At 71.3% G+C, this 115343-nt stretch carries 100 protein-coding genes (2 of these 100 running past the window's edge); 55 read left to right on the forward strand and 45 right to left on the reverse strand.

Going from position 1 to position 115343, the window contains the following annotated elements:
- Positions 1 to 155: the 5' portion of a rifamycin-inactivating phosphotransferase gene (gene rph / locus ACN263_RS08190; RefSeq protein ID WP_422739204.1), read on the reverse strand. 2467 nt of this gene lie to the left of the window's left edge; 155 of the gene's 2622 nt are visible here — the first part of the coding sequence; it begins with the start codon at positions 153 to 155; the stop codon falls past the left edge of the window.
- Positions 156 to 636: 481 nt separating this feature from the next.
- Between rph and ACN263_RS08195 the strand changes: the two genes are divergently transcribed.
- The gene (locus ACN263_RS08195; protein WP_422739205.1) at positions 637 to 1473 is read left to right on the forward strand and encodes an alpha/beta fold hydrolase; all 837 of its coding nucleotides are present in this window, start codon (positions 637 to 639) and stop codon (positions 1471 to 1473) included.
- Positions 1474 to 1480: 7 nt separating this feature from the next.
- On the opposite strand, the gene ACN263_RS08200 is transcribed toward ACN263_RS08195, so the two are convergent.
- Positions 1481 to 2194 carry a hypothetical protein gene (locus ACN263_RS08200; RefSeq protein ID WP_422739206.1) on the reverse strand — a complete coding sequence of 238 codons (714 nt, stop codon included), beginning with the start codon at positions 2192 to 2194 and terminating at the stop codon, positions 1481 to 1483.
- A gap of 205 nt (positions 2195 to 2399) precedes the next feature.
- On the opposite strand from ACN263_RS08200, the gene ACN263_RS08205 reads away from it, so the two are divergent.
- Both ACN263_RS08205 and ACN263_RS08210 read left to right on the forward strand, forming a co-directional pair.
- Positions 2400 to 3290 (forward strand): SGNH/GDSL hydrolase family protein, encoded by an 891-nt coding sequence (locus ACN263_RS08205; RefSeq protein ID WP_422739207.1) that lies wholly within the window; start codon positions 2400 to 2402, stop codon positions 3288 to 3290.
- Positions 3291 to 3387: 97 nt separating this feature from the next.
- Positions 3388 to 4068: a DUF6891 domain-containing protein gene (locus ACN263_RS08210; RefSeq protein WP_422739208.1), complete on the forward strand. Its 681-nt coding sequence runs from the start codon at positions 3388 to 3390 to the stop codon at positions 4066 to 4068.
- Between the two features lie 10 nt (positions 4069 to 4078).
- Here the strand turns inward: ACN263_RS08210 and ACN263_RS08215 are convergent, their stop codons facing one another.
- From ACN263_RS08215 to ACN263_RS08230, 4 genes are all read right to left on the reverse strand, one after another.
- Positions 4079 to 5224, reverse strand: a complete 1146-nt coding sequence (locus tag ACN263_RS08215) for an RNA polymerase sigma factor (protein WP_422740635.1) — start codon at positions 5222 to 5224, stop codon at positions 4079 to 4081.
- Between the two features lie 8 nt (positions 5225 to 5232).
- Positions 5233 to 5640: a YciI family protein gene (locus ACN263_RS08220; RefSeq protein WP_422739209.1), complete on the reverse strand. Its 408-nt coding sequence runs from the start codon at positions 5638 to 5640 to the stop codon at positions 5233 to 5235.
- Positions 5641 to 5768: 128 nt separating this feature from the next.
- Positions 5769 to 6806, reverse strand: a complete 1038-nt coding sequence (locus ACN263_RS08225) for a LacI family DNA-binding transcriptional regulator (protein WP_422739210.1) — start codon at positions 6804 to 6806, stop codon at positions 5769 to 5771.
- 31 nt (positions 6807 to 6837) lie between these two features.
- Positions 6838 to 8412 carry a glycoside hydrolase family 43 protein gene (locus tag ACN263_RS08230; RefSeq protein WP_422739211.1) on the reverse strand — a complete coding sequence of 525 codons (1575 nt, stop codon included), beginning with the start codon at positions 8410 to 8412 and terminating at the stop codon, positions 6838 to 6840.
- Positions 8413 to 8873: 461 nt separating this feature from the next.
- Here ACN263_RS08230 and ACN263_RS08235 point away from each other — a divergent pair, with 461 nt between their 5' ends.
- Positions 8874 to 11723 (forward strand): glycosyl hydrolase family 95 catalytic domain-containing protein, encoded by a 2850-nt coding sequence (locus ACN263_RS08235; RefSeq protein ID WP_422739212.1) that lies wholly within the window; start codon positions 8874 to 8876, stop codon positions 11721 to 11723.
- Between the two features lie 72 nt (positions 11724 to 11795).
- On the opposite strand, the gene ACN263_RS08240 is transcribed toward ACN263_RS08235, so the two are convergent.
- Positions 11796 to 12113, reverse strand: coding sequence for a hypothetical protein (locus ACN263_RS08240; protein ID WP_422739213.1), 318 nt, complete (start codon positions 12111 to 12113; stop codon positions 11796 to 11798).
- A gap of 45 nt (positions 12114 to 12158) precedes the next feature.
- On the reverse strand, positions 12159 to 12608 hold the full coding sequence (locus ACN263_RS08245) for an iron chaperone (RefSeq protein WP_421475461.1): 450 nt from the start codon (positions 12606 to 12608) through the stop codon (positions 12159 to 12161).
- Positions 12609 to 12820: 212 nt separating this feature from the next.
- Between ACN263_RS08245 and ACN263_RS08250 the strand changes: the two genes are divergently transcribed.
- Positions 12821 to 13834 (forward strand): LacI family DNA-binding transcriptional regulator, encoded by a 1014-nt coding sequence (locus ACN263_RS08250; protein ID WP_422739214.1) that lies wholly within the window; start codon positions 12821 to 12823, stop codon positions 13832 to 13834.
- A gap of 88 nt (positions 13835 to 13922) precedes the next feature.
- On the opposite strand, the gene ACN263_RS08255 is transcribed toward ACN263_RS08250, so the two are convergent.
- The 4 genes from ACN263_RS08255 to ACN263_RS08270 are packed head-to-tail and all read right to left on the reverse strand — an operon-like array spanning position 13923 to position 18719.
- Positions 13923 to 15635, reverse strand: coding sequence for an amylo-alpha-1,6-glucosidase (locus ACN263_RS08255; RefSeq protein WP_422739215.1), 1713 nt, complete (start codon positions 15633 to 15635; stop codon positions 13923 to 13925).
- 32 nt (positions 15636 to 15667) lie between these two features.
- Positions 15668 to 16492 carry a carbohydrate ABC transporter permease gene (locus tag ACN263_RS08260; protein WP_422739216.1) on the reverse strand — a complete coding sequence of 275 codons (825 nt, stop codon included), beginning with the start codon at positions 16490 to 16492 and terminating at the stop codon, positions 15668 to 15670.
- Positions 16489 to 17460 (reverse strand): carbohydrate ABC transporter permease, encoded by a 972-nt coding sequence (locus tag ACN263_RS08265; protein WP_422739217.1) that lies wholly within the window; start codon positions 17458 to 17460, stop codon positions 16489 to 16491. The genes ACN263_RS08260 and ACN263_RS08265 overlap by 4 nt, the downstream gene beginning before the upstream one ends.
- A gap of 17 nt (positions 17461 to 17477) precedes the next feature.
- Entirely contained in the window at positions 17478 to 18719 is a 1242-nt protein-coding gene (locus ACN263_RS08270) for a sugar ABC transporter substrate-binding protein (protein ID WP_422739218.1), read from the reverse strand.
- Positions 18720 to 19017: 298 nt separating this feature from the next.
- On the opposite strand from ACN263_RS08270, the gene ACN263_RS08275 reads away from it, so the two are divergent.
- Both ACN263_RS08275 and ACN263_RS08280 read left to right on the forward strand, forming a co-directional pair.
- Positions 19018 to 20853 (forward strand): RICIN domain-containing protein, encoded by a 1836-nt coding sequence (locus ACN263_RS08275; protein WP_422739219.1) that lies wholly within the window; start codon positions 19018 to 19020, stop codon positions 20851 to 20853.
- Positions 20854 to 21047: 194 nt separating this feature from the next.
- A complete protein-coding gene (locus tag ACN263_RS08280) occupies positions 21048 to 22637 on the forward strand; it encodes an arabinofuranosidase catalytic domain-containing protein (protein ID WP_422739220.1) in 1590 nt (529 codons plus the stop codon).
- Here ACN263_RS08280 and ACN263_RS08285 read toward each other — a convergent pair.
- Positions 22628 to 23260 (reverse strand): TetR family transcriptional regulator, encoded by a 633-nt coding sequence (locus ACN263_RS08285; protein WP_422739221.1) that lies wholly within the window; start codon positions 23258 to 23260, stop codon positions 22628 to 22630. The genes ACN263_RS08280 and ACN263_RS08285 overlap by 10 nt on opposite strands.
- A gap of 173 nt (positions 23261 to 23433) precedes the next feature.
- Between ACN263_RS08285 and ACN263_RS08290 the strand changes: the two genes are divergently transcribed.
- Both ACN263_RS08290 and ACN263_RS08295 read left to right on the forward strand, forming a co-directional pair.
- Positions 23434 to 25074: an MDR family MFS transporter gene (locus ACN263_RS08290; protein WP_422739222.1), complete on the forward strand. Its 1641-nt coding sequence runs from the start codon at positions 23434 to 23436 to the stop codon at positions 25072 to 25074.
- 84 nt (positions 25075 to 25158) lie between these two features.
- A complete protein-coding gene (locus tag ACN263_RS08295; RefSeq protein WP_422739223.1) occupies positions 25159 to 25947 on the forward strand; it encodes a phosphatase PAP2 family protein in 789 nt (262 codons plus the stop codon).
- Here the strand turns inward: ACN263_RS08295 and ACN263_RS08300 are convergent.
- The gene (locus ACN263_RS08300; RefSeq protein WP_422739224.1) at positions 25913 to 26482 is read right to left on the reverse strand and encodes a hypothetical protein; all 570 of its coding nucleotides are present in this window, start codon (positions 26480 to 26482) and stop codon (positions 25913 to 25915) included. The two genes, ACN263_RS08295 and ACN263_RS08300, sit on opposite strands and share 35 nt — an antisense overlap.
- A gap of 336 nt (positions 26483 to 26818) precedes the next feature.
- Between ACN263_RS08300 and ACN263_RS08305 the strand changes: the two genes are divergently transcribed.
- Positions 26819 to 28168, forward strand: coding sequence for a PHB depolymerase family esterase (locus tag ACN263_RS08305; RefSeq protein WP_422739225.1), 1350 nt, complete (start codon positions 26819 to 26821; stop codon positions 28166 to 28168).
- A gap of 112 nt (positions 28169 to 28280) precedes the next feature.
- On the opposite strand, the gene ACN263_RS08310 is transcribed toward ACN263_RS08305, so the two are convergent.
- Both ACN263_RS08310 and ACN263_RS08315 read right to left on the reverse strand, forming a co-directional pair.
- Positions 28281 to 29759 carry an arabinofuranosidase catalytic domain-containing protein gene (locus ACN263_RS08310; RefSeq protein ID WP_422739226.1) on the reverse strand — a complete coding sequence of 493 codons (1479 nt, stop codon included), beginning with the start codon at positions 29757 to 29759 and terminating at the stop codon, positions 28281 to 28283.
- Positions 29760 to 30247: 488 nt separating this feature from the next.
- The gene (locus ACN263_RS08315; protein ID WP_422739227.1) at positions 30248 to 30514 is read right to left on the reverse strand and encodes a helix-turn-helix domain-containing protein; all 267 of its coding nucleotides are present in this window, start codon (positions 30512 to 30514) and stop codon (positions 30248 to 30250) included.
- A 102-nt stretch (positions 30515 to 30616) separates the two neighbouring features.
- Between ACN263_RS08315 and map the strand changes: the two genes are divergently transcribed.
- Positions 30617 to 31435: a type I methionyl aminopeptidase gene (gene map, locus ACN263_RS08320; protein ID WP_422739228.1), complete on the forward strand. Its 819-nt coding sequence runs from the start codon at positions 30617 to 30619 to the stop codon at positions 31433 to 31435.
- Positions 31436 to 31474: 39 nt separating this feature from the next.
- On the opposite strand, the gene ACN263_RS08325 is transcribed toward map, so the two are convergent.
- Complete coding sequence (locus tag ACN263_RS08325) at positions 31475 to 32302, reverse strand: PIG-L family deacetylase (RefSeq protein WP_422739229.1); 828 nt, start codon at positions 32300 to 32302, stop codon at positions 31475 to 31477.
- A 181-nt stretch (positions 32303 to 32483) separates the two neighbouring features.
- Between ACN263_RS08325 and ACN263_RS08330 the strand changes: the two genes are divergently transcribed.
- Positions 32484 to 33377, forward strand: coding sequence for an alpha/beta fold hydrolase (locus ACN263_RS08330; protein WP_421475478.1), 894 nt, complete (start codon positions 32484 to 32486; stop codon positions 33375 to 33377).
- A gap of 19 nt (positions 33378 to 33396) precedes the next feature.
- On the opposite strand, the gene ACN263_RS08335 is transcribed toward ACN263_RS08330, so the two are convergent.
- The 3 genes from ACN263_RS08335 to ACN263_RS08345 form a co-directional block, all read right to left on the reverse strand.
- Complete coding sequence (locus ACN263_RS08335) at positions 33397 to 34782, reverse strand: glycoside hydrolase family 43 protein (protein WP_422739230.1); 1386 nt, start codon at positions 34780 to 34782, stop codon at positions 33397 to 33399.
- A 103-nt stretch (positions 34783 to 34885) separates the two neighbouring features.
- On the reverse strand, positions 34886 to 35548 hold the full coding sequence (gene prfH / locus ACN263_RS08340; RefSeq protein ID WP_422739231.1) for a peptide chain release factor H: 663 nt from the start codon (positions 35546 to 35548) through the stop codon (positions 34886 to 34888).
- Positions 35545 to 36732: an RNA ligase RtcB family protein gene (locus ACN263_RS08345; RefSeq protein WP_422739232.1), complete on the reverse strand. Its 1188-nt coding sequence runs from the start codon at positions 36730 to 36732 to the stop codon at positions 35545 to 35547. Before ACN263_RS08345 ends, prfH begins: the two co-directional genes overlap by 4 nt.
- A gap of 168 nt (positions 36733 to 36900) precedes the next feature.
- On the opposite strand from ACN263_RS08345, the gene ACN263_RS08350 reads away from it, so the two are divergent.
- Positions 36901 to 37431 (forward strand): adenylate kinase, encoded by a 531-nt coding sequence (locus tag ACN263_RS08350; RefSeq protein WP_422739233.1) that lies wholly within the window; start codon positions 36901 to 36903, stop codon positions 37429 to 37431.
- 7 nt (positions 37432 to 37438) lie between these two features.
- On the opposite strand, the gene ACN263_RS08355 is transcribed toward ACN263_RS08350, so the two are convergent.
- The gene (locus ACN263_RS08355) at positions 37439 to 38089 is read right to left on the reverse strand and encodes a class I SAM-dependent methyltransferase (RefSeq protein WP_422739234.1); all 651 of its coding nucleotides are present in this window, start codon (positions 38087 to 38089) and stop codon (positions 37439 to 37441) included.
- A 123-nt stretch (positions 38090 to 38212) separates the two neighbouring features.
- Between ACN263_RS08355 and ACN263_RS08360 the strand changes: the two genes are divergently transcribed.
- On the forward strand, positions 38213 to 38962 hold the full coding sequence (locus tag ACN263_RS08360; protein WP_422739235.1) for an SDR family oxidoreductase: 750 nt from the start codon (positions 38213 to 38215) through the stop codon (positions 38960 to 38962).
- A 3-nt stretch (positions 38963 to 38965) separates the two neighbouring features.
- On the opposite strand, the gene ACN263_RS08365 is transcribed toward ACN263_RS08360, so the two are convergent.
- Together ACN263_RS08365 and ACN263_RS08370 are read right to left on the reverse strand one after the other, a co-directional pair.
- Positions 38966 to 41161: a hypothetical protein gene (locus ACN263_RS08365; RefSeq protein ID WP_422739236.1), complete on the reverse strand. Its 2196-nt coding sequence runs from the start codon at positions 41159 to 41161 to the stop codon at positions 38966 to 38968.
- Positions 41162 to 41311: 150 nt separating this feature from the next.
- Entirely contained in the window at positions 41312 to 42238 is a 927-nt protein-coding gene (locus tag ACN263_RS08370; RefSeq protein WP_422739237.1) for an AraC family transcriptional regulator, read from the reverse strand.
- A gap of 83 nt (positions 42239 to 42321) precedes the next feature.
- Here ACN263_RS08370 and ACN263_RS08375 point away from each other — a divergent pair, with 83 nt between their 5' ends.
- The 18 genes from ACN263_RS08375 (at position 42322) to mmsB (ACN263_RS08460) (ending at position 65398) form a co-directional block, all read left to right on the forward strand.
- Entirely contained in the window at positions 42322 to 43290 is a 969-nt protein-coding gene (locus ACN263_RS08375; protein ID WP_422739238.1) for an SDR family NAD(P)-dependent oxidoreductase, read from the forward strand.
- Positions 43291 to 43385: 95 nt separating this feature from the next.
- Complete coding sequence (locus ACN263_RS08380) at positions 43386 to 44597, forward strand: FUSC family protein (RefSeq protein WP_422739239.1); 1212 nt, start codon at positions 43386 to 43388, stop codon at positions 44595 to 44597.
- Positions 44598 to 44663: 66 nt separating this feature from the next.
- Positions 44664 to 45191, forward strand: a complete 528-nt coding sequence (locus tag ACN263_RS08385) for a hypothetical protein (protein ID WP_422739240.1) — start codon at positions 44664 to 44666, stop codon at positions 45189 to 45191.
- A 58-nt stretch (positions 45192 to 45249) separates the two neighbouring features.
- On the forward strand, positions 45250 to 46092 hold the full coding sequence (locus tag ACN263_RS08390; protein ID WP_422739241.1) for a DUF4097 family beta strand repeat-containing protein: 843 nt from the start codon (positions 45250 to 45252) through the stop codon (positions 46090 to 46092).
- A 33-nt stretch (positions 46093 to 46125) separates the two neighbouring features.
- On the forward strand, positions 46126 to 47094 hold the full coding sequence (locus ACN263_RS08395) for an ATP-binding cassette domain-containing protein (protein ID WP_422739242.1): 969 nt from the start codon (positions 46126 to 46128) through the stop codon (positions 47092 to 47094).
- Positions 47091 to 47879, forward strand: coding sequence for an ABC transporter permease (locus ACN263_RS08400; protein ID WP_422739243.1), 789 nt, complete (start codon positions 47091 to 47093; stop codon positions 47877 to 47879). The genes ACN263_RS08395 and ACN263_RS08400 overlap by 4 nt, the downstream gene beginning before the upstream one ends.
- A 584-nt stretch (positions 47880 to 48463) precedes the next feature.
- A complete protein-coding gene (gene araB, locus ACN263_RS08405; RefSeq protein ID WP_422739244.1) occupies positions 48464 to 50146 on the forward strand; it encodes a ribulokinase in 1683 nt (560 codons plus the stop codon).
- The gene (locus tag ACN263_RS08410; protein ID WP_422739245.1) at positions 50143 to 50835 is read left to right on the forward strand and encodes an L-ribulose-5-phosphate 4-epimerase; all 693 of its coding nucleotides are present in this window, start codon (positions 50143 to 50145) and stop codon (positions 50833 to 50835) included. The genes araB and ACN263_RS08410 overlap by 4 nt, the downstream gene beginning before the upstream one ends.
- Positions 50836 to 50963: 128 nt before the next feature.
- Positions 50964 to 51956 carry an ABC transporter substrate-binding protein gene (locus tag ACN263_RS08415; protein WP_422739246.1) on the forward strand — a complete coding sequence of 331 codons (993 nt, stop codon included), beginning with the start codon at positions 50964 to 50966 and terminating at the stop codon, positions 51954 to 51956.
- Positions 51957 to 52143: 187 nt separating this feature from the next.
- Positions 52144 to 53685, forward strand: coding sequence for a sugar ABC transporter ATP-binding protein (locus ACN263_RS08420; RefSeq protein ID WP_422739247.1), 1542 nt, complete (start codon positions 52144 to 52146; stop codon positions 53683 to 53685).
- Positions 53682 to 54752: an ABC transporter permease gene (locus tag ACN263_RS08425; RefSeq protein ID WP_422739248.1), complete on the forward strand. Its 1071-nt coding sequence runs from the start codon at positions 53682 to 53684 to the stop codon at positions 54750 to 54752. Before ACN263_RS08420 ends, ACN263_RS08425 begins: the two co-directional genes overlap by 4 nt.
- Entirely contained in the window at positions 54749 to 55741 is a 993-nt protein-coding gene (yjfF, locus tag ACN263_RS08430) for a galactofuranose ABC transporter, permease protein YjfF (protein WP_422739249.1), read from the forward strand. The genes ACN263_RS08425 and yjfF overlap by 4 nt, the downstream gene beginning before the upstream one ends.
- A 26-nt stretch (positions 55742 to 55767) precedes the next feature.
- Positions 55768 to 57270, forward strand: coding sequence for an L-arabinose isomerase (gene araA, locus ACN263_RS08435; protein ID WP_422739250.1), 1503 nt, complete (start codon positions 55768 to 55770; stop codon positions 57268 to 57270).
- A 390-nt stretch (positions 57271 to 57660) separates the two neighbouring features.
- On the forward strand, positions 57661 to 59796 hold the full coding sequence (locus tag ACN263_RS08440; RefSeq protein ID WP_422739251.1) for a family 43 glycosylhydrolase: 2136 nt from the start codon (positions 57661 to 57663) through the stop codon (positions 59794 to 59796).
- A 392-nt stretch (positions 59797 to 60188) separates the two neighbouring features.
- Complete coding sequence (locus tag ACN263_RS08445; RefSeq protein WP_422739252.1) at positions 60189 to 61178, forward strand: LacI family DNA-binding transcriptional regulator; 990 nt, start codon at positions 60189 to 60191, stop codon at positions 61176 to 61178.
- Positions 61179 to 61384: 206 nt separating this feature from the next.
- Positions 61385 to 62530 (forward strand): multiple monosaccharide ABC transporter substrate-binding protein, encoded by a 1146-nt coding sequence (gene chvE / locus ACN263_RS08450; RefSeq protein WP_422739253.1) that lies wholly within the window; start codon positions 61385 to 61387, stop codon positions 62528 to 62530.
- Between the two features lie 82 nt (positions 62531 to 62612).
- Positions 62613 to 64151, forward strand: a complete 1539-nt coding sequence (gene mmsA / locus ACN263_RS08455; RefSeq protein ID WP_422739254.1) for a multiple monosaccharide ABC transporter ATP-binding protein — start codon at positions 62613 to 62615, stop codon at positions 64149 to 64151.
- Positions 64148 to 65398 carry a multiple monosaccharide ABC transporter permease gene (gene mmsB / locus ACN263_RS08460; protein WP_422739255.1) on the forward strand — a complete coding sequence of 417 codons (1251 nt, stop codon included), beginning with the start codon at positions 64148 to 64150 and terminating at the stop codon, positions 65396 to 65398. Before mmsA (ACN263_RS08455) ends, mmsB (ACN263_RS08460) begins: the two co-directional genes overlap by 4 nt.
- Positions 65399 to 65741: 343 nt before the next feature.
- Here mmsB (ACN263_RS08460) and ACN263_RS08465 read toward each other — a convergent pair whose 3' ends face one another.
- On the reverse strand, positions 65742 to 67118 hold the full coding sequence (locus tag ACN263_RS08465) for a DUF7594 domain-containing protein (RefSeq protein ID WP_422739256.1): 1377 nt from the start codon (positions 67116 to 67118) through the stop codon (positions 65742 to 65744).
- 223 nt (positions 67119 to 67341) lie between these two features.
- On the opposite strand from ACN263_RS08465, the gene ACN263_RS08470 reads away from it, so the two are divergent.
- The 4 genes from ACN263_RS08470 (at position 67342) to ACN263_RS08485 (ending at position 72571) form a co-directional block, all read left to right on the forward strand.
- Positions 67342 to 68616: an MFS transporter gene (locus tag ACN263_RS08470; RefSeq protein WP_422739257.1), complete on the forward strand. Its 1275-nt coding sequence runs from the start codon at positions 67342 to 67344 to the stop codon at positions 68614 to 68616.
- A 5-nt stretch (positions 68617 to 68621) separates the two neighbouring features.
- Positions 68622 to 69602, forward strand: coding sequence for a TolB family protein (locus tag ACN263_RS08475; RefSeq protein ID WP_422740636.1), 981 nt, complete (start codon positions 68622 to 68624; stop codon positions 69600 to 69602).
- 113 nt (positions 69603 to 69715) lie between these two features.
- The gene (locus ACN263_RS08480; protein WP_422739258.1) at positions 69716 to 71242 is read left to right on the forward strand and encodes an alkaline phosphatase D family protein; all 1527 of its coding nucleotides are present in this window, start codon (positions 69716 to 69718) and stop codon (positions 71240 to 71242) included.
- Between the two features lie 12 nt (positions 71243 to 71254).
- Entirely contained in the window at positions 71255 to 72571 is a 1317-nt protein-coding gene (locus tag ACN263_RS08485) for a hypothetical protein (protein ID WP_422739259.1), read from the forward strand.
- An 89-nt stretch (positions 72572 to 72660) separates the two neighbouring features.
- On the opposite strand, the gene ACN263_RS08490 is transcribed toward ACN263_RS08485, so the two are convergent.
- Genes ACN263_RS08490 through ACN263_RS08500 form a run of 3 tightly spaced genes read right to left on the reverse strand, consistent with a single transcriptional unit; the run spans position 72661 to position 76370 of the window.
- Positions 72661 to 73242, reverse strand: a complete 582-nt coding sequence (locus ACN263_RS08490) for a TetR/AcrR family transcriptional regulator (protein ID WP_422739260.1) — start codon at positions 73240 to 73242, stop codon at positions 72661 to 72663.
- A 13-nt stretch (positions 73243 to 73255) separates the two neighbouring features.
- Complete coding sequence (locus tag ACN263_RS08495; RefSeq protein WP_422739261.1) at positions 73256 to 73927, reverse strand: hypothetical protein; 672 nt, start codon at positions 73925 to 73927, stop codon at positions 73256 to 73258.
- A gap of 28 nt (positions 73928 to 73955) precedes the next feature.
- Positions 73956 to 76370, reverse strand: a complete 2415-nt coding sequence (locus ACN263_RS08500; RefSeq protein WP_422739262.1) for a PEP/pyruvate-binding domain-containing protein — start codon at positions 76368 to 76370, stop codon at positions 73956 to 73958.
- Between the two features lie 79 nt (positions 76371 to 76449).
- Here ACN263_RS08500 and ACN263_RS08505 point away from each other — a divergent pair, with 79 nt between their 5' ends.
- From ACN263_RS08505 to ACN263_RS08515, 3 genes are all read left to right on the forward strand, one after another.
- Positions 76450 to 77109: a M23 family metallopeptidase gene (locus tag ACN263_RS08505; protein WP_422739263.1), complete on the forward strand. Its 660-nt coding sequence runs from the start codon at positions 76450 to 76452 to the stop codon at positions 77107 to 77109.
- A 74-nt stretch (positions 77110 to 77183) separates the two neighbouring features.
- The gene (locus ACN263_RS08510) at positions 77184 to 77414 is read left to right on the forward strand and encodes a DUF2188 domain-containing protein (protein WP_422739264.1); all 231 of its coding nucleotides are present in this window, start codon (positions 77184 to 77186) and stop codon (positions 77412 to 77414) included.
- 204 nt (positions 77415 to 77618) lie between these two features.
- The gene (locus ACN263_RS08515; RefSeq protein ID WP_422739265.1) at positions 77619 to 80573 is read left to right on the forward strand and encodes a fibronectin type III domain-containing protein; all 2955 of its coding nucleotides are present in this window, start codon (positions 77619 to 77621) and stop codon (positions 80571 to 80573) included.
- A gap of 23 nt (positions 80574 to 80596) precedes the next feature.
- On the opposite strand, the gene ACN263_RS08520 is transcribed toward ACN263_RS08515, so the two are convergent.
- Entirely contained in the window at positions 80597 to 81619 is a 1023-nt protein-coding gene (locus tag ACN263_RS08520) for a DUF4331 family protein (RefSeq protein ID WP_422739266.1), read from the reverse strand.
- 205 nt (positions 81620 to 81824) lie between these two features.
- Positions 81825 to 83081, reverse strand: a complete 1257-nt coding sequence (locus ACN263_RS08525) for a family 16 glycosylhydrolase (protein WP_422739267.1) — start codon at positions 83079 to 83081, stop codon at positions 81825 to 81827.
- A gap of 293 nt (positions 83082 to 83374) precedes the next feature.
- Here ACN263_RS08525 and ACN263_RS08530 point away from each other — a divergent pair, with 293 nt between their 5' ends.
- Positions 83375 to 83773 carry a hypothetical protein gene (locus ACN263_RS08530; RefSeq protein WP_422739268.1) on the forward strand — a complete coding sequence of 133 codons (399 nt, stop codon included), beginning with the start codon at positions 83375 to 83377 and terminating at the stop codon, positions 83771 to 83773.
- Between the two features lie 8 nt (positions 83774 to 83781).
- Here ACN263_RS08530 and ACN263_RS08535 read toward each other — a convergent pair whose 3' ends face one another.
- The 4 genes from ACN263_RS08535 to ACN263_RS08550 form a co-directional block, all read right to left on the reverse strand.
- Complete coding sequence (locus tag ACN263_RS08535; RefSeq protein WP_422739269.1) at positions 83782 to 85227, reverse strand: aminotransferase class V-fold PLP-dependent enzyme; 1446 nt, start codon at positions 85225 to 85227, stop codon at positions 83782 to 83784.
- Positions 85217 to 85729, reverse strand: a complete 513-nt coding sequence (locus ACN263_RS08540; RefSeq protein WP_422739270.1) for an ABC transporter permease — start codon at positions 85727 to 85729, stop codon at positions 85217 to 85219. The genes ACN263_RS08535 and ACN263_RS08540 overlap by 11 nt, the downstream gene beginning before the upstream one ends.
- On the reverse strand, positions 85669 to 86901 hold the full coding sequence (locus ACN263_RS08545; protein ID WP_422739271.1) for an ABC transporter ATP-binding protein: 1233 nt from the start codon (positions 86899 to 86901) through the stop codon (positions 85669 to 85671). Before ACN263_RS08545 ends, ACN263_RS08540 begins: the two co-directional genes overlap by 61 nt.
- A gap of 111 nt (positions 86902 to 87012) precedes the next feature.
- Positions 87013 to 87633: a TetR family transcriptional regulator C-terminal domain-containing protein gene (locus ACN263_RS08550; RefSeq protein WP_422739272.1), complete on the reverse strand. Its 621-nt coding sequence runs from the start codon at positions 87631 to 87633 to the stop codon at positions 87013 to 87015.
- Positions 87634 to 87701: 68 nt separating this feature from the next.
- Between ACN263_RS08550 and ACN263_RS08555 the strand changes: the two genes are divergently transcribed.
- From ACN263_RS08555 to ACN263_RS08580, 6 genes are all read left to right on the forward strand, one after another.
- Complete coding sequence (locus ACN263_RS08555) at positions 87702 to 88418, forward strand: SDR family NAD(P)-dependent oxidoreductase (RefSeq protein ID WP_422739273.1); 717 nt, start codon at positions 87702 to 87704, stop codon at positions 88416 to 88418.
- Positions 88419 to 88446: 28 nt separating this feature from the next.
- Entirely contained in the window at positions 88447 to 88677 is a 231-nt protein-coding gene (locus ACN263_RS08560; RefSeq protein WP_422739274.1) for a tautomerase family protein, read from the forward strand.
- A gap of 808 nt (positions 88678 to 89485) precedes the next feature.
- Positions 89486 to 91033, forward strand: coding sequence for a multiple monosaccharide ABC transporter ATP-binding protein (gene mmsA / locus ACN263_RS08565; protein ID WP_422739275.1), 1548 nt, complete (start codon positions 89486 to 89488; stop codon positions 91031 to 91033).
- Complete coding sequence (mmsB, locus tag ACN263_RS08570) at positions 91030 to 92328, forward strand: multiple monosaccharide ABC transporter permease (RefSeq protein ID WP_422739276.1); 1299 nt, start codon at positions 91030 to 91032, stop codon at positions 92326 to 92328. The genes mmsA (ACN263_RS08565) and mmsB (ACN263_RS08570) overlap by 4 nt, the downstream gene beginning before the upstream one ends.
- Positions 92329 to 92380: 52 nt before the next feature.
- On the forward strand, positions 92381 to 93487 hold the full coding sequence (locus tag ACN263_RS08575; protein ID WP_421475528.1) for a substrate-binding domain-containing protein: 1107 nt from the start codon (positions 92381 to 92383) through the stop codon (positions 93485 to 93487).
- A 112-nt stretch (positions 93488 to 93599) separates the two neighbouring features.
- Positions 93600 to 94862 carry an ROK family transcriptional regulator gene (locus ACN263_RS08580; protein ID WP_422739277.1) on the forward strand — a complete coding sequence of 421 codons (1263 nt, stop codon included), beginning with the start codon at positions 93600 to 93602 and terminating at the stop codon, positions 94860 to 94862.
- On the opposite strand, the gene ACN263_RS08585 is transcribed toward ACN263_RS08580, so the two are convergent.
- A complete protein-coding gene (locus tag ACN263_RS08585; protein WP_422739278.1) occupies positions 94859 to 95197 on the reverse strand; it encodes a hypothetical protein in 339 nt (112 codons plus the stop codon). The genes ACN263_RS08580 and ACN263_RS08585 overlap by 4 nt on opposite strands.
- Positions 95198 to 95294: 97 nt before the next feature.
- On the opposite strand from ACN263_RS08585, the gene ACN263_RS08590 reads away from it, so the two are divergent.
- Together ACN263_RS08590 and ACN263_RS08595 are read left to right on the forward strand one after the other, a co-directional pair.
- Positions 95295 to 96254 carry an ATP-binding cassette domain-containing protein gene (locus tag ACN263_RS08590; protein ID WP_422740637.1) on the forward strand — a complete coding sequence of 320 codons (960 nt, stop codon included), beginning with the start codon at positions 95295 to 95297 and terminating at the stop codon, positions 96252 to 96254.
- A gap of 5 nt (positions 96255 to 96259) precedes the next feature.
- Positions 96260 to 97078: an ABC transporter permease gene (locus ACN263_RS08595; RefSeq protein WP_422740638.1), complete on the forward strand. Its 819-nt coding sequence runs from the start codon at positions 96260 to 96262 to the stop codon at positions 97076 to 97078.
- 57 nt (positions 97079 to 97135) lie between these two features.
- Here ACN263_RS08595 and ACN263_RS08600 read toward each other — a convergent pair whose 3' ends face one another.
- Genes ACN263_RS08600 through ACN263_RS08610 form a run of 3 tightly spaced genes read right to left on the reverse strand, consistent with a single transcriptional unit; the run spans position 97136 to position 99440 of the window.
- Entirely contained in the window at positions 97136 to 98125 is a 990-nt protein-coding gene (locus ACN263_RS08600) for an ABC transporter permease (RefSeq protein ID WP_422739279.1), read from the reverse strand.
- Entirely contained in the window at positions 98122 to 99012 is an 891-nt protein-coding gene (locus tag ACN263_RS08605; RefSeq protein WP_422739280.1) for an ABC transporter ATP-binding protein, read from the reverse strand. Before ACN263_RS08605 ends, ACN263_RS08600 begins: the two co-directional genes overlap by 4 nt.
- Before the next feature lie 20 nt (positions 99013 to 99032).
- The gene (locus ACN263_RS08610) at positions 99033 to 99440 is read right to left on the reverse strand and encodes a GntR family transcriptional regulator (RefSeq protein WP_422739281.1); all 408 of its coding nucleotides are present in this window, start codon (positions 99438 to 99440) and stop codon (positions 99033 to 99035) included.
- 183 nt (positions 99441 to 99623) lie between these two features.
- Between ACN263_RS08610 and ACN263_RS08615 the strand changes: the two genes are divergently transcribed.
- Positions 99624 to 100892, forward strand: coding sequence for an Nramp family divalent metal transporter (locus tag ACN263_RS08615; protein ID WP_422739282.1), 1269 nt, complete (start codon positions 99624 to 99626; stop codon positions 100890 to 100892).
- A gap of 166 nt (positions 100893 to 101058) precedes the next feature.
- Here ACN263_RS08615 and ACN263_RS08620 read toward each other — a convergent pair whose 3' ends face one another.
- On the reverse strand, positions 101059 to 101268 hold the full coding sequence (locus ACN263_RS08620) for a helix-turn-helix transcriptional regulator (protein WP_354855048.1): 210 nt from the start codon (positions 101266 to 101268) through the stop codon (positions 101059 to 101061).
- A gap of 204 nt (positions 101269 to 101472) precedes the next feature.
- On the opposite strand from ACN263_RS08620, the gene ACN263_RS08625 reads away from it, so the two are divergent.
- Positions 101473 to 101733, forward strand: a complete 261-nt coding sequence (locus tag ACN263_RS08625; protein WP_422739283.1) for a hypothetical protein — start codon at positions 101473 to 101475, stop codon at positions 101731 to 101733.
- Between the two features lie 89 nt (positions 101734 to 101822).
- The gene (locus tag ACN263_RS08630; protein WP_422739284.1) at positions 101823 to 102020 is read left to right on the forward strand and encodes a hypothetical protein; all 198 of its coding nucleotides are present in this window, start codon (positions 101823 to 101825) and stop codon (positions 102018 to 102020) included.
- Between the two features lie 63 nt (positions 102021 to 102083).
- Here the strand turns inward: ACN263_RS08630 and ACN263_RS08635 are convergent, their stop codons facing one another.
- From ACN263_RS08635 to ACN263_RS08660, 6 genes are all read right to left on the reverse strand, one after another.
- Positions 102084 to 102356: a hypothetical protein gene (locus ACN263_RS08635; RefSeq protein WP_422739285.1), complete on the reverse strand. Its 273-nt coding sequence runs from the start codon at positions 102354 to 102356 to the stop codon at positions 102084 to 102086.
- 65 nt (positions 102357 to 102421) lie between these two features.
- Complete coding sequence (locus ACN263_RS08640; protein WP_422739286.1) at positions 102422 to 105241, reverse strand: hypothetical protein; 2820 nt, start codon at positions 105239 to 105241, stop codon at positions 102422 to 102424.
- Positions 105238 to 106350, reverse strand: a complete 1113-nt coding sequence (locus ACN263_RS08645) for an ATP-binding protein (RefSeq protein ID WP_422739287.1) — start codon at positions 106348 to 106350, stop codon at positions 105238 to 105240. Before ACN263_RS08645 ends, ACN263_RS08640 begins: the two co-directional genes overlap by 4 nt.
- A 14-nt stretch (positions 106351 to 106364) precedes the next feature.
- On the reverse strand, positions 106365 to 107855 hold the full coding sequence (locus tag ACN263_RS08650; protein WP_422739288.1) for a VWA domain-containing protein: 1491 nt from the start codon (positions 107853 to 107855) through the stop codon (positions 106365 to 106367).
- The gene (locus tag ACN263_RS08655) at positions 107852 to 109243 is read right to left on the reverse strand and encodes a hypothetical protein (RefSeq protein ID WP_422739289.1); all 1392 of its coding nucleotides are present in this window, start codon (positions 109241 to 109243) and stop codon (positions 107852 to 107854) included. The genes ACN263_RS08650 and ACN263_RS08655 overlap by 4 nt, the downstream gene beginning before the upstream one ends.
- Positions 109243 to 109710 (reverse strand): hypothetical protein, encoded by a 468-nt coding sequence (locus tag ACN263_RS08660; RefSeq protein ID WP_422740639.1) that lies wholly within the window; start codon positions 109708 to 109710, stop codon positions 109243 to 109245. The genes ACN263_RS08655 and ACN263_RS08660 overlap by 1 nt, the downstream gene beginning before the upstream one ends.
- A gap of 287 nt (positions 109711 to 109997) precedes the next feature.
- Between ACN263_RS08660 and ACN263_RS08665 the strand changes: the two genes are divergently transcribed.
- From ACN263_RS08665 to ACN263_RS08680, 4 genes are all read left to right on the forward strand, one after another.
- Positions 109998 to 111107 (forward strand): hypothetical protein, encoded by a 1110-nt coding sequence (locus ACN263_RS08665; protein ID WP_422739290.1) that lies wholly within the window; start codon positions 109998 to 110000, stop codon positions 111105 to 111107.
- Between the two features lie 141 nt (positions 111108 to 111248).
- Positions 111249 to 112298 carry an NAD(P)H-dependent flavin oxidoreductase gene (locus tag ACN263_RS08670; RefSeq protein WP_422739291.1) on the forward strand — a complete coding sequence of 350 codons (1050 nt, stop codon included), beginning with the start codon at positions 111249 to 111251 and terminating at the stop codon, positions 112296 to 112298.
- A 48-nt stretch (positions 112299 to 112346) separates the two neighbouring features.
- The gene (locus ACN263_RS08675) at positions 112347 to 113438 is read left to right on the forward strand and encodes a cellulose binding domain-containing protein (protein ID WP_422739292.1); all 1092 of its coding nucleotides are present in this window, start codon (positions 112347 to 112349) and stop codon (positions 113436 to 113438) included.
- A 15-nt stretch (positions 113439 to 113453) separates the two neighbouring features.
- Positions 113454 to 114086 carry a CG0192-related protein gene (locus ACN263_RS08680; protein WP_422739293.1) on the forward strand — a complete coding sequence of 211 codons (633 nt, stop codon included), beginning with the start codon at positions 113454 to 113456 and terminating at the stop codon, positions 114084 to 114086.
- A 40-nt stretch (positions 114087 to 114126) separates the two neighbouring features.
- Here the strand turns inward: ACN263_RS08680 and ACN263_RS08685 are convergent, their stop codons facing one another.
- Positions 114127 to 115343: the 3' portion of a glycosyl hydrolase family 28-related protein gene (locus ACN263_RS08685; protein ID WP_422739294.1), read on the reverse strand. The gene runs 823 nt beyond the window's last position; the window shows 1217 of its 2040 coding nt (coding positions 824-2040); its start codon lies beyond the right edge, outside the window — the gene reads right to left on this strand; it ends in the stop codon at positions 114127 to 114129.

Consider the following 115343-nt stretch of genomic DNA (forward strand, 5'->3'; position numbering starts at 1 on the left):
ACCCGGCGGTAGGCGTCGGTCGTCACACAGAAGCCGGGCGGTACCCGGATGCCGTCGAGCCGGGCCAGCGCCCCCAGCCGGGCGCCCTTGCCGCCGACGACCGCGACCTGTGTCTCGTCGACCTCGTCGAGATCCCGTACGTACCGGTCGCTCATCCCGTCACCTCGGCCCGAACGGTCCACGCCAACCCCAGCGCCTGCACCAACACGTCGCACGCATTTCCCCGATTCTTCGGTGGTTCCCGTCTCCGGCCGACGATTCTGCGCCACCACCGGGGTCTTGCGGCAAGGCCCCGGTCGCGATATACGTTAGAGTGGGAGCGGTTACCGGTGGCGTTTTCCCGGCCGCGAAATCCCGGATCTCGGGGTATCAACCCGCCTCGCACAGCGCGATATCGACGAAGTCGAGTGGATCATTGCCGCAGCGCCCCGGGCTACCCGACCTGAGCACGGCCGTTCGGCGTGCGATCGCACCCGGTCCCACCGCGCTGGTCTGCCACCGGCGCTGCGCTACCGACTGCCGGACGCGACCACCCTCTCGGCGAACGACCGCCATCCGTGCTGCGGCGGACGTCACTTTGACGCGTACGGCTAATAGTATTAGCCTTCAGCTAAGCCAATTAGCTTGGAGGGTTCGATGACCGAGTACCTGAACGTCGACGGTGGCACCCTGGCGTACGAGGTGACCGGTGACTCCGGCCCGCTCGTCGTGCTCGCCCACGGCATGGGTGACAGCCGCGAGGCGTACCGTTTCGTGGTGCCCCGCCTGGCGGCCGCCGGCTACCGGGTGGCCGCGGTCGACCTGCGGGGTTGCGGCGAGTCGAGCGCGCGATGGCCCTCCTACAGCCGCACCGACATCGCGGGCGACCTGCTCGCGGTCATCCGCCACCTCGGCGGTCCGGCCGTGCTGGTCGGCCACTCGATCTCCGGCGGGGCCGCCACCATCGCCGCCGCCCAGTCGCCCGAGGCGGTGACCGGGATCGTCGAACTGGCCCCCTTCACCCGCAAGCAGTCGGTCAAGCTGGCTGACCTGCGGGTCGCCCGATACCGCAGGGGCATGGCCCGACTGCTCGGCACCGGTCTGTTCGGCAGCGTCCGGCTCTGGCGCAGCTACCTCGACGTCGCCTACCCGGGCCACAAGCCGGCCGACTGGTCCGACCGCGCGGCCCGGATCGACGACATGCTGCGCGAGCCCGGCCGGATGGCGGCGATGCGCGGGATGGGTCGGTCGGCGCCGTCCGACGCCGGGGCGCAGCTCGGCAACGTTCGCTGTCCGGTGCTGATCGTCGAGGGCACGCTCGACCCGGACTGGGGCGACCCGCGCGCCGAGGGCGCGGCGATCGTGGCCGCGCTGCCCGCCGGGCTGGGCCGGCTTGACATGGTCGAGGGCGCGGGTCACTACCCGCACGTGCAGTACCCCGACGAGGTGGTGGCCCTGCTGCTCGACTTCCTGCGCGCGCACGCCCGCGCCTGATCGGCGGTCAGGCCAGCAGTTGCTCCCGCATCCGCGCACCCAGGTTGATCCGTCCCACCGGACGCCCGGCCCACGGATCGTGGACGTCCAGGCTGTTGTTGCGGCGCATCAGCGCGCGGACCGGCGGCGGCAGTCGCGGCGGATCGTCCATGGCCGCGAGGATCTGCGCGGCGCTGGCGATCAGTCGATCGACCAGGGCCGCCGCGTCGGTGTCCACCGGCACCCGGCCGTACTCCCAGCCGGCGGTGGTGAGGTCGAGCACCTCGAACACGTGGGTCACCAGCGGCGCCGGATCGGTCACCCGATCGAGCCGGGCCGCCCGACCGCCGACCACCGCGACGGCGGCGGCCACCTGCGCGTACGGGTGGAAACCGCAGGGCAGGGCGAACAGCGGCCAGCGCAGTCCGGGGCCGGCCTCCGACCAGAGTTGCCGGTAGTTGCGCCGGTTCACGAGGAGCCGCCGGCCCGTGCGGCGGTGAATGGCCTCGGCCTGCGCCCGAAGATCCAGGTGTGCCTCGTCGGCGACCTGGTGCAGGACCCGGGCCGCGACCACCAGGCCGTCGTCCCCGCCCAGCATCCCGGTCGCCGCCTCGACCTGCGCGGGGAACGGAGTCCGCGCCTGCGGGCCGTACCCGTGCTGGAGATCGCGCAGCAACGCCTGCTGCCGTTCCGGGTCGAGCTGGATCCGCCCGCCGCCCAGCAGCCGCTGGAGCCAACGCATGTCGCCTCGTTTCAGCAGAGCCGTCCCGAACTGACGCCATGCTATGCGCCGGCGGATCATCGCGTGCCGCAGGGGTCCGCGGTAACGGCGCAATCCACATTCCAGAGTGTCATTTAATGAGGGCCATCTATATTGACGTTAACCTTCGTTCAGGGACAGGATCTCGGCACCACCACCCTCGCCGCGATCTCCCTTGGGAGGCGTCATGCCCCGTCCCCGCCTGCCGCTCCTGCGGGCAACCGCCCGACTGGCCGCACTCGCCACGGCCACCGTCGGCGTCCTGCTCGCCGTCACCACACCCGCCAGCGCCGCCGTCCCCTCCGGCCGCTACGTCGCGCTGGGCGACTCGTACACCGCAGGTCCCCTGATCCCGACCCAGGTGGACCTCAACTGTCTACGGTCGAACCGCAACTACCCCTCACTGGTGGCCGCGTCCGCCGGCTCGACGTCGTTCGCCGACGTGAGCTGCTCCGGGGCCACCACCGACGACATCCTCTACGGCGGCAGCGGCCAACTGGGCATCAACCTGCCCCCGCAGCTCAACGCGGTCACGTCGAGCACCGCGCTGGTGACGGTGCAGATCGGCGGCAACGACATCGGCTTCTCCGGCATCATCAGCGAGTGCGCGGAGGCGAGCCTCAGCAGTCCCCTCGGCTCGCCGTGCAAGAACCGCTACACGGCCGGCGGCACCGACCAGTTGCAGGCCCGAATCGCGGCCACGGTGCCGAAGGTGACGACCGTGCTCCAGGCGATCCGCCGGGCCGCGCCCAGCGCGCGGATCGTGGTGCTCGGATACCCGGCGATCCTGCCCGACACCGGGTACGGCTGCTGGCCGGTGGTGCCGATCGCCTACCAGGACGTGCCCTACCTGCGCGGCATCGAGAAGTCGCTCAACACCATGCTGGCCAACGCCGCCGGCGCGAACGGCGCCACCTACGCCGACGTCTACACCCCGTCGATCGGTCGGGACGCGTGCAAGAGCAGCGGCACCCGCTGGATCGAGGGTCTGGTGCCGCAGAACTCCGCCGCGCCCTTCCACCCCAACGCCCGTGGTGAGCAGGGCATGAGCACCGCGCTGCTGGCCACCCTGAACTGACCGGGCGCGACCCCGGGGCCGGCCCCGCCGTACCACGGCGGGGCCGGGCCGCCCGTCCCGCCGGCGACTGTCGGAGGTCCGTGCCAGGATCCGCGCCGTGGATGGATGGACGTACAACGACCGCCCCGAGGGCGTGCGCTTCCTGACCGAGCGGGTCGCCGAGCCGGGTCGCGCCGAGATCGAAGCCGAGATCTGGGACTGGGTCGTCCGCGGGTACGACGACCCCGACGACTTCCTGGACTACCTCGACGGGGACGACGACCGACACGGCGCCACCGACGACGACCTCCGGTCGGCGTACGAGAGCGCGCTGACCGCCCGACGCGAGCAGCAGCAGCGTTGGGGCGAGGTGCGCAGCAACCTGACCCGGGCGTTCGCCGAGCTGACCGAGGTCGGCGTGGTGGCCCGGGAGAACTTCAGCTGCTGCGGCACCTGCGCGTCCGCCGAGATCCACGACGAACGCGACGACTCCCGGCACTGGCAGGGCTACCTGTGGTACCACCAGCAGGACACCGAGTCGCTGCTGGCCAGCGAGGACGGTGAGGTCTACCTCGGCTACGGCGTCTACCCGCCGGCGGACTTCGACGAGGACGCCTACTCGGCCCTGCCGGAGGCCGAGCAGCAGGCCCGTTACCAGGCCGACCTGGAACGCCTGCTGGACGAGGTCGCCTTCCCGGTGCTGCGCCGGCACGGCATGCGGGTGGAGTGGAACCGCAAGCAGTCGCAGCGGGTCCGGGTGACCGGCGCGCAGTGGTACGCCCCCCTGCCGAGCGTCTGAGTCGGGTCGCTCACCGCCGCCGGTGGTCGTTCAGGCGCGCGGCCTGTCGGGTCAGGTGGTCCCGCTCGGCGAGGTTGGCGGCCTTGTGGGCCGCCTCGGCGTAGAGCCGTGCTGCTGTCGTCGGGTCGCCGTCGCGCTCGTGCAGGTACGCCGCCACCGCCAGGTACCGCGGCAACGAGTCGTCGAGCCCCGCGAGGGCGGCCAGCCCGGCCCGGGCCCCGTCGGCCGCGCCGACCGCCACGGCGCGGTTGAGCCGGACCACAGGGCTGTCGGTCAGCCGCGCGAGCTCGTCGTACCACTCGACGATCTGCACCCAGTCGGTCTCCTCGGCGGTGGGCGCGTCGGCGTGCAGGGCGGCGATGGCGGCCTGCGCCTGGAACTCGCCGAGCCGGTCCCGGGCGAGGGCCGCCTGGAGGATGCCGATGCCCTCCGCGATGGCGGTCGTGTCCCACCGGCTGCGGTCCTGCTCCGCGAGCGGCACCAGGCTGCCGTCGGGTGCGGTCCGGCTGGCCCGGCGGGCGTGGTGCAGCAGCATGAGGGCGAGCAGTCCCGCCACCTCGGGGTGGTCGATCGCGGCCGCGAGCTGCCGGGTGAGCCGGATGGCCTCGGCGGCGAGGTCGACGTCACCGGTGTACCCCTCGTTGAAGACCAGGTAGAGCACGCGCAGCACGGTGGTGACGTCGCCGGGCTCGTCGAACCGTACGGAGGCGACCGTATGTTTCGCCCGGCTGATGCGCTGCGCCATGGTCGCCTCGGGTACCAGGTAGGCGTGCGCGATCTGCCGGGTGGTCAGCCCGCCCACGGCACGCAGTGTGAGCGCGACGGCCGACGACGGCGTCAGCGACGGGTGGGCGCAGAGGAAGTAGAGCGCGAGGGTGTCGTCCACCGCGCTCGTGGGCCCGGGCGTCGGCTCGGCATCGACGACGTCCTCCCGACGACGGCGGGCGGCGTCCGCGCGGACGGTGTCGAGGAACCGCCGCCAGGCCACGGTGATCAGCCAGCCCTTCGGGTCGCGCGGCGGATCGGCCGGCCAGACGCGAACCGCCTCCACCAGCGCGTCCTGTACGGCGTCCTCGGCCGCCGCGAAGTCGGCTCCGCGGCGGACGAGAACGGCGAGCACGCTCGGCGTGAGGCTGCGGAGCAGTGCCTGGTCCATCGCGGACGTCACTCCGTGATGGTGGGCGGCTCGGTGAGGAACGGGCGCACCTCAAGCCACTCGTGGATCGGCTTGCCACCCGCTCCCGGCGCGGCCGACAGCTCGCCCGCCAACTCGACGGCGCGCTCGTAACTGTCGACGTCGATCACCATCCAGCCGGCGATGAGGTCCTTGGTCTCGGCGAACGGGCCGTCGGTGACCGGCGGGCGTCCCTCCCCGTCGTAGCGGACCCAGGCACCCTCGGGGGCGAGCGCCTGACCGTCGACGAACTCGCCACTCTTCTCCAGCCGGCCGGCGAAGTCCTGCATGTACTGGATGTGCGCGGAGATCTCCTCCGGCGTCCACCGGTCCATCGGCACGTCGTTCACCGCGGCCGGAGCGCCGCGGTAGTGCTTCAGCAGCAGGTACTTGGCCATCGTCGTGCTCCTCCTCGCTGGCGCGACCCGTTCTGGTCGCGTTCACCCCGGGGACGACGCCGGGCGTGGTTTCTCGACATGGTCGCCGAAAAAACTTTGCCGGCCGCGCGGCACGCCGTCCGGCGCGGCTACCGGCGGCCGGGCGGACCGGTGCTGCCCCGGACGACGAGTGCGGTGCTGAGTTCGTACCGCTCCTGGGGCAAAGCGTGGCCGTCGGCCAGCGTCAACGCGAGGCGGGCGGCGGTGGCCCCGATCTCGGTGAACGGTTGTCGCACCGTGGTCAGGGGCGGCGACGTCCAGGTCACCTGGTCCACGTCGTCGAACCCGACGACGCTCAGGTCGTCGGGAATCCGCCGGCCGACGTCGTGGGCCGCCGCGTAGACGCCGAGCGCCTGCAGGTCGTTGCCGCAGACGACGGCGGTGGGTGGTTCGGGCAGGGTCAGCAACTCCCGGCCGAGGTCACGGCCGGACACGAAGCTGAAGACCCCCTGCCGTTCGAGGCTGTCGTCGAATCCGATGCCGGCATGGTCCAGCGCGGCCCGGAACCCGTCCAGGCGGGCCCGCGCCGCGAGGTCCTGCACCGGACCGGTGAGCACCCCGATCCGCCGGTGGCCGAGGTCGAGAAGGTGCCGGGTGGCGGCGAGGGCGCCGCTCCAGTTGTTCGACCCGACGGCCGGGGTGGGGAAGAGTTCGCCGCCCGGGTCGATGGCGACGAGCGGTATGCCCATGGCGGCCAACTGTCGGCCGTGCTCGGCGGTGACGAGCGAGCAGACCGCGATGACGGCGGTCGGATGCCGCAGCAGCAGGGGCTCCATCCAGGGAAGTCCGGCCGTCACGCGGTGGCGGAGGTCGACGAACCCGACGGTGCAGTCCCGCGCGTCGGCGACCTCCTGGATGCCGCGCAGGATCTCCAGCGCGATCGAGGGCAGCATGTGGTGGAAGAGCACCTCGACGCAGCGGGTGCGTACGGTGTCCTCCGGCCGGCGGTAGCCGTGGTCGCGCAGCAGCGCCTCCACCCGCTGCCGGGTCTGTTCACCCACCCCGGCGCGGCCGTTGAGGACCTTGGACACCGTGGGCGGGGAGACGCCGGCGAGCTCGGCGATCGTGGCGACGGGCAGGTCACCCCTCAGTGGTCTGCGGGGGCGCCGCCGGCTCTCGTCGCTCACACGGCGAGTCTACGGTCGCGGCACCTGTCGTTCAGCCGGGCGGACGCGCCACCGGCCGGTAGTCGAACCAGTCGAAGGCCGCGACGCCGTCGGTCACGTACATGCCGATGACCCGGCCGGTGAAGCCGCCGGCGACCTCGGTGGAGAGGTACCGTCCGTCGAGTTCGGTCAGCAGCACCCGGCCCTCGGTGCTCTGCACCTCGAACGCGATCATGTCGCTGGTGGCGGCGCGTACCCCGAAGGGTTCGTCGGTGGCGGTGAGGCCGGCGGCGGACGTCACGGTCGGCGGGTAGAGATCGTGGGTCCGGGTGGTGATCGTCAGGATGAGCGGCCCACGGGGTACGTCGAGGGTCGCGAAGACCTGCCGGAACGGTCCCACCCGGCCGAGCACGCGGACGACGGCGTCCTGGACCTCGAGGTCGTAGTGGTGCGCCTCGTCGATGCGCAGGGTGAGCCCGGCGGTGCCGCCGCCCGGATCGACCCGCACGCTGGCGCGGCAGTCATGGTGGCATTGGCGGGCCGCCACGATCGTCGCGCCGGCGCGGTCCAGCGTCGTACCGGTGGCGTGCAGGGTGAGCCATCCGGGCCGCTCGGTCAACGACCAGGCCGCGTCGGGGCGGGAACGGGGCGAGACCCACCCGGGCGCGAGGCTGGTCGTGTCGAAGTCGTCGCGGTGCGCGCCCGGATCGGGTGGGGCGGCCAGGGCCGGCGGGCTGCCGGCGGGCGCGGCGGTGACCTCTCGGACGGGGTCGACCACGGGCCAGCCGTCGACCCAGCGGACCGGCACGAGGAACGTCTCGCGCCCGAGCACGTGGAAGGGCGGCCACTGGCCCTTCGGCCGGATCCCCAGCAGGACCATCCACCAACTGCCGTCCGTGGCCTGTACCAGGTCGGCGTGCCCGGTCGCCTGGACGGGGAGGTTGGTGCTCCGGTGGGTGAGGATCGGGTTGCGCGGCGCGGGCTCGAACGGCCCCCGAGGGCTGCGGGACCGGGCGACCGAGACGGCGTGACCGGTGTGCGTACCGCCCTCGGAGAGCAGCAGGTACCACCATTCGCCGATCCGGTACAGGTGTGGCGACTCCGGGTACTGCCCCCCGGTGCCGGACCAGAGCGCGATCGGACCCTCCCGCACCTGACCCGTGTCCGGGTCGATCCGGTAGGCGTCCACCCCCGAGGTCGTCAGCCAGCAGGTGCCGTCATCGTCCCAGGCCAGGGACGGGTCGACGTGCGGCAGGTCGAGGTAGACCGGGTCCGACCACGGGCCGGTGGGGTCCGCCGCGGTGACGATGAGGTGCCGGCCGAGGCTGACGTTCGTGGTGATCACCCAGAAGCGGCCGTCGTGGTGGCGGATGGTCGGCGCGAAGATGCCGCCGGACGCGTCGGCGTCGGGCGGAATCTCCAACTGGCTGGCACGGTCGAGGACGTTGCCGATCTGTCGCCAGTGGACCAGGTCCCGGCTGTGCAGGAGTGGAACCCCGGGGAAGTACTCGAAGCTTGAGCAGACGAGGTAGTAGTCCTCGCCGACCCGGCAGAAGCTCGGGTCGGGGTAGAAGCCGGGTACGACCGGGTTGCGGTAGCCCGTCTCGGCCGACGAGCCTGGGGACACGGCTGCCACCTCCGGGCGGTCGACGCCGAGATGTCGTGGTTTGTTCGCGATAACATCTCGTGCCCCTGGATGCTACGAACGAGCCGCGTCGATGGCAAGGTGTCCGGGTGGCGCGCCGTGGGCATGCCTCTGCGTACCGGTCCGAAACATGACCGACACCTATTGACGCGCAGCGCCGCCATCTACGAAGGTCTATGGAGGATGCATGGCGCGCCGCCGGGAGCCCGGTGCGCCGGGCCTCGGCTGTGAACGCTGCCCAACGGTGCGAGCGGGCCGCACCTGTTAGCGCTAACAGCCATCGCCCCACCCCGCGTGCCCGGCCGCCGCCGACCGTCCCCGCCAGGACCCGATCGGCAATCCGGCCGGAGGCACGTCCCGCCATCGCACCAGTTCCGGCGGCGTCTCCAGCAGCGCCGTCCCCACCTGCGTGAGGCATCTGGCCTGCGCAGATTGGAGAGACCATGTCCGAAGTGACCCGAAGAAACGTGCTGCGCGCCGGTGCCGCCGGCGCCGGCGCCGCGCTGCTACCGGTCGCGTGGTCCGCCGTCGCCCGCGCCGGCTCGGTCGCGCCACCGCAGGTGCTCGCCGCCAACGACATGGCTCTCTGGTACGACGAGCCGGCGGGCACCGACTGGCTCCGCGCGCTGCCGATCGGCAACGGGCGTCTCGGTGCCATGGTGTTCGGCAACGTCGACACCGAACGGCTCCAACTCAACGAGGACACCGTCTGGGCGGGCGGCCCGTACGACTCCGCCAACACCCGGGGCGCGGCCAACCTGGCCGAGATCCGGCGGCGGGTCTTCGCCGACCAGTGGACGTCGGCGCAGGACCTGATCAACCAGACCATGATGGGGAACCCGGGCGGCCAGCTTGCCTACCAGCCGGTGGGCAACCTCCGTCTCGCCTTCGGCTCGGCCAGCGGCGCCTCGCAGTACAACCGGACGCTCGACCTGACCACGGCAACGGTGACCACCACGTACGTACTCAACGGCGTCCGGTACCAGCGCGAGGTGTTCGCCAGCGCGCCCGACTCGGTGATCGTGCTCCGGTTGACCGCCGACCGCGCCAACTCGATCACGTTCAACGCCACCTTCGACAGCCCACAACGGACGACGATGTCGAGCCCCGACGCCGCCACCATCGCGGCCGACGGCATCTCCGGGGCGATGGAGGGCGTCAACGGGTCGGTGCGGTTCCTCGCGCTGGCCTCCGCCACCGCGACGGGCGGGACGGTCAGCAGCTCGGGCGGCACCCTGCGCGTCTCCGGGGCCACGAGCGTGACCGTGCTGGTCTCGATCGGGTCCAGTTACGTCAACTACCGCACGGTCAACGGCGACTACCAGGGCATCGCGCGGAGCCGGCTCAGCGCCGCCCGCGGGGTGAGCTACGACCAGCTGCGCAGCCGCCAGCTCGCCGACTACCAGGCGTTGTTCAACCGGGTGACCATCGACCTCGGGCGGACGGCCGCGGCCGACCAGCCGACCGACGTGCGGATCGCCCAGCACGCGAGCACCAACGATCCGCAGTTCTCGGCCCTGCTGTTCCAGTTCGGCCGGTACCTGCTGATCTCCTCCTCGCGTCCGGGCACCCAACCGGCGAACCTGCAGGGCATCTGGAACGACTCGATGACGCCGCCGTGGGACTCGAAGTACACGATCAACGCCAACCTGCCGATGAACTACTGGCCCGCCGACACCACGAACCTGGCCGAGTGTTTCCTGCCGGTCTTCGACATGATCAAGGACCTGACGGCCACCGGGGCGCGCGTCGCCCAGGCGCAGTACGGCGCGGGTGGCTGGGTCACCCACCACAACACCGACGCGTGGCGGGGCGCCTCGGTCGTCGACGGGGCGCTGTGGGGCATGTGGCAGACGGGCGGCGCCTGGCTGGCCACCCTGATCTGGGAGCACTACCTGTTCACCGGCGACGCCGGTTTCCTGGCGGCCAACTATCCGGCGCTCAAGGGCGCCGCCCAGTTCTTCCTGGACACCCTGGTCGCCCACCCGACGCTCGGTTACCTGGTCACCAACCCGTCGAACTCGCCGGAGCTGCCGCACCACTCGAACGCCAGCGTCTGCGCCGGCCCCACCATGGACAACCAGATCCTGCGGGACCTGTTCGACGCCGTGGCCCGGGCCAGCGAGGTGCTGGGTGTGGACACCACGTTCCGCTCCCAGGTGCGGACGGCGCGGGACCGGCTCGCGCCGATGAAGGTCGGCTCCCGGGGCAACGTGCAGGAGTGGCTCGCCGACTGGGTGGAGACCGAGCGGAACCACCGGCACGTCTCCCACCTGTACGGTCTGCATCCCAGCAACCAGATCACCAAGCGCGGCACGCCACAGCTCTACGAGGCCGCCCGCCGGACGCTGGAGTTGCGCGGCGACGACGGGACCGGCTGGTCGCTCGCCTGGAAGATCAACTACTGGGCCCGCCTGGAGGACGGCGCCCGCGCCCACAAGCTCCTGAAGGACCTGGTACGCACCGACCGGCTCGCGCCGAACATGTTCGACCTGCACCCACCGTTCCAGATCGACGGCAACTTCGGTGCCACCTCCGGCATCGCCGAGATGGTGCTGCACAGCCACAACGGCGAGCTGCACGTGCTCCCCGCGTTGCCGAGCGCCTGGCCCACCGGCCAGGTGGCGGGCCTGCGCGGGCGGGGCGGGTACAGCGTCGGCGTGGCCTGGACCAGTGGGCAGGCCGACGAGATCAGCGTCCGCGCCGACCGGGACGGGACGGTACGCCTGCGCGCCCGCCTCTTCACCGGGTCGTTCACCCTCGTCGACGTGACCGACGGCAGTACGCCCAGCACCACCCGACCCGAGACGGACGTCGTCCAACTCGCGGTCCGCGCCGGTCACACGTACCGGGCGGCGCGGCCCGGTGTGACACCGTCACCGACGCTGAGCCCCACGCCCTCGCCCACCGTCTCGCCGACACCGAGTCCGACCGACACGCCGAGCCCGATCCCGACGCCGACGCCGACCGTGTCGAGCACCCCCTCGCCGTCCGGCGCGCGGGCCACGTACACGGTGACGAACGCGTGGTCGGGTGGTTTCCAGGGATCGGTCACGGTGACCGCCGGCACGACGGCGATCCGGGGCTGGACGGTCTCCTGGACGTTCCCCAACGGGCAGGCGATCACCCAGATCTGGGGCGGCACGCACACCCAGAGCGGTGCCAGCGTGCGGGTGACCAACGTCGACTACAACGGGTCGTTGCCGGCCGGTGGCTCCACCACGTTCGGCTTCCTCGCCTCCGCGACGGGAACCAACAACCCGCCGACCGACATCACCTGCACGACCACCTGACCCGGCTCGTTCCCGCCCGCCGCCGGCTGCGCGTCGTCGGCGGCGGGCCGGGGCGTGCCGCCCACTCGCCGCCTACCCCGCCGCGCCACCGTCCGCGCCTCGGGCCCGCCTGCGCCATCGCCACCGTCGCCAGACGGCGACGAGGCAGGCCACCACGAGGAGCAGGGCCGCGGCGCCCTTCCAGGCGCGCTCCCACCACGGTCGGTCGGTGCCGAACGCCGCCTCGCCGCTCGCCATGAACCACACCCCGACGACCCACGCCCAGTCCCAGCCGCGCGGCCAGGAGAACTCCTCGGGCGGGTCGGTGAACGCGCCGACCGCGATGACCGCGGCGCCGCCGACGAGGAGCAGCGGTACGCCGATGTCCGTGACGAACTCCCAGAACGACACCTGGCGATCATCGCCGTCGCGCGCAAGGGGCACCAGAGCCGTGGCTCAGGAGACCGCCGCGCGTACCAGCTCGACGACCCGCTTCTCGACCTCGGGGCTCCACGCGCGCAGGGCGTACGCCACCGGCCAGAGGTCACCGTCGTCGAGGTTGGCCGGGTCCTGGAAGCCCAGCGTCGAGTACCGGTAGTTGAACTTCCCGGAGTCCTGGAAGAAGACGACGATCTTGTCGGCCGCGTTCGCGTACGCGGGCATCCCGTACCACGTCTTCGGCGACAGCTCTGGCGCGGCCGTGGTGACCGCCACGTGCACCCGCTCGGCGAGCGCGCGGTCGTCCGGCGCCATCTGTGCGATCCGGTCGAGGACCGCCTGCAACCCGTCGGCCTTCTTGGCGCCCTTCTTGCCCTCGGCGCGCAGTTCGGCCGCGCGCTCCTTCATCGCGGCGCGCTCCTCGGCGCTGAAGCCGTCGGAACCGGTCGTGGAGGACTTCGCGGACATGTCAGGCTCCCTCTCGCTCGTCGTGGTCCGGCGTGGTGCCGGCCACCTGCGAAAAGGCTAGGCCCGGACGGCGCGTACGAGCTTCTTGATTCCTGACCGGCTCGGGCCGGGTGCGCCGGGCGGGACGTCCGGGCCGGCTCGCGGAGCGCTTATGCTCGAACCCGGATCAAGGCGCGTCCCCGGCGGGGCAGGGATCGATTCGAGGGCGGCGGATGAACATCGGGGAGATCGCCCGACGGGCGGGGGTGTCCCGCAGCACGGTGTCGTACGTGCTCAGCGGCAAGCGGACGGTGTCGGAGGCGACCCGGCAGCGGATCCAGGCCGTCATCGACGAGCTGGACTACCGACCGAACGCCAGCGCCCGCGCGCTCAAGGAGGGGCGTACCCGCACCCTCGGGCTGGTGATCCCACCGGCCAGCCAACGGTTGACCGACATGCAGTTGGGCTTCGTCGCCAGCGTCGTCGAGGCCGCCGCCCGACACGACCTCGACGTACTGCTCTCCCCGTCCGGGGGTGACCACGACCGTTCGTTCGAGCGGATCGTCACCGGGCGTCGGGTCGACGGCGTCGTGCTGATGGAGATCCGGTTGGAGGACGACCGGGTGACCCGGCTGGCCCGTACCGGTCTGCCGTTCGTCACCATCGGCCGCACGGCCGAGGCGCATGCCATGAGCTGGGTCGACATCGACTACGCCGGGTTGATCGCCCGCTGCGTGCACCACCTGGCCGACCTGGGGCACCGGCACGTTGCGCTGGTCAACCGCTCCGCCGAACTGGTGGCGGCGGGTTACGGCCCCAGTCACCGCGCCCTGGCCGGCTTCCAGGCGGCGGTGGCCGAGCGGGGCCTCGTCGGCACCGACGTCTGCTGCGGCGACGACACCGCCTCCGGCGAGGCCTGCGTGGAGCAGTTGCTCGTCACCCATCCGGAGATCACGGCGGTGGCCACCATCAACGAGGCGGCGCTGCCCGGGATGCAGCGCGCGCTGACCGCCGCCGGGCTGGCCGTGCCGGCGGACTTCTCCGTCACCGGCGTCGCCGCCCAGCACTGGGCGGAGGACTTCCGGCCGCCGCTGACGGCCGCGGACGTACCCATGCGGGAGATGGGCGCCGAGGCGGTGTCGCTGCTGCTGGAGATCATCGCGGCCCCCGGCAGCGTGCCGCGGCACCGCCTCTACAGCCCACCCATCTCGCTGCGGTCCAGCACCGGACCGGTCCGGGTCCGCTGACCCGGACCGCTGCGCCGGCCGCGCCGGCCGCGCGCGACCACGCCGCCGACCACATCGGCCACGCAGCCGCGCGGCCATGCCGGCCCGCTCACCGCCGCGCGGCCCGGCGCTCCTGCTGGGCGGCGGCGAGGATGAGGTAGCTGCTGGCGGTCCAGGTGTACGCGCGGTCGCGCAGTCCCGCACCGGTCTCGGCGTCGAAGTTCTCCGCGAAGCCCGACTTCTCGCAGAGCGCCAGGAATCGCTGGCTGATGTCGTCGGCGATCGCGGTGTGCCCGGCCCGCCGCAGGCCGTCCTCGACCAGCACCGTGGAGGGCGCCCAGATCGGGCCCCGCCAGTAGCCGTCGGCGAGGTAGTGGACCGAGTCCGTCGGCTCGGTCGCCAGCCCGTGGGTGGTGAGGTGGGCCTCGACGCCCCGGGCCAGCGCGTCGGTGATCGGGGCGGGCAGGTCGGCGCCGAGCGCGACGGGCATCAGGTCGAGCAGGCTGCGGCTGGTCCGCCGCTGCCCGGTGTGCGGGCTACGGGCGGCGAAACGCTCGCCGTCCCACAGCTCCCGGAGCATCGCGGCACGGATCCGGTCGGCCTCCCGGTGCCACCGGTCGGCCGGCTCGCTCAGCTCGGCGGCGAGGTCGGCCAGGCAGTCCAACTGCGAGACGAGGAACGCCGCCAGGTCGGCGGTCTGGAGCACCCGGTGGTCGTCGAAGGTGGTGGCGTTGTCCCAGCCGCTGTCGTTGCCGTGCTGGTAGTGCGGCAGGTCCTGACCGGGGGCGCGGCGCGCGTCCAACCAGAACCCGGTCCAGCGGGCCAGCCGGTCGTACGTCTGCGCGAGCGTTGCCCGGTCCGGCGGGTGGGGGAGACGGCGGCGCAGGTGCCGCAGCGCCCAGCCGTGGATGGGCGGTTTGACGTAGTTGTGCAGGACCTCGGAGTGGGTGACCGAGTCCGGCAGGGCGCCCGCGGCGTCCTGGTGGTCGAAGGGCAGGTGGAACTGGTGCCAGGCCAGCTCCGGCTCACCGGCCGCCAGGGCGATCGCGTTGAAGCAGTGGTCCCAGCTCCACACCTTGTCCATCCAGTGCTTGGACATCAGGACGGCGGGCCGGGTGACGAAGCCCGCCGGGTCCACGGTGGCGGACCACAGCACGTACGCGGCCAGTTCGGCGGCCGGGGTGTCCTTCCCGCGCCACGGCGCGACCGCGTCGACGAACGCGGCGAACTCGGCGCTGCGGTGCTGGCACACCTCGTCGAAGGGGACGGCTGTGGCGTACGGCCGGCGCGCGGTTTCGTACTCCTCGATGGCGATCTCCCACGGTTCGTCACCGGCGAGGTCCAGGGACCGTTCGGCGGTGCCGAGCGCCTCGACGCCGTCGGCGTGGCGCAGCGCCCCGGTGAGGACAGTGACCCGGTAGCGACGCCCGGTCTCGTACGAGGTGAACACGTGCGAGCCGTCGAGCGGGTCGAGGTAGAGGTAGCTGCCGCTGAAGGGGGTGAGCGTGCCCGCCGCCGCCGCGATCCGCAGGCCGAGCCGCCGACCCCGGATCCGCAGGGTGTCCGGTCCGTCGAAGACGGCCTTGATCTGACCGGCTCCGGCGCGCCAGGTCAGCAGCGCGGGGGTGGCGACGACGGTGGCGTCCGGGGCGGCGGGGGAGAGGCGGAGCACCGGGTGCAGCCCGGTCTGGTGCGACACCAGGTGCAGGTCGTCGGCGTACGTCTTCTCGGCGACCACGGGGGAGATGTTGAGCCAGGATCCCCGGTAGCTGAACGGGATGTCCTGGATGGCGAACTCCGGACCGGACGGGGCGACAGTCATGGGTGGCGGCTGCCTTTCTGTGGTGCGGATGGTCAGTCCTTGACGGCGCCGGCGGTCACGCCCATCGAGACGTAGCGCTGAGCCAGGATCAGCAGGACCGCTGCGGGGACGGAGGCGACCACAGCGGTGGCCATGATGGCGTTCCACTGCTGGTTGTTGTTGCCGATGTAGTGGTAGATGCCGAGGGTGATCGGTTGGTGGTCGCCGCCACCGGCGAGGGTCGAGGCGAAGATGAAGTCCGACCACGACCACAGGAAGGCGAACAGCGACACCGTGACGATCGAGTTGCGGCTGACCGGCAGCACGATCGACCAGAAGGTACGCAGCCGACCCGCGCCGTCGACCACGGCGGCCTGGAGCAGCTCGTCGGGGATGCCGGACATGAAGGCCGTGAAGATCAGGACGGCGAACGGCACCGCGAGCGTGGTGTCGGCCAGGATCAGGCCGGGCAGGGTGTTCAGGACGCCGAGGGTGAGGTAGATGGCGTAGAAGCCCATCGCCATGATGATCCCGGGGATCATCTGGGCGATCAGCAGCAGGAAGCTCAGTACCGCCCCACCGGGTGGGCGCAGCTTCGCGAGCGCGTACCCGGCGGGGGCGGCGAGCGCCACCGTCAGCGCCACCGTCCCGAGCCCGACCACGAAGCTGGTGCCCAGGTAGGGGAGTTGCTGGTCGAGGACGGCCCGGTAGCCGTCCAGGGTGCCGTTGGTCGGGAACAGGTGCGGCGGGCTGGCCCGCATGTCCTGGTCCCGGGTGAACGACACGTTGATCATCCAGTAGACGGGGAAGAGCATCAGCCCGGTCAGCGCCAGGCCGACGAGGGTCTTCCACCAGACCCGACGCGGTGGGGTGGTCATCGTAGGTGCTGCCTCCGTTGGAACCGGATGTAGCCGAGCCCGGCGATCAGCGCCAGCACGATGAGCAGGTTGCCGACGGCGGCGCCCGGCCCGAACTCGGGCAGCAGGTTGCCGAAGCCGAGACGGTACGACCAGGTGGCAAGCGTCGCGGAGGAACCGCTCGGGCCGCCCCTGGTCATGATCCAGATGATGTCGAAGACCTTCAGCGTGTAGATCAGCCCGAGCAGCAGGGTGATCGCGGAGACCGGGCTCAGCAGCGGGAAGGTGATCGACCAGAACCGCTGCCAGCCGGACGCGCCGTCGAGCGCGGACGCCTCGTACACCTCGACCGGGATCGCCTGTAGGCCGCTGTAGAGGACCACCAGGTTGAAGGGGATGCCGATCCAGATGTTGGCGATGATCACCGAGGTGAGCGACCAGGTCGGCGAGGTGAGCCAGTTGACCGGGTCGATCCCGACCGCGCCGAGCGCGGCGTTGACCAGGCCCGAGTCGCTGTTGAGCAGCCACGACCAGGTCGAGGCGGACACGATCAGCGGCAGCAGCCACGGTACGAGGATCAGCGCCCGCAGGGTGCCCGACAGCGGGAAGTGCTGGCGGAAGAAGAGCGCCAGGGCCATCCCGATGCCGAACTGGAAGACGAGCGACGCGCCGGTGAAGACCAGGGTGTGCGTCAACGTGGGCCAGAACGCCGGATCGGTCAGGACGGCGCGGTAGTTGTCCAGGCCGGCGAAGGGCGCGCCACCCTGCACGAACGACCGGACGGTGTACTCGCGCAGGCTCAGCTCGACGTTGCGATAGAGCGGGTAGGCGTAGAAGGCCAGCAGGTAGCCGACCGTCGGCGCCAGGAAGCCCCACGCCAGCCAGCGGCCGGGACGGCGGGTACGGCGTGCGGGAGGCCCGGGTGGGGCGGCGTCCGCCGCCCCACCGTGGCCCCGCGTGGTGCGGGTGGTCTGTGTCGTGGGGGTCATGTCGTCGTTCGGCGCGCTTACTTGCTCGCGGCCGTGGCCTGCGCGGCGGTCAGTGCCTCCTGGGGCGACTTCCCACCGCTGAGCGCGGCCTGCATGGCGGTCCACAGGGGCTCGGAGATCTTCGGGTACTTCGTGCCGAGGTTGTCGCCGGTACGGCCCTTGGCCGCCCGGACCGCCTCCACCCAGACCTTGAGCTTGGGGTTCTCAGCGGCCTGCCGGTCCTGAACGGCGGCCACCGGCGCGACGTAGGAGAGCGTGGTGTCGGTGGTCAGGAGGTTGTCGGCGCTGGTGAGGCAGGTGACGAGCTGCTGCGACGTCGCGTACCGGCCGGTCTTCGTCTGCACCGGGATCGAGACGAACTCGCCGCCGGTCGGGGCCGGGGCCGGCCCGCCCGCGCTGGCCGGGATCGCGATGGTGCCGTACGAGAAGCCCAGCTTCTCGGCGTTCGCGAGCTGCCAGGTGCCGTTCTCGGCGAACGCGAAGTCGCCACTGGCGAACTCCTGCCAGCTGGTGGTCTGGGTGTTGTTGATGACCGAGTTCGGCGCGAGACCCTGCTTCAGCCAGTCGGTCCAGAGCGTCAACGCGGCGACCGCCTGCGGCGAGTCGAGGCTGGTCAACTGCGCGCCCGAGCCCCAGAACCAGGGCAGGAACTGGAAGCTTCCCTCCTCGGTGCCGATCGCCGAGAACGTGATGCCCTTCTTGCCCTTGGCCTTGACCTTCGTCAGCGCCGTGGTCAGCGACGTCCAGTCGGTGACCGAGGCCGGGTCGACACCGGCGGCGGTGAGCAGGTCCTTGTTGTAGTAGAGCGCGAGCGTGTTGGCGCCGATCGGCACCCCGTACGTCTTGCCGCCACTCTGGCCGGCGCCGAGCAGGTTCGGCGCCATGCTCGAGGTGTCCAGCTTGTTCTCTTCGGTCGTGGTGAGCGCGCCGGCCTCGGCCAGGGTGGAGATGACCGGGTTGTCGACGATCAACACGTCCGGGGAGTTGCCCTGCTGGGCGGCGAGCAGCGCCTTGTTGGTCAGGTCGGTGGTGTCGTAGCCGGTCCGCTCGACGGTCACGCCCGCCGAGGTTCCGCACTTCTTGAGCAGGGCCACCCAGTCCGAGTCGTCGGCGAACTGGGGGTACGGATCCCAGACGAGGTAGGCGCCGCCGTCGTCGCCGGAGTCCTTGGCCGACGACGAGCAGGCGCTCGCCGTCACGGCGGCCAGTGCTATCACGGCGACGGCGGCCAGTCGCCGCCGTCGGTGGAGTCGGGTCATGTGCTGCCTCACTTCAACTCGATCGGGTGGTGGGGTCGTGGGTTGACCGTCGCGGGCCGGACCGGGTCCGACCATGAGGCGAACCGATTCGACGAACCGGTTCGCACGAAGATAGGACCGGCCGCGTCCGATGGTCAAGAGTTGACCGCGTGGCTGGCGGCGAGCGCTGGGAAACGCCGGCTTCACCGGATCGTCACTTCATTGACATGAATGAGTCCCCGACCTACGATCCCTGCGAATCGATTCGCAAGCGCAGCCCTCCGGAGAGCGTCCCCCGCGCCCCACCAAGGAGCCGCCCGTGAAAACCCCGTCCCGCAGCAGGCCCGGCCGAGCTCACGCGCTCGTCGCCCGACTCGTCGTCGGCCTGCTCGCCGCCACCACGGCCGTCACCGTCGCCGCGTCCCCCGCCCAGGCCGCCGACGAGTCGATCAGCGTGAACTTCTCCACGACCACCGGAACACCGACCTACCGCGCGTCCGGCTGGATCTACGGCATGACCGAGAACGCCAGCGGCCCGCCCGACCACTTCTACCGCGACGTGAAGTTCCAGTACATGCGCGCCGGCGGCGCGCAGCTTCCCGGCAGCGGCTGGGTCGGTGGCAACTACGACCGGCGCTGGAACTCCACCCTGGCCCAGGCCCGCCGGACGGTCGCCCTCGGCGGGCAGTTCATCATCCTGCCGCACGATCTGTGGGGCGCCGACGGCGCGGGCATCTCCCGCTTCCCCGGCGACAACGGCAACTGGACCGACTACGACAACTTCCTGACCCGGCTCATCGGCGACGTCCGGGCGTCCGGACTGTCGGTGCAGTGGGACATCTGGAACGAACCCAACATCACCATCTTCTGGAACCGGCCGATCTCCCAGTACCTCGAACTCTGGCGGCGCACGTACCAGCGGCTGCGCGCCGAGTTCCCCAACCAGCTCATCGTCGGGCCGAGCTGCGCCTGCGTGCCGTCCACCAACCACGCCTTCTGGAACCAGTACCTGGACTTCGTGCGCTCGACGAACACCGTGCCGGACATCATCAGCTGGCACTCCCTGCCGGGTGACCCGGTCGCCAACGTGGCGGCCGCCAACGCCACCCTCGACCCGCGCGGCATCGCGCATCCCCGGCCGTACCAGATCAACGAGTACGGGGCGACCAACGAACAGAACCCGGCCGACGGCGCCTGGTACATCGCCCGCCTGGAGCGGGCCCGGGCGGACGGACTGCGGGCCAACTGGGCCAGCGCCGGCAACCTGCACAACGACCTCGGCAACCTGCTCACCCGCAACTCGGCCGGGCAGCACCAGCCCAAGGGCGAGTGGTGGGTCTACCGCTACTACGCCGGGCAGACCGGGGAGATCGTGTCGGTGACCGGCAGCCAGTCCTACGAGGCGTACGCGACGAAGGCGAGCGGGGTGGCGAAGGTCCTGGTCGGTGGTGGTCGTACGACCGGGAACCTGGCCGTCAACCTGCAACGCCTCGACACCACCAGCGGCGTGGTGCAGAACAACCAGGTGCGGGTGCTCACGCAGCGCATCCCGTACAACAACGGCGGCGCGGTGCAGGGGCCGGTCACGGTCTCCAACAGCGTCGTCAACGTGTCGAACAACAACGTCACGGTGAACCTGCCGTACGGCAACCAGAACGACACGTACACGGTGACCCTGCTGCCGCCCGCCGAGGCGGGCTTCCAGTCGGTGGCGGTGGCCCAGCACTCACAGCAGTGCCTGGACAACACCAACCTGAGCGCCGCCGACGGCAACGCCCAGCAGCAGTACTACTGCGAGGGCGGTGACCAGCAGCTCTGGAACTTCCGGCCGGTCGCCGGCGTGGCCAACACGTACACGCTGGTCAATCAGCAGAGCGGCAAGTGCCTCGACGTCAGCGGCGGCTCCACCGCCAACTCCGCCGCGGTGATCCAGCAGACCTGCCAGAACGCGACGAGCCAGCAGTTCACCCTCCGCAAGGTGACCTACTCCGGCAACGACGCGCACGACTACCAGCTCGTGGCCCGGCACAGCGGCAAGTGCGTCGACGTCAACGGGGTGTCCACGGCGGCCCGGGCGGCCGTCATCCAGTGGCCCTGCAACGCGGTCGGCCAGGGCAGCCCGCTGAACCAGACCTGGCGTCTCTGGGGTCGGTAGGGGACGCACGTCAACCTCGGCGGTGGCCGCCGGCACGGGTGGCCACCGCCGAGGTTCCCGCCGACCGGTCTTTCATTGACACTGATCAAAATACGCTCCTACCATCGCTACGAATCGATTCGCCCGCCCCGCCACCACCCCCGCGGCGCGTCGGCACACCCCGTGCGCTGCCACGACTCTTCAGGAGCCACCCCGTGCGTACCCCGTCCCCCGTCGGGCCCGGCCTGGCCCGCGATCCCATCCCGAGACGTCGCCCCGGACGCCTGGCCATGTTGGCCGGCGCGCTGGCCGGCGCCCTCGTCCTCGTCACCGTCGGCGCCACGGCTGGCGCCTCGTCGTCCGCCGCGGAGGCCGCGGCGGTGGCCGCGGCCATCGCGCCGGGGCAGAGCACCACCATCGTCGGCGCGGCCTCCGGCCGGTGCCTGGAGGTCCCCAACTCCAGCACCACCAACGGCACCCAGACCCAGCTCTGGGACTGCACCGGCGCGGCCGGCCAGACCTGGACCTGGACGTCGAGCAAGCAGCTCACCGTGTACGGCAACAAGTGCCTGGACGCGTCCGGCCGGGGCACCACCAACGGCACCCAGGCGATCATCTGGGACTGCAACGGCCAGACCAACCAGCAGTGGAACGTCAACAGCAACGGCACCATCACCGGCGTGCAGTCCGGGCTGTGCCTCGACGCCAACGGGGCCGGCACCGCGAACGGCACGAAGATCATCCTTTGGGCCTGCAACGGCGGCGCCAACCAGCAGTGGGCCTCGCCGAGCACCCCGCCCACGACCACCCCGCCGCCGACCACCACCCCGCCCCCGGCCGGCGCACGCCCCTGCGACATCTACGCCGCCGGCGGCACCCCGTGCGTTGCGGCGCACAGCACCACGCGGGCCCTCTACCAGGCGTACGCCGGCAACCTCTACCAGGTCCGGCGCTCGTCGGACAACACCACCCGTAACATCGGCCTGACCGGTACCGGCGGCACCGCCAACGCGGCGACGCAGGACTCGTTCTGCTCCGGCACGACGTGTGTGATCACGGTGGTGTTCGACCAGTCCGGGCGCGGCAACGACCTCTGGTACCAGGGGTCGAGCGTGGTCCCGGGCTCGCCGCAGAGCAAGCCGGCCGTCGCGACCTCCGAGTCGCTGACCGTGGGCGGCACCAAGGCGTACTCGCTCTACATCAACCCGGGCAACAGCTACTGGCGGGACGGGCACCTGACCGGCGTGCCGACCGGCGCCGCGCCGGAGGGCATGTACATGGTGACCAGCGGCACCCACGTCAACAGCGGCTGCTGCTTCGACTACGGCAACAGCGAGACGACGCGCAAGGCCGACGCCGCCGGGGCGATGGACGCCATCAACTTCAGCAAGCAGTGCTGGTTCGGCGGTTGCTCCGGCTCGGGCCCGTGGGTGCAGGCCGACCTGGAGTGGGGTCTGTTCCCGGGTGGCAGTAGCTCGTGGAACCCGAACCAGCGGGCGTTCACCAGCAAGTTCGTCACGGCGACGTTGAAGAACAACGGCACGTCCCGCTTCGCCATCAAGGGCAGTGACGCGCAGGCGGGCAGCCTCTACACGCTGTATGACGGTTCGCTGCCGCCCGGCTACAGCCCGATGAAGAAGCAGGGCGCGATCATCCTGGGCAGCGGCGGCGACTGCTGCAAGCCCGACGGCGGCGCGAACCTGAGCGCCGGCACGTTCTACGAGGGCGCCATGGTGGCGGGCTACCCGTCCGACGCGACCGAGAACGCGGTGCAGGCCAGCGTGGTGAACGCCGGCTACCGCTGACGATGATCAGGAGGTCGGTCCCCCGCCGGTCGCACGGCCGGCGGGGGACCGACCTCGCTCAGCGCGGTTCGCACGATGTCCAGCAGGTCGTGACCCGGGTGGTCGATCCAGTGCTGCATGGCGACGCGCAGGACGGCCAGGAAGGTCGCGGTCAACAGGCGGGCCCGCAGCGCAGCCTCGTCGCCGGTGAGGCGCTGCGCGATCTCGGCCGCCAACTCGCGTTCGATCGCGGTGTACGCCGCGACCTGGTGCGCGGCCAGGCCCGGGTGCCCGCGCAACTGCCGGCGTCGGGTCAGCCAGTCGTGGTCGCGGTCGCGCGACGACTCCGCGGTGAGGTGTTCGGCCGCCCGGCCCAGCACGGTCCACGGCGGCTCGCCCCCCGGCCGTTCGCGCACCAACTGCAACAGTCTGCGCAGGCGCAGGGTGTCGCCGTAGAAGAGCGCCTCCTCCTTGTTCGAGAAGTAGTTCGAGAACGTCCGCCGGGAGACGTTGGCGGCGTCGGCGATCGCCTCGACGGTCACGCTCTCGGGGCCCAGCTCAGCCGCGAGGCGCAGGGCCGACTCGTGCAGGGCCAGGCGGGTCGCCGCCTTCTTGCGCTCCCGCAGTCCGGTGATCTCGTCCATCGCGCTCAGCGTACGTCGAGTGACCGGCTTCTCAATGGGCAAACTTGCCGACCGGGCAAGATCGGTAGATGCTTGCGTGAGGCAACCAACTCAGGTGTGCGGATGTCCGTGTCGGGACCCCGGCGTACGCCTGGTTGTCGTTCCGGAACCCACGACAAGCGGGAGGACGCGCGATGAGCGCACCCACCACCACGCCCGGCGCCGAGCCGATGAGCCATCGGCAGACCCTCGAGGCGCTCAGCGGCCTGCTGCTGGTGCTCTTCGTCGCGATGCTGAGCAGCACCGTCGTCTCGACCGCGCTTCCCAAGATCATTGGCGCGTTGAACGGCTCGCAGACCCAGTACACCTGGGTGGTTACCGCGACCCTGCTCACGGCGACCGCCACCACCCCGATCTGGGGCAAACTGGCCGACCTGTTCAGCAAGAAGCTGCTCATCCAGGTCGCCATCGTGGTGTTCCTGCTGGGCTCGATCATCGCCGGCTTCTCGCAGAGCGCCGGCCAGCTCATCGCGGCCCGCGCCTTCCAGGGCATCGGGGTCGGCGGCCTGCAGGCCCTCGTCCAGGTGGCGATCGCCGCCATGATCCCGCCGCGCGAGCGGGGCCGCTACAACGGCTACCTCGGCGGCGTCATGGCGGTGGCCACCGTCGGCGGCCCGCTGCTCGGCGGCCTCATCGTCGACACGTCCTGGCTCGGCTGGCGCTGGTGCTTCTTCGTCGGTGTGCCGGTCGCCATCATCGCGCTGATCCTCCTCCAGGTGACCCTGCACCTGCCGACGTTCCGGCGGGACAACGTCAAGATCGATTACCTGGGTGCGAGCCTGATCGCCGCCGGCGTGAGCGTGCTGCTGATCTGGATCTCCTTCGTCGACAGCTCGTTCGCCTGGCTCTCCTGGCAGACCGCGGCCATGGTGCTCGGCTCGCTCCTCCTGCTCGCCCTGGCGGTCTGGGTCGAGTCGCGGGCGGCCGAGCCCGTCGTCCCGCTCGCCATCGTGCGCGAGCACACCACCGCCCTGGCCATCCTGGGCAGCCTCGCGGTCGGCATGGCCATGTTCGGTGGCGCGGTCTTCCTCGGCCAGTACTTCCAGATCGGCCGCGGCTACAGCCCGACCGAGGCCGGACTGCTCACCATCCCGATGATGGCCGGAGTCCTCGGCTCCTCGATCGTCGCCGGCCGGCTGATCACCCGGACCGGGCGGATCAAGCCGTACATCGTCATCGGGTCGATCACCCTGGTGGTCGGGTTCGGCCTGCTCGGCACCATCGACCACGAGACGTCCCTGGTGCTCGTCGGCATCGGCATGTTCATCGTCGGCACCGGCGTCGGCATGACCATGCAGAACCTCGTCCTGGCCGTCCAGAACACGGTGGCCCTCAAGGACATCGGCGCGGCCAGCTCCAGCGTCGCGTTCTTCCGGTCGCTCGGCGGCACCATCGGCGTCTCGGTGCTCGGTGCCGTGCTCGCCCGCCGGGTCACCGACCAGATCACGCGCGACCTGACCGCCGCCGGGATCCCCACCTCCGGCAGCGGCGGCGACAGCAACCTCAACATCACCGCGCTGCCCGACGGGGTCCAGCACATCGTGCGCGCCGCGTACGGCGACGCCACCGGCCACATCTTCCTCATCTCCGCGGCCATCGGGGTGGTCGGCGTCATCGCCGCGCTCCTGCTCCGGCCGGTCACCCTGCGGACCAGCCTCGACCTGCCGGACGCCGCCACGGCGGCGGCGGTGGCCGCCGACGCGGTCGACGGGGCGCCCGCTTTCGACCAGGTCGCCGCCGAGGCCGCGGTAAAGGGAGGACCCGAGCGGCGCTAACGTTTCCGGAGCGCAGAACCAGGGGCCGCCATCGTCACCGACGGTGGCGGCCTGCTGGCCGACGAGGACTGAATCGAGACGCCTGTGGGAACCACCGAGCTGACGGCGTCGAGGCCGGTGACGCCCGCTCGGCGGACCACGTCGGTGCGTCGGGCGATGCGCGAGCTGCTGCTTGTCACCACGCTGTTCCTGCTCTACAAGGCGGCGCGGACGGTGGTGGCCGGTCGGGTGTCGGGCGCGCTCGCCAACGGTGAGTCGGTCTGGCGTCTGGAGCGGCTGCTGCGCCTGCCCGACGAGGCCGTCGTCCAGCACCCCGTGCTCGCACACACCCTGCTGGCCCACCTGGCCAACGGCTACTACGCGTACGTGCACTTCCCGGCCACGGCGCTCACCCTGGTCTGGCTCTACCTGCGGCATCCGGAGCGTTACCTGCGCACCCGCCGCGCGCTCGCCGTGCTCACCCTGGCGGCGCTGGTGGTGCACGTCGCGGTCCCGCTCGCACCGCCCCGGCTCACCGCGCTGACCGCCATGGTGGACACCGGAAGCCGGTACGGGCCCGCCGTCTACGGACCCCCCGACACCGACGTGATCAGCAACCAGTACGCGGCCATGCCCTCTCTGCACGTCGGGTGGGCACTGGCCGTGGCGGTCGCGCTCGTGTCGGTGACCCGGGGACGCCTCCGGTGGCTGTGGCTGGCCCACCCGCTCGTCACCCTGTTCGTCGTCGTGGCCACCGGCAACCACTACTGGCTCGACGGTGTGGTGGCGGCGCTGATGTTCGGCGTCGTCCACCGTGTCCTGCCCGCACCGGCACACCCTGCTGACGCCGAGCCTGACATCAGCCCACCGGCACCCCGTACTCGCGTTCGGTGAACAGGTCGACGTCGCGCGGACCCAGCTTGGCGACCCGGCGGGCGTGCAGGGCGAGGTGCCGGCGGGCCTCGCCGAGCCGGCGGCTCGCGATGATCATCTCGTCGGACGCCTCGAACGGCTCGCTCCCGCTGGCCTGCAACGCGGCGGCCAGCACGGCGTGGTACGCGGTCATCAGCCCGTTGGCGAGCGCGATGCCGTCCTGGTCCGCACGCGTCCAGATTTCCGACCAGGCGGCCTCCACGGTGACCATGTCCCGGGCCAGCCAGTCGTGCAGGCCCATCGGCCCCAGGGGCTTGTGCCCGCCGATCAGGTCGTTGCCCGCCTCCGGCAGGCCCGACCGCCAGTACCGGGTCTGTCGCAGCGCCTCGGCCTTGTGGGCCAGGCGTAGCGCGCCCGACAGCACCAGGACGTACGCCCGCTGAAGCTCGGCCCGTTCGCGCTGGCGTCGCTTGACCCGGCTGTGCGTCCACACGACGAGGAGCGAGGCGCAGGCAGTGATCGCGGAGCCGAGCAGAGCGGCCAGGGTTGAGTTCACGCGGACATGATGCCTGCCGCCGATCGGCGTCGCCGCGCGGGCTCGGGGCCCTCCGGTACGGGCCTCGTCGGCGCCTCCGTTACGGCTTGACGTACGACATGTTATCGCTCACAGTCGATGTCTAAGCGACCGCACCCATGGCTCACCGGGCGAGCCATCCGCTTCGGTCCCGCACCATCCGGACGTCCCCGCGGGCAGGCGGACGTCGCGATCAGGAGCTGTTCCCAGCCGCCGACGACGTGCGGCGGATGTCGCGCGCCCGCGAGGACGTCTCCCCGGACGACCGGTCCGGCGTACTCCCCACCCGCCGCCACCACCGACCGAGAAGGATCCGCCATGAGAAGAAGATTCGCACTGCTGGCCGCCGCGTTGGCGACGGCGCTGGCGACGATGACGGCCGTGGTGACGGTCGCCACCCCGGCGTCGGCCGCGACGCTCACCCAGGTGACCAACTTCGGCACCAACCCGACGAACCTGCAGATGCACCTGTACGTGCCGGACCGGGTCGCGGCGCGTCCGGCGCTGCTGCTCGCGCTGCACTACTGCACCGGCAGCGGCCCGGCCGTGCACACCGGGTTCGGGCTCAGCTCGCTGGCCGACCGCTACGGCTACATCGTGATCTACCCGTCCGTCACGCGGAGCAGCAAGTGCTGGGACGTCTCCTCCCCGCAGGCCCTGCGCCGCGACGGTGGCAGCGATCCGGTCGGCCTCAAGTCGATGATCGACTACGTGCGGAACCGATACCCGGTCGACCCGGACCGCATCGGTGTCGCCGGCTTCTCCTCGGGCGCGATGATGACCAACGTCATGGTCGGCCTCTACCCCGACCTGTTCAACGCCGGCGTCAGCTCCTCCGGCGTCCCGTTCGGTTGCTTCGCCACCACCAACGGCGCCGAGTGGAACAGCGAATGCTCCGGCGGGCGGATCGTCAAGACCGCACAGCAGTGGGGCGACCTGGTGCGCAACGCGTACCCCGGCTACACGGGCAAACGTCCCCGGTTCCAGATCTGGCACGGCACCACCGACACCACGCTGAGCTACGTCAACTTCGGTGAGCAGATCAAGCAGTGGACCAACGTGCAGGGCGTGTCCCAGACCCCCAGTTACACCGACTATCCGCAGACCAGCGCCACCCGGACGCGGTACGGCGGCACCGGCGGGACCGCGCCGGTCGAGGCGATCAGCTTCCAGGGCTACGGCCACTCGATCCCGTTCGACGCCGCGCAGGCCATCCGGTTCCTCGGCTTCGACACCACCAGCGGCACGACTCCGCCGCCGACGACGCCACCCCCGGGCGGCACGACCGGCGCGTTGCGCAACTCCGCCGCCGGTCGCTGCCTGGACGTCCCGGCCCAGTCGCGGACCAACGGCACCCAGGTGACCCTCTGGGACTGCAACGCAGGCGCGAACCAGCAGTGGGCCGCCACCGCGGGCAGGCAACTCCAGGTGTACGGGACGAAGTGCCTGGACGCCGAGGGCGCCGGGACGTCGGCCGGAACCCGGGTGATCATCTGGGACTGCACCGGGGGCACGAACCAGCAGTGGAACCTCAACTCCGACGGCTCGGTCACCGGTGTGCAGTCCGGACTGTGCCTCGCGCCGAACGGCGGCGGGACGGCCAACAGCACCCAGGTGGTGCTGGCGACCTGCAACGGCGGCAACGGTCAGAAGTGGACGCGCGGATGAGACGTACCCGATGGTGGTGAGCCCGCACGCGGCCTGAACCACCGGCGTGGCCCGGCCCGGGACGTTCCCCGGGCCGGGCCACGCGGCGCGTGCGGGCGGCGGTCGCCCGCTCTCAGCGGTACCCGGCGGCGATGATGTTCGCCTGGATCGCGTTCTCGGTCGCGTCGGACGGGTAGCCCGCCACCATGGCACCCTCGTAGAAGGTGCCCACGCTCTGGTTGGAGTTGTCGATGCAGCAGTCGCCGCCACTGCCGAGGATGATCGCGCCCTGCTTCTTCATCGGGCTGTAGCCGGGCGGCAGCGAACCGTCATACAGCGTGTAGAGGCTGCCGGACTGGGCGTTGCTGCCCTTGATGGCGAAGCGGGACGTGCCGTTGTTCTTCAGCGTCGCGGTGACGAATTTGCTGGTGAACGCCCGCTGGTTCGGGTTCCACGAGCTGCTGCCGCCGGGGTAGAGGCCCCATTCCAGGTCGGCCTGCACCCAGGGGCCGCTGCCGGAGCAGCCGCCGAACCAGCAGCTCGTGCCGAAGTAGATGGCGTCCATCGTGCCCCGACCGTCGGCGCGGCGGGTGGTCTCGCTGTTGCCGTAGTCGAAGCAGCAGCCGCTGTTGACGTGGGTGCCGCTGGTCACCATGTACATGCCCTCCGGCGCGGCGCCGGTCGGTACGCCGGTCAGGTGCCCGTCCCGCCAGTAGCTGCTGTTGCCGTTGATGTAGAGGGAGTAGACCTTGTTCCCGCCGACCGTCAACGACTCCCGGGTCGCGACCGCCGGTTGGACGGCGCCGCCGATGCCGCCGGCGCCCTGGTAGCCGAGGTTGTTGCCCCGCCCCGACTGGTCGTAGATGACCGTGATGACGCAGGTGGTGTTCGCGCAGAAGCTGTCCTGGGCGGCGGAGTTGGCCCGTCCGCCCGGGCTGAGCACGCCGATGGCGCGGGTGGTGTTGTCCGACGACCGGCGTACCTGGTAGAGCGAACCGTTGTAGGAGGCGTACAGGGCGCGGGTGGTGCTGTGCGCCGCGACGCAGGGCGTGCCGCCCGCCGCGTAGATGTCACAGGGCAGCGTCGTGCTCGGCGGGGGAGTGGTGGGCGGTGGTGTGGTGGGTGGCGGCGTCGTCGGGGGCGGGGTCGTGGGAGGCGGCGTGGTGGGCGGTGGCGTCGTCGGGTCCACCACGCCGTTGCAGGTCGTGCCGTTGAGGACGAAGGAGGTCGGCGTCGGGTTGCTGCCGGTCCAACTGCCGTTGAAGCCGAAGCTGGTACTGCCGTTGGTGGGGATGCTGGCGTTGTAGGCGGCGTTGGTGACGCTCACCTGGGCGCCGGCCTGGGTGACGCTGCCGTTCCAGAGTTGGGTGACGGTCTGGCCGGCGGCGAAGCTCCAGGTCAGCCGCCACCCGTTGACGGCGTCGCCCAGGTTGGTGATGGTGACGTTGGCGCCGAAGCCGCCCTGCCACTGGGAACTGACGGCGTAGGTGACCTGGCAGCCGGCGGCGGCGGCCGAGGCGCCGGTCTGGGTGGTGGCGGCGCCGGCGATGACGAGGGTGGCGGCCACGGCGGCGAGCGCCGGCCGCTGATGGCGGAGTTGTCTGGGTCGCACGTGCTCTCCTTGAGGGTGCGAGGTGACGGTGCGCGGGGCCGCGCCGTTCCCCCTGCTCGGGCCCGGACTCTGAACAGGGGGAACGGCGGTGACGGCGACTGGTGTGGAGCGACTGCGCAGCGGCAGATCGACGGCTCCGGCTCCCGGCCGTAGGAGATGATGCCGACCTGGGCGCGCGTGGTCAGGCATCCGTCGTCCGGCCCTCGGCACGGGTCGCCCGGTGGTGAGCTCGGGCCGTCCCGTGTCGGCCACGCTCCACCCGCCCACGCCGCGAACGACGTCGACCGCGCGGCCGGGGCCAGCAGAAGACGACTCCGGTGACGGTCAGTTATCGACGGCCGTCGTAACGTTAGCGTTAACAGGCCACCCTGTCCATAGACGACCGTCGGTGTCGTCCCATTTCGGCGGCGGTGGCCGGCCCGAACCGGCCGAGCCTGACCCGGTCGCTCGCCGTTGGCGACGGGAAGTCGCCGGCGCGCCCGGAGTGCTCAGGACGCCTCGCGGACGCGCAGGTCGGCGAGCCACACGTCGGCGAGGTCGCTGAGCGCGACACCGAGGACCTCGCTCAGGCAGACCACGGTGCCGAAGGCGGGCGCCGGCAGTCGACCCACCTCGATCTTGCGCAGGGTCTCCGGTGAGATGCCGGCGGCCAGGGCCACCTCGACGAGACTGCGGCCGCCCCGGGCGACCCGGAGTGCCGCGCCGAGGCGTTGCCCCGCGGCGATCTGCTCCGGTGTGAGCGGTGGGCGAACCATGTGAGCAGGATAGTTCCGCCCTGGTGGAGCGGCAATGTCGCCCCGCCGGGCCCCCGCCTCGCGTGGTATAAATATACCGCTGCGGGATGGGGAGGGTTTGTCGTGATCGAGCTGAAGTCCGCGATGGAGATCGACCGGATGGCCGTGACCGGTCAGTTCGTCGGCGAGCTGCTGGCCGAGCTGCGGGAGGTGGCCGCTGCCGGGGTCAACCTGATGGACATCGAGCACCACGCCCGCCGCCGCATCGCCGAGCGGGGCGCCGAATCCTGCTACTGGGACTACACGCCGTCCTTCGGTCGGGGGCCGTTCCGCAACGTGCTGTGCCTCTCGGTCAACGACGCGGTGCTGCACGGCCTGCCGCACGACTACGTCCTGCGCGACGGTGACCTGCTGAGCATCGACATGGCGGTCCAGATCGACGGCTGGGCCGCCGACTCCGCGCTCTCCGTGGTCGTCGGCGCCCCCGCCCCGGCCGACCTGCAGCTGATCGAGGCCACCGAGGTGGCGCTCCAGGCGGGCATCGACGCCGCCCGGCCAGGTAACCAGCTCGGCGACATCTCCGCCGCCATCGGCGAGGTCGCCCACCGCTACGGCTACCAGGTCAACAACGAGTTCGGTGGGCACGGCATCGGCCGCACCATGCACGAGGCCCCGCATGTGCCCAACAACGGCCGTCCCGGCCGGGGCATGAGACTCAAGCCCGGCCTGACGCTCGCGATCGAGCCGTGGCTCTGCCGTACGACCGACAAGATCAAGTTCGACGAGGACGGCTGGACGATCCGGTCCGCGGACGGCTCACGCTCCGCCCACTCCGAGCACACCGTCGCGGTCACCGAGTCCGGTCCCCGGGTGCTCACCCTCCGCCCGGGGCAGGTGGCGCAGGAGCGCAGCCCCGGCGGGCGGGCCGCCGCGTCGTCCTGACCGGTGCACGGGCCGCGGACGCGGCCCGTGCGTCACGCCTCAGCGCAGCCCGGCGAACAGGTCGTCCTCGGGAACGGGCGCGTCGGTGGTGTCCCGGACCCGGACGAAGGTCTCCACGCCCATCAACTCGGTGAACCGCTCCTGGCCGAGCTGGAGGAAGAAGATGTTCTCGGTCTGGCTGGCGTGCGCGGCCAGGGCCTCGAACTTCTGCGCGCCGTGGGCGCGGGTGTCCACCCAGGTGGTGATCTCGTCGTCGGGAAGACCCAGCTCGGGCATGTCCGACGACTCGTCCGGCTCGTCCCACTCCACGCCGAGCTCCTTCATGACCCGGCCGAACTCCTCGAACGCCGTACGGGGCACGGTGGTCCAGTAGACCTTCGCGGGGATGTCGGTCTGCGCCACGGCGGCCATGGTGATGCGGTGCGCCTGGATGTGGTCGGGGTGACCGTAGAAGCCGTTCTCGTCGTAGGTCACGACGACGTCCGGCCGGTACCGGCGGATCAGCTCGGCGAGCCGGTCCGCGGCCTGCTCCACCGGCGTCGTCCAGAAGGAGCCGGGCTGGTCGTTCGTCGACCAGCCCATCATCCCGGAGTCGGCGTAGCCGAGCGTCTCCAGGTGGGTGACCTTCAACCTGGCGGCGCTGACCTCCAGCTCGGCCTGCCGCATCGCCACGACGGCCGCCGGGTCGTGACCGGGGTCGCCGGGCTTGACCCCGCCGGGCCCGTCGCCACACCGTCCGTCCGTGCAGGTCACGAGAACCGTGGTGACACCCTCGGCGGCGTACCGGGCCAGGACGCCACCGGTGCTCGTCGCCTCGTCGTCGGGGTGCGCGTGCACCGCCATCAGGGTCAGGGATCGCTTAGCCATGTCACCACCCTACGACCAGCGGCACGCCGGAACGGTTCGGTGACGCATCCTAGCCATCCGCCGGGCGGCCCCGGCATCTTTGCCCAACGCGCTGTCGGGCCGCTCGGGGTTCCCTACGCTGTCGGAGGCGACGGCGCAGCCTCGTCACCTGCGGAAAGTCTCGACGAAGGGTACCGGTTCGATGGCGGTCTTCGATGACGTGCGACAGATCGACGCCGGGGTGCTGAACGTCGGATACGTCGACGCCGGGCCGCCGGACGGGCCGCCGGTGATCCTGTTGCACGGCTGGCCGTACGACATCCACAGCTTCGTCGACGTGGTGCCGCTGCTCACCGACGCCGGCCACCGGGTCGTCGTGCCGTACCTGCGGGGTTACGGCACGACCCGGTTCCTCGCCGACGACGCCGTCCGCAACGGCGAGCCGGCCGCCATGGGGCTCGACCTCATCGCCCTCATGGACGCGCTCGGCATCGACAGCGCGAAGCTGGCCGGCTTCGACTGGGGAGCACGCACGGCCGACGTGGTGGCCGCGTTGTGGCCCGAGCGGTGTTCCGGTCTGGTGTCGGTGAGCGGTTACCTGATCGACGGCCAGGAATCGGGCCGGGTGCCGCTGCCACCGAAGGCCGAGTTCTCCTGGTGGTACCAGTACTACTTCGCCACCGAGCGCGGCCGACAGGGGTACGACCGCAACCGCCGCGACTTCGCCCGGTTGATCTGGCAGACGGCGTCGCCGAAGTGGACGTTCGACGACGCGACGTTCGACCGCAGCGCTGCCGCGTTCGACAATCCCGACCACGTCGACGTCGTGATCCACAACTACCGGTGGCGGTTGGCCCTGGCCGAGGGCGAACCGCAGTACGACGAGGTGGAGAAGCGCCTGGCCGGCAAGCCGAAGATCACGGTGCCCAGCATCACCCTGGAGGGTGACGCCAACGGCGCGCCCCACCTGGACCCCAGCGTCTACGGCAAGCAGTTCTCCGGCCGGTACGAGCACCGGACCGTCGGTGGCGGCGTCGGACACAACCTGCCCCAGGAGGCGCCACGGGCGTTCGCCGACGCGGTCCTGGAGGTGTGAGCCGCCGCGCCTGGCGCACCTACGGGGTGATCCGGAAGGTGGCGTCCTGCCGGTCCGTGGCACTGGAGCCGGCGCTCAGCGGGTCGATGCGCAGCACGTAGTTGTAGTGCCGGAGGTAGCGGGTCGGGAAGTTGTACGAGCGGAACGACGTCCAGGATGCGTCGGCCAGTCCGGCCGTGCGGTAGAAGGTCGCGTCGGCCCGGAACACCGAGGTGTTGTCGTTGGCCTCCAGGCGTACCTCGTAGTTGTAGTGCCGCAGGAAGAGGCCGGGCTTGTTCACCGACTCGAACGACACGCCCGCGGCGTCGGCGAGGCCGGGAACCATCCGCCACAACTGGTCCTGGTACGGGTCGAACGGGTACGTGTCGACGCGGGCCACGTAGTTGTAGTGCCGCACGTAGCGGTCCGGCAGGTTGGAGGACTTGAGCCGGACCCAGTTCGGGGTACCCCACCGCGCGACGAGGGCGGCGTACTCCGCGTCGGTGATGCCGGTCATCGACCCGTGCTTCGAGTTCAACGGTGGGGTGTAGTCACGCTGGTTCAGCGGCGTCCAGGAGTTGCCGCCGATGGCGGTGGTCGACCAGGCGTAGAAGTCGTTGTTGACCGGGCTGTACGAGTCGCCCCACAACCGCCAGCCGCTGCCGTCGACCGCCTTGACCAGCAGTGGCGCCTCGATGCCGCTGCCCTGGAGCAGCCCCGACGTGTACGTGGTGAAGCTGTTCGGAGCGGCGGTGCTGGACCGGGCGCCGTACAGGTTCCCGTTGGCGAGGTTCTTGTAGTACAGGTACGTGGTGCCGCCGTCGACCACGACATCGCCGTCGAGGACACCGAAGCCCGGGCTGAAGAACACCTGCGGCGAGCTGACCGTCCGAAAGTCGCTGGTGTAGTTCACCAGGAAGACGTCCTGGCCGTTGTTCGCCGAGTAGACGATGGCGTACTGCCCGCGTGCCGGGTCCCAGAAGGCGGTCGGCGCCCAGGTGTGGGTGTTCAGGGTGTGCATCCGGATCCGGCGGTAGCCGGTGAAGCTGGTCAGGTCGGTCGAGTCCCACACGTGCAGGTACTGACTGGTCTGGTTCCAGTTGGTGCCCTTGAGGTCGGTGGCGAGCACCACGAAGGTGCCGTCCTGCTTGCGGAAGACGAACGGATCCCGCAGGCCCAACTGCCCGGCGGTCGGGGTGACGACGGGGTTGTTCTGGTTCAGCGGCGTCCAGTTGAGACCGTCGCGGCTGACGGCGAGGTGCAACCCGTAGTCCGCGCCGAGTCCCTGCGGCGACTCGGTGAAGTACGCCATCACGTACGAGGTGTTCGGGGCGGCGAGAGCGGTGCGGGGCAGGCTCAGCGCTCCGGTGGCGGCAGCGGCGGTGGACAGCGCGCCAAGCGTGAACGCGCGTCGGGTCAGAGGCACGGTCGGTGACCTTTCTGCGGTGGTGGGCGCGGACACTTTATTCGTGAACGTCGATGTGATCGTTAACATACGATGTCGTCGACAGGCCCCGCAACCCCGCCCCTCAGCGGCCGGAGGCCGTCCGCCCGGGCCGTTGCCGGCGGGGCGTGGCCACCGGCTCCGGGCGCTCGACGCGGGTCGGGTCGCCCCGCACGAGGTCGTCGTGGATGCGCCAACGGGCTGTGGTGACCGCGCGGTGGGCCGCCTCGTCGCCGCGTTCGAGTTTCCGACGCAGCAGTTCGAGAGCGATACGCCGGTTCTGGCTGAACTGCCGCTCCTCGTCCACCACCACGACGAGACCCGACGGGCGGTGGGTGGCGCGTACCGCCGTGCTGGCCTTGTTCCGGTGCTGGCCGCCGGGACCGCCGGTGCGGCACGCGACGACGTCGACGTCGGCCTCGGCGAACGTCGTCGGAGGCGCGTCGCCCGGCGGCGTCCGAGCCGTCACGTACCAGTTCTTCCGACCGGTGCCCGCCCGGTACGGGCTGGGCGCCTGCCAGCACAACGTCCCGGTCCAGGAGGCGGCGAACGCCTCGACGTCGACGCCGGACAGTCGGATCAGCGCCGACCGGTAGATGCCGGGCCGATCACCGGGCACCGCGTGGACCCGCCGGACCGCCACGCCCCACCGGGTGGCGTCGTGCTCCAGACGCCGCAGCAGCTGGGCCAGCGCCCAGGCGCACTCCCGCGGCCCACGGCCGGCGGACAGCAACAGGTCCACGCTCACGACCGACCCCGCCCACGACGCTGGTCCCGCCGGTCCGACCGGATCGCGGCGCCGACGTCCGGCGTCTTGTAGGTGACCAGGGGGATCGTGGTGGCCACCGGCGTGGCGAGCCGGTGCGCGACGAGGTCGCCGATCACCTGCTCGATCCGCTTGTACGCCGTGGGCGCCTCCTCGAATAGCAACTGGCGGTCGCCGCACACCACAAGCGAACCCACCGGGGTACGCCGTAGCTCCTCGACCGTGTGCTTGGCCCGGCCCCGGCGCAGCGCGTCGGCGCGGGACATCTTCCGGCCCGCGCCGTGCGCCACCGAGTGGTTGGCGTCCGCCCCGGCGTGGGCGGCCACCAGGTACGACGCGGTGCCCCGGGTGCCGGCGACGAGCACGTCGCGGCCGTCACCGGGTGCCGCGCCCTTACGGTGCAGGTAACCACCGTCGCGTACCTCGACCAGGTTGTGGCACTGGTCGACGATCGGCTCGGTCGGCTCGGCCCCCAGCGCGTACGCGACCCGGGCGGCCAGCAGCCGTCGGTTCAGCGAGCCCCAACGCACCGCCTCGTCGTGCCGGGCCAGGTACGCGGCCGGGTCCGGCGCGGGGCCAGCCCCGTGCGTCTCGGTGTGCGTCCGCAGGATCCGCTCACCCAGGCCCCGCGAACCGCTGTGCACGACCAGGACGAGGTCACCGGTCGCCAGCCCGAGACGGTGGGCGTGCTCCGGCGCGAAGACGGTGTCGACGCGGGCCAACTCGACGAAGTGGTTGCCGCGGCCGACCGTGCCGAGGCCGTCCAGGTGGCCGGCGGGGACGTCGCCCGTGCGGACGGACCAGGCCGGGTCGTCGGCGTCCCGCTGCGGGTCCAGCGCGCGGTCGAGGTCGGGAAAGCGGGCGGCCAACCGTTCGGGTACGACGCGCCGGAGTCGGATCGGGAACACCGCGATGCCGCAGCCGATGTCCGAGCCCACCAGGAACGGGTAGAGGACGGTGGACATCATGGCCGCGCCGATCGGGGCGCCCTTGCCCGGGTGCAGGTCCGGCATGCCGGCGACGTGGACCATGCCGTCGAGGGCGGCCACCTGCCGGCACTGGTCGAGCGCGGCGGACTCGATCCAGCTCGTGGGGGACGCGAACACGGTGACGGTGGCGGGGGTGGACGGGGACGAGGCTTCCCGAGGGAAGTGGTGCTGGGACAACGACGCTCATTTCTCGCGGGATCGCAAGTCGACGGACGGCGGTACGGCGCCGGGCGGCGTGCGGTGGCCTCGGCGCGGTGCTCGGGTGGTGTCCGTCAGTACGTCATGGGCACCACTGTGGCGATGTCCGTGGCGCACGGCAACTGGTTATCGGCGTACGCTGCCGCGATGGCCGCACCACGTCGCATCCTGGTCTACGGGGTGTACGGGGCGGGCAAGTCCACCCTCGCCGCGCGGTTGGCGCGGCGCCTCGACGTGCCGTGGTATCCGGTGGACGACCTGCTGTGGCTGCCGGGCTGGGTGGAGGTGCCGGTCGCCCAGCAGCGCAGCCGCATCGAGCAGATCTGCCGCCGGGACGCCTGGATCCTCGACGGCGCGTACCACGGGTGGCGGGACGTGCCGCTGGCGCGCGCGGACCTGGTGGTGGCCCTGGACTATCCGCGGTGGCGCTCGTTCGGGCGGCTGCTGCGTCGTACGCTGCGCCGCCTGGGCACCGGGGAGGTGATCTGCAACGGGAACCGCGAGAGTCTCGGCAGTGTGCTGTCCCGGGACTCGATCCTGCTCTGGCACGTCACCGCGTTCGGTCGCGCACGGCGGCGGATGCGGGCCTGGCAGGCCGATCCGGCCGGCCCGCCGGTGCTGCTGTTCACGCACCCCGCGGCCCTGGACGACTGGCTGTCGGGCCTGCCGACCCGATGAGCGGGGCTCAGCCCGGCCGCTTCTCGACCCGGGTCGCCCGGCCGAGGACGCACGGCGAGGATGGACTGGAACTGCCGGTCGGGAACCGGAAACGCCGCAGCTCGTCGACGGCGAACCCCGCCGCTTCGATGGCGGCCGTGGTGTCGCGGCCGGTGTGGCAACCGGCGAACAGTTTCGGCCACAGCGTGGCGTCGGAGATCCGCTGGACCCGGCGCAGGAGGCTGGTCTCCTCGGCCGCGACGTGCTCGAAGAAGCGCAGTTCCCCGCCGGGGCGCAGCACGCGGTGGATCTCGGCGAGCGCCGCCGCCTGGTCGGACACGGTACACAGCACCAGCGCGACCACGGCCGCGTCGAACTCGCCGTCGGCGCCGGGTAACGCCTCGGCCAGACCGTCGACGACGGTGATGCGCACCGGCGCGGCCGGGGCCGCCCGGACGGCGGCGGCGCGCAGGCGGGGTTCCGGCTCGACGGCGACGACCTCCGTCACGGTCCGGGGGTAGTGGGTGAACATCCGCCCGTTGCCGGCCCCGACCTCGATCACCCGGCCGGTCAGCCCGGCGGCCAGGTGCTGCCGGAACTCGGCGGTGCCGGCGCGGTCCATGGCGACGCTGAGCCGCTCGTAGACGCGCGCGAACACCGGGTGGGACACAGCGGCCACGTCGACCTCCAAGGTTCCCGAGCGGCGACCACAATCATGCGCGGCAATGTCAACCGCGTCGGTTCTGCACGCTCCGTAGGCTGGTTCCGTCAGGCGAACTCGTCCACCGGAAGTGGTTCGATCATGAAGGTTGTCGTCGTCGGCGGAAGCGGCCTCATCGGGTCCAAGGTCGTGCGGAACCTCGGTGGGCAGGGCCACGAGGCGGTGGCGGCCTCCCCGAAGACCGGCGTGAACACGCTGACCGGCGAGGGGGTGGCCGAGGCGCTCGACCGTGCCGCCGTCGTCGTGGACGTGTCGAACTCGCCGTCGTTCGAGGACACCGCCGTCCGGGAGTTCTTCGAGACGTCGACGCGGAACCTCCTGGCCGCCTCCGCCACCGCCGGGGTGCGGCACTACGTGGTGCTCTCGATCGTGGGCTCCGACCGGCTGCCGGAGAGCGGGTACATGCGGGCGAAGGTCGCCCAGGAGAAACTCGTCGCCGCGTCCGGGCTGCCGTACTCGCTGATCCACGCCACGCAGTTCTTCGAGTTCCTGCCGGGCATCGTCGACGCCGCCATGGACGGCGACACGGCCCGGTTGGCACCGGTGCTCATCCAACCCATGGCGGCGGACGACGTCGCGGCCGAGGTGACCGCGATCGCGCTCGACGCACCGACGAACGGCGTCGTCGAGATCGCCGGCCCGGAGCAGTTCCGTCTCGACGAGCTGGGGCGGTCCGTCCTCGCCGACCGCCACGACTCCCGCTCGGTGGTGGTCGACCCCGGGGCCCGCTACTTCGGCGCCACGCTCGAGGAACGCTCGCTCGTGCCGGCCGACGGCGCCCGCATCCCCGGTACGCGCCTCGACGAGTGGCGCGCCCGGGCGGCGGGTTAGGCCTCACTCGGACGGCGTCTGCCGGAGGCGGTTCGCCAACTCCCGGACCGCCGCCGCGAACCGTTCGTCGGAGTCGGACGGCCAGTGTCCGAGGATCGGCGGCGGAACGCTGTCGCCGGGCGGGGTCACCACGTCGCTGGGGTCGACCTCCCGGCGGTCCACCGTGGCGGCCGGGTCGCCGTCGGACGCCTCGGGTCCCCGATCGGGGAAGACGCGCCCGCCGATCGGGTCGGTGTCCCGCCAGAGGTTGACCCATCGCCAGCCGACCCGGTCGCCGATCTCGCGCAGCACCGCGTCGTCGAGGTAGGCGGGGAAGAGCCGCGCGTAGAGCCGGCGCAGCGGCGAGCCGTGCGTGAGCAGAGCGACCCGCTCGCCGACCCGGGGCGGTAGCTGGAGCACCGCGGCGGCGAGCAGGACCGAGCCGTGACTGTGCCCGGAGAGCAGCACACGGTCGCCGCGCTCGACCAGGTAGGTGATCCGCCGCGTCAGCTCGGGCACCGCCCGCTCGGCGTAGCAGGGCGGCGCGAAGGGATGGGCGGCCCGGGGCCAGAAGGTGCCGAGGTCCCAGATGACCCCGATGTGCCGTCGGAAGCTGGTGGTGCGGTAGGCGAAGATGCCGGCGAGGACCAGGCCGACGAGGCCCACCGCCTTCACCCAACTGGTGAACGCGATGCTGAAGGTGACCGCGCCGGCCGGCAACCGGGTGAACCGCTCGACGACGTCCCCGGGAAACACCCCCAGCAGACCCAGGGTGGTGGTGGCGGCGCCGGCCGCGGAGAGGCAGCCGAAGATCACGCCCAGCAGCACCAGGCGTTCGGTGAAGCTGGCCCGGGCCAGCGCGTCGCGTACCTGTCGCAGCCGTGGCCCGGCCTCCGCCGGCGGGTCCGGGTAGTCGCGTGCGGCGATCGCCGCCGCCCGGCGTCGCCGGCCGGGGCGGGAGAGCACGATGACCAGGCCGGCGACGATCACCGTGACCACCGCGGTGCGGAGAAAACCGAAGATCGCCCAGGTGTACGCCCGGGGCGGGCCGGTGGCGATGGCCTCCCCGGTCGGCAGGTCGCGGTCGAGGTAGTCCGCCACCCGGTACACCAGCTCGGCGGAGTACCCCACCGCGGTGCTGATCGCCGCCGCCGAGATGACCAGCGCTCCCAGCCCGAACAGCGGGCTGCCTCTGCGTCGCCAGAGCAGGATCACACCGAGGGCGGCCAGCAGGACCGTCTGGGTGGCGAACAGCCAGACCAGCGTCCGGTCGTAGCCGGGCAGCGCGCTGTCCGCACGCCAGTCGGCCGGGCTGGTCGCGACGTGGGCCGTGACCACGACGGCAAGGATGATGGCGGTCGTCCGCAGGCCGGTGGTGATCGCGTCGAGCCGCCGATCGGTGGGGGAGCGGTCGATCAGCGCCGGGGTGCAGAGCAACGCCGCGCACGCCGCCAAGACCACGCCGGTGACCACCGCCAACGTGATCGTGGCGACCGAGGCGCCCCGCGCGGCGCGGGCGGTGAGCAGGACGAGACTCAACGTGCCGAACGCCGCGGCGACGTGCACCGAGCGCAGCCGCCCCACCAGGGGCTCCGCGTCCCAGGTGCCGACCGTGCTGAGCCGATGCCCGAAGGACCCCTCGGCGGGCGCGCGGAACGCCTCGAACGACCGCCCGGGGCGGTTGCTGAGCCGCCAGACCAGGCCGATCGCGGCGGCCGGAAGCAGCGCGAACACCGCCAGCCGTCGTCCGACGGGTTGACCACTGAACCAGGACAACCAGCTGCGACCGGCCAGGCAGCGGGGTGAGTTCAGGCAGTGCCAGGCGAGCAGGTCGAGGGCGACGCCGGCGATGGCGAGCACGTACAGCACGGTGAGGGTCAGGGCCAGCACGCGGCAGAGGGACTTGACCAGGCTCTCCGAGCGGGGATTCGCCGGCCGCATCCAGATCGCCACGTTGACCAGCAGGAACGGCAGGAGCAGCACCAGCGCCAGGGTGCGGGCGACGGTCCCGGAGGGCAGGTCGCCCCAGCGGTACGCCTCCAGCGTCACACCGCGCGCCTCGGGAGTCGCCCAGCGCGGTCGGACCCGGACGAAGCCGCCCATCCGGTCGCCGGCGACCTGCACCGTCCGGGCCAGGCCGAGCACCTGCTCGGTACTCGCGCCGGAGACGCCGTGCACCCGCAGCTCCACGACGTCGGCGGTGGTGTCGGGGCCGCTCACCCGCGCTGCTCCATCCGCCATCGCCCCCCGAGACACCCCGACCGCCCGGTGCCGGCGATCAGCCCGTGGGTGGCCCACCACCGGTGTGGCGGACCGGGGTCTACCCGACCGGGACGCGTCCAATCGCCCGCGGTTGCCCCGCGGCGTCGCCTATCCGCCGGGGACGCTCCCGGCCGCCTGGTGGCGGTAGGCGCGTGGTGAGACGCCGGTGACCCGCTTGAAGGCCACGCTGAGGGCGCTCTCCGAGCCGTACCCGACGGCGCGGGCGATGGCCGCGACGGAGTCGGAGCCGTGCCGGATGCGGTCCGCCGCCAGCTCGATCCGCCAGCCGGTGAGGTATTCCAGCGGACCGACGCCGACGACCTTCCGGAAGCGGGCGGCGAGCGTCGAGCGGGAGACGGCGGCGGTGCGGGCGATCGCGTCCACCGTCCACTGCTGGGCGGGCCGGGCGTGCATCGCCCGCAGCGCGGGGGCGACCACCGGGTCGGCGAGCCCGGCCAGCCAACCGGAGGTGTGCTGCGGGTCGCGGGCGAGGTGCACCCGCAGGACCTGGATCAGCAGGACGAGCGCCAGGTGTTCGGCGACGAGCCGCGACCCGAGTTGAGGCCGCCGCAGCTCGATGTCGATCTGGTCGAGAGCCCACCGGATGGTGGCGGCCTCGGGTGCGTCGGCCGGTACGTGGATGACCGGCGGGAGACCGTCCAACAGCAGGGTGCGACCCCGGTCGCCCAGGGAGAACGCGCCGCCGATGAGGAACATGTCGTCGCCGTCGCCGGCGTGCGCCACGCCGTCCCCGGCGGCGGCGAAGATCGGGTACGCCGGCTGGACCGGCGCGTCGGGAGCGCTGAAGAGGGTGTACGCCACCGGCCGGGTCAACAGATAGCAGTCACCCTCGGTGAGGGCGATCGCTTCGGCCTCACCCTCGACCCGGAGGAAGCAGCGGCCGCGCCGGATGGCGTTGAACTTGGCGCCGGCCGGCGGGTCGAACCGGACGGCCCAGCGCCCGCCGGCGACGAGACCGGCGGACAGGTGCGCGGTGGCACCGAGCAGTGCCAGCACGTCTTCGAGCGGATCCATCCCCACCGTCCTGGACGCTGACAAAAGTACGAAGGACTCCAAACTATAGGCAGTCCAGCGCGACACTCCGTAGCGTCATGGGCATGACAGCGCACACACGCCTCACCACCCCGTTCACCGCCCGCACCACCGCCGCCGAGATCCTCGACGGGGTGGACCTGACCGGGCGTCGGATGATCGTCACCGGCGGCGCGTCCGGCATCGGTGTCGAGACGGTTCGCGCCCTGGCCGGTGCCGGCGCGGAGGTCACCGTCGCGGTCCGTGATCCGAGCCGGGCCGCCGGGCTCGTCGAGGAGTTCGCCGGTGACGCCACGCCGGGCAGTGTCCGGTCGGCCGCGCTCGACCTCGCCGACCTGGCCTCGGTGGACGCGTTCGTCGCGGCCTGGGACGGCCCGCTCGACGTGCTCGTCGCCAACGCCGGCATCATGGCGCTGCCGACCCGGCAGCTCTCCGCGCAGGGCTGGGAGCTCCAGCTCGCGACCAACTACCTGGGGCATTTCGCGCTGGCCGTCGGGCTGCACGACAACCTGCGGGCGGCCGGCGCGGCGCGGGTCGTGCTGGTCAGCTCCGGCGCGCACCTGAGCGCCCCGTTCGACGCCGAGGATCCCCAGTTCGAGCGGCGGCCGTACGACCCGTGGCAGGCGTACGGGCAGGCGAAGACGGCGGAGGTCCTGCTGGCGGTGGGTATCAGCCGTCGGTGGGCGGCGGACGGGATCACCGCCAACGCGCTCAACCCCGGGTACATCCACACCAACCTCCAGCGCTACGTCGACGAGGACACCATGCGTGCGCTCGGCGCGATGGACGAGGCGGGCAACCTCGTCGTGCCGGACTACTACAAGACGCCGGCCCAGGGTGCGGCGACCACGGTCCTGCTCGCCGCCTCGCCCCTGCTGGACGGCATCGGCGGCCGGTACTTCGTCGACAACCAGGAGATGCCGGTGGTCCCTGGCGGCCCCGACGCCACCGACGGTGTCGCGGACCACGCGATGGACCCGGCGGCGGCGGACCAGCTCTGGGCGTACACCGAAAAGATGATGGCCGCCCGCTGAGCGCGAGCGCCGTCGGACGCCGGGCGCGGCGCGGGCCCGCGTGGCCGCGCCCGGCGTCCAGGATTGATCGGGGTACGGCGGGGTAGCCGCCCGCCATGGTCGCTGCCGGTCGGCCCGGTACGGACGGGGACGCTCCGGCGCGCGCCGGAGCGTCGGCACGGTCCGGTCCGGCGTCGGCCGTCGCGCGGCTGCGGGGCCAGCTGTCGGGCACGCTGCGGGATCGCGCGCGGCGGGTTCGGGGTATCGGGGGGCTGGCCCTGCAGGCCGGCCTGGCGGCGGCGCTGTCCTGGCTGGTGGTGCGGGAGGTGCTGCACGTCTCGCAGCCGGTGTTCGCGCCGATCTCCGCGGTCTCCACCCTCGCGGCGTCGGTCGGGCAACGCCTGCGGCGCACCATCGAACTGATCATCGGGGTCACCGTCGGGGTGCTGGTCGGTGACCTGCTGCTCGCGGTGATGGGCACCGGATGGTGGCAGCTCGCCCTCATCGTCGTGTTGGCGATCCTCGTCGCGCTGTTCCTGGTCGGCAGCGCGGCGGTGGTGATCCAGGCGGGTGCCACCGCCGTACTCATCGCCACGCTGAGCCCTTCCGTGCGCGATCTGGAGATTCCCCGCTTCGTGGACGCCCTCGTCGGTGGCGCCGTGGCGCTGCTGGTCACCGCTGTGCTGTTGCCGTTGAGCCCGCTGCGGGTGCTCAACCGGGCCGCGCGACCGGCGCTGGACCTGCTCAGCGGCCAGCTCGACGCCACCGCCGGCGCGTTGGCCGACCGTGACATCGATCGCGCGCTGACCGCCCGGGCGAGGTTGCGGGAGAACAAGGGCGAGCTGGGTGCGCTCGTCGAGGCGACGCAGGGCGCCCGGGAGGCCAGCGCCCTCTCGCCGGTGCACTGGCACCAGCGGCAGGGGCCGGTGGCCCGGTACGCGAACACTGCGGAGCCGATCGACCGGGCGATGCGTAACGCGGGAACGCTGATCCGCCGGGCGGTGACCCTGATCGAGGACGGCGAGCCCGTCCCGGAACCGATGCCCAGGGCGGTCGCCGACCTGGCCGAGGCGGTACGGCTGCTCAAGCGGCAGTTCGCGGCCGGCCAGGAACCCGTACAGGCGCGCGAGCGGGCGCTCCGGGCGGTCTGCGCCGCCGGTGACGCCTACCGGGAGGGGGTCGGTTTCTCCGGTGCCGTGGTGGTGGCGCAGGTCCGGACGGCCGCCAGCGACCTGCTGGTGGCCACCGGGTTGAGCCAGGAGGTCGCGAACCGGCTGGTCCGTCGCGCTTTCGGGAGCGCCAGACAGCCCGGCGACCAGCGCCGATGACTCTCATGGCGGCAATGTGAGCCATAGGTGTTGCACGCTGAGCCAAAGTGATGCCATAATGGTGCCATGGACTTGAGGCCGTACGTCGAGAACCTGCGTAACGAGTTCGCCGTGGCCGCCGAGGGCGTGGACCCGGAGGGCCGGGTGCTGGCCGAACGGCTCTTCACCCAGCTCGAGGCGGCGACCCATCTCACGCTGCTCGAGGCGCTCTCCGACGCGGCCGGCGAGATCACCCGCGATCTCGCCCCCGGGTCGGTGCACGTCCGGCTGCGCGGACGCGAGCCCGACTTCGTGGTGGCCCCCGCCACCCCGCCCACGGACGGGCCGGGCGAGGTCACCGAGCCACCTGCGGCCCCCGCGCCCCTGCTGCCCCCCGAGGGGGACGAGGGTGGCACGTCCCGCATCAACCTCCGCCTTCCCGACCACCTCAAGGCCAGCGTCGAGGAGGCCGCGGGTCGCGCCGGGCTCTCCGTCAACGCCTGGCTGGTACGCGCCGTCGCCAGCGCCGTCGGGGCCGGCGGCCCCGACCGACAGCCGCCACGCCGGCCGGAGCCCCCGAGGCCCGGCCAGCACGTCACCGGCTGGGCGCGCTGACCCGCGCGCCTGCCCACACCTTCTTTCCGCTCCGCCGACACCCTCCCGGGAGACCACCATGCCTGTTTTCGACACCCCAGAACCGATCTCCGTCCAGGTCGAGCTGCCGGTCGGCGACGCCTGGATCGCCGCGACCGACCGCACCGACACGGTGGTCCGGGTGCGGCCCCGCGACCCGTCGAGCAAGGCCGACGTGAACGCGGCCGAGCAGACCACCGTCGACTTCGCCGCCGGGCAGCTGCGGATCAGGGTGCCCAGGAGCTGGCGTCGGTACGGCTTCGGCTCCGGACCCTCGGTCGACGTCCTGATCGAGGTGCCGAGCGGCACGCGACTGCACGCCGAGGCGGCGTGGGCGGCCTTCCGTGGCGAGGGGCGGCTCGGCGAGTGCCGGATCAAGACCGGAAGCGCCATCCGGCTGGAGGAGACCGGGCCGCTGGAGATCGAGAGCAGCCACGGCGAGGTGACGGTGGAGCGGGTCACCGGTTCGGCCCGGGTGAAGGCGTCGTCCGGCAAGGTGCGCCTCGGCACCGTCGACGGCACCGCGGAGATCAAGAACTCCTCCGGTGACTGCTGGATCGGCCACGGCGGCGGTGACGTCCGGATCAACACCGCGTACGGCGACATCACCGTCGACGCCTCGACCGCCTCGGTGGCGGCGCGCACCGCGTACGGCAACGTGCGCCTCGGCGAGGTCGTGCGCGGGTCGATCGAGTCACAGACCTCCTACGGCGCGATCGAGGTCGGCGTCCGGCGCGGCACCGCCGCCTGGCTCGACGTCAGCTCCCGGCACGGCCGTGTGCACAACGCCCTGGCGGCGACCGACGGCCCGGCCGAGACCGACGAGACGGTCGAGATCCGCGCCAACACCTCCTACGGCGACATCACCATCCGCCGTGCCTGACGCGCGTCGACCCCCACCCCGAACGAGGAGACCATGACCGGCAGCAGCAAGCCCGCGATCGTCACCACCGAGCTGCGCAAGTCCTACGGCGACAAGGTCGTGCTCGACGGCATCGACCTGATGATCACCGAGGGAACGATCTTCGCCCTGCTCGGTCCCAACGGCGCCGGCAAGACCACCACCGTGCAGATCCTCTCCACCCTCATCCCGGCCGACGGCGGTCATGCCCGCGTGCTCGGGCACGACGTGGCCCGCGATGCCGACGCGGTACGCGAGCTGATCGGCGTCACCGGCCAGTTCTCCGCAGTGGACAGTCTGCTCACCGGCCGGGAGAACCTGCACCTCATGGCCGATCTGTGCCACCTGGACCGCGCCGCGGGTCGGCCCCGGATCGCCGACCTGCTCGACCAGTTCGATCTGACCGAGGCGGCGGACAAGCCGGCGGCCACGTACTCCGGTGGCATGCGTCGCCGGCTCGACCTCGCGATGACACTCGTCGGCGACCCCCGCGTCATCTTCCTCGACGAGCCGACGACCGGTCTCGACCCGCGTAGCCGCCGCGCCATGTGGCACATCATCAAGGCGCTGGCCGCCGAGGGCGTCACCATCCTGTTGACCACCCAGTACCTGGAAGAGGCCGACCAGCTCGCCGACCGGGTCGCCTTCCTCGACCACGGCCGACTGATCGCCGAGGGCACCCCGCACGAGCTCAAGCGGCTCATCCCGGGCGGTCACGTCGTGCTGAGCTTCGTCGACCAGGGCGCACTCGACTCGGCGGCCCGGACGTTCACGATGGCCACCCGGGACGACGCCGCGCTCACCCTCGAGGTGCCCAGCGACGGCGGAGTCGGCTCGCTGCGGTCCCTCCTGGACGACCTCGACCGGGCCGCCATCACCGTGGCCGGCCTCGCCGTGCACACCCCCGACCTCGACGACGTCTTCCTCGCCCTCACCGGCCAACCCGACTCCGGACCCCGCCACGAAAGGGCCGCTGCGCGATGAGCACCCTCACCCTCGCCCTGCGCGACTCCCACACCATGCTGCGGCGCAACCTCCTGCACATGCGCCGCTACCCGTCGCTGACCCTGATGCTCGTCGGCATCCCGGTCGTCCTGCTGCTGCTCTTCGTCTACGTCTTCGGCGGCACGCTCGGCGCCGGCCTCGGACCGACCGGCGGCCGCGCCGAGTACGCCAACTACGTCACCCCGGGCATCCTGCTCATCACGGTGGCGAGCGCGGCGCAGGGCACCGCGATCTCGGTCGCCATGGACATGGCCGAGGGCATCCTCGCCCGGTTCCGTACCATGGCGATCTTCCGGCCGTCGGTTCTCACCGGCCACGTGGTGGGCAGCGTGCTCCAGACGATGCTCAGCCTGGCGGCGGTCACCGGCGCGGCGCTGCTTGTCGGGTTCCGCCCCACCGCGAGCGCCGTCGAGTGGCTCGCCACGATCGGCGTGCTGACCATGGTCACCGTCGCCGTCACCTGGCTGTCGGTCGCCCTGGGCCTGGTCACCAGGAGCGTCGAGACGGCCAGCAACCTGCCCATGCCGCTGGTGCTGCTGCCGTTCCTCGGCAGCGGGTTCGTACCCACCGACTCGATGCCGACGCCGGTCCGCCTGTTCGCCGACTACCAGCCCTTCACCCCGGTCATGGAGACGCTCCGTGGCCTGCTGCTCGGCGGCGGGATCGGCGCGAACGGGCTCCTCGCGGTCGGCTGGTGCGTCGTCATCACGGTCGGCTGCTTCTGCTGGGCCAAGGCGCTCTACAACCGCCCCCGAACGGCCTGACCCGGCGTCCGCTGACGACCGACGGCCCGGCCCCGATGGGCCGGGCCGTCGGCTGTCGGCGTGCCGGGTCGGCACCGGCCCGGAGGACCCGCCGGCCCGGCTCATCGACCTACCCCCGCCGACCGACGAGCCAGGCCCCCAACCCCCGCACGGGCCGATCATGGACTCGTGGTGCCCGGATTGGGGCGACTCAACCGCTTGGTCCCCCACCGCAACTCCATGATCGACGCGCATCGGCCGCAGTTGGGAGCATCGAGTGTTATCGATAACATTCGAAGTCGGCCGGTGTTGTGCCGCGACGGCTGGCGTTGGACTGCGGGGTCATGGGGCTCGGATGGGGCGGAAACCCGTTCTGTGGGTCCGATCATGCCGGGGGTGGCAAGGCTGTCGATGTTATCGCTGACATCCGCGCGCTGCGGCGGCTGGCCGCCGCCACCGTCGGGACGCGGGCGACGTGCCGGTCGGTATCGACGCGGCCGAGTCGCTTCCGCCTCCGCGTTCCGTTACGGAGCTGTTGCAGGTAGATGTCTTGACGAGGCTGGATGTGAGCGTTAACACTATCCCCGTTAACGGTGGAGGTGAACATGGAGCGTGTGGGCGGAGCTGCCGAAAGCTACGTCGTGGGTGTCGATTTCGGCACTCTCTCCGGGCGGGCCCTGGTGGTCCGGGTTTCTGACGGTGCCGAGCTCGGGACCGCAGTGCACGAGTACGGGGACGGGGTCATCAGCGAGACGCTGCCGGGAGGTCGGCCGCTGCCCCCGGACTGGGCGCTGCAGAATCCGGACGACTACCGCGACGTGCTGCGCCACGCCGTCCCGGCCGCGGTCGCCGCGGCGGGGGTGGACCCCGCGGCGGTGGTGGGCATCGGCATCGACTTCACCGCCTGCACCGTGCTCCCGACGCGCGCCGACGGCACCCCCCTCTGCGAGGACCCCGAGCTGCGGGACCGGCCGCACTCCTGGGTCAAGCTGTGGAAGCACCACGCGGCGCAGCCGCACGCCGACCGGATCAACGCGCTGGCCCACGAGCGTGCGGAGCCGTGGATCGGCCGGTACGGCGGCAAGATCTCCGCCGAGTGGCAGTACGCCAAGGGGCTGCAGATCCTCGAGGAGGACCCGGAGATCTACCACCGGGCCGAGCGGTTCATCGAGGCCGCCGACTGGATCGTCTGGCAGCTCAGCGGCACCGAGACCCGGAACGTCTGCACCGCCGGCTACAAGGGCATCCTGCAGGACGGGCAGTACCCGTCCGAGAGCTTCCTGACCGCGCTCAACCCCGACTTCGGTGACTTCGTGGCCAAGCTCGACGGCCCGCTGCTGCCGCTCGGCGCCCGGGCCGGCACGCTCACCGCCCGCGCCTCGGCCTGGACCGGCCTGCCGGAGGGGATCGCGGTGGCGGTCGGCAACGTCGACGCGCACGTGACCGCGGCCTCCGCGCAGGCCGTGCAGCCCGGTCGACTGGTCGCCATCATGGGCACGTCCACCTGCCACGTGGTCAACGGCGAGCACCCGGCCGAGGTCGCCGGGATGTGCGGCGTGGTCGACGGCGGCATCAGCCCGGGAGCGTGGGGCTACGAGGCCGGCCAGAGCGGCGTCGGCGACATCTTCGGCTGGTTCGTCGAGCACGGCGCACCCGCCGGGCTCGACTCGCACGAACGTCTCACCGAGCTGGCCGCCAGCCAGCCGGTCGGCGCGCACGGCCTGGTCGCGTTGGACTGGTGGAACGGCAACCGCTCGCTGCTGGTCAACCACGACCTGAGCGGGATGATCGTCGGGATGACGCTGGCCACCCGCCCGCAGGACGTCTACCGCGCGCTGCTGGAAGCCACCGCGTACGGCACCCGGATGATCATCGACGCGTTCGTCGAGGCCGGGGTGCCCGTCAACGACCTGGTGATCGCCGGCGGCCTCACCAACAACAAGCTGCTGATGCAGATCTACGCCGACGTGACCAAGCGTCCGCTGAACATCATCGCGTCCGCGCAGGGGCCGGCGCTCGGCTCGGCGATCCACGCCGCCGTCGCCGCCGGGGCGTACCCGTCGATCCACGAGGCGTCCCAGGCGATGGGGCGGGTGCACGAGGCCGTCTACACGCCGGACCCGGAGCGGGCCCGCGCCTACGACGCCCTGTACGCCGAGTACCGGGCGCTGCACGACCACTTCGGTCGCGGCGGCAACGACGTCATGCTCCGCCTCCGGGCGATCCGCAACGCGGCGGTAGAGGCCGCCGTAGCCACGCACGAGGCCCCGCTGGAGGTCGTCGCATGAACGCAGAGGTGAGCCGACAGATCGGTGAGCTGCGCGAGAAGGTTGCCCGCCTGCACGCCGAGTTGACCCGGTACAACCTGGTCGCCTGGACGTCCGGCAACGTCTCCGCGCGGGTCCCCGGTCAGGACCTCATGGTCATCAAGCCCAGCGGTGTGGGCTACGACGACCTCACAGCCGAGACGATGGTGGTCTGCGACCTCGACGGCGTCCTCGTCGAGGGCGATCTGGCGCCGTCCAGCGACACGGCCGCCCACGCCTACGTCTACCGCGCGATGCCCGAGGTCGGCGGCGTGGTGCACACGCACAGCTCGTACGCCAGCGCCTGGGCCGCCTGCGGCGAAGCGATTCCCTGCCACCTCACCGCGCAGGCTGACGAGTTCGGCGGGGAGATCCCGCTGGGTCCGTTCGCGCTGATCGGTGGCGACGACATCGGCAAGGGCATCGTCGCGACGCTCTCCGGGCACCGCTCGCCCGCCGTGCTCATGCGCAACCACGGCGTCTTCACCATCGGCCGGGACGCCCGGGCGGCGGTCAAGGCGGCGGTCATGTGCGAGGACGTGGCCCGTACCGCGTACCTGGCGCGCACCCTCGGGACGCCCGTGCCGATCGCGCCGGCCGACATCGACGCCCTCTACCACCGTTACCAGAACGTCTACGGCCAACAACCAGTCGCACCGGCGGGTTCCTGACCGTCTCCACCGGTCATCCGGCCCGCCGGTCTGCTCCACCGACGCACCAGCACGCACCACCCGCGTACGCCACCCTGCGCACCTCGGCGGCTCACGCGGTCCCCACCACACCCAGCCAAGGAGATCTGATGAGAAAGATGCGAACGCAGCGCGCTATCGCGGTCCTCGCCAGTGTGCTGCTCATCGGCGGCGTGGCGGCCTGCGGCAACAGCGACACCGGCGGCGGCGGGTCCAAGGACGACGGCAAGATCACCATGGGCTTCTCCCAGGTCGGCGCCGAGAGCGGGTGGCGTACGGCGAACACCACCTCGATCAAGGAGTCGGCTGCGGCGGCGGGCATCGAGCTCAAGTTCGACGACGCGCAGCAGAAGCAGGAGAACCAGATCAAGGCCATCCGTAACTACATCCAGCAGAAGGTGGACATCATCGCCTTCTCGCCGGTCGTGGAGTCCGGATGGGACACCGTGCTCAAGGAGGCCAAGGACGCCGGCATCCCGGTCATCCTGACCGACCGCTCGGTCGACTCGGCCGACAAGAGCCTCTACAAGACCTTCCTCGGCTCGGACTTCGTCAAGGAGGGCCGCCTGGCCGGCGAGTGGCTGGTCGAGCAGAAGAAGGGCGCCACGGGTCCGGTCAACATCGTCGAGCTGCAGGGCAACACCGGTGCCGCTCCGGCCAACGACCGCAAGAAGGGCTTCGGCGAGGCGATCGCCGCCAACCCGAACCTGAAGATCATCGCCTCGCAGCCGGGTGACTTCACCCGGGCGGGCGGCAAGCAGGTCATGGAGCAGTTCCTCAAGGCCAACCCGAAGATCGATGTGCTGTTCGCGCACAACGACGACATGGGTCTGGGTGCTCTCGAGGCCATCACCGCGGCCGGCAAGGTGCCGGGCAAGGACATCACCATCATCACGGTCGACGCCGTCAAGGACGGCATGCAGGCGCTCGCCGACGGGAAGTTCAACTTCATCGCGGAGTGCAGCCCGCTGCTCGGCCCACAGCTGATGGACCTGGCCAAGAAGATCCACGCGGGTGAGACGGTGCCGCCGCGGATCGAGACCGAGGAGACCACCTTCACCCAGGAGCAGGCCAAGGAGGCTCTGCCCAACCGCAAGTACTGATCGACGCAGGGGGTCGCCGCGCTCGCGTGGCGACCCCGCCGCGTCGCCCCGTTAACCCGAACGGACCGGGCATGACCCGCGACGTCCCGCGCCACGCCCGCCCGCGCCCATCGCCATGGGCCGGGCGGGCGCGGTGGGAGCGCAACGGCCCATCCGCGTCGACAACCCCCAGAAGAGGTCTGATGGGATGACGGATAGCCGTCCGGTCCTGACGATGACCGGGATCAGCAAGTCCTTCCCCGGGGTGCGTGCACTCCACGACGTGAACTTCCGGCTCTTCCCCGGCGAGGTGCACGCCCTGATGGGCGAGAACGGCGCCGGCAAGTCGACCCTCATCAAGGTGCTCACCGGCGTCTACGACACCGACGAGGGCACGATCACCCTCGGCGGTGAGTTGGTGTCCTTCAGCGGGCCGATGCAGGCGACGGCCGCCGGGGTGAGCACCGTCTACCAGGAGGTCAACCTCTGCACCAACCTCTCGGTGGCGGAGAACATCTTCATCGGGCGTGAGCCCCGCCTGTTCGGCGCCGTCCGCTGGGGCGAGGTCCGCCGCCGCGCCCGCGCGCTGCTGAGCCGCCTCGACCTCGATCTCGACGTCAGCGCGCCGCTGGGCTCGTACTCTCTGGCCATCCAGCAGATGGTCGCGATCGCCCGCGCGATCGACATCCAGGCCCGGGTGCTCATCCTGGACGAGCCGACGTCCAGCCTCGACGCCGGTGAGGTCGCGCAGTTGTTCCGCATCATGCGGCAGCTCCGCGACGAGGGCATCGCGATCCTGTTCGTGACGCACTTCCTCGACCAGGTCTACGAGATCGCCGACCGCATCACGGTGCTGCGCAACGGCGGGCTCGTCGGCGAGTACCCGACCGCCGAACTGCCCCAACTCGGCCTCGTCGAGAAGATGATCGGCAAGGAACTCGACGTCCTCGAGGGGATCGAGGAGCACTCCCGGCGCGACCTGGCCGCGATCGAGGAGGGCACCCCGCTGGTGGCGGTGTCGAAACTCGGCCGGGCGGGCGCGGTCGAGCCGTTCAGCCTGACCATCCACGCCGGTGAGGTGGTGGGCCTCGCCGGCCTGCTGGGCTCGGGGCGTACCGAGGTGGCGCGGCTGTTCTTCGGCGCCGACCGGGCCGACGGTGGGCAGGTCGCCATCGACGGCACGGCGAGCAGCCTGCGTACCCCCGCGCAGGCCATCGACCAGGGCGTCGGGTTCTGCTCGGAGAACCGCCGGGCCGAGGGCATCGTCCCCGACCTGTCGGTCCGCGAGAACATGATCCTCGCCATGCAGGCCGCCCGGGGCTGGCTGCGGCCCATCCCGCGCCGCCGTCAGGACGAGTTGGTCGACAAGTACGTCAAGGCGCTCAACATCCGTCCGGCGGACCCGGAGGTCCCGGTCCGCAACCTCTCCGGCGGCAACCAGCAGAAGGTGCTGCTGGCCCGCTGGCTGATCACCGAACCGCGGCTGTTGATCCTGGACGAGCCGACCCGCGGTATCGACATCGGCGCGAAGACCGAGATCCAGCGGCTCGTGGCGCAGCTGTCCGACGGCGGAATGGCGGTGCTGTTCATCTCGGCCGAGCTGGAGGAGGTGCTGCGCCTCAGCCACAAGGTGGCGGTCATGCGGGACCGGCAGATGGTCGCGCAGCTCGCCAACAACGAGGACCTCGACGCGGAGCGCATCATGCAGACGATCGCGAGTGGATCCCACCGGGAGGAGGCGGACCGATGAACGAGACGAAGGGCCGCTATCGGACGATCGTCGGTCACCGGCTGTTCTGGCCGGTCGCCGTACTGGTCGTCATGCTCGCGGCGAACACCATCTACCGGCCCGGGTTCCTGTCCATCGAACTCAAGGACGGGCACCTGTACGGCACGCCGATCGACATCCTGCGGCTGAGCGCGCCACTGATCCTCGTGGCGCTGGGCATGACGCTTGTCATCTCGACCGGAGGCATCGACCTGTCGGTCGGCTCCCTCTGCGCGATCAGCGGCGCGGTCGCCTGCATGTACATCAGCAAGCAGTCCGACCAGAACAGCCTCGCGGTGGTGCTGACCGCTCTCGCCATGGCGTTCGGGATCTCGCTGGTGCTCGGCGCCTGGAACGGGGTGCTGGTGGCGGTGATCGGGATCCAGCCGATCATCGCCACGCTGATCCTGATGGTGGCCGGTCGTGGCCTCGCCCAGCTCATCACCCAGGGGCAGATCATCACCATCAACTCGGGGCCGTTCCGGGCGATCGGGTTGGGCCACCTGCTGACCCTGCCGCTGGCCATCTTCATCGCGCTCGCCGCCGCCCTGCTGGTCGCCGCGTTCACCCGTCGTACCGCGCTCGGCATGATCGTCGAGTCGGTGGGTGGCAACGCCGAGGCGAGCCGACTGGCGGGCATCCGGTCCAACCGGGTCATCTTCCTGGTGTACGTGCTCAGCGCCGCCTGCGCGGCGATCGCCGGCTTCATGATGACGGCGAACGTGTCCAGCGCCGACGGCAACGCGGTCGGCCTCTGGGTGGAGCTGGACGCCATCCTCGCGGTCGTCATCGGTGGTACGTCCCTGGCCGGTGGCCGGTTCTACCTCAGCGGCACCATTCTCGGCGCGCTGATCATCCAGACCCTGACCACCACGGTGTACGCCATGAACATCTCACCGCAGACGTCGCTGCTGTTCAAAGCGGTGGTCGTCATCGCCGTCTGCCTCATCCAGGCGCCGGCCTTCCGCGCCCGGTTCAGCCGGCGCAGGAAGAGCGTCCCGCCGCCGCGCCCCGTCGCCGACAAGCCGAAGGAGCAGGTGCCGGCATGACCACCGGATCGCTCACCGTCCCCCGCCGGACCCGGTTCCGGCTGCCCCGGCGGCAGGTGCCGGTGCTGGCCACGCTCGCCCTGCTGCTGGTCATGTACGGCATCGGCGTGTCCCAGTACACGGCGTTCTCGAACGTGCAGGTCATCTTCAACGTCTTCATCGACAACGGCTTCCTGCTCGTCGTCGCGGTGGGCATGACCTTCGTGATCCTCACCGGTGGCATCGACCTGTCGGTCGGGTCCGTCGTGGCCATGACGGCGATGGTGTCGGCGTCGCTGTTGGAGAAGGGCCTGCCGGCGGCGCTCGTGCTCGTCATCGCGCTGCTCATCGGGCCGACGCTCGGCCTGTTGATGGGCTGCGTCATCCACTTCTTCGACATCCAGCCGTTCATCGTCACGCTCGCCGGGATGTTCTTCGCCCGGGGCATGTGCACGTTCATCTCGGACTCGTCCATCCCGATCACGGACGGTTTCTGGACCAGGATGTCGCAGGAGCGGATCGGTGACCCCCGGGGCAACTTCGTCTCGATCAGCGTGCTGATCGCCTTCGCCGTGGTGCTCGTCGCCGCGTACGTGCTGGCGTACACCCGCCTGGGGCGCAACGTGTACGCGATCGGCGGCAACCCGCAGTCGGCGCTGCTGATGGGCCTGCCGCTGGGGCGTACCCGGATCGCCGTCTACACGATCAGCGGGCTCTGCTCCGCGATCGGTGGGATCCTGCTGTCGTTCTACACCCTCTCCGGCGCGCCGCTGATCGCCGTCGGCATGGAGCTGGACGTCATCGCCGCCGTCGTCATCGGTGGCACGGTGCTCACCGGCGGCTCGGGTTACATTTTCGGCACCGTGCTCGGCGTGCTGGTCCTGGGTGTGATCCAGACCCTCATCACGTTCGACGGCAGCCTCAACTCCTGGTGGACCAAGATCGTGATTGGCGGCCTGCTCTTCGCGTTCATCCTCCTGCAGCGACTCATCGGAATCCGTTACAAGTGACCGCCCCTCTCGCGGAAGGCAACCCCATGGCACCACACCCCGAACCCGAGATCTGGTTCCTCACCGGCAGCCAAGGCATGTACGGCGAGGAGACGCTCCGGCAGGTCGCCGAGCAGTCCCGCCAGATCGCGGCCACGCTCGACGACTCGCCGCAGATTCCCGCCCGGGTGGTCTGGAAGCCCGTCCTGACCAACAGCGGTGAGATCCTGCAGGTCTGCCGGGAGGCCGCCGCCCAGGGCGCGATCGGGGTCATCGCCTGGATGCACACGTTCTCGCCGGCGAAGATGTGGATCGCCGGACTGGACGCGTTGCAGACGCCGCTGCTGCACCTGCACACCCAGTCGAACGTCCTGCTGCCGTGGGACGACATCGACATGGACTTCATGAACCTGAACCAGGCGGCGCACGGCGACCGCGAGTTCGGGTACATCCAGACCCGGCTCGGTGTGGCCCGCAAGACCGTCGCGGGTCACGTCAGCGACCCGCGGGTGACCGCCCGGGTCGGCGCCTGGGCCCGCGCGGCGACCGGCTGGTCGGCGATGCGGTCGCTGCGCCTCGCCCGCTTCGGCGACAACATGCGCGACGTCGCGGTGACCGAGGGCGACAAGGTCGAGGCGGAGCTGCGCTTCGGGGTGTCGGTCAACACCTACGGCGTCAACGACCTGGTCGAGGTGGTCGGCCAGGTCGCCGACGCCGACGTGGACGAGCTGGTCAAGGAGTACGGCGACACCTACCGCGTGGGCGCCGAGCTGCTTCCCGGTGGTGAGCGGCACGACTCGCTGCGCTACGCCGCCCGCCTGGAGTTGGGTATGCGTGCCTTCCTGGAGGCCGGTGGGTTCCGGGCGTTCACCACGAACTTCGAGGACCTCGGCGGCCTGCGTCAGCTCCCCGGCATCGCCGTGCAGCGGCTGATGGCGGACGGCTACGGCTTCGGCGGCGAGGGCGACTGGAAGACGTCGGTCCTCGTGCACACCGTCAAGGCGATGTCGGTGGGGGTCCCGGGCGGTACGTCGTTCATGGAGGACTACACCTACGACCTCACGCCGGGCCAGGAGCTGGTGCTCGGCGCGCACATGCTCGAGGTCTGCCCGACCATCGCGTCCGACGTGCCCAACGTCGAGATCCACCCGCTGAGCATCGGTGGGCGCGAGGACCCGGTACGGCTGGTGTTCGACGCCGCGCCCGGTCCCGCGGTGGTGCTGGGGCTGGCCGACATGGGGGAGCGGTTCCGGCTCGTGGCCAACGAGATCGACGTCGTGTCGCCGCCGCAGCCGCTGCGCCGGCTGCCGGTCGCCCGCGCCGTCTGGCGGCCGCGACCGGACCTGCCGGTCTCCGCCGAGTCCTGGATCACCGCCGGCGCCCCGCACCACACGGTGCTGTCGCAGGCGGTGGGCGCCGAGGAGCTGCACGACCTGGCCGAGATGAGCCGGACCGAGCTCGTCGTCATCGACGCCGAGACCACCACGCGCCGCTTCGCCGACGAGATCCGCTGGAACCAGGCCTACTACCGGCTGGCCCGGGGCTTCTGACCTGCGTCGAAGCCGTGCGCCCGCCGCCGAGCGGGACGCGACGGCCCAGACCGTGAAACGGGTGGTCCATCCCTGCCTGCGGGCCGGGGTGGGCCACCCGTTCGTGTCTGCGCCCGGGCTCTGTCGCGCGCACCAGCAGGCCCGCGAGCCGGTTGTGTTACGCCTTGACTAAGAGCATGTTATCGCTCACAGTCTATAGTCAACGTGGTCGATGTCGTCGCCTGGTCCGGCCGTGCGCGCGTCCTAACCCCTCGTCATCGGCATCGTGCTGCCGAGGCGCACGGGGCGCGCTGTTAGCGATCACATGGCCGGGCGTGGTCAGCTCGGTGCCCCGCCCGGTGCCGCGGACGCCGGCCCAGACCGCACGGTTCGCGTCAGCAGAGGAGGATCATGCTTTCCATCGGTCGGGTTCCCCGGGGTGCGCCACGCCGGCGCAACTGGCTGTCGAGATTGGCCGTCGCCGCGACGGCCCTGGTGGTCGGTGGCGCGGCCGTGGCGGTGGCCGCGGCACCCGCGTCGGCGGCCACGGTCGACACGAGCGCGTGGTACGTGCTGGTGAACCGCAACAGTGGCAAGGCGTTGGATGTCTACAACCTGGCCACGAACGACGGTGCGCGGATCACGCAGTGGACGCGTAACAACGGTAACCAGCAGCAGTGGCAGTTCGTGGACTCGGGCGGTGGTTACTATCGGGTCAAGTCGCGGTTGTCGGGCAAGGTGTTGGACGTGTCCGGCCGGTCGACCGCCAATGGTGGGGCGATCGTGCAGTGGTCCGACAACGGTGGGACCAACCAGCAGTTCCGCCTCGCCGACTCCGACGGCGGTTATGTGCGGTTGATCAACCGCAACAGCAACAAGGTCATGGAGGTGCAGGGCGCCTCGACGGCCGACGGTGGCAACATCGTGCAGTACGACGACTGGAACGGCACCAACCAGCAGTGGCAGTTCGTCCGTGTCGACGGCGGGGGCAACCCGACCACGCCGCCACCGACCACGCCACCCCCCACCACGCCGCCCCCGTCGAACGGCACGTTCTCGAACCCGGCCATCTGGCAGGACTTCGCCGACGTCGACATCATCCGGGTGGACAACGTCTACTACCTGACGTCGTCCACCATGCACTACTCGCCAGGCGCTCCGGTGCTGCGCTCGTACGACCTGGTGAACTGGGAGTACGCCGGGCACGCCGTGCCCCGGCTCGACTTCGGCTCGAAGTACGACATGAGCGGTGGCAACGCGTACGTCGACGGGATCTGGGCATCGACGTTGAACTACCGGCCGAGCAACCGGACCTACTACTGGGCCGGGTGCATCGACTTCGCGCAGACGCACATCTACACCGCGTCGGCCGTCGACGGGACCTGGAGCAAGCACACCACCATCCCCAACTGCTACTACGACGCCGGCATGCTGATCGACGACAACGACACCATGTACGTGGCGTACGGCAACACCACGATCAGCGTCGCGCAGCTCTCCGCCGACGGGAAGTCCCAGGTACGCGCCCAGCAGGTGTACCAGACCCCGTCGAGCATCGGCACGCTGGAGGGCGCCCGGTTCTACAAGCGCAACGGGGCCTACTACATCTGGCTCACCCGGCCGGCCAACGGCCAGTACGTGCTGAAGTCGACCAACGGACCGTTCGGCCCGTACGAGCAGCGTCAGGTGCTGCTCAACCTGCCCGGTCCCATCTCGGGCGGCGGCGTGCCGCACCAGGGTGGTCTCGTGCAGACCCAGAACGGCGACTGGTACTACATGTCGTTCGTCGACGCGTACCCCGGTGGTCGGATGCCGGCCCTGGCGCCGATCACCTGGACCAGCGACGGCTGGCCGGTGCTGCAGACCGTCAACGGCGCCTGGGGCAGCACCTACCCGAAGCCGAACCTGCCCGCTCCGCCGCGTGCGGTGAAGCCGCTGACCGGCACCGACACGTTCGCCGGCACCACTCTCGGTCCGCAGTGGGAGTGGAACCACAACCCGGACAACAGCCGGTGGTCGGTCAACAACGGGCTGACCCTGCAGACCGCCACGGTGACCGGGGACCTGTACGCGGCGCGGAACACGCTGACCCACCGCATCCAGGGCCCCACCTCCACCGCCACCATCGAACTGGACTACTCCACGATGCGCGACGGTGACCGCACCGGCCTGGCGGTGCTGCGCAACTCGTCCGCCTGGATCGGCATCAAACGGGACAACGGGTCGACCCGGCTGGTGATGCAGAACGGTCTCACGATGGACGGCAACTGGAACACCACCAGCACCGGCAGCGAGGCGGCGAGCACCGCCATCTCCGGTGGTCGGATCTGGTTGCGCGCCAACGCCGACATCAGACCGGGCTCGGGCCGGCAGGCACGCTTCTCGTACAGCACGGACGGCGTGAACTTCACGTCGTTCGGCAACGCCCTGACGCTGGCGAACAACTGGCAGTTCTTCATGGGCTACCGGTTCGCCATCTTCAACCACGCCACCCAGTCGCTCGGCGGCGCGGTAACCGTCCGCCGATTCGACCTGACCACACCGTGACGACGGTCACACAGGCAGTTATCTGACCGCGTCGCGACCGCACCACCCGCGCCGCCGGTCAGACCCGCCGCCGCCCTGTTCCCCGCTCTGTCCAGGAGCGTGGAGCGGGGCGGCGGCCCGTTGTGTGCCGCCTCCGTCGGCGGGCGACGGCGTGGGTGGCGAGCGGGCCGCGAGGGCCACCCGGCACGCGTCGTGTCGTTCGTGCTCAGCGGTGCCGTGTTCGATGGAATGGCTGGCGTAGACTGTCGGCGATCCAGCGCTGGTCACCTGCGATTCAGCACCGGCGTGGTGGCTGAGCGAGGGGGATCGGGCCGGGCCGCTCCAGTCAACGTCGACGGGCCGCGGGTCGGGTTGAAGGCGGGGGGAGTGAAATGGCCGTCCACGGTCCCGCGATGACAGATGTCGCTCGTCTGGCCGGTGTCTCCCACCAGACCGTGTCGCGGGTGCTCAACGGGCACCCCAACGTGCGTGAGCAGACCCGGCTGCGGGTACGGGCGGCGATCGCCGAACTCGGCTACCGCCCGAACGGCGCCGCGCGCGCCCTGGTGACCGGCCGGTCCCAGGTCATCGGTGTGGTGGCCCAGAACACGACCCTCTACGGTCCGGCGTCGCTGTTGGCCGCGCTGGAGCAGACCGCCGCGGCGGAGGGCTTCGCCGTCAGCGTCGGCAGCGTGCGCGACCTGGACCACCGGTCCATCTCGGCCGCCGTCGAGCGGCACCTGGCGCACCGGGTCGCCGGCATCGTGGTCATCGCTCCGGTCGAGTCGGCCGGCGAGGCGTTGGAGCGCCTGCCCAAGGACGTTCCACTGGTGACGGTCGACGGCGACCCGCACCGACCGGTGCCGTTGGTGACGGTCGACCAGGTGGCGGGCGCGCGGGCGGTGACACAGCATCTCCTCGACGCCGGCCACCGCACGGTGTGGCACGTGTCCGGGCCGTCCGACTGGTTCGACAGCGCCGGTCGTATCGAGGGCTGGCGGGAGGCGCTGCTGGCCGCGGGGGTCGAGCCGCCGCCCCTGATGCACGGGGACTGGTCGGCGGCGTCGGGCTACCGGTGCGGGCAGATGCTCGCCCGGATGCCGGAGGTCACCGCCATCTTCACGGCCAACGACCACCTCGCCCTGGGTGTGCTGCGGGCGCTGCACGAGTTCGGGCGCAAGGTGCCGGCCGAGATCAGCGTCGTGGGTTTCGACGACGTGCCGGAAGCGGCGTACTTCATTCCGCCGTTGACCACCGTACGACCGGACTTCGACGCGGTGGCGCGGGCGAGCCTGCAGATGTTGCTGACCCAGATCGAGTCGGGCAACGGCGGGGGAGCGCTGCGCCAGACCATCGCGCCGACCCTGGTCGCCCGGGACAGCGTCGCCCCGCCGGGGCGCTGACCCGCGATGCCTCCGACCTGCGGCATTCGATCAACCGTCGGTAGGGGTTGCGCGAGGTCGTGCGGGTGGGGAAGTCTCCGTTACGAGACCGTGACACCGGTATTTCGGATCAAGTGTTGACGTGCCCTATGTGAGCGCTAACACTACCCGAAAGATGACACAGGTGGCCCCGGCGGTCGGCGGGGGAATCGGGAGAGGAGACGCCCGTGAGCAGGAAATTCCTGGTTGCTCTCGGTAGCGCGGCGCTGGCGCTGAGCCTGGCGGCGTGCAGTGGTGGAGGTGCCGGCAGCGGCGGCGACACCAGCGACAAGAAGCCGGGGGACCTGACGATCGGCGTCGCGATGCCGACGCAGACCTCGGAGCGGTGGATCGCCGACGGCAACGCGGTGAAGTCGAAGCTGGAGTCCAAGGGTTACAAGGTCGACCTGCAGTACGCGGGCGACGACATCCCGACCCAGTCGCAGCAGGTCGACCAGATGATCACCCAGGGCGCGGACGTCCTGATCATCGCGGCCATCGACGGCACGGCCCTCAGCGGTCAGCTTCAGGCCGCCGCCGACGCGAAGATCCCGGTCATCTCGTACGACCGGCTCATCCGCGGCAGCAAGAACGTCGACTTCTACGTCAGCTTCGACAACTACAAGGTCGGCGTGGCGCAGGCCACCGCCCTCCTGGTCGGGCTCGGCCTGCAGAACAAGGACGGCTCGAAGGGCACGGCCAAGGGCCCGTTCAACATCGAGCTGTTCGCCGGCTCGCTCGACGACAACAACACGCAGTACTTCTTCGGCGGCGCGATGGACACCCTCAAGCCGTTCCTGGACGCGGGCACGCTGAAGGTGAAGTCGAAGCAGACCACCAAGGAGCAGGTGGCCACCCTGCGCTGGCAGCAGGAGACCGCGCAGAAGCGGATGGAGGACCTGCTCACCTCCAGCTACAACGACGGCTCGGTCGTCGACGGGGTCCTGTCGCCGTACGACGGCATCTCCCGGGGCATCATCACCGCCCTGCAGAACGCGGGCTACAGCGCCACCGGCAAGAAGAAGCTGCCCGTGGTGACCGGCCAGGACGCCGAGATCGCCTCGATCAAGCTGATCAACGACGGCGTGCAGAACTCGACCGTCTTCAAGGACACCCGCCTGCTGGCCGACCAGGCCGCGAACGCCGCCGAGGCGTTCCTGCAGGACAAGACCCCGCAGGCCAACGACACCGAGACGTACAACAACGGCGTCAAGGTCGTCCCGTCGTACCTGCTGCCGATCGCGACCGTCTACAAGGACGACATCAAGGCGACGCTGATCGACTCCGGCTACTGGACGGCGGAAGAGGTCGCCGCCGGTCAGGCCAAGAAGTAGGTCACCTCGTCGGGCTCGGCGGGTGACCGCCGAGCCCGACGCCGTGATCGAGCAACGTCCAGACCGACAGAGGACAGTGACCATGGACGACACCATCCTCGAGATGCGTCGTATCACGAAGACCTTCCCCGGAGTGACCGCGCTGGAGGACGTCAACCTCGCGGTACGTCGGGGAGAGATCCACGCCATCTGCGGCGAGAACGGCGCCGGCAAGTCCACCCTGATGAAGGTGCTCTCCGGCGTCCACCCGAGCGGCTCGTACGACGGCGAGATCCTCTTCGACGGCAAGCCGATGCAGTTCCGGGGCATCCGGGACAGCGAGGCCAATGGCATCGTCATCATCCACCAGGAACTCGCCCTGGTGCCCTACCTGTCGATCGCCGAGAACCTCTTCCTGGGCAACGAGCGGCGGGGCCGTACCGGCCTGATCGACTGGAACAAGGCCAACGCGGAGGCGGCGGAGCTGCTGGCGTCCGTGGGGCTGCACGAGAACCCAATGACGCCGGTCATCCAGCTCGGTGTGGGCAAGCAGCAACTCGTGGAGATCGCCAAGGCGCTGTCCAAGAAGGTGCGCCTGCTCATCCTGGACGAGCCGACGGCCGCCCTCAACGACGTCGACTCGGCACACCTGCTCGGCCTGCTCCGGCAGCTCAAGGAGCAGGGCATCACCTGCATCATGATCTCGCACAAGCTCAACGAGATCACCGCGATCGCCGACTCGACCACCGTCATCCGGGACGGTCGCACGGTGGAGACCCTGGACATGCGCGCCGACGACGTCAGCCAGCAGCGCATCATCCGGGGCATGGTCGGCCGCGACATCGAGAGCTTCTACCCCGACCGCGAATCGTCCCCCGGCGAGGAGGTGCTGCGGATCGAGGACTGGTCGGTGCGGCACCCGACCCAGGAGCGGATGGTCGTCGAGGACGTCAACCTGTCGGTGCGCGCCGGTGAGGTGGTCGGCATCGCAGGGCTGATGGGCGCCGGCCGGACCGAGTTGGCGATGAGTGTCTTCGGCCGCTCCTACGGCCGCGACATCAAGGGCAAGCTCTTCATGCACGGCCGGGAGGTCACCGCCCGTACCGTCGCGGAGGCCATCGACAACGGCATCGCGTACGTCACCGAGGACCGCAAGCGGTACGGCCTCAATCTCATCGACGACGTCCGGCGCAACGTCTCCGCCGCCGCCCTGGACCGGCTGGCCCGGTACGGCTGGGTGAACGGCAACGAGGAGATCAAGGTCGCCGAGACGAGTCGGCGGGACATGAACATCAAGACCACGAGCGTGATGGCCGTGGTCGGCAAGCTCTCCGGCGGCAACCAGCAGAAGGTCGTGCTGTCGAAGTGGCTCTTCACCGACCCGGACGTGCTGATCCTCGACGAGCCGACGCGCGGTATCGACGTCGGCGCCAGGTTCGAGATCTACACGATCATCAACCGGCTGGTGGCGGCCGGCAAGGCGGTGATCGTCATCTCCTCCGAGCTGCCGGAGCTGCTCGGGATGTGTGACCGCATCTACACCCTCGCCGCGGGCCGGATCACCGGTGAGAAGCCGGTGGGCGAGGCGACCCAGGAGAGCCTCATGGAGCTGATGACAAAGGACAAGGAGCTCGTCGGATGACCAGCATCAAAACCCCTTCGACGGAGCGCCCGACACCGTCGGATCCCGCGCCGGCCGCCGCTCTGCACACGGGGACGAGCGACCTGCGGGCCCTGGTGCTGAACAACCTCCGGCAGAGCGGCATCTACGTCGCCCTGGTCGTCATCGTGGCGCTCTTCGCGGTCCTGACCGACGGGGTGTCGCTGAGCCCCGGCAACATCACCAACATCGTGCTGCAGTACTCGTACATCCTGGTCCTCGCGATCGGCATGGTCATCCTGATCATCGGTGGGCACATCGACCTGTCGGTGGGGTCGGTGGTCGCGCTGACCGGCGCGGTGTCCGCCGTGCTGGTGATCCAGCAGGGGCACCCGTGGTGGCTGGGCGTCCTCGCGGCGCTGGCCGTCGGCATCGCGGTCGGCGCGTGGCACGGCTTCTGGGTGGCGTACGCCGGCATCCCGGCGTTCATCGTGACCCTGGCCGGCATGCTGCTGTTCCGGGGTCTCACCCTGCGGGTGCTCGACAACATCTCGCTGTCGCCGTTCCCGGGCGAGTACCAGAAGGTCGCGGCCGGCTTCCTCAACGGCCTGCTCGGTGGTCAGGGCTTCGACGCCTTCACGCTGCTGATCGGCGCGATCGCCGTGGCCGGGTACGCGGTGAGCGGTTTCCGCACCCGCCTGGCGCGGATCCGCTACCAGCAGCCGGTCGAGTCGTTCCCGCTGTTCGTGGCCCGGGTCGTCCTGGTGGGCGCGGTCATCATGTACTTCGCCTGGCAGCTGGCGCACGCCCGGGGCCTGCCGATCGTGCTGATCATCCTGGCGGTGCTGGTGCTGGTCTACGGACTGCTCACCCGGCGGACGGTCTTCGGCCGTCAGGTGTACGCGATCGGCGGCAACCTCTCGGCGGCGGCGTTGTCGGGCGTGAAGGTGCGCACCGTCAACTTCTGGATGTTCGTCAACATGGGCTTCCTCGCGGCCGTGGCCGGCGTCATCTACTCGTCGCGGTCCAACGGCGCGCAGCCCGCCGCCGGCAACATGTTCGAGCTGGACGCGATCGCGGCGGCCTTCATCGGTGGCGCGGCGGTCACCGGCGGCGTGGGTACCGTGGTCGGCGCGATGGTCGGTGGTCTGATCATGGCGGTGATGAGCAACGGTATGCAGCTGATGGGCGTCGACCAGTCGACGCAGTCGGTGGTGAAGGGGCTCGTCCTGCTCGTCGCCGTCGCGTTCGACGTCTACAACAAGCGCCGGGCGGCCGGCACCCGCTGACCCCCTGGACGACACGTACGCGTGCCCCTGCCCGATCAACGGGCGGGGGCGCGCGTCGTTGGCGAGTGATGCGGGTGGATGGCCCTCTGGTTGTCGGCCTTGTCGGGGTGGGTCGACCCTTGTGTGGTGGGTTGCTGTCGAGCTGCCCCAGATATGGGCCGCGCGTCTGTCCGCGCCGCGATCAGATGCCTGGACGGTCCCGGCATGAGACCCACCAGCCGGCACCCGTGCTGTGCCCCACATCTGGGGCAGCTCGACAGCGAGCGCATCAGGTAATTCCCGCCCGCCCGCCGGGCCACGCCGGGATCCCGCTGCACCACCCTGGTGCAACGGGATCAGAGCGTCAGTGGCAGGTGCCGGTGCCGCTGTCGGCGTAGGTCTGGCCGGCGACCGGCACGAACTGCCAGTCGTAGCTGCCGGAGTGCAGGGTGAACTTCAGGACCCCCCACGCGGAGCTGTTGCGCGCCTCGCTGTTGGGCTGCACGGTGCCGAAGCCGTAGTGGTCCGCGCCGCCCATGCCGGCGACGAAGCTGCGCAGTCCCCGGCCGGCGTCGTAGCTGCCGGACGGGTTCATCGGGCCGAACCGCTCGTACACGTGGTTGTGGCCCCACACCACGACGTCGGCGTTGTAGTCGTAGAGCGCCTGGTACAGCGGGCGCGTCGAGGTGGACGGCGCGTGGTCGGAGCTGGACGTGAACAGCGGGTGGTGCCAGTACGCGATCGTGCACGGCTTGGTGCTGGCCGCCAGGTCGGCGCGCAGCCACTGCTCCTGGGCGGAGCCGGCCGACATGCTGATGTTCGAGTTCAGCGACACGACGTGCCAGTTGCCGAGGTCGTAGGAGTAGTAGCCCCGGCCGCTCGGGCCGGCGTTCGTACCGAAGTAGTTGTAGTAGCCGGTGGCCCCCGACGTGTTGTAGTCGTGGTTGCCCGGCGACGGGCGGGTACGGCTCTTGTGCCGGCCCCAGGTGGGCTCGTAGTAGCTGGCGAACTGCGCCGCGGTGCCGCTGTCGTAGACGTTGTCGCCGGTGGTGAAGACGGTGCCGGAGATGCCGTCGAGCAGCGCGGCGGTGGCCGTGTCGCCGGAGCCGGAGGTGGCGATGTCGCCGGCGCCGACGAGGACCGGGTCGCCGGAGGGTGGCGTCGTGGTCCCGGTCGTGACGACCAGTTGCGGGGCGTCGGCTCCGCTCTCGCGGGTGTCGTAGTAGGCGCCGTCGCCGCTGGTCGAGGTGGCGCCGAAGCTGTACGTGCCGTTGCCGGTGACCGCGGAGGTCACGTCGATCTCGTACCAGGTGTTGCCGGCGACCGCGCCGAGCGTCCCCAGGGTGGCCCCGTCGAGAGCCGGCTGGTTGTTCCAGGTGGTGCCGGTCTCCGACCAGGTGGTGCTGGACATCCTGCGGAACGTGCCACCGGCGTCGCTGCCGCTGTTGCCGCTGATCGTGCGCAACCGCAGCTTGGCGCTGGTCACCGTGCCGCTGACGCCGCTCACGGTGAAGCGCAGGAACATCCGCCGGGTGGGCGAGTTGTCGACCACGATCTGCGTGGAGGTGCCGTAGTTGGTGGCTGCCGTGTCGTTCTGGACGTAGGTGTCGGCGACCGGCGTGAACGTCACGCTCGCCGCGGCGGCCGTGCCCGAACCGGTCAGGACGACGGCGGCGGTGGCGGCGACGAGCACCGCCACCGTCCCGACCGTCACCGGCGGGCGGGCGAATCGAATGTCCATCCAGGACCCCTTCGTTACGGGTGCAGAGCGCAAGGACCGTAGGAAGCTCGATGAACCGACGTGCTGCCGTCAGGTGAACAGTACGCTCAAACAGCGAAACATCTCGATGTTCGCGTGATGTTCACGCACCGCACGCCCGCCCGCTGCCCGCACTCTCTTGTGGTCCGTCGGGCCGGGTCGTCACGATGGCTGACCGTCGCCCACCGATGCACAGGAGATGCGCGTGTACCTGTCGACCGTCTCCCGCCCGGTCACCGACCCACCCGGGCCGCGACGTCGCCGCCTCGCCCTGGTCAGCGGCAACGTGGTCGCGCTCGGCACGGTCAGCCTGATCACCGACGTCTCGGCCGAGATGGTGGCCGCCGTCCTGCCGCTCTACCTGGTGTTGGGCCTGCAACTGAGCCCGGTGGCCTTCGGTGTGCTCGACGGAGTCCACACCGGCGCGACCGCGCTGCTGCGGGTCGTCGGCGGCTTCGTCGCCGACCGGTTCCGTCGGCGCAAACTCATCGCCGGCGTCGGCTACGCGCTCTCCGCGGTGGCCAAGCTCGGCCTGCTGCTCGCCGGCCGATCGGTCCCCGCCATCGGCGCCGTCATCGCCGTCGACCGGCTCGGCAAGGGCGTCCGCAGCGCGCCCCGGGACGCGCTGATCACGCTCTCCACCCCGCCCGAGGCACTGGGTCGGGCGTTCGGGGTGCACCGGGCCATGGACAGCGTCGGCGCGTTCCTCGGGCCGCTGGCCGCGTTCGCCGTCCTGCTGGCCGTCGGGCAGTCGTACGACGCGGTGTTCGTCACCAGCTTCTGCGTCGCCGCTCTGGCGGTCGTCGTACTCGTGCTCTTTGTCCGGGAGCGCCCGAGTGGCGCGCCGGCGGACGCGCCGGACGAGCCCCGGGTCTCCGTCGGCGAGGCGTGGGGCCTGCTGCGCAGCCGACCGGCCCGTCGGCTGCTGCTGGCCGCCACGATGCTCGGCCTGGCCACCATCGGCGACGGCTTCGTCTACCTGGTGCTGCAACGCCGCGAGGATCTAAGTCTGCGGTGGTTCCCGCTGCTGGCGGTGGGCACCAGCCTCGCGTACCTGCTGCTCGCCGCCCCGCTCGGCGTGCTCGCCGACCGGATCGGGCGGCTGCCGGTGGTGGTGGGCGGCTACCTCGCCCTCGGCGCGACCTACCTGCTGCTGTCCGGACCGCTGCACGGCTGGCCGGCGCTCGCGTTGACGCTGGCGCTCTACGGTGCGTTCTACGCGGCCACCGACGGCGTGCTCATCGCCCTCGCCGGGCCGGTGCTGCCACCCCGGCTGCGGACCACCGGGATCGCGCTGGTGCAGACCGGGCAGGCGCTCGCGTACCTCGTCTCCTCGGTCCTGTTCGGTCTCGCCTGGCAGGCCTGGGGACCGCAGACGGCGGTCCGGGCGGCGGCGGTGGCCGTCGCCGGTGTCCTGGTCGTCACCCTGCTCCTGCTGGCTTCCCCGTCCCGTCTGTTCCCCCGGAGGGTGTCCCCGTGACCGCGATGTCGACCCGGGCCAAGCTCGGTGTGCTGGCCGCCTCGGCGGTGCTGCTGGCCGGCGGGGCCGTGGGCTACGCGGCCATCGCCGCCGAGCCGCCCCGGACCCCGCCACCGGCCGCCGCCGCCGGGGACCAGGCGGTCACCCTGACGCCGGGCCCGCGCCTCCTGGCCATCACCGACCGGTACGTCTCCAGCGTCGCCACCGCCGACCCCGACGGGCCGCGTACCGTCTCGGGTCTGGAGTGCCTGCGGGTGTACGCGGCGGCCGGCACCGGCGTCTGCCTGCGGCCTGCGACCGCGTGGTCGTACCAGGTGGTAGTGCTCGACGCGGCGCTGCGCCAGAAGCGGACGCTGAGCGTGCCGGGCCTGCCCAACCGGGCCCGGGTCTCGGCGTCGGGCCGGATGGTCTCCTGGACGACGTTCGTCGGCGGCGACTCCTACACGGCGAGCGGCTTCTCCACCCGCACCGGCATCCTCGACACCGTCACCGGGGCCACCGTCCCGTCGCTGGAGGGGTTCGCCGTCACGCGGGACGGCCGCGCCTACCGCAACCCGGACGTCAACTACTGGGGCGTCACCTTCACCGCCGACGACAACCGGTTCTACGCGACGATGTCGACCGGCGGGAAGCGCTACCTGGTACGCGGCGACGTGGCCGCCCGGACCGTCGAGACGCTGCGGGAGAACGTCGAGTGCCCGTCGCTGTCGCCCGACGGCACCCGGATCGCGTTCAAACAGGCCATCGACGCCGACCCGACGAAGGGTTGGCGGCTGTCGGTCCTCGACCTGACCTCGGGGCGGATCACCGCGACCGCCGAGACCGCCAGCGTGGACGACCAGGCGGCCTGGCTCGACGACGCGACGCTGGCCTACACGCTGCGCCAGAGTGACGGCCGGCCGGACGTCTTCGGCGTCCCCGCCGACGGCTCCGGTACGCCGAAACTGCTGATCCCCGGCGCCGAGTCGCCGGCACCGCTGACCTGACGACCCGGCCGCCGGGCGCGACACCTGACGGCCTTGCCGCGGTCAACGTCCCGTCACGTCGGCTTCCGCGCCGCAGCCTTCGCCGTTCATCGACGGCCTCGAAGGTATGGACCATGACAAGGCTCAGCCGTCGCATTTTCGTCCTCAGTGGACTCGCCGCCGCCGGCGTCGCGGCAACCCCCTGGCAGAGTGCCCGCGCCGCGGTGCCGTACCCCTTCAAACTCGGTGTGGCGTCGGGTGATCCGGCACCCGACAGCGTGGTCCTGTGGACCCGGCTGGCACCCTCACCGCTCAACGCCGACGGGCAGGGCGGCATGGCCGACGCCGACGTGACGGTCGAGTGGCAGGTGTCCACGACCGACCGCTTCTCGTCGTTGGTCGCCTCCGGCTCGGTGGTCGCCCGGTACGCCGACGCCCACTCGGTGCACGTCGTAGCGGGTGGTCTGGCCGCCGACTCCGACTACTACTACCGTTTCCGGGCCCAGGGGCAGATCTCCCCGGTGGGGCGTACCCGGACCGCGCCGGCCCCCGGCACGTTCGGCCGCGACCTGGTGATGGCGTTCGCCTCCTGCGCCCACTACGAGGCCGGCTACTACACGGCGTACCGGCGGATGGCCGAGGAGAACCCGGGGCTGATCCTGCACCTGGGCGACTACATCTACGAGGGTGGCGTCAACACCTCGGCGGTACGCCAGCATGTGGGCGCGGAGATCGTGTCGCTGGCCGACTACCGCCGCCGGTACGCCCTCTACAAGTCCGACCCGGACCTGCAGGCGGCGCACGCGGCGGCGCCCTGGCTGGTGGTGCCGGACGACCACGAGGTGGAGAACAACTACGCGAACATGGTCCGCGCCGACAGCAGCCCCACGCTGACCGCCGCCCAGTGGACCGCCCGGCGTACCGCCGCCTATCGCGCCTACTACGAGAACATGCCGTTGCGCCCCGCCTCCGCGCCGAGCGGGAACAGCATCCCGCTCTACCGCCGCATCCGGTGGGGGCAGCTCGCCACCTTCCACATGCTCGACACCCGGCAGTTCCGCGACGACCAGGCGTGCGGCGACGGCTGGAAGGTCTGCGCGGACGCCGACCTGGCCTCCCGGTCCCTGACCGGCGCGACCCAGGAGGCGTGGCTCCTCGACGGGCTGACCCAGCACTACGGCACCTGGGACATCCTCGGCCAGCAGGTCTTCTTCGCCCGCCAGTTCGAGGCGAGCGGGGCGGCGAACATGGACGCCTGGGACGGCTACCGGGCATCCCGCAGCCGCATCCAGACCGGCTGGCAGCAACGCGGTGTGCGCAACCCGCTCGTCCTCACCGGGGACGTGCACAAGTCGTGGGCCAACGAGCTGAAGGCCGACTACGCCAACCCGTCGTCGGCCACCATCGGCACGGAGCTGGTCTGCACCTCGATCACGTCGACGGGCAACGGCACCGGCAGCACGACCATCCCGAACGCGGCCACCAACCCGCACCTGAAGTTCTACTCCGACCGGCGCGGCTACGTCCGTACCACGATCAGCCGCAGCCAGGTCCGCGCGGACTTCCGCGCGGTGAACACGGTGACCGAGCACGGCGCGGCGGCGTCGACGGTGCGCTCGTTCGTCATCCTCGACGGCCAGCCCGGCCTGCAGGCCGGGTAGAAGGAGCACACGATGACCGCACTCACGACTCTGCTCGCCGTGTCCCTGCTGGCGCCGACCGCGCCGGCACCCGCTCCGACGGCCATGACCGCCGACGCGGTCACCTGGACCACCGCCAACAGCGTGGCCACCGGCGACCAGGACCTGCCCGCCGTCGCCATGAACCGTGCCGGTCAGGTCGCGGTGGCCTGGGAGGACGACCGGGACAGCACCGCCCCGGAGGACGACACCCACAGCGAGATCTACGTACGCCTGTTCCGCGACGGCACGCCCGGCTACGAGCTGAAGCTCTCCGGCGGCGGCACCACCGGGGCCGCCTGGCGGCACATCAGTCCCGACGTGGGGCTCGACGACCGGGGCAACGCCGTGGTGGTCTGGGCCGCCGACGGTGACGGCAACGGCGTCTACAACATCCAGTACCGGGTGATCTCCCCAGCCGGCGCGATCCTCGGCTCCGGACAGGCCAACGCCAGCGACGCCGGCCAGCAGATCTGGCCGAAGGTGGGCATCGACCCGGACGGCGCGCCCACCAGCGCCGCCGTCGGCTTCACCGTCGTCTGGGAGGACGTGCAGGGGACCGCGCCGGCCACCGTCAGGGCCGCCGGCTTCACCGCGCCCACCACCAAGGGGTACGAGGTGACGGCCTCGCAGACGACCGGCTCGCACCACCGCCCCGATGTGGCGGTGTCCGCCTCCGGCGAGGCGCTGGTGGTGTGGGACGAGGACGCCGACGCGAACGGCTCGTACAACATCGGGCTGACCCGGCTGGCCCGGTCGAACGGCGCGGTGGTGCTGTCCCGGCGGACGGCCAACGCGCAGAGCGGCGGCCAGCAGCGGCGGGCGTCGGTCGCGGCGACCTACTCCGGCGACTACGCCGTCGGCTGGGAGTCGGACCACACCGGCACCAAGGGCGTCTGGGCGCGCTCGTTCACCGCGGCCGGCACCGCGCGCCACGACGAGGTGCAGGTGTCCACCGGTACCGGGGCGGTCGCTCCCGGTGTGGGCATCGACGACGAGGACAACGTCGTGGTGGGCTGGTCGGTGCCCGGCGCCAACCCGGACGTCTGGGCGCGCGGCCTCAACCCGGACGGCAGCACCACGGGCCGGCTGGCGGCGCAGGCGCTGAGCCAGACCACGACGGGTCGGCAGGAACACCTGGCCGTCGCCGCGTCGCCGTGGGGCGAGGTGAGCCTCTGTTACACCGACGACAACGACGGCAACGGTTTCGACCAGGTGCTCCTCGGGCTCGGGGCGACGAACTCCAGTTGGTTGATGACCGCCGAGGAACTGCGCCAGCGCAAGGCGCGGGCGGCCGTCAGGACCCGCTGAGCCGGGCGTCATCGGCAGGACGGTCGGGTTCGGTGAAGTCGCGGTGTCCCGCTACCGGGGACACCGCGACTTCCATGAAACCGAGTGGATCACGCCGTGGCCGATGCGCCAAAGAGCAGATCGAGGTGGGCGTCCAGGGCGGCGAGGGCCTGCTCGGCGGTGTACTGCCCACCGAGCAGGTGCACGCCCAACCCCTCCATCAGCGCCAGCAGACCCCGCGCGTCGACCTCCCCACGCCCGGCGGGCAGGACGCTGGTGACGAACGCGGTGAGCTGCGCGGTGCCCTCGTGCAGGCCGGTCGCGGCGCTCGGGCGTACCGCCGTGTAGGCGAGGAACGCGAGCGCCACCCGACCGTCGTCGCGGGTGTGCGCGTCGAGCGGCAGCAGAGCGGCGATCATCGTGCGCAGCAGCAGCCGGGGGGAGGGGTCCGCGCCGAGTCGCGCCACCGCCTCGGTGACCCGTAGCTGGCTGCGTTCGCGGACCACGCTCAACGCGAACGCCATCATCTCGTCCTTGGTCCGAAAATAGTGCTGGACCATCCCGGCGGACACGCCCGCCTCGGTGGCGACGTGACGGAGGCTGACGGCTTCCAGGCCCTGGTCCGCGGCGACCCGCATCAACGCGTCCGCGATGAGGGTGCGTCGCTGCTGGTGATCGACCTTCTTGGGCATGGCTTCGATCGTTTCACAGTGGGTGGCCGGGAGCCGCCGTCGCGGGCGTGCCCCGGGCGCTGCGCAGCAGGCCGTCAGGGTCGTCGGCGTACAGCCGCAGCTCGTCCATCGGCGCGGAACGACCCCGGGGCAGGTCGAAGGTCGTCGGCCGACGCAGCACGACGTCGATGCTCGTCTGGCTGCCGACCGAGATGTGCAGAACCTGGCGGTCACCCTCGGGCTCGACCTGCACGGTCCTGCTCGACGGTAGGGAACGGTGGCGCTTGCGCAGTGCGGCGACGTCCGCCCACGGGATCCAGATGTCGATGCCGGAGCTGTTGCGCACCCGCAGCCCGGTGTCGGCGACGACGTGCGGGTGGATGGTCATGCTCGCCCAGAGGCCGACCATCCAGAGCAGACCCCAGATGCCGAGGCCGAGCACGATCCAGCGGGCCGGCCGCCAGGGGACCACGTTGGTGACGATCAGATCGAAGATCGGGATCTCGATGGCCGACAGGGCGATGAAGATCCCGAGGATCGGCTTGACCACGCCGAGGTAGCCGAACGGTTCGTCGCCCGGACCCAGCGGCAAGGGACGGCGACGCGCCCACCGGTAGAGGCTGCGCCACATCGCGGCCTCGCTCACGGCCGCCCGGCGCAGCAGCGGTCCCACGGTCGCCCTGGTCGGCGTCCTCGTCCCGGTCATCGTCCTCATCCTCGAACAGGGGTGGTGGTCAGTGAACGGTCACGACGCCCGCGCCACCGTCGACGGTGACGAGCTGGCCCGTGGTGATCGTGCGGGTGGCGTCCGGTACGCAGATGACGGCCGGAATGCCGTACTCCCGCGCCACCGTGGGGCCGTGCGCCATGATCGCGCCGGTCTCGGTGACCAGGGCGGCGGCGGTGAGGAACAGGGGGGTCCAGCCGGGGTCCGTGGTCGCGGCGACCAGGACGTCGCCGGGCTCGACGTGCGCGGTGGCCGGGTCGTGCACGACCCGGGCCGGGCCGGTGACCCGGCCTGCGGACGCCCCCACGCCGGCGAGGGTCCCGTCGCCGCCGGACGTCCGGGGCAGGACGGTCTCCACGTCGGTGCCGTCGGACAGCAGCGCCACCGGCACCGACCGGCGACGCAGCTCGCGGCGGTGCACGGCCCGCCGGGACGCGACCAGCTCGCGCTGGTCGACACCCTGGTGTACGGCGACACGCACCTCGTCGAGGGTCAGGAACATGATGTCGTCGTGCTGGTCCAGCAGCCCGGCGTCGGTCAGCTCGGCCCCGATCAGCAGCAACTGTCGACGGGTCTCCCGCAGCGGGTACAGCCCGGCGAACTTGCCGGCCTCGCGCAGGCCGGCCAACGCACGGGCGCGGCGCAGCAGGAACCCGGCGATCATCGCGCGTACCGGCCGCCGTCGGCGGGCCCGCGCGGTGAGCTCCCGCAACGCCGTCTCCGCCGTCGCGGCGGCACGGTGGAAGCGCTGGTCGGGGCCCTGCTCCGGGTCGGTGACCCGGAGATAGTTGGCGAGCGCGGCGAAGACCGGTGTGGGGTCCTCGGCCCAGCGCGGCACCCCGAGGTCGACCTCGGCCACGCCCCGATGACCGTACGCGTCGAGGAAGCCGGCCATACCGATGTCGGGCAGTTCGCCGCGCAGGTGGCGGCTGGCCAGCTCGCCCGGTGGGGTGTCGAGCAGCAGGTGCCGGTGCGCACCGACGCCCTGGGCGAGCCGCCACAGCGCGAGGTCCATCTCGATGGTGACGTTGTGTGGCATCCCGCCGAGCACGGCGTGCATCTCGTCCGGGCCGGCGACGCCCTTGAGCAGCGCGGCCGGCAGCGCGGCGGCGAGCATGCCGGCGACGATCGGCCACATGATGGCGTCGCTGTGGTCGGTGTCGCCGCGCGCCTCGACGTGGCGCAGCCGCTCGACGGCGGTCCGTAGGTCGTCGGGGGCCACCGAGCGGGCGCGGAGCTGCTCGATCGCCGCGAACATCCGGATGCGTGCCGCGTCCGGGCGGGCCAGGGCGCGCACGATGCCCACCACCGCCCGGCCGGCGGTGCGCAGGGACGCCGCCTGCCGTGCCGCGCCGCGCCCGGCGCCGGTCGGGGCGAACCGTGGGTCGGCCAGGACGTGCTGCATGACCGCCTGTGCCCGAGGGCCGAAGTCGACGGCCATGAGCTTGACCAGTCGTCGCCGCGACGACCTGCTCCGGGCCAGGTCGGTCAGGTCGCCGTAGAGGCGGCCACCGATGTCGACGATCTCCACCCGGACACCGAGCGCCGCGAGCATCGCGGTGATCTGCGCCCGTAGGGTCGCCATGCCCATCGGGGTGACCGGTCGCAGCATGCCCTGGACGTGCCCGAACTCCACGAAGACGCGGGGGAGGGGCTTGCCGGTGGCCGGTGGCAGGGGGAACAGACTGGTGATCGGGCGCGACTGCAGCAACCACAGCACGTCGTCCGGGTCGATCGCCCACTCGACGTCCTGCGGGCAGCCGAAGTGCCCGGCCAGCCGTTCGCCGGCGGCCCGCAGGAGATCCAGGTGCGCGGACGTCAGGCATCCGGTCTGGTCGCCCGCCACGCCGTCGAGGACGTAGTGGTCCACGGCGCTCGCGCCGTCCACGACGGCGGTGCCGAGTCCCGGTGCGGCGTCGACCACCATCTCGTCGCGGCGGCCGGTCAGTGGGTTGGCGGTGCAGAGCACCCCGGCCACCGCGGGCGTGACCATGCGTTGCACGACGACGCCCATCGCCACCCCGTGCTGGTCGATGCCGTGGGCGTCGCGGTAGACGGTCGCGCGGTCGCTGTGCAGCGACTCCCAGCACTTCTCGACGGCGGCGATCAGCTCGGCCGTGCCGGTGACGCCCAGGACCGTGTCCTGCTGCCCGGCGAAGCTGGCGTCCGGCAGGTCCTCGGCCGTGGCGCTGGAGCGGACCGCCACCGGGCCGCCCCCGAGCCGCTGGTACGCCGCGATGATCTCCGCTGCCGGCACTACCCCGCGCCGGTAGGCCTCGGTGGTGACGCAGAACCCGTCGGGGACGCGTTCGTCGTGCCGGATCAGCGCGCCCAGCCCGGCTGCCTTCCCGCCGACCAGGTCGCCCATGTCGGCGGTCACCTCGGACAACGCGAGCACGTACACGGCGACCCCCAGTTGCAATACGACTGCATCGCGTCGACCGTAGCGCCTTGACGATGCAACTGCAATGTGAAAGTGGTGGGGATTGCCGACGTCTGCCATGCTCGGACCGGTGACGACCGGCCGCCCCACCAGAGCCCGCACCCACCGCCGCCCCCGCCGCCGTACCCTCGTCGTGCTGCTCGCGCTCGTCGCGGTGGCGGCCGTCGCCGGCGTCGCCGTGGTGGCCGTGCCGATGCTGCGACCGGCGGGTCCACGCCCGCTCTTCCAGATGCCCGTCGCCTGCGGGGAGACCTGGCAACTGAGCACCTATCCCGGCCACGACGACTACGACGTCGACTTCTTCCCCGTCGAGGGCGAGTCGTGGGGGCGTCCCGTCCTGGCCTCCTACGGCGGCACGGTCACGGTGGCCGGCATCAACGGGTCGCTGGGTGGGCGTACCCCGGAGAACCCGGAGGGTCCGCGCGGACGCGGCGGTGGCTACTGGGTGAAGATCGACCACGGCGGCAAGTGGGAGACGCAGTACCTGCACCTGCTCGAACCGCCGCTGGTCCGGGTGGGTCAGAAGGTCGCCCAGGGTGAACAGATCGGTCGGCTCGGCAGCACCGGCAACTCGGGGGCGCCGCACCTGCACTACGAGCAGCGCCGAGGGTGGGACAAGGTGGAGACCCACTTCGACGGCACGCCGTCGGGCATCACGACCGACGAGCGCGAACAGATCCTCCGCCGGGTGAGCAACAACTGCCCGGCCGTCTCCTGAGGACGGCGGTTTGCCCGCCGCCGCTCGGGGCACTGAATCGGGTGACCGCGTAGACGCAAGGGGAGGAGCTGACGATGACCAAGGGTGACGTCGACACCTACCAGGAGAACGGGCAGTGGAAGAACCGCCCGGAGGGCAACGACCGCGCCAGCACCACGCACGACACCAAGGCCGACGCGCAGGCGCAGGGCCGCGAGATGGCGGCCGACCGGGGCGTCGAGCACGTGATCAAGAAGCAGGACGGCACGATCGGGGAGAAGAACACGTACCCGCGCAGCCGCGACCCGCGCGACATCGCGGGCTGATCACCTGCCTGTCTCCGGGCCGGCTCTCTCGGTGTGACCGAGAGAGCCGGCCCGTCTCGTGCGGCTCCCGCCGATTCCGACTAGCCAGAGCGAATGCGAGCTTTGGGAGTTAAAGTCCTTTTTGGGACTGGAGTGACGGCGGGGGTGAGCATGGCGTTTCGGAGGCGGTCTCATCCGACGAGCACCGCAGCTCTGATGGTCGTCGTGACCCTGGGAGCCCTGACGCTCGCACCACTGCCGGCGCTGGCGGTCGGGTCCGTCCTGTTCGACCAGCCCTTCCACAACAACACCGCGAACGGCATCGGCCCGGTGGCGGTGCCGGGCGTGCCCGCCGCCGGCGCGACGAACGCCGCCTGCCTGAGCGCGGCGGGCAACTCCACCACGGGCCCGCTGCTGAGCTGCACCACCTCCACCGACCCGCAGGGCGCGGGCAAGCTGCGCCTCACCCCCGCCACGATCAACCGGCAGGGTGGTGTGTTCGGTGCGGTGAGTGTGCCCACCTCGCAGGGGTTGCACCTCACCTTCAACACCTACCAGTACGGCGGCTCCAACCCGGGCGCGGACGGCCTCGCCTTCGCGCTGGCCGCCGTCGACCCCGCCAACCCGCGATCCCCGGCGACCCTGGGCCAGTCCGGCGGCTCGCTGGGCTACTCGGCGGCGTTCAACGGCGTGTCGGCGGGCCTGTCCAACGGCTACCTGGGCATCGGGTTGGACGTCTTCGGCAACTTCAGCAGCAGCACGTACCAGGGCACCGGCTGCACGAACCCGCCGTACATCTCCACCACGGGGGGACGCGTTCCCGGGCAGGTCGTGGTCCGTGGCCCGGGCCGCAACGGCGTCGGCTACTGCGCGATCAACAGCACCGCCGGCAGCACCTCGGCTCCCGCCCTGGCGCTGCGGGCCAGCACCCGGGCGGCGTCCGTGGTGCCGGTCGAGGTCGTCATCAACACCACCGCCTCCCCGTACACCACCGACACCGGGATCACCACTCCCGCCGGGCAGTACCGGATCCGCTTCACCCCGGTCGGCGGTTCCGCGCAGACGCTCCAGGGCGCGCTCCCGGTGGTGTCGCCGAGCCTGTATCCGTCGCCGACCTGGCTGAACGCCGACGGTTACCCCCGGCAACTCGCCTTCGGGTGGGTGGGCTCGACCGGCTCGGTCACCGACTTCCACGAGATCGACGAAGCCCGGGCGGTCAGCTTCAACCAGGTGCCGGACCTCAACGTGTCGCAGACCAGCGCGGTCGGCCCCAGCCCGCAACCGGGTGACCCCGTCACCTACTCGATCACCGCGGGGGTCGACGCCGGCGCCACCGAGACCTCACCCATCTCCGTCACCCAGACCGTCCCGGCCGGCGTCACGCCGCGCGGCGCGTTCGGCACCGGCTGGGTCTGCGGCACGCCATCGGGCCAGACCATCACCTGCACCAACAGCAACGGCCCCTTCCCCGGCGGGACCTTCCTGCCACCGATCACGGTCGTGGCCACCGTCACCGCGACCGGGGTGACGCCGGCCCTGATCCAGACGGCCACGGTGGCGACCTCCTCGTCGGTCGACGCGAACCCGGGCTACTCCGGCATCGCCACCGGGGTCGCTCCGGCCACCGCGCCCGCCGGTGTGACCGTCACCCCGGCGCAGAGTTCGATCGCCGGGGGCATCGCCGTCACCGTCGGCGGAAGCAACCTCACCGGAGCGACCGCGATCACCATCGGTACGACCGCCGAACAGCAGGCCGGCACGTCGGTGCTCCTGCTACCGTGCACCTCCGGCCCGGCGGCCGGCTGCTTCACCGTCAACCCCGACGGCACCCTCGGCATCTCCTCAATGCCCGCCCGGCCCAGCGCGGCGACCGTCACGGTCAGCGTCGTCACCCGGGGCGCCGCCGGGTCTGCCACCTACGTCTACGCGTCCGCGCCCGCCACGCCGGCCGCGCCCACCGCCGTCGCGGGCGTCACCAGCGCCACCGTGAGCTGGACCGCGCCGGCGAACAACGGCAGTCCGATCACGACCTACCTGGTCACCCCGATCCGGGACGGCGTCGTCCAACCGACCCTCTCCTTCGACGCCTCCACCACCAGCCGCACACTGACCGGGCTGACCGCCGGCTCCTCGTACACCTTCCGGGTCGCGGCGGTGAACGCGTACGGCACCAGCGCGGCCAGCCCCGCCTCGGCGGCGGTGGTCCCGTACACCCTGCCGAGCGCGCCGGCGATCAGCTCGGCCACCGCAGGGACGACCGCCGCCAGGCTGAGCTGGACGGCCCCGGCCAACGGAGGCTCGCCGATCACCGGTTACACGGTGACCCCCTACCTCAACGGAGTGGCGCAGACCCCGCAGACCTTCGTCGGCACGGCCACGACCCAGGTCGTCACCGGGCTGACCGCCGGTGCCACCTACACCTTCCGGGTGGCCGCCAGCAACGCTGCCGGGACCGGTCCGCAGTCGGACCCCTCCACGGCGGTGACGGTCAACCCGCTGCCGACGCTGACCTTCGCGCCCCCGCCACCGGGCAAGGCGTACGTGCCGTACCAGTACCAGTTGACGGTGACCGGCGGCACGAGCCCCTTCGCGTGGTCGGTCAGCGCCGGAACCCTGCCTCCCGGCCTGAGCCTCAACCCGGCCACCGGTCTGCTCTCCGGCACCCCCACGACAGCCGGGACGTTCTCCTTCACCGTCCGGGTGACCGACTCGTTCGACAAGTCCGACACCCGTGGCGTCGAACTGGTCATCAACCCGCTCGGCGGACTCTCCATCAGTGTGCCGGCGATCTCCGCGCTCGGAACCGTCACCTCCCAGGCGACTGGCGTCACGGGCCAACTCGGCGCGGTGACCGTGACCGACGACCGTGGCCCCGTCTCGGGCCAGTGGGTCAGCGTCGTCTCGGCCACCAGCTTCACGACGGGCTCCGGCACGCCGGCCGAGACGATTCCGAACAGCAGCATCACGTACGCCTCCGGGCCGGCCCTCACGACCACCGGCGTCGGAACGTTCCTACCGCAGCCCGGCGCGGTGCTGGACGGCCCGCGTACCGCCGCCGCCTGGTCCGGCCAGAGCGGCGGCCCGAACTCCGCCACCTGGAACCCGACGCTGGTGGTGACGTTCCCGACCGCGAAGGTCGCCGGCGACTACGTGGCGGTCGTGACGCACTCGGTCGCCTAGGGCCAGTTCTTATGAAACAGACCCTAGGCCGGCACCACGTACGGGAAGGTGTCGGCGCGGGCGGCCTTCGTGACCTCCGGGGTGAGGCCCGACGTGGTCCCCGTGTTGAGGACCAGGGAGAACATCACCTCGGGCGCGTTGTCGGCCATGGTGCGGCCGTTGCGGACCGCGAAGCCGTAGTTCGCGGCCGTGCCCACCGTGTACGACAGCACGTCGGGGTAGAGCGCCCGGGCGACGCTCCAGCCGTACGCCTGCGGGTCCGGCGCGGTGCCGTTCGCCGCGACGACCCCGGCCACGGCCTTGGCGATCTCCTCCCCGTCCTCGGGCAGGTCCTGGCGGGGGTGCCGGAAGTTCGCCGGGTCGGAGAAGTCGGTGTCGTGCGGCCAGAACACGGGCCACATCATGGGGTGGCCGGCCCGGTTGATCTGCCGCCATCCGCCCGCGTCGGTGGCCAGCAGGGTTCGGCACCAGACGCCGATCTCGGTGCCCGGACGCAGCATCGGCTCGTCGTGGGAGACCTCCAGGACGATCGACTCGACGGTGGTGCCGGCGAAACTGTTCGTGGCCTGGTCGGCCCGCCACGCCGCGCGGTCCACCTTCGCCCCGTTCTTGACCGCGCCGTTGATGGTGGCGAGTTCGCCGAGGTCGACGTAGAACGGGTCCGTGATCCGGCCCGCCCAGATCCGCACGCGCTGGCCGGTCGTCACCTCGCCGGTCCGGCCCTCGGCGATGGGGGTGCCCATGGCGGCGTCGTCGCGGGCGTCGGCGCCGGTGAGCTCGTACAGCTGGAGGGTCTGCCGGGCGTCGCCGTCCGGCTCGCCGAAGGCGAAGCGGTAGGTCAGCTCCTCGGCGTCCGCCCCGTTGAAATGGATCTTGAACTCGTAGCGGGCCTCGGCGTGGAAGCCGCGCTTGATGTCGGCCCGGGTCACCGAGCTGTTGACGTCCATGACGAACACCGTCGCCCCGTCGCCGTCGAAGACGTACAGGTCGTCGATGTAGAGCTGACCTCCCTGGGCGGCGAGGGGGGTGTCGAGGTGGTGCGACATGGGCTCACTCCCGTGATGACTATATCCGGACTAAACCGAACATAGCGGTCGCGGCAGGGTCGCCCGACCGAATCGCGTTCGGGCACCCCTGGGCACGCGAAGGGGCCGCCCGATGCTGCGCTCGGACGGCCCCTTCGCTCCTGCCGGTCTGGTCGTTCGCTCTGGTCGCTCTGGTCGCTCTGGTCGTTCGCTCAGGTCGCTCCGGTCAGAAGCGGGACCACTTCTGGTTGGCCGCGCCGAGGCAGTCCCACAGGTGCAGCTTGCCGCCGTTGTTGGGGTTCGCCTCCCGTACGTCGACGCACTTGTTGGCATTGAGGTTGACCAGGTCGCCCGCGCCGTTGAGCGTGAAGCGCTGGGCCGGATTGCCGTTGCAGCTGACCAGGTTGACCTCGGTGCCGTTGGCCGTGCCGGCCCAGGCCGGGTCCATGCACTTGCCCATCGCCCGGACGGTCCCGTCGGAGGCGAAGGTCCACGCCTGCGCCGCGGTCGTGTTGCAGTCCCAGATCTGCAGCTTGGCGCCCTCGACCGGGTTGGCGCTCGGGATGTCGATGCAGCGCCCGCTCTGCGCTCCCCGGATTCGGGTGGTGCCGGGCGTCGGGTTGCCGCCGTCCGAGGTGTAGCTCGACACTCGGACGTAGTCGACCAGCATCTGCTGCGGGAACTGCGTGGAGCCGTCCGGGTAGCCGGGCCAGTTCCCGCCGACCGCCACGTTGAGGATCATGAAGAACGGGTGGTCGAACACCCACCGGTTGCCGCCGAGGCGGGCCGGGTCGACCCGGTGGTACTGCACCCCGTCCAGGTACCAGGTGATCGCGCCCGGCTCCCAGTCCACCCGGTAGTCGTGGAAGCCGTCCGCGAGCGGGCCGCCGATGGTGCGGCTGCCGGTGATGCCGCCACTGCCGGAGTAGCCGGGGCCGTGCACGGTGCCGTAGACGGTGTTGGGCTCCCGGCCGATGTTCTCCATGACGTCGATCTCGCCGGCGTCGGGCCACCCGCCGCCGGTGCCGAGCATCCAGAACGCCGGCCAGATGCCCTGGCCGCGTGGGATCTTGATGCGGGCCTCGAAGCGACCGTACGTCTGGGTGAAGGTTGCCGCCGTCAGCAGCCGGGCGGAGGTGTACTCGCAGCGGCCGTAGTGGCACTGGTAGTTGGCCGGGTTCTCCCGGCGGGCCGTGATGACGAGGTTGCCCTGACCGTCGTGCACGGCGTTGCTGGTGCTGTTCGTGTAGTACTGCCGTTCGTTGTTGCCCCAGCCGCCACCGCCGATGTCGAAGCGCCACTTGTTCGCGTCGACGGGCGTGCCGGCCGGGGCGTTGAACTCGTCCTGCCAGGTGATCGGCCCAATGGCGGCCTCGGCGCGGTCGGACTGACCCGGGAGGGTGAGGGAGGCGAGGGTGGTGACGAGGGCGACCGCCGCGAGGAGGAGGGGGCGGCTGCGGGAGGTGGCGCGGGCTGTGAACACGGGAGGCTCCTCGGCGAGGTGGGTAGTGGAGGTGGCGCGTCGGAGGCGGCGCGGCGGCGAAGCGCTGAGAGCGCTCTCCAAGCGAAGCATGTCGATATGATGCCCTTTCTGTCAAGAGTGTTTCCAATGCCGCGACGGTCCGTTACCGCCCGATCGCATCCCTCGACAGCGGTCGAATCGACACTTCCTATTGCCGTGGAGCGTCCACCCGGGACAGGATGACGAGGTCCGCAGGAAACCTCCCCGTAACCTGCGTGCTGCTGGTCTCTGTCACAAGGAAGTGGGAGTCAGTCATGAGCGACGCGTCGACGGCGCTGGGTGTGCGCCTCTACCCGGACCTGGTCGAGCGGGGTGGCCTGGCCCCCGCGCTCATCGAGACCGCGGCCCGCCACCGGCTCGACATCGGCCGCGTGACCGCGCCCGAGCAGGGGCGCGCCCGGTTCACCTGCGCCGAGCTGCACTCCGAGCAGGGCGTGGTCTGCGTCGGGCTGGGCTCGCAGGCCCGATACTTCATGATCGACGTCCGGTCCGCGGGCGAGGTGCTGGCGCGCGGCGACTGCATGGACCTGCTCCAGGTCGGCCAGGTGGCCGCGGCCTGGCGGGAAGGGGCCACGCTCGCCGAGCTGACCGCCCGCTTCGGGTTCATGGAGGAGATCAAGCACCGCCCGGCCTCGGTGACCCCGGTCAGCTAGGGCCCCTCTCAGCACCGTAGCCGGGGCGGCAGCGGCGGTCCGGGGTCGCCGTCCCGGTCCAGGTAGGACGACTCCACGAAGTCGACGAAGCGTTCCGCGTCGGCGGCCGTGGAGGCCAGCCCGAACGACACCCGGACCGCGCCGCCGGTCGGCAGCGCCAGCGCGTCGAGGTACTCGTCGATCGTGCCGATCCGGTCGAGCAGACCTCGCCGCAGCGTCTGCCGGGTGATCCCGAACGCGCCCTCGCCGGCGCCCGGATTGCAGAAGCACCCGGTACGCAGCGAGAAGCCGGCCGTGGCGGCCTGCCGGGCGACGAGCCGCTCGTCGACCGGCGCGCCGTCCGGGCGCAGCACGTTGAACGTCACGGTCCCGCCCCGGCCCGTGCCCGTGGCCGGCCCGTACACCCGTACCAGCGGTTGGCCGGTGCGGTGCCGCAGCGCGGTCAGGCGGTCCAGCAACCACGCGGTGAGCAGGCCGACCCGGGTGTGCACGAGGTCCACACCGATCGAGTCGAGCCACCGCAGCCCGAACTCCACGTCCGGGATGCTCAGGAAGTTGAGCGTGCCGTCCTCGAAGGCCGACTCGTCGTCCATCGAGCGGTGCCAGTCACCCTGCACGCTGACCGCGCGGATGGTGCCCCCGGCGAACCACGGACGGCGCAGCCGGGCCAGCGCGTCCCGACGCGCCAGCAGCGCGCCGACGCCGGTCGGGTAGCCGAAGAGCTTGTACCAGCTCAGACAGACGAAGTCGGGTCGGACGGCGCGCAGGTCCAACCGGTTCGTGGCGGCGAACGCGGCGGCGTCCAGCAGCACGTCGTAGCCGTACCGATGGGCCAGCTCGACCCACTCGAGGGGATGGTGCACGCCGGAGAAGTTGCTCTGCGCCGGGTACGCGAACAGCCCACGACCGGTCCGACCCTCGCTGCCGGCGTCGAGCACCGAGACCAGATCGGCCTCGGCGACCCGCAACTCCGGGCCACTCAGCGGCACGTACCGCACCGGCGCGTCGGCCGCCCGGGCGTACTCGCGGATGCCGTTGACCGAGTTGTGGTTGTCCCAGGTCAGCGCGAAGGGTGCGGCCGGACCGAAGGGGTACGCCTCGCCGACCAGCCGACAGGCGCCGCTGGCGTTGGGGGTGAAGACCACCGCGTACTCGGCCGGGTCGGCGTGGAAGAAGTCGAGCACCGCCCGGCGGGCCGATTCCACCAGTGAGCCGGCCGCCGCGCTGGTGGGGCTCTCCGAGTGCGGGTTGCCGTACGGGCCCGCGAGCAGCCGGTCGTGGTGCGCCCGCACCTGGGCGCGGGCGGTCACCCCGGCGCCGGCGTAGTCGAGGTAGACGTGGCCGTCTCGGTCCAGGTGCGGGTACTCGGTGGCCCGCAACTCGTCGATCCGGGCGGTGTCGGCGTACCCGGGCAGGTCGGTCGGCGACAGGGGAGAGCCCTGCTCAGGACGCACGGCGGGCCTCCCGCCGTACCAGCACCGCCCAGGTCGCGACGAGGGCGAGCAGCACGAACCCGCCGAGCACCAGCCAGTCGATCCAGACCGGCCGGGAGAAGCTGTCGCCGTACGTCTGCAACAGCGGCGGGCCGAGTGGTGAGCCGCCGTCGCGCCACAGCCGTTCCACCCCGGCGCTGTGCCCCAACCCCTCGAACGCCCACCTGTTCGACATCGCGTAGCTGAGCCACCGGCCGCCGTCCGCCATCGCCGGCACGGGCAGGATCGCGCCGACGAACAGCACCTGCGGGAAGCACAACATCGGCAGCATGAGGGTCGCCTGGGCCGCGTCCGAGACGGCCGCGGAGCAGAGCAGACCGAGCGCCAGCGCGGCGGTCGAGGAGAGCAGCAGGGTCGTGTACAGGGCCGCGAAGTCGCCACCGCCGACCGGCGGTAGTCGGTTCATGCCGCGCAGCACCCCGAGCAGGGCAAGGTCCACCAGGGCGAGCAGCGGCAGCAGCACCGCGACCTTCGCCAGCAGGTACGGCAGCAGCCGAAGGCCGCCAGGCGTTCCCGGCGCAGGATCGGCAGCTCCGTGCAGATCTGGAGCAGCCCGTAGGTCAAACCGAAGAAGAAGCCGCCGAAGGCGATCCAGAACAGGATCATCACGGTGACGGTCGGGCTCGGGCTCGCCGGGTCGAACGCGCCGGGGCGGAACAGCAGCGCGAACATCCCCAGCACCATCAGCGGTGAGCCGAGCAGGATCGCCAGCGTCAGCCGGTTGCGGACGACGATCTCCGCGTTGCGTGCGGTGAGGACCCACCACTGGCGCAGTCGGCCGACGCGTCGGGGCGCGGGTGCGGTGATGTCGCCGTCGTCGGAGGTACGGGGCGGCAGTTCGGCCCCGCGTTGCTCGGCGAAGCGATCGGGCCACTCGTCGGCGTGCGTCGCCTCGTCGAGCCGGAGGTGCACCTCGACGAGGGACCGCAGGCCGAAGAACTCCCGGGCGGCGGCCGGGGTGCCGGTGAACGCCAGACGGCCCTGACCGGTCAGCACGACGACCTGGTCGCAATGGTCCACGTCGGTGACCTGGTGGGTGGTCAGCACGACAGTGGCTCCCGTGTCGGCGAGGCCGCGGAGCACCCGGAGCAACTCCACGGCGGTCGTCGGGTCCAAACCGGAGGTGGGTTCGTCGAGGAAGAAGACGCCGGGTCGGGTGAGCAACTCGACGGCGATGCTGGCGCGCTTGCGTTCACCACCACTGAGCAGGCCCACCGGCGTGGCGGCCCGATCGGTGAGTCGCAGCTCGGCGAGCACCTCCGCGACCCGGTCACCGATCTCGGCCGGCCCGGTGGTGGCGGGCAGGCGCAGCCGGGCGGCGTACCGCAGGGTGTGAGCCAGGGGCAGCTCGCGGTGGATGATGTCGTCCTGCGGTACGACGCCGACGGCGCCCGCCGCGGCGGTGCCGGCGTACGTCACGGTGCCCGCCGTCGGTCGCTTCGTCCCGGCGAGGATCTCCAGCAGGGTGGTCTTACCGGCGCCGCTGGCGCCGATGATCGCCACCAGCTCGCCAGGCATGACGTTCAGCGAGATGTCGGACAGAATCTGCCGATCGCCCCGGACGCTCTGGCCCAGCCCTCGGGCGGCGATGCCGACACCGGCGCGTGGGGGAGAGGTGGTCCGCTCGGTCGTCATGTCGAATGCTCGATCCGGTGGGGGAGTGGCCGCCTGAACATCGTGCCCCGCCGATGTTACTGAGCGGCCGCGCAGCGCGCCCGGAGTGGACGGTCAGCGACGGTCGTCCGTTCAGCCGGTGCTGGTCCGCTCCTGCGCCGGCACCTGGAGGAGGTCCAGGCAGTTGCGCCACAGCGTCTCCAGCTGGGTCGGATCGTTGAGCAACTTCGCGAGCAGGACCCGCCCCTCGATCTGGGCGACGATCGATCGGGCGGCCTCCCGGCTGTCGACCGACGAGCCCGCCAGCCCGCGCTCCTTCGCCTCGGCGACGACCTGCTCGATGAGGCTGATCTGCTCCTCGAAGATCTCCTGGAGCCGAGTGCGGATCTCCTCCGCCTGGTTGCTGAGTTCGAGGGCGAGATTGCCGAACAGGCAGCCGGCGACCACGCCGGCCTTCTGCTGTCCGGCGCGCTGGACCTCCTCGGTGGCCTCGAACAGGTCCCGGAGTCGCTGTAGTGGGTCGCGCTCGCTGCCGAGCAACTGCTCCCACTGGCGGCGCTGGGTGGCCCAGTGTTCGTCGATGACGGTGCGGGCGAGCGCCTGCTTGGACTCGAAGAAGTAGTAGAAGCTGCCCTTCGGCACGCCGGCCACCGCGCAGATCTCGGCCACGCCCAGCGCCGTGTAACCGCGCTGCTCGATCAGCGCGGCGGCCGCGTCGAGGATCTTGTTCTTCGCGTCACTGGTTCGCCCCATGCCTCGACGATACACGACCGGTCGGCTAGCTTTTAGTAGACCAGTCGTCTAGTGAAGGTGGTCTTCTCATGAACAGCAGTCAGGGTCAGAAGGTCGTTGTCATCACCGGCGCCTCCCAGGGCATCGGGGCCGGCCTCGTGGACGCCTACCGCAAGCTCGGGTACGGCGTCGTGGCGACCTCGCGCTCGATCGACGCGTCCACCGACCCGGAGATCGTCACGGTCCGGGGCGACATCGCCGAGGCCGACACCGCGGAGCGGGTGGTTCGTGCCGCTCTGGACCGGTTCGGGCGGATCGACACCCTGGTGAACAACGCCGGCGTCTTCGTCGCCAAGCCGTTCACCGACTACACCGCCGAGGACTTCGCCCAGGTCACCGGGATCAACCTCGCCGGGTTCTTCCACCTCACCCAGCGCGCGCTGCCGCACCTGCTGGCCAGCGGCGCCGGTCACATCGTCAGCATCACGACGAGCTTCGTCGACCAGCCCAACTCGAACGTCCCGTCGGTGCTCGCGTCACTGACCAAGGGCGGTCTCAGTTCGGCGACCAAGTCGCTGGCCATCGAGTACGCGAGTCGTGGCGTGCGGGTCAACGCCGTCGCGCCCGGCGTCATCAAGACCCCGATGCACCCGGTCGAGACGCACGAGACGCTCGCGGGTCTCCACCCGGTGGGTCGGATGGGCGAGACCAGCGACGTGGTCGACGCCGTCCTCTACCTCGAGTCCGCCCCGTTCGTCACCGGCGAGATCCTGCACGTCGACGGTGGGCAGAACGCCGGTCACTGACTCCACCCCACCCCGAGAGGAGCGGACGATGCCGATCGTGACCATCCAGATCACCCGAGAGGGCAGCACCGCGGGCGCGTCCGCAGCGACCGCCGACGAGAAGGCTGCCCTCATCAAGGGGGTGAGCGAGTTGCTGCGCGACGTCCTGAACAAGCCGTTGACGTCGACCTTCGTGGTGATCGACGAGGTCGAGACCGAGAACTGGGGTCGAGGGGGCCTCCCCGTCGACCAGTTCCGCCAACAGCAGGTACCCGAGTAAGCCAAGACCCCGCCCCGCCCCGTCCCTGAGGACCGCGCCGATCTTGCACTTTCTGTGGCGACATAAGAGCCGTATCGCCCCATGTCGACAACCGAAACTGCAAGATCGGCGCGGTCCTGGCCGTGGGGCTCGACGATCATGGAGTTGTGGTGCCTGTCTTGTCGTCTCGCGGGCGCTTTGTCGCCCACCGCAACTCCATGATCGACGGGGCGGGGCGGGGCGGGGCGGGGCGGGGCGGGGACGGGACGGGAAGGGGCGGCGGGGCAGGGGTCGGGCGGGGTGGGGTGGGGGCGAAGGGGCTGATCTCGCCCTTAAGGGACGTTCAGTCTTATGTTCGTCTGCTGGTGCGGGGGGCTTGTTGGACGATGAGCGTCGATCTTGCCTGCGGGTAGAGGTGTGGGTCACACCGCTGATCGGGGTTTGTGGTGTCGTCGTGGGCGGGGCGTCGGCGTTGCGGTTGGATCAAGATCATTCGATGGTGGCGAGCGCACCTGGCACCGCGCCGACCCCGCCTCGCGGCGGATCATGCCTGGTGGCGGGCCTTCCGACGGTGACCGGAACCGATCGTCGGCTCATCCTCCATTTGACAACGTTGCCAAGGGCAGGCCATGGTGCCACCAGCGACTGCTGGGGCGAGCGTGACGGGCGAATACTCTGCTTCGTCTATATTGCCGGATTGTTACATTTTCAACAGCCCCTCGCCTTGCGGATGGCCTGCTCACCGCAATACGTTGCCGTCAACAACAAAACCAAGTGAAGGTTCAACCTTCCGGAGGCAACCGATGACGTTGGCGAGGTGGTACGAGCGATGAGCGACGTGCCGATCCTCCTTGAGATGCGCTCCATCACCAAGGAGTTCCCCGGAGTCAAGGCCCTCTCCGACGTCAACCTGGTGGTTCGCGCCGGCGAGATCCATGCCATCTGCGGCGAGAACGGTGCGGGCAAGTCCACGCTGATGAAGGTGCTCAGCGGGGTCTACCCGTACGGCAGCTACGACGGCCAGATCCTGTACCAGGGGTCGGAGAGCAAGTTCTCCGACATCCGGGCGAGCGAGAGCGCCGGGATCGTGATCATCCACCAGGAGCTCGCGCTCATCCCCGAGATGTCGATCACCGAGAACATCTTCCTCGGCAACGAGCCGCGCAAGCGGGGCGCGATCGACTGGACGGCCGCGAACCGGATGGCGCTGGACCTGATGGCCCGGGTCGGTCTGGAGGAAGACCCGGAGACCCTGATCAAGGACATCGGGGTCGGCAAGCAGCAGCTCGTGGAGATCGCCAAGGCGTTCGCCAAGGACGTGAAGCTGCTCATCCTGGACGAGCCGACCGCGGCTCTGAACGAGGCGGACTCCCGGCATCTGCTGGACCTGCTGCGCGGCTTCCGCTCGCGCGGCATCACCTCGATCATGATCTCGCACAAGCTGAACGAGATCGAGGCGATCGCGGACCAGATCACCATCCTGCGCGACGGCCGGACCGTCGAGACCCTGGACGTCAAGGCCGACGGGGTCGACGAGGACCGGATCGTGCGGGGCATGGTCGGTCGCGAGCTGAGCAGCCGCTTCCCGGACCACACCCCGAAGATCGGCGACGTCTTCTTCGAGGTGCGCAACTGGAACGTCCGGCACCCGATCTCCGCCGAGCGCCAGGTCTGCAAGAACGAGAGCTTCGTGGTGCGCCGCGGCGAGATCGTCGGCTTCGCCGGCCTCATGGGCGCGGGCCGCACCGAACTCGCAATGAGCGTCTTCGGCCGCTCCTACGGGGTGTACGAGTCGGGCACGATCATCAAGGACGGCAAGGAGATCGTCCTGAAGTCGGTGGCGGACGCCATCGACCACGGGCTCGCGTACGTCAGCGAGGACCGCAAGGCGATCGGCCTCAACCTGCTCGACGACATCAAGACGTCGACGGTGGCCGCCAAGCTGTCCAAGATCACGCACCACGGCGTGCTCGACGAGGTCGAGGAGTACCAGGCGGCCGAGGCGTACCGCAAGGAGTTGCGGACCAAGGCCCCGACGGTGGACGAGGGCGTCGCCAAGCTCTCCGGTGGCAACCAGCAGAAGGTCGTGCTGGCCAAGTGGATGTTCACCGATCCGGACCTGCTGATCCTCGACGAGCCGACCCGCGGTATCGACGTGGGCGCCAAGTACGAGATCTACGGCATCATCCAGCGGCTCGCCGACCAGGGGAAGGGCGTCATCGTCATCTCCTCTGAGCTGCCTGAGCTGATCGGGCTCTGCGACCGCATCTACACCGTGTTCGAAGGCGCCATCACGGGCGAGATCGCTCGGGCGGACGCGGACCCGGAGACCCTCATGAAGCAGATGACCTCGACGAAGAAGTTGGCCACCCGATGAGTCGTATCAAGGACCTTCAGAAGAACCTGTTCGGAGGTACGACCTCCAACGCCCGCCAGTTCGGGATGATCTTCACCCTGGTGGCGATCGTCGTCCTGTTCCAGATCCTGACCGACGGCCTGACCCTGCAGTCGAACAACCTGATCGCGCTGTTCCAGCAGAACTCGTACATTCTGATCCTGGCCATCGGCATGCTCATGGTGATCGTCGCCGGGCACATCGACCTCTCGGTCGGCTCGATCGCGGCCTTCGCGGGCATCCTGGTCGCCAAGTCGATGGCCGACTGGAACCTGCCCTGGCCGCTCGCCATCCTGTTCGGCCTGGTGATCGGTGCGATCATCGGCGCCTGGCAGGGCTTCTGGGTGGCGTACGTCGGCGTGCCGGCGTTCATCGTCACCCTGGCCGGCATGCTGCTCTTCCGCGGCGGAAACCAGTACATCGGTAACGCGAGCACCGTCCCGGTGCCGGAGGGCTTCCGGCAGATCGGCGCCGGCTTCCTGCCCGAGTTCGGCCCGAACACCGGCTACAACAACGCGACGCTGCTGCTCGGCCTGGCCGCCGCGGTGGCCGTCGTGTGGCGGGAACTCCAGGCCCGCAAAACCCGCAAGGCCATGGACGCCGATCCCGCCCCCATGTGGATCTCGATCCTGCGGATGGCCGTCATGGTGGGCGTGATCGCCTTCGCCGCGCTGCGCTTCGCCAGCGGTCGCGTGGGCACCAGCTTCCCGATCTCGGGCATCATCCTGGTCGTCCTGGTCATCGCGTACTCCTTCTACACCCGCAACACGGCCGGTGGCCGGCACATCTACGCGGTGGGCGGCAACTCCCGGGCGGCCGAGCTGTCCGGCGTGAAGCTCAAGCGGGTCAACTTCCTCGTCATGATGAACATGTCCGTCCTGGCCGCGCTGGCCGGCATGATCTTCGTGGCCCGCTCGGCGGCCTCCGGCCCGCAGGACGGCAACGGCTGGGAGCTGGACGCCATCGCCGCGGTCTTCATCGGTGGCGCGGCCGTCTCCGGCGGTATCGGCACCATCAGCGGTTCGATCGTCGGTGGTCTCGTCATGGCCGTGCTCAACAACGGTCTGCAACTGATGGGCGTCGGCACCGACCGGGTCCAGATCATCAAGGGCCTGGTCCTGCTGCTGGCCGTCGCGATCGACGTCTACAACAAGAGCCAGGGGCGCTTCTCCATCATCGGGAGCCTGATGCGGCCGTTCCGCCGCGACGACTCCGCCCCACCCGCCTCACCGCCGGACGCGGAGCGCGAGCCCGCCAAGGCAGCGGTGTCCGGCTGAACGGCCACCGACCTCACCACCCGTCTCACCTCCAGAAAGGCAAGTCCTCACCATGCGTAAAATCTTCGGCTCGTCGGTGGTGGCCATCAGCGCCGCCGCCATGCTGGCCCTGGCCGGCTGCGGCTCCGGCCGCGACGGCGACGACGCGGGCTCCAAGGGCGGCGACGCCAAGGGCTTCGCGGCGAACTCCCTGATCGGTGTCGCCCTGCCGGCCAAGACCTCGGAGAACTGGGTTCTCGCCGGTGACCTGTTCACCAACGGTCTCAAGGAGGCCGGTTTCCAGGCTGACGTGCAGTACGCCGGCGCGTCGACCACGGTCGCCGACCAGCAGGCCCAGATCACCGCCATGACCACCAAGGGCGCCAAGGTCATCGTCATCGGTGCGACCGACGCCGCGCAGCTGTCGACCCAGGTCGCCGCCGCGCACGCCGCCGGTGCCAAGGTCATCGCGTACGACCGGCTCATCACCAACACGCCGGACCTCGACTACTACGTCGCGTTCGACAACTTCAAGGTCGGCCAGCTCCAGGGTCAGGCCCTGCTGGACGGCATGAAGGCCAAGAAGCCGAACGGCCCGTACAACATCGAGCTGTTCTCCGGCTCGCCGGACGACAACAACGCCGGTGTCTTCTTCAACGGCGCGATGGACGTGCTCAAGCCGGAGATCGACAAGGGCAACGTCGTTGTCGCCTCGGGTCAGAAGGACGTCAAGCAGACCGCCATCCAGGGCTGGAAGGCCGAGGGTGCGCAGGCCCGCATGGACCAGCTGCTGACCTCGACCTACGGCAACAAGGAGCTGGACGGCGTCCTCTCCCCGAACGACACCCTGGCCCGCGCGATCCTGACGTCGGTCAAGGGCGCCGGCAAGCCGATCCCGGTGGTCACCGGTCAGGACTCCGAGGTCGAGTCGGTCAAGTCGATCGTCAAGGGCGAGCAGTACATGACGATCAACAAGGACACCCGCAACCTGGTGAAGGAGACCATCAACATGGTCAAGGCTCTCCAGGCCGGTAACGCCCCGCAGGTGAACGACACCAAGTCCTACAACAACGGCAGCAAGGTCGTCGACACGTTCCTGCTCCCGCCGGTCGCCGTCACCAAGGCGAACGTGGTCGAGGCGTACGCCAACGACCCGAAGCTCGCGCCGCTCACCAAGTAATCACCGCACGGTAAGCAGCACCGCCGATGGGTCCCGGATCTCCTCTTCCGGGACCCATCGTCGTCAGTGCCCCATCGCCCACCCGGCACCGATCCGTGAAGGAGGTCTGACCGTGGCGACACCCGTGCGGTCCAGGCCAGCCGGCGCCGGCCGTACCGTCGACACCCCACTGCCGCCGGTCCCCGGCGCGAGCCAGGAGGAGATCCGACGGCAGAACCTCGGCGCCGTGCTGCGCTACGTGCACCTGCACGGGCCGACGTCGCGGGCCGAGCTGACCAGCCGTCTCGGCCTGAACCGCAGCACCATCGGCGCCCTCGCCGCCGACCTGACCGCCAGTGGTCTGGTCACCGAGGAGGCGCCCGCCACGACCCGCCGCGCCGGCCGTCCCTCACTCGTGGTCAGCCCCCGCTCCGACCGGGTCTACGCGCACGCGCTCAGCATCGACGCGGACCGGCTGCGGGCCGCGCGGATCGGCCTCGGCGGTCGCATCCTCGACCTGCGGGAGGCACCCCGTCCCGGTGGCATGTCGGCCGTCGACGCCGTCCGCCCCCTTGCTGAGCTGGTCCGCGGGATGGAACGCGGCGTCGCTCCCGACGCGCTGCTGGTCGGCGGCGCGGTCGCCGTCACCGACACCACCCGTGACGCCGACGGCGGCCTGCGGATCGTCGGCGTCCAGGAGGGCCTGAGTGCCGCCCTCGAAGCCGAGCTGACCGCCTGCCCCGGGTTCGTGGCCGGAGACCTGGCCGACATCGCGGGCCTGGCCGAGCACATCCGGGGCGTGGCCCCCGGCATCGACGACCTCATCTACCTGCACGGCGACCTCGGCATCAGCGCCGGCATCGTGGTCGGCGGCCGACTGATGATCGGCCATCGCGGCCACAGCGGCAAGGTCGGCCACATGGTGGTCAACCCGAACGGCCTGCCGTGCGGCTGCGGCTCCCGTGGTTGCTGGGAGACCGAGATCTCCGAGGCCGCGCTGCTGCGACACGCCGGCCGCGACCCCGACGACCGCGCCGCCGTGGCCGACGTGCTGCGCGCGGCGGCGGACGGCGACGCGACCGCCCGCGCTGCCGTCGAGCAGGTCGCCGACTGGCTCGGGTTCGGTGTCGCGAACCTGGTCAACGTGGTCAACCCCGACGCCGTGGTGTTCGGTGGCGCGCTGCGGGACATCTTCATCGCCGGGGCGGACACGGTGCGGCGGCGACTGGACGCCATGCCGCTACCGGGCAGCCGTGAGCATCTGCGGTTGCGGGCTGCGGCTCTCGGCCGGGACGCCGTCCTGATCGGGGCCGCCGAGCTGGCCTTCGACAAGCTGCTGGCCGACCCGCTCAACGTCGGCGTCGCCGGCCCGGCCGGGTCCGCCGACCCGGTCTAGGGGATCTCCCGCACCACGCTGGTGCCGTTGCCCGGCCGGGACTCCCAGGCCCAGGACTCGTGCAGCTCCAGGCGGCCGTCGGCCAGCACCCGCACCTGCGTGACGCAGTGCCCGGTCGACGTCTGACCCTCGGCGTTGAGTTGCACGTAGCGGAAGTCCAACCGATCGCTCGTACGGGTGCCGACGAGACGGCCGCGCCGGATGGACCCGCCGGCGTACTCGGCCCAGATTTCGCCCGCCCGCTCGTGGTAGGTGAAGACCGTCTCGGTGCCGATCTCGCCGGCCACCACGTCCGTCACGGCAGCGAACCGTCGGCCGTCCAACGAGATCGTCATGCCCTCGACGGTAGTCGATCCACGGATCCCGTACGCCCTATCGTATGTCGTACGGTAGGGTCGGTTGTCGGGCCACGGAAAGGGGACGAGCGTGACCATGAGCGGTGCGGCGATAGTCGCCGAAGGACTGCGCAAGCGCTATCGGGACCGGTTCGCACTTGACGGCTTCGATCTGACGGTGCACAGCGGAACGGTGTGCGGCCTGCTCGGCCCGAACGGGGCCGGCAAGACCACGTCGGTGCGGATCCTGTCCACCCTGCTGCGACCGGACGGGGGTCGCGCCGAGGTCGCCGGGTTCGACGTGGTCCGCCACCCCGATCAGGTGCGCTACCGGATCGGCCTGGTGGGGCAGCACCCCGCCCTCGACGAGGCGCTCAGCGCCCGACAGAACCTGATCCTCTTCGGCCTGCTGTGCCACCTGGGCCGCCGGCGGGCCGGGCAGCGCGCGGTCGAGTTGCTGGAACGGTTCGGTCTGGCCGACGTCGGCGAGCGTCCGGTCAGCGCGTACTCCGGGGGTATGCGTCGCCGGTTGGACCTGGCGGCCGGGATGGTCCTGGCCCCCGCCGTGCTGTTCCTGGACGAACCCACCACGGGGCTGGACCCGCGCGGCCGCAACGAGGTGTGGGAGTCGATCCGCGAGTTGGTCCGCGCGGGCACCACCGTCCTGCTCACCACGCAGCACCTGGACGAAGCCGACCAGCTCGCCGACCGGATCTCGGTGGTCGAGGCCGGGCGGGTGATCGCCGAGGGCACCCCGGACGAGCTGAAGGCACGGCTCGGCGGCGACCGGATCGACGTGGTCGTCGGCGCGTCCGCCGATCTCCCCGTCGCCGTCGCGGAGCTACGTCGGGTGGTCGACGGCGAACCGACGGTCGACGAGGACCGGCGCGCGGTCAGCGTCGGCGTCGGGCACCGCCGCGGCGCGCTCGTCGAGGTGCTCCGGGCACTCGACGCCGCGCAGGTCACGGTGGCCGACATCGCCCTGCGTCGACCCACCCTCGACGACGTGTTCCTGCACGTCACCGGCCACCGGGTGGACGCGGAGGTGGCCGCGTGAGCACCATGGCCACGCCCACGGCGGTGGACCTGACGCCCGCCCGACCCGGCACCCTGACCGACAGCGCCACCCTCGTCTGGCGCGGTCTGGCCCGGTGGCGGCGTGATCCCGGGCCCCTGGTCGCCTCACTCGGCTTCAACATCCTGATCGTGCTGATCTTCGCCTACCTGTTCGGCGGGGCGATGCAGGTCCCCGACGGGGGCAGCTACCGGGAGTTCCTGATGCCCGGCATGTTCGTGATGACCATGGTGTTCGGCATCAGCCTCACCACGATCGCCGTCGCCGACGACCTGGAACGGGGGGTGACCGACCGGCTCCGGTCGATGCCGGTCGCGCCATGCGCTCCGCTCGTCGCCCGGGCCGTGACCGACCTGCTGTTCGCGCTGGTCACCCTCGCGGCGCTGCTGGTCACGGGTCTCGCGGTCGGCTGGCGGGTGCACGGTGGAGCCGGCGCCGCGCTGGGCGCGGTGGGACTGATCCTGCTGTTGCGGTTCGCCCTGGTCTGGGTCGGCATCTACCTGGGCCTGGTCACCCGTGGTCAGACGGCCGTCGTCGCCGTGCAGACCCTGGAATTCCCGCTCGGCTTCCTCTCCAACGCGTTCGTCGCGCCGTCCACCATGCCGTCCTGGCTCGGCGCGGTGGCCGCGTGGAACCCGTTGTCGGCGACCGTCGGTGCCACCCGGGAGCTGTTCGGCAACCCAGGTTGGGGCGGTGACTCGTGGGCGGCGCAGCATCACCTCTGGCTGGCCGTCGCCTGGCCGATCGCGCTGGTGGCCGTGTTCCTGCCGCTCTCGGTCGCCCGGTACCGGCGGCTGGGCCGCTGAGCCCGCGCTGACGGGTGATCGCCGGTGCCCCCGTGGCTCCGGCGATCACCCAGGTCCCTAAGCGATCCGGCGGACCCGGCGCACCGCGAGATAGAGCAGGAGCGCGGCGAGGGCGACGAAGATGCCCGTCTCGATGCTCTGGAACAGCCAGAACCGGTCCGCCGGCTGGTAGAGCTGCCAGTTGTACGCGCCCGGCTCGACGCCCAGCTCGGCCCCGCAGACCCGGCCGTCCGGCCCCTTCATGCCGGACGGACACTGGATCCGGGTGTCCTCCGCGATCATCGTCCCGTCCGGGTTGCGGACGCCCTGGGTGAGGATCCAGTCGCCCCGGCCGATGTCCGCCGGCCCGTCTCCCTCGATCGGGAAGGTCTGGGTACGTGCCGGCTGGTAGTGCGGTCGGAGCAGGATCTCCACCGCCGCCCGTACGCCGATGAACCCGGCCAGGGTGATGCCCATGGCGGGCAGCATCCGCTTCCACACCGTGCCGGCGAAGATGCCCAGCGCCACGGCGAACAGGGTGTAGCCGATCGGGACGATGCCCTGCAGGTCGAAGACGATCAGGCCGAGCCGCCCTTCCTGGGCGGCGCTGGTCAGCGGCTCGACCCACCACGAGATGCCCAGCCCGTAGAGCGCCGCGATGAGCACGACTCCCACGCCCACCAGCCCGAACTTCACCAGCGCCCAGCGGGCCCGGCCGACGCCCTGGGTCCAGACGAACCGGTGGGTGCCCTGCTCCACCTCGCGGGCGACCAGCGGTGCGCCCCAGAACAGGCCGACCAGCACCGGCAGTGTGATCAGCAGGACGGCCAGCAGGTTCAAGCTGCCGTACTGGTTGCTGAACCGGTGGAAACTCGCGTCGCAGCCGTTCCGGGTCTCCGGCGACACGGTCACGTCGTTGAGCTGACGCACACAGGTGGCCAGGTCGAGGTCGGCGAAGGTGTTCCGCATCGCGACGCCGATCGGCACCAGCACCGCGGCCAGCACCGCCATCCCCAGCAGGGTGTAGAACGCCTGCTTGCGGTGTTGCCGCCAGGTCAGCCAGATCATGCCGCAACTCCCCACTCGCTGTGACTGGTCCGGGCGGTGCCCTCGGCCAGGTAGGCCAGGACGACGTCCTCCAGGCTGACGTCGCGGATCGTCCACGACGGATCGGTGATCGGGCCGTCGGTGCGGACGAGCAACGTGGACTGCCGGTCGGTGTGACTGGCCCGGACCACGTGCGCGACGCCGCCGATCGCGGTGCCGTCGTGGCGCGGCCCGACGAGCTGTCGGTGCGCGGCGACCAGGTCGTCGACCGTGCCGCTGAGCTGCACCTGGGCGGCGTTGAGCACGATCAGGTAGTCGCAGACCCGTTCCAGGTCGGCCAGCAGGTGCGACGAGAGCAGGACGGTGGTGCCCGAGTCCGCGACGCTGCCCATCAGCGACTGGAGGAACTCCCGGCGGGCGAGCGGGTCGAGGCTGGCGACCGGCTCGTCGAGCAGCAGCAGTCGGGGCTGCTTGGCCAGCGCGAGGGCGAGCGCCACCTGGGCGCGCTGCCCGCCGGAGAGCTTGCCGACCGGGCGATCCGGTGGGATGCCGAGCTGCGCCAATCGGGTACGGGCCAGCGCGGCGTCCCAGCGGCGGTTCAGCTTGCCGCCCGCGGTGACCAGTTCGGCGGCGGTGAAGTCCCGGTACAGCGGGGTGTCCTGGGCGACGAATCCGATGTCGGCCAGTCCCTCCGTGTCGCCGTACGGCGTCCTGCCGAACACCCGTACCGTGCCCGCGTCCGGCTTGTGCAGACCGACCGCGAGGTGCAGCAGGGTGCTCTTGCCCGCGCCGTTGGGCCCGACCAGCGCCGCGATCCGCCCGGCCGGTAGGCGCAGCGAGCAGTCCCGCAGCGCCCAGGTGCTGCCGTACCGCTTGCCCAGCCGGTCGGCCTCCAAGACCATCTCCATCCTCAGTCCTCTCGTACCGCTCACGCGGGTTCCTTCTGTGGGGTGTCGTCGGTGAGGGTGGCGCGCAGCGTGGTCTCCACCAGGGCGACGACGTCCTCGGCCGTCAGGCCGGCGGCCTGCGCCCTGCGCAGCCACGCCACCAGGTCGTCACGGAGTTCGGCCTGGTTGGGCAGGGACGCGCCGGCCAGGGTGCGCTGGACGAACGTGCCCACCCCGGGTCGGCCGCCGACCAGACCCTCGATCTCCAACTCCCGGTACGCCTTCAGCACCGTGTTCGGGTTGATCGCCAGTGACTGGGCGACGTCCCGGACCTTCGGCAGCTGATCGCCGGGTGCGAGCAGACCGACCCGCAGCGCCTGCTTCACCTGCTGCACGAGCTGCATGTAGGTGTTCACCTTCGACCGGCTGTCGAGCACGAACTCGATCACTCGTGATGATCCTTCCTGTTGTCCTACGACAGTAGGACTAACAGACAGCTTGGGCGGACGGGCGCCGCCTGTCAAGCGCCACCGGTTCCTGGCACCCCTGGGCCACCGACTGGCACCGGCGGGTCAGCCGCCAGGGAAGGGAACAGGCACGCGATCCGTGCTCGATCGAGGGGGAGGTGCTCGATGGTCACCAACGACATCCGGGCGACGACGGCGACGCCGCTGCAGATCGCCCGCGCCCGAGGCCGGGTACGCGGGCGGCTGATCCTGCTCGGTCCGGCGTTCGTCGCCGCCGTGGCGTACGTCGACCCGGGCAACTTCGCCACCAACTCGGCGGCCGGCGCCCGTTACGGGTATCTGCTGGTCTGGGTCGTGGTGGTGGCCAACCTGATGGCCATGCTGGTGCAGACACTCACCGCCAAGCTGGGCCTGGCCACCGGCCGCAGCCTGCCCGAGCTGTGCCGCGAGCGGCTGCCCCGCCCACTCAACCGGATGATGTGGGTGCAGGCCGAGCTGGTCGCGATGGCCACCGACCTGGCCGAGGTGATCGGGGGAGCGGTCGCCCTCTACCTGCTCTTCGGCATACCGCTGCTGCCCGGCGGGCTGATCATCGGCGCTGCCGCGTTCGTCGTGCTGGCCCTGCGCTCGCGCGGGTTCCGCGCCTTCGAGATCGCCATCGCCGTGCTGCTCGGCGTCATCGTCCTGGCCTTCGCGGCCAACCTGCTCGCCGCCGGCTCCGACCCGGGCTCCGCCATGGCCGGTCTGGTGCCCCGGCTCCAGGGCACCGACAGTGTCCTGCTGGCCGCCGGCATCCTCGGAGCGACGGTCATGCCGCACGTCATCTACGTGCACTCCGCGCTGACCCGCGACCGCATCCCGGCGGCCGACGACGCCGAACGCCGTACCCTGTTCCGGGGCCAGCGCACCGACGTGCTGCTCGCCCTGACGGCGGCCGGCGCGGTCAACCTCGCCATGCTGCTGATCGCGGCGGCCAGCTTCCGCAGCGGCGGCCCGGTGGGCGCCGACAGCCTGCAGGGGGTGCACGCCGGCCTGGGCGAGAGCATCGGCACGGCCGCCGCCTTCGGGTTCGCCGTCGCCCTGTTGGTCTCCGGGCTCGCCTCCACGAGCGTCGGCACCTACGCCGGCGAGGTGATCATGCAGGGCTTCCTGCGCCGCCGGGTCCCGCTGCTGCTGCGCCGGCTGGTCACCCTGGTGCCCGCCGTGGCCGTGCTCGCCATCGGCCTCGACCCGACCCGCGCCCTGGTGCTGTCGCAGGTCATCCTCAGCTTCGGCATCCCGTTCGCGCTGATCCCGGTGGTCGCCTTCACCCGTCGGCGGGACCTCATGGGCAACCTCGTCAACCACCCGCTGACCACGGCCGCCGCGTCCGGAGTCGCCGTCCTGGTCGTCGCGCTCAACGCCTTCCTGCTGTGGCAGGTCGTCTCAGGCTGAGCTGGCCGGGATATCGTCGCCGGTCGCGGCTGCTCCGCATCCATTGGATGGAGAGTTGTTAGCGCAACCAGACTGATTTACGAGAAGCCAGGCGAGCTCCGCCCCGGTGTCAGTGCCGGGCGGGGCTCTCTCGTGCCACGGCGGCCAGCCGGACGGGTGGACTGGCCTACTCGTCCTCGTCCGCCGGGCGGGGCTTGCGATGGTCGCGAATGTACTTCTCGACGTCCGAGCGCAGCCACACCGAACCGCCGATCAGCGTCTGAAATGGTGCGGGGAACCGGGGCAACAGGACTATCTGCCGGAACCGTGAACGACTCACGCCCAGCATCGCTTGAATCTCCGCCGCTCCGACGAGCGGCCCGGGAACCTCGCCCATGACCACGAAGGTAGGCACTGTGCGGCCTACCCTCCGGGGCCTGCCCTACACGGCCTGCCTGACAGAACAGGTGCCATATAGGGCCTGCCATGCTTGACAGGGTGGTAACTGTGGGTGTCCGATGGATCGCGAGGCGCCCGCCCTGGTGGCGAGTTTCGCGGCAGGGCGGGGTGCCAACCCGAGCCCACACCCCGGGAGGCTGGAGTGAAACAGGGACAGGAACTGGAACGGCTACGCGAGCGGGTGCGCCAGCTTGAGGCGTCACTCCTGGGTGCCCGACGAGAGCTGTTCGATGTCCGCGGTCGGCTGGCCGCCATCGCGCGAATGACCGATGACCTCGAACGGGTCCAACGGGCACCCGGCGTCATCTTCGGAATGGTCAATTCGATCATTCACAGCCAGTCGTCGACCCTGCGCCGATCCGGCCGATGGTCGCCGGTCCGCTACCACGGAAATCAGCAGTGAGTGGCCAACGGCACGCCCCGGTCCGGCCGTTCTGGTTCTGCGCGTCCTGCGTGCATCCCTGGCCATGCGAGCAGGCGAAAGTCGAACTCGTGGCCGACTACTCGGACGAGCCGAAGCTGCTCGGGGTGGACCTGGTCGACTGCCTGACTGAGGCGAGCCGGGACCTGACCGACCTGTACCGGACCGCACCCGACCCGGTGGAGCACTACCGCCGGTTCCTGGGCTGGGTCAAGCAGGCCCTGGCCGCCCACCGAGCCCGCGAACCCGGTCACTTCCACTGGTTCTAAGCGACGTACCCCCTCCCGTAGGATCCGGGCACCGCCAGCAGACGGTCCCCAATGGCGGCGTGCTCAGGTGCGGCGGCCCTCGTCGCGGGCGGGGATCTCCTGCCGTTGCTCCAGGGCGTCCGCCGGGTTGGCGTCGGCCGGCAGGGACGTCGCCTCCTCCAGCACACCCGCCGGCAGGGCGCCCTGCTCCGCCAGGTCGGCCTCGGCGGCCTCCGGGTCCACGTCGCCGGAGACCCGGTCCGGCGGCCCCATGTCGAACGCGTCCTGCCGCTGCTCGGCGGCGTCCGCCTCCGGAAGAGGGAACCCACCGCCCTCTTCGTCCCGGTACGTGCTCATCGAAGCCTCCTGCCCTCCGGATGTCGACATGACGCCGGGCCGCTGCCTACCCGCCGCCGTCGTCCTCACGCCTGGCTTATCAGGCGTGCGGCGACGGCATCGACCGTGTCGGGATGCCTCGCCAGCAGGGCAGCCACCCCGCTCGGGTCGGCGGGAGCGTCGTCGGCGGGCAGCCACCCGCCGTCGTACCCGAGCAGACCGGAGATCGCGTCGACCGCGTCCGGATGCGTACGGAGGAGGACGTTGACCTGCCCTTGTGGCGCGGCGACGGCGCGTTGGTCGTCCACCCGAGCGAGCGGCGGGGACGCGACCCACGGTGGGACCCAGGCATCCAGTTCCGGCAGCGCCTCCGGGAACGTGCGCCCGGCCTCGCGGATCAGGAGCGGGACCAGCTCCGGGCCCTGGTCCCGCAGGGTCGTGATCAGGGTCGGCAGCCAGGGCAGCAGCACCGGGTCGGGCAACTGTGCGAAGGCCGTGGACATCGTCTCGACGACGAACGGCGCGAGCCCGGGCACCGGTTCCAGCGCGTGCACGAACCCGGCCAGGTACTGCGGGAAGGCCGGCACCACCAACGGGTTGGCCAGCAGCTCGGCGCAACGCGCCCGCAGCTCGGCCGTCGACAACAGGCCGAGTTGGTGTCGGCCTGCCCAGAGCAGGGCGACCTTCGCCGGCGCGGTCGGGTGCGACTGTGCCACGGCCAGCTCCAGCTGCGAGCGGTCGCAGCCCAGCGACAGCGCCAGACCCTCCATCGAGAACAGGAAACCGAGCATCGCGCCGACCTGCCGTACGTCGGTCTCGTCGCTGGCGATGGCGGTCGGCAGCAGGGTGCAGTAGTGCGCGTACCCGGTCGTCACGAACGCCTCGCACCAGGCCGGCAGGGTCGGTGCGGTGGCCCGGTGGTGCGCCAGCAACCGCCGGATGCGACGCAGCACGTCGGGGGCGTCGTCGACGGTGCGCGCGGCGGCGAGCAGCTCCACCGCCCGCGCCCCCAACTCGTCGACCAGGCGCGGACTGTCGAGCAACCGGATCGCGTCCTCCACGGCGCCGAGGGCACCGGCGGCGGTGGCGTCGGGGCCGCGTACCGCCCGGCGCAGTCGTTGCTCCAGGACCTGCTCGACGGTGACGCCCTCGTAGCCCAGTTCGATCAGCGACCGCTGGTGGCGACCGAGCGCCAGGTCCCAGCTCTCCTGGACCGAGCGGTGACCGAGCCGGCGCTCGCCCATGATGGGCCGGACCGCGGCCGGCGGCAGCAGGTGCCGCAGGATCCACAGCAGGTCCGAGCAGCGGGCCAGCGCCGGCTCGGCGCTCAGGTCCAGCAGCGCGCGCTGGACGGTCCGCTTCTCCAGGGCCAGGCCGAGCGGCTCGAGCCGGTCGAGCACGTCGCGGGCCAGCGGCGGCAGGGCGTCGTAGCCGACCTGCCCGATCCGGTCGCCGCCCAGCAGGATCTCGCAGAGCCGTCGTACGTCACGCCGGCCGGGCACCACGTCCTTCTCGATGCAGGTGACCGCGGCGTCGGCGAAGTCGTACGGGGTGGGTCGGGCCCGGTTACGCAGGCCGGCCAGCAGGACCGAGGTCTCGAAGACGGCGATCGCGTCGGCGGTGCTGGCCAGGTATCCGTTGCGGCGGGCCAACCGCACGATGTCGACGCACCAGCCGCGCAGCTCCGCCTCGTCCAGGCCGTCCAGGTGCGGCGGCGCCGCGAGGAAGCCGGTGAGCCGATCACCGACCGGCCTGTCGGGGGAGGAGACCGTCGTGGCCCGGCCGCGTCGCCGCTGGACGGCCGCGTGGCCGTCCAGCCGGTACGGGGACAGCCCGTGGCGGCGCACCTCCTTCGTCCAGGTGGCCGCCGCGATCGACACCGAGCCGGGGGCCAGGCCGAACTGCGCCTCGATCGCCGAGTGGCTGGACGGGATCAGGCCGTACCGCCAGCGGGTGTCGGTGCGCGGGGTGATCTCGAAGTCGTCGGCGGTCGAGCCCAGGCCGAACTGTTCGACGCGGCTGGCGGCGTGGAACGCGCCGCACACGTAGAGACAGTCCGCCGGGTCGACGCCGGAGACGGCCAGGTGCTGACGCATCCGCGTCCACATGTACCGCTCGCGGTCCTCGTCGCGGTCGAGCCGGTCCGCGCCGGCCGGACGCAGCCGCCGGAACAGGCTGCCGATCAACACCATCACCTGCCGGTAGGTGTCGTGGTCGGCGTCGGCCAGCGGGCGTTCCACGTACTGGTCCCACCACTCCGACCAGTGCCGCACCTTGCCGTGGTGCAGCAGGTACGCCTCCAACTCCGCGAACCGGGGCCGCAGGTCGCCGATCTCCACCCCGACGGCGTCACCGTGCAGCCCCGAATCCGCAACGGGGGCGGTCGGCTCGTTCGCGCTGCTCGCGCCGGTCGGCTGCTCCCGTGGTGACCACTGGAAGACGTGGTCGGTGGAGCGGTCCACCAACACCAGCTCCACGCCGGGGGTCTCCAGCGCGTACGCGATGGCCTGGTACTCCGCCGACGCCTCGGTGATCGGTGCGACGACGCTGAGCGGTCCCCAGTCGGCGGGAAAGCCGGACAGCTCCGAGGCGAACGCCTGCACGGCCACCGGCAGGCGACAGTTGTGCAGCTCCGCGAGCAGCGGCTGAAGATCCTCGCACAGCTCCAGGTAGATCACCCGGGGTTGCTTGGCGCGTAGCCGGCGCACCATGGCCAGCGCGGAGGCCGGCGAGTGGTGGCAGACCGGGAAGATCTCCAACCGCTCGCCGAGCGCCCGGTCGACGTCGTCGACCATGCCGGCGAGGATCGCGCCGAGCGCGTCGGGGGAGCCCGCGAACGCGGTCGCCGCATCGGTGAGTTGCTCGCGGAGCGCGCCGAACGTGCCGGCGACCGTCGATGCCGTCACGACAGGGACGCGATCGCCTGACGACCGCCGTCCAGGAAGCCCGCCCAGCCGTCGTCGTCCTTGCGGGCCCGTGGTTCCACCACGCCGTGCAGATACTTGTTGAGGATCGCCAGGTCCTCCGGGCTGCGACGGGCCAACGACCCGACCAGTGACCCGGCGAGCGTCGCCGCGCGCAGCGTCCGGTCGCCGAAGAACTGACTGTGCAGGATCGCGTCCTCCAGCACGCCGATCTGCTCGGCGGTCGACAGCGCCGACTCGAGCTTCTCCTCGTCGCTGGTCGCCGCCGCGGCACCGGCGCGCAGGTCGGCGAAGCTCTGCAACAGGATGTCCAGCAGGGTGGGTGGCACGTCCAGCTCGATGCGGTGCCGGCGCAGCAACTCCTCGGTGCGGAACCGGACGATCTCCGCCTCGCTGCGCTTGTTGGTCACCACCGGAATCCGGACGAAGTTGAACCGCCGCTTGAGAGCCGAGGAGAGGTCGTTGACGCCCCGGTCACGGCTGTTCGCGGTCGCGATGATCGAGAAACCGGGTTGGGCGAACACGATGTTGTCCTCATCCAGCTCGGGGATGGCGACGTACTTCTCGGACAGGATCGAGATCAGCGCGTCCTGCACGTCGCTGGTGGAGCGGGTCAGCTCCTCGAAGCGACCCACCACGCCACGCTCCATCGCCGTCATGATCGGCGAGGGGATCATCGACTCCCGGGACTGGCCCTTCGCGATCACCATGGACACGTTCCACGAGTACTTGATGTGGTCCTCGGTCGTGCCGGCGGTGCCCTGCACGACCAGGGTCGAGTTGCGGCAGATGGCCGCGGCCAGCAGCTCGGCCAGCCAGCTCTTGCCGGTGCCCGGGTCACCGATCAGCAGCAGACCACGATCCGAGGCGAGGGTGACGATGGCGCGTTCGACGAAACTGCGGTCGCCGAACCACTTCTGCGGGATCTCCCGGGACAGGCCGTCGGCCCGCTCCGACCCGAGGATGAACAGCCGGACCATGCGCGGGCTCAGCCGCCACGAGAACGGTTTCGGGCCGGTGTCGACCGACTCGAGGAAATCCAGCTCGTCGGCGTACGTGACCTCGGCGGGGGCGCGCAACATCTCGGACATGAGGGACTGCTCTCCTAGGTGAGGAAGTTCTTCAGCTCGACGACGAGCTTGCGGATGTGGCCGGAGATGACCGGGGTGCCCTGGTCCTTCAGGCGTTGCCGGAACCAGGGGTTGACGCTCTGCTGGCCGGAGCTGCTGACCGAGCCGACCGGGATGACCTTCACGCCGGAGCGGTGCGCGGCCTGCAGCCCGTCGAAGACCGCCTGGTGGTTGACCTCGTAGAAGTCGGAGATCCACACCAGCACGGTGTTCTTCGGCTCGGCGACCTTCGGGCGGGCCAGCGCCAGCGCCGCGGTGCCGTCGGTGCCGCCACCCAGCTGGGTACGCAGCAACACCTCGAACGGGTCGTGCACCCACGGGGTGAGGTCCAGGGCCCGGGTGTCGTAGGCGATCAGGTGCACGTCCACCTTCGGCAGACCCGCGAAGATCGAGGCGAGGATCGTGCAGTTGACCATCGCGTCCACCATCGAGCCGGACTGGTCGACCACGACGATGAGCCGGGACGGCGTGGTGCGCCGCGCGGTGTGCCGGTAGTAGAGCCGGTCCACGTAGAGCCGCTCGTCCTCCGGGCTCCAGTTGGTGAGGTTCTGCCAGATGGTCCGATCGAGATCCAGGTTGCGGAACACCCGCTTGGGTGGCACCGACCGGTCGAGCGCGCCGACGCTGGTCTGTCGCACCTGCGTCCGGAGCACCTCGGCGACCTCGTCGACGAAACGCCGGATCAACGCCTTGGCATTGGCCAGCGCCACGCCGGACAGGTTGGCCTTGTCGCGCAGCAGCTGCTCGATCAGCGACATGCTCGGGGTCAGCTGGCTGGCCAGCGCAGGGTCGGCCAGTACCTCTCGCAGGTGCATCCGCCGGACGAGGTCACCCTCCAGACCGGCCAGGGTGCCGCCCAGCCCGCCCGGCCGGCGGCGCAGCTCACCGGGTTCGCAGCCGAGAGCCTGCTCGAACCAGCCGGCGTCGGACTGCCAGCGGGCGAGCTGGTTGGCGCTGACCGGGCCGGAGCCGGTGGCGAACACGTTCAGCAGCACCTTCGACACCAGCGCGGCGCGGCGCACCTCGGCGGCGCCGGGCCGATAGGCCGAATCCCCGCCCGGCGGCCCGGCTTCGTGCGGCCCGGCGTCGGGCGGCGCAGCGTCGTCCCGCCCGCCGTCCGACCCATCCGTCCGAGGTCCAGCGGCGGCGTCCGGTCCGATGGTGTCCGGTCCGATGGTGTCCGGTCCGACGGTGTCCGGTCCGACGGCGTCCGGCTCGGCTTCGGTGGGGGTGAGCAGGCCGCGCAGCTCGGCCGCGAGAGCCGGGAAACGCTGCACGATGGTGTCCACCGAGACCGCCGGGTCCAGCAGTGCGGCGGGCAGCCCGAGGTCGTCGACCACGGCGACGCTCGCGGACTCCAGGCCGGGCTGCTCGTCGCGGTCGAAGAGGCGGGACAACAGCCGCCAGTAGAGGACCTGACGGCGGTTGGCGTCGGCGAATCCGCCGGTGGGAATCGGCGCTGTCATCGGCGCAGCAACCGTCCCGCGCGCTCGCGCAGCACGGCGATGCCGTCCCCCGCCCGCGCCTCCTCCTTGGCGACCTTCGGATCGGTGACGCCGCACGCCCAGTCGCCGTTGTGCGCCTGCACCGTCCGCCGTTTCACCGTGGCCCGTACCGCCAACGGTTGGAGCTGCCACCGACCGTCGTCCCAGCGCAGCAGGCCGAGCCAGGCGGACGCGGTGGCGACCAGGTCGGCGGTCAACGGGCCGGTGGCCGGCAACCTGTCGACGGCCACCGGTATCCGTTCGCCGTCCACCTCGACGGCGAGCGAGCCGGCGTCGTCCCGGATCGCGGTGCCCTCCACCAGCACGGGCTCGGCGATACCCGCCGGGTGTCGGTCCAGGGGGTCGGTCGCGGCCGTGGTCGCGGCGGGCAGCAGGACCTGGGCGGTGGTGAACGGGTCGGCGGGCTCGTCGAGCCGGACCCGGTCGTCGACCCAGCACAGGTCGCCGCCGCGCAGTGGCAGGTCGGTCACGGTCAACGCCCGCTTCTCGGCCACCGCGCCGAGCAGCGCCGGGTGGTGCGACAGCAGCCGCCAGATCGCCGGGCCGACGATGGTGTCGACCTTCGCCGCGGTCACCGCCGTGCGGACCAGCCGTACCGGCCCGCCGTCCGCCGGTTCCAGGATGGCGTGCAGTTGGACCTGCACCGCCGTGTCGTGACTGTGCACGTCCACACCGAGCGGCAGCAGCCGCCCGGAGACCGGGGGCGGCTCGTCGGGCGGTGGTGCGCCCTCGGTGAGCAGAACGCCACGGGCCCAGAGATCGGCCCACCGGCGGGCCGGCACCTGCGCCATGGTGGCGACCGGGACGCACGCCCGCAGCTCGGCGGCGAGCCCGTCGAGCAGCACCGCGGTCCGTCGTAGCTCCGGCACGAGGAGGCTGGTCTCGACCACCCCGGCGGCCACGGAGAGCAGCTCGTGGTCGACGCCTCGCCAGCCGGCGACCGCCACCTCGTGCCACCACGCCCGGGCCGCGGCGAGCGCGGGCGGCGTCTCGGCAGGCGCGCCGGTCGGGTTCGTCCACGGCGTCCGGGTGCGGCCGAGCGTCTCGTCGAGCTGCCCGAGGAGCGCGTCGTGTGCCGCGCCGAGCAGCGCCGAGCGCGCGCCGGCGAGCGCGGCGATGTGCTGCGGGGTGACCGATCCGGCGATGACCGCGTCGACCGCGTCGGTCACCGGGCCACCCAGCGGCGTGCCGGCGAACGCCGCGGCGAACGTGGCCAGCGCGGCGGCACCCCGCTCGCCGACCCGGCCGAAGCCGTCGACGAGGGCGTCGTCGAAGCCGCTGACCACGTCGAGCGCGTCGGTCAACCCGGCCGGGGTGGTGCGCAGCGGCGCGACCTGGGCGCCACGCATCAGCGGCCTGCCGAGGTGGCCGGGAACCAGTGCAGCTCGGGCAGCGGGGTCGTGCTGGCGGGCACCTCCAGGTAGGCGAGGTGGCGCAGGAAGCGGTTGAACACCACCGCCGCCGACGCCGGCTCGGGCTGACCGTCCAGCCGGGCCAGCAGCTCCGCGCCGGTGGCCACCCCGTCGCCGACGTCGACCCGCAGGTAGCGGGCGACGCGGTCGACGCCGTACTGGAGGAGGGCCTCGTCCGCCAGCGCGTGCAGGTGCTTGCACGCGGTGGCGCGCAAACCACCGCACGGTCGGTTGTTGTTGGTGCTGCACTGGTAGGCGTGGGTGCCGGCCGCGACCGACGAGACGTAGACCCGTTCGACGTCCGACCCGCTGGAGACCACGCCTTGCAGGCGCCCGTCGGCCAGCTCGACGAAGGGCACCTTCGCCAGCTTCCGGGAGCGGGCGGGCGGCAGCACCGCCACCACGCTGCGCCGCCGCCAGTCGGCTTCGTCGGCGTTCGTCACGTCACGGCCTCCCGCATGAGAAGAATCCAGGGTGGTGCGCGCGCGAGCCGGGATCGGCGGCGCTGCGACGACACGATCATGGACCACGGGTACGACAGAACCGGCTGCGGTGCGGGCACGGCGGCGCGCCCGGCCGAGGCCCGGAGCGCGGATGTCGTCGGGTCCGCGCGGTTGGTCGCCGCGGCTGGCCCGGATCGGCCAGGATGGGCGGGACGGCCGGGCCACCGGCCGCGACGAGGAGGCGGACGATGCGGGTACGCGGGTGGGTTGCCCCGGGGCGGCACGTCCGCGCGGCGGCGCGGCTGGTGGCCCTGCTCGCGGGCGCGGTGTCGCTGGCCGTGGTCGTACCGGCGGCCCCGGCGGCGGCCGCGCGGGCGGGCGACCCGGTGTGCGAGATCCGCGACGAGCGGCTCAACGAGATCTCCGGGATGGTCGCCACCGAGGACGGGTACGTGGTGGTCAACGACGGCGCCGACGACGAGGCCCGCCGACGGATCTTCTTCCTCGACAAGCGCTGCGCGGTGGCGCGGACGGTCAGCTATCCCACCCGACCCCGGGACACCGAGGACCTGGCGGTCGGCCGGGACGGCGTCATCTGGGTTGCCGACATCGGTGACAACGACCGTGACCGCGAGACGATCGCGCTGTGGCGGCTCGCGCCGGACGCGGACCGGCCGGTGCTGTACCGGATGCGGTACCCGGACAATGCGCACGACGCGGAGGCGCTGCTGATCGACGCGTCCGGCCGGCCGCTGGTCATCACCAAGGGTGGCAGCGGCACCGTCGTCCTGTACGCCCCGACCACCGCGCTGAAGCCGGGCGCCACCACGCCGTTGGCCTCGGTGGGCAAGGTGGTCCTGCCGTCCACCACGACCAGCAATCCGTTCTCGTTCCTCGGCCGAAGCGTCGTGACCGGCGCGGCGAGCGCACCGGACGGCCGCCGGGTGGTGCTGCGCAGCTACGCCGACGCGTTCGAGTACGACGTGTCCGGCGGCGACCTGGTCGCCGCGCTCACCGCGGGCACCCCGCGGATCACCCCGTTGCCCGACGAGCCGCAGGGCGAGTCGATCACCTACAGCCCGGACGGTCGCTCGCTGCTCACCGTCTCCGAGTCCGCCGACCAGCCGGCCGGCAGCCGTCCGACGATCCTGCGGTATCCCGCGACGGCGACCCCCGCCGATCATCCCGCGGAGTCCACCACGGCGGCTCCGCCGTCGGCCGCCGCGGCCAGTCCGGCGGCGCAGGCGGCCGGCATCGGCGCCGGACAGGTGTGGTCGCTGGCGGCCGGCGCCGGGACGCTGCTGGCGCTGCTCGCCGTGGCCGGACTGCTGTGGCGGCGGCACACCGACCGACGCTGACGGACGGCGCTGACCGTCGCCGGCCTGCGGCGCTGGGAGGCGTTGACCTGCGGCGCTGGCGGCGTTGACCGGTGACGCCTTCGGGTGGGCGGGTGCCGCACCGTCAGCCGGGGGACCGGCGTGTTGCGGGAGGATGGGTGGATGTCCGTGCTCTCCGCGCTTCGCCACCCGATCGTCGCCGCCCCGATGGCCGGCGGCCCGTCCACGCCGGATCTCGTGTCGGCCGTCTCCGCCGCGGGCGGACTCGGTTTCCTGGCCGCCGGCATGATCGACACCGGCCGGCTGGTCGCCGACATCGCCGCGGTGCGCGCCCGTACCGACCGGCCGTTCGGGGTCAACGTCTTCCTACCCGCTGACGGCCCGGTCGACGAGGCCGCCGTCTCGGCGTACGGGCGACGGCTCGCCCCGCAGGCCGAGGCGTTCGGGGTGTCGCTCGGCGATCCGGTGGGCGGCGACGACGCGTACCCGGAGAAGCTGGCCGCCCTGCTCGCGGACCCGGTGCCGGTGGTGTCCTTCGCGTTCGGACTGCCCGACCGCGCCGCGGTGACGGCGTTGCGGGAGCGGGGCACCGAGGTGTGGGCCACGGTCACCCGGCCGGACGCCGCCACCGCCGCCGCCGACCTGGGTGTCGACGCGGTGGTCGTGCAGGGCACCGAGGCCGGCGGGCACCGCGGCGGCATGCCGGACGACGACGACTACGCGCTGCTGCCGCTGCTCCGGCTGGCCGCCACCGGATGTGACCGGCCTCTGGTGGCGGCCGGCGGGATCGCCGACGGTCCCGCCCTGGCGGCGGCGCTGACCGCCGGGGCGGTCGCGGCGCAGGTCGGTACGGCGTTCCTGCGCTGCCCGGAGGCGGGCACCTCGCCGGTGCACCGCGCGGCGGTGGCCGGCGTCGCACCGACCGCGCTGACCAGGGCGTACACCGGCAAGCGGGCCCGTGGCGTGGTCAACGACTTCCTGCGGACGCACGACGCGCAGGCGCCGGCCGGCTATCCGCAGGTGCTGCACCTGACCCGTCCCCTGCTCGCCGCCGCCCGGGCTGCCGGCGACGCCTCGGTGCCGAGCCTGTGGGCCGGCCAGGCGCATCCGCTCGCCCGGGAGGTGCCGGCGGCGGAGGTGGTCGCCGAGCTGAGCGCCGCCGCCCGGCGGGCGCTGGCGACGGCCGCCGAGCGGGCGGCGCGCTGGGGCTGAGCCGGCCTCCGGGCCGGTGGGCTCCCGGCCACCCGTTAGAGTCTCGCCGTGATCGAGATCGGCGCGCACGTCGACCTGTCCCACCCGTCCGACCGGGTCTGGCTCGCACTGACGGATCGGGAGTTGCTCGGCCGCTGGTTCGCCGAGGCGGACATGGTGGAGGGCGTACCGGACCGGCTGCTGCTGCACACGGCCGACCTGCCCGGCTTCGACGCCGACGTCGAGGTCGAGGTGACCGAGCGGCGGGTGCCGGAGCTGCTGGCGTTGCGTTGCGACGAGGCCGGTCGGCTCACCGAGTTGACCTGTGCCGTCACCGCCACCAGCCAGGGCAGCCGGCTCGTCGTGCGGGAGGTGCCGACCCACGGCGGCTGGTCGGACGAGCAGCGCGACGCCCGCGAGCAGCAGGTGCGCCAGGCGTTCACCGTGCGCCTGCCGGCCATTCTGGACTGGCTCGCGTTCCAGCAGGTCGACCTGCGGCGGGGCGAGGCCGGACTGACCACCGAGCTGCCGGTGATCAGCGCGCCCGGGCCGGCCCGACGTCGCCGGCGGACGGTCGTCGTCGGGCTCGCCGGAGTGCTGGTGGCGGCGGGAACGGTGGCCTGGCTGACGCTGCCGGGTGACCCGGACCAGGTGGCCGGGCCGGCGCCGTCGTCGACACCGTCGACGCCGCTGCCGAGCCTGGTGGAGGCGGCGGCGACGACCGCGCCACCGAAGGCCACGACCTCGCCGCGCCCGTCGCGCAGCGTCACGCCGACCGGCGTCCGTCCGACGCGTACCCCGTCGGCGAAGCCGTCGCCCACCCCCACGCCCACCGGGCCGCCGCCCCCACCTCCGCTGGTCGCGCGCTACGACACCGACTCCAGCCGCCTGTTCGGCTACACGGGGGAGGTGGTGGTGGACAACCCGGGGCCGGCGCCCGTCGAGCAGTGGACCGTGGTGGTGACCCTGGCCGAGGGCAGCAGCGTCGACGACGTCGACGGGGCGGACTGGTCCCGGGACGGCCAGGCGCTCACCTTCACCGGCGCGGCCGTGCCGGCGGGCGGGTCGCGGACGATCCGCTTCGACGTCCGCGACAGCCGGCCGAAGGCCCGGGAGCCGGAGAGCTGCACGGTGGGCGGCAACCCGTGCGAGGGGTTCTGACTAGGCTCCCTGCGCATGGCACTCCTGCACCGGGCGACACTGCGCCCCACGAAGCTCGAGCTGTTGACGACCTGGCTGCCTCGCCGCCCCTGGTACGAGGGGCCGGCCGGCGTCGAGGTGGTGAGCCGGGGGGCGTACCGCCTCGACGACCCGGCCGGGGAGGTCGGCATCGAGACGATCCTGGTCACCGCCGCCGACGGGCCGGTCCACCAGGTCCCGCTGACCTACCGCGCCGCGCCGCTGGACGACGCCGACGAGTGGCTGGTCGGTACGCTCGAGCATTCGGTGCTCGGCCGCCGCTGGGTGTACGACGGCTGCGCTGACCCGGTGTACGCGGCGGCGCTGACCCACGCCGTCCTGAGCGGCGCCGGCCAGGCCGAGCAGTACTTCGAGGTCGACGGTCGGCGCGAGGTGCGACCGCCGGCGATGACGATCGACGTCGACGGCGGCAGCGGGCCGGTGCCGGAGGTCGGCGCGGTCCGGCGGGTCGTCGACGAGGACGACACGCTGATCGTCACCGACACGGTGGAGTTGGTCGTGGTCCGCCGGCCGGTCGCCGGGGCGAGCGGTACGCGGGGCGCCACCCTGCGCGGCGCCTGGGACGACCAGCCGACGAGCGTGCCGCTGGCGTACGTCCGGGTGCGCTGACGGCGGTGGGCGGCCCGGTCGACCGGGCCGCCCACCGCGTTCACCACTGTGCCGGCGGCGGCGGTGGCGACACCGGCGGCCGGTCGTCGCAGGTGATGGTGTTGGGCAGGAGCCACGGCGCGAGCCAGCCGCCGTCGTTGCCACCCAGGTCGGTCAGGGCGAACTCGGAGCCGGCCGGGGTGAAGTGGAACGACCCGCAGTTGTTGACACCGACCGCGCCCACGTTGCGGGCGTCCACGTTGGCGAACGACGCCGACCCGGCGGTGCGTGCGCTGACCACCGAGGTGCCGGTGCCGTCGACCCGGACGTCGCGGAAGCGTACGTTGGTGATCGAGTAGAGGTCCTTCACCGGCCAGTCACTGACCAGCATGATCGCGTTGTAGGTGCTGTCCAGGTACGCGTCGCCGGTCACCTCGATCGCCGCGTCGATGCTGCGGTCCAGCGCGAACATCCAGATCGCGCCGAGCCCGATGTTCCAGTTCAGGTCGTACGTGCCGGCGCGGGCCGTGGTGTTGCCGGTGAACCGCAGGTACCCGGCGAACGGCTCCGCGCCGAAGCGGGCGCCGGCGTGCAGCCCGCTGCCCTCACGGACCGGGTCGGCGACCAGGTTGTGCGAGACGGTCGTGTCGGTGCCGCCGTAGATGGCGATGCCGTTGGCGAGCGTCGGCGACTGCACGGTGTTGTGGTCGAACGTGTTGCGCGCGTTGGCGGTCTTCTCCGACCACATCGCCAGCCCGTCGTCGCCGGTGTTGCGGACGAAGGTGTGTGCGACGAGGGAGTCGGTCACGCCGGTGTGGAAGTTGAGCGCGTCGGCGATCTGGTCGACCACGATGGTGTTGGTGACCCGGACGTTGCGCATCGGCCCGTCGAACCACAGGCCCACCTTGGTGTGCCGCAGGTGCAGTCCGTCGATGGTGGAGTCGCTCATCGCGCCACCGATGGCGTTGACCTGGTCCTTGTCGATGCGCTCGCGCACGTCGCCCTCGATGGCGAAGCCGGACAGGTGCACGTTGCGGCTGCCGCCGTCGGCGGCGTCGCGGCCGTAGAAGCCGACGCCGGTGTGCACCGAGCCGTCCGGGGCGGGGGTCGGCAGGGCGACCTCGCGCCCCTTGAAGATCGTCCACCAGTTGCCGGCGCCCTCGATGGTCACGTCGTCGACGATGATGTGCCGGTTGACCTGGTAGGTGCCCGGTGGCACGTAGACCGTCAGGTGTGCGCGCCGGGCGAAGGCGATGGCCTTGTCGATCGCGTCGGCGG

It is taken from the genome of Micromonospora sp. WMMD729, from assembly GCF_049315225.1.
In the GTDB taxonomy this organism is placed as follows: domain Bacteria; phylum Actinomycetota; class Actinomycetes; order Mycobacteriales; family Micromonosporaceae; genus Micromonospora.

Bases quoted from the DNA above. Each gene is read 5' to 3' on its own strand.
- mmsA (WP_422739275.1), top strand. From the start codon at position 89,486: ATGAGCGACGTGCCGATCCTCCTTGAGATGCGCTCCATCACCAAGGAG.
- mmsA (WP_422739254.1), top strand. From the start codon at position 62,613: ATGGACGACACCATCCTCGAGATGCGTCGTATCACGAAGACCTTCCCC.
- ACN263_RS08590 (WP_422740637.1), top strand. From the start codon at position 95,295: ATGAGCGGTGCGGCGATAGTCGCCGAAGGACTGCGCAAGCGCTATCGG.
- ACN263_RS08635 (WP_422739285.1), bottom strand. From the start codon at position 102,356: ATGAGCACGTACCGGGACGAAGAGGGCGGTGGGTTCCCTCTTCCGGAG.
- ACN263_RS08250 (WP_422739214.1), top strand. From the start codon at position 12,821: ATGAACATCGGGGAGATCGCCCGACGGGCGGGGGTGTCCCGCAGCACG.
- ACN263_RS08490 (WP_422739260.1), bottom strand. From the start codon at position 73,242: ATGCCCAAGAAGGTCGATCACCAGCAGCGACGCACCCTCATCGCGGAC.
- ACN263_RS08650 (WP_422739288.1), bottom strand. From the start codon at position 107,855: ATGACAGCGCCGATTCCCACCGGCGGATTCGCCGACGCCAACCGCCGT.
- ACN263_RS08220 (WP_422739209.1), bottom strand. From the start codon at position 5,640: ATGGCCAAGTACCTGCTGCTGAAGCACTACCGCGGCGCTCCGGCCGCG.
- ACN263_RS08415 (WP_422739246.1), top strand. From the start codon at position 50,964: ATGAGAAAGATGCGAACGCAGCGCGCTATCGCGGTCCTCGCCAGTGTG.
- ACN263_RS08325 (WP_422739229.1), bottom strand. From the start codon at position 32,302: ATGGCTAAGCGATCCCTGACCCTGATGGCGGTGCACGCGCACCCCGAC.
- ACN263_RS08420 (WP_422739247.1), top strand. From the start codon at position 52,144: ATGACGGATAGCCGTCCGGTCCTGACGATGACCGGGATCAGCAAGTCC.
- ACN263_RS08575 (WP_421475528.1), top strand. From the start codon at position 92,381: ATGCGTAAAATCTTCGGCTCGTCGGTGGTGGCCATCAGCGCCGCCGCC.
- ACN263_RS08655 (WP_422739289.1), bottom strand. From the start codon at position 109,243: ATGCGTGGCGCCCAGGTCGCGCCGCTGCGCACCACCCCGGCCGGGTTG.
- ACN263_RS08600 (WP_422739279.1), bottom strand. From the start codon at position 98,125: ATGATCTGGCTGACCTGGCGGCAACACCGCAAGCAGGCGTTCTACACC.
- ACN263_RS08645 (WP_422739287.1), bottom strand. From the start codon at position 106,350: ATGTCCGAGATGTTGCGCGCCCCCGCCGAGGTCACGTACGCCGACGAG.
- ACN263_RS08410 (WP_422739245.1), top strand. From the start codon at position 50,143: ATGAACGCAGAGGTGAGCCGACAGATCGGTGAGCTGCGCGAGAAGGTT.
- ACN263_RS08305 (WP_422739225.1), top strand. From the start codon at position 26,819: ATGAGAAGAAGATTCGCACTGCTGGCCGCCGCGTTGGCGACGGCGCTG.
- ACN263_RS08215 (WP_422740635.1), bottom strand. From the start codon at position 5,224: ATGGACCAGGCACTGCTCCGCAGCCTCACGCCGAGCGTGCTCGCCGTT.
- ACN263_RS08550 (WP_422739272.1), bottom strand. From the start codon at position 87,633: ATGGGGCGAACCAGTGACGCGAAGAACAAGATCCTCGACGCGGCCGCC.
- ACN263_RS08620 (WP_354855048.1), bottom strand. From the start codon at position 101,268: ATGGGCGAGGTTCCCGGGCCGCTCGTCGGAGCGGCGGAGATTCAAGCG.
- ACN263_RS08285 (WP_422739221.1), bottom strand. From the start codon at position 23,260: ATGGACGAGATCACCGGACTGCGGGAGCGCAAGAAGGCGGCGACCCGC.
- ACN263_RS08505 (WP_422739263.1), top strand. From the start codon at position 76,450: ATGCTCGGACCGGTGACGACCGGCCGCCCCACCAGAGCCCGCACCCAC.
- araB (WP_422739244.1), top strand. From the start codon at position 48,464: ATGGAGCGTGTGGGCGGAGCTGCCGAAAGCTACGTCGTGGGTGTCGAT.
- ACN263_RS08670 (WP_422739291.1), top strand. From the start codon at position 111,249: ATGTCCGTGCTCTCCGCGCTTCGCCACCCGATCGTCGCCGCCCCGATG.
- ACN263_RS08530 (WP_422739268.1), top strand. From the start codon at position 83,375: ATGAGCGACGCGTCGACGGCGCTGGGTGTGCGCCTCTACCCGGACCTG.
- araA (WP_422739250.1), top strand. From the start codon at position 55,768: ATGGCACCACACCCCGAACCCGAGATCTGGTTCCTCACCGGCAGCCAA.
- ACN263_RS08290 (WP_422739222.1), top strand. From the start codon at position 23,434: ATGAGCGCACCCACCACCACGCCCGGCGCCGAGCCGATGAGCCATCGG.
- ACN263_RS08545 (WP_422739271.1), bottom strand. From the start codon at position 86,901: ATGACGACCGAGCGGACCACCTCTCCCCCACGCGCCGGTGTCGGCATC.
- ACN263_RS08680 (WP_422739293.1), top strand. From the start codon at position 113,454: ATGGCACTCCTGCACCGGGCGACACTGCGCCCCACGAAGCTCGAGCTG.
- ACN263_RS08595 (WP_422740638.1), top strand. From the start codon at position 96,260: ATGGCCACGCCCACGGCGGTGGACCTGACGCCCGCCCGACCCGGCACC.
- ACN263_RS08395 (WP_422739242.1), top strand. From the start codon at position 46,126: ATGACCGGCAGCAGCAAGCCCGCGATCGTCACCACCGAGCTGCGCAAG.
- ACN263_RS08665 (WP_422739290.1), top strand. From the start codon at position 109,998: ATGCGGGTACGCGGGTGGGTTGCCCCGGGGCGGCACGTCCGCGCGGCG.
- ACN263_RS08585 (WP_422739278.1), bottom strand. From the start codon at position 95,197: ATGACGATCTCGTTGGACGGCCGACGGTTCGCTGCCGTGACGGACGTG.
- ACN263_RS08245 (WP_421475461.1), bottom strand. From the start codon at position 12,608: ATGTCCGCGAAGTCCTCCACGACCGGTTCCGACGGCTTCAGCGCCGAG.
- ACN263_RS08315 (WP_422739227.1), bottom strand. From the start codon at position 30,514: ATGGTTCGCCCACCGCTCACACCGGAGCAGATCGCCGCGGGGCAACGC.
- ACN263_RS08510 (WP_422739264.1), top strand. From the start codon at position 77,184: ATGACCAAGGGTGACGTCGACACCTACCAGGAGAACGGGCAGTGGAAG.
- mmsB (WP_422739255.1), top strand. From the start codon at position 64,148: ATGACCAGCATCAAAACCCCTTCGACGGAGCGCCCGACACCGTCGGAT.
- ACN263_RS08400 (WP_422739243.1), top strand. From the start codon at position 47,091: ATGAGCACCCTCACCCTCGCCCTGCGCGACTCCCACACCATGCTGCGG.
- ACN263_RS08555 (WP_422739273.1), top strand. From the start codon at position 87,702: ATGAACAGCAGTCAGGGTCAGAAGGTCGTTGTCATCACCGGCGCCTCC.
- mmsB (WP_422739276.1), top strand. From the start codon at position 91,030: ATGAGTCGTATCAAGGACCTTCAGAAGAACCTGTTCGGAGGTACGACC.
- ACN263_RS08425 (WP_422739248.1), top strand. From the start codon at position 53,682: ATGAACGAGACGAAGGGCCGCTATCGGACGATCGTCGGTCACCGGCTG.
- ACN263_RS08260 (WP_422739216.1), bottom strand. From the start codon at position 16,492: ATGACCACCCCACCGCGTCGGGTCTGGTGGAAGACCCTCGTCGGCCTG.
- ACN263_RS08235 (WP_422739212.1), top strand. From the start codon at position 8,874: ATGTCCGAAGTGACCCGAAGAAACGTGCTGCGCGCCGGTGCCGCCGGC.
- ACN263_RS08440 (WP_422739251.1), top strand. From the start codon at position 57,661: ATGCTTTCCATCGGTCGGGTTCCCCGGGGTGCGCCACGCCGGCGCAAC.
- ACN263_RS08465 (WP_422739256.1), bottom strand. From the start codon at position 67,118: ATGGACATTCGATTCGCCCGCCCGCCGGTGACGGTCGGGACGGTGGCG.
- ACN263_RS08495 (WP_422739261.1), bottom strand. From the start codon at position 73,927: ATGACCGGGACGAGGACGCCGACCAGGGCGACCGTGGGACCGCTGCTG.
- ACN263_RS08370 (WP_422739237.1), bottom strand. From the start codon at position 42,238: ATGGATCCGCTCGAAGACGTGCTGGCACTGCTCGGTGCCACCGCGCAC.
- ACN263_RS08480 (WP_422739258.1), top strand. From the start codon at position 69,716: ATGACAAGGCTCAGCCGTCGCATTTTCGTCCTCAGTGGACTCGCCGCC.
- ACN263_RS08385 (WP_422739240.1), top strand. From the start codon at position 44,664: ATGGACTTGAGGCCGTACGTCGAGAACCTGCGTAACGAGTTCGCCGTG.
- ACN263_RS08615 (WP_422739282.1), top strand. From the start codon at position 99,624: ATGGTCACCAACGACATCCGGGCGACGACGGCGACGCCGCTGCAGATC.
- ACN263_RS08265 (WP_422739217.1), bottom strand. From the start codon at position 17,460: ATGACCCCCACGACACAGACCACCCGCACCACGCGGGGCCACGGTGGG.
- ACN263_RS08560 (WP_422739274.1), top strand. From the start codon at position 88,447: ATGCCGATCGTGACCATCCAGATCACCCGAGAGGGCAGCACCGCGGGC.
- ACN263_RS08475 (WP_422740636.1), top strand. From the start codon at position 68,622: ATGTCGACCCGGGCCAAGCTCGGTGTGCTGGCCGCCTCGGCGGTGCTG.
- ACN263_RS08255 (WP_422739215.1), bottom strand. From the start codon at position 15,635: ATGACTGTCGCCCCGTCCGGTCCGGAGTTCGCCATCCAGGACATCCCG.
- ACN263_RS08360 (WP_422739235.1), top strand. From the start codon at position 38,213: ATGAAGGTTGTCGTCGTCGGCGGAAGCGGCCTCATCGGGTCCAAGGTC.
- ACN263_RS08200 (WP_422739206.1), bottom strand. From the start codon at position 2,194: ATGCGTTGGCTCCAGCGGCTGCTGGGCGGCGGGCGGATCCAGCTCGAC.
- ACN263_RS08195 (WP_422739205.1), top strand. From the start codon at position 637: ATGACCGAGTACCTGAACGTCGACGGTGGCACCCTGGCGTACGAGGTG.
- ACN263_RS08375 (WP_422739238.1), top strand. From the start codon at position 42,322: ATGACAGCGCACACACGCCTCACCACCCCGTTCACCGCCCGCACCACC.
- ACN263_RS08350 (WP_422739233.1), top strand. From the start codon at position 36,901: ATGGCCGCACCACGTCGCATCCTGGTCTACGGGGTGTACGGGGCGGGC.
- ACN263_RS08605 (WP_422739280.1), bottom strand. From the start codon at position 99,012: ATGGAGATGGTCTTGGAGGCCGACCGGCTGGGCAAGCGGTACGGCAGC.
- ACN263_RS08380 (WP_422739239.1), top strand. From the start codon at position 43,386: ATGGTCGCTGCCGGTCGGCCCGGTACGGACGGGGACGCTCCGGCGCGC.
- ACN263_RS08330 (WP_421475478.1), top strand. From the start codon at position 32,484: ATGGCGGTCTTCGATGACGTGCGACAGATCGACGCCGGGGTGCTGAAC.
- ACN263_RS08390 (WP_422739241.1), top strand. From the start codon at position 45,250: ATGCCTGTTTTCGACACCCCAGAACCGATCTCCGTCCAGGTCGAGCTG.
- ACN263_RS08270 (WP_422739218.1), bottom strand. From the start codon at position 18,719: ATGACCCGACTCCACCGACGGCGGCGACTGGCCGCCGTCGCCGTGATA.
- ACN263_RS08485 (WP_422739259.1), top strand. From the start codon at position 71,255: ATGACCGCACTCACGACTCTGCTCGCCGTGTCCCTGCTGGCGCCGACC.
- ACN263_RS08205 (WP_422739207.1), top strand. From the start codon at position 2,400: ATGCCCCGTCCCCGCCTGCCGCTCCTGCGGGCAACCGCCCGACTGGCC.
- ACN263_RS08445 (WP_422739252.1), top strand. From the start codon at position 60,189: ATGACAGATGTCGCTCGTCTGGCCGGTGTCTCCCACCAGACCGTGTCG.
- ACN263_RS08520 (WP_422739266.1), bottom strand. From the start codon at position 81,619: ATGTCGCACCACCTCGACACCCCCCTCGCCGCCCAGGGAGGTCAGCTC.
- yjfF (WP_422739249.1), top strand. From the start codon at position 54,749: ATGACCACCGGATCGCTCACCGTCCCCCGCCGGACCCGGTTCCGGCTG.